The organism is Nocardia sp. NPDC049220, assembly GCF_040647855.1.
In the GTDB taxonomy this organism is placed as follows: Bacteria; Actinomycetota; Actinomycetes; order Mycobacteriales; family Mycobacteriaceae; genus Nocardia.
The window spans coordinates 1,576,636-1,657,882 of sequence record NZ_JBEZDA010000001.1; the positions used below are offsets into that span (position 1 = coordinate 1,576,636).

Annotated in this window: 64 protein-coding genes and 1 riboswitch (1 of these 65 cut by a window edge); of the genes, 36 read left to right on the forward strand and 28 right to left on the reverse strand. The window is 67.0% G+C overall.

The annotated features are described in order from the left end of the window. Nucleotides 1-1,438 carry the 3' portion of a pyruvate, phosphate dikinase gene (locus tag AB0C34_RS07060; RefSeq protein WP_357068244.1) on the forward strand. The gene continues 65 nt to the left of window position 1, outside the view, so only the last 1,438 of its 1,503 coding nucleotides appear in the window; the start codon falls outside the window, past its left edge; the stop codon is at nt 1,436-1,438. Continuing rightward, complete coding sequence (locus tag AB0C34_RS07065; RefSeq protein ID WP_357068246.1) at nt 1,435-3,045, forward strand: PEP-utilizing enzyme; 1,611 nt, start codon at nt 1,435-1,437, stop codon at nt 3,043-3,045. Before AB0C34_RS07060 ends, AB0C34_RS07065 begins: the two co-directional genes overlap by 4 nt. A 170-nt stretch (nt 3,046-3,215) precedes the next feature. Here AB0C34_RS07065 and AB0C34_RS07070 read toward each other — a convergent pair whose 3' ends face one another. From AB0C34_RS07070 to AB0C34_RS07110, 9 genes are read right to left on the reverse strand one after another with little or no spacing between them, the layout of a single operon-like run. Continuing rightward, nucleotides 3,216-4,442 (reverse strand): VWA domain-containing protein, encoded by a 1,227-nt coding sequence (locus AB0C34_RS07070; RefSeq protein WP_357068248.1) that lies wholly within the window; start codon nt 4,440-4,442, stop codon nt 3,216-3,218. Beyond that, nucleotides 4,439-5,089: an SRPBCC family protein gene (locus tag AB0C34_RS07075; protein WP_357068250.1), complete on the reverse strand. Its 651-nt coding sequence runs from the start codon at nt 5,087-5,089 to the stop codon at nt 4,439-4,441. Before AB0C34_RS07075 ends, AB0C34_RS07070 begins: the two co-directional genes overlap by 4 nt. A 13-nt stretch (nt 5,090-5,102) precedes the next feature. Then, nucleotides 5,103-5,990 carry a MoxR family ATPase gene (locus tag AB0C34_RS07080; protein ID WP_357068252.1) on the reverse strand — a complete coding sequence of 296 codons (888 nt, stop codon included), beginning with the start codon at nt 5,988-5,990 and terminating at the stop codon, nt 5,103-5,105. After that, on the reverse strand, nt 5,987-6,580 hold the full coding sequence (locus AB0C34_RS07085) for a nucleotidyltransferase family protein (protein ID WP_357068254.1): 594 nt from the start codon (nt 6,578-6,580) through the stop codon (nt 5,987-5,989). The genes AB0C34_RS07080 and AB0C34_RS07085 overlap by 4 nt, the downstream gene beginning before the upstream one ends. Then, a complete protein-coding gene (locus AB0C34_RS07090; RefSeq protein ID WP_357068554.1) occupies nt 6,577-7,473 on the reverse strand; it encodes an XdhC family protein in 897 nt (298 codons plus the stop codon). Before AB0C34_RS07090 ends, AB0C34_RS07085 begins: the two co-directional genes overlap by 4 nt. A gap of 26 nt (nt 7,474-7,499) precedes the next feature. Continuing rightward, nucleotides 7,500-9,890: an aerobic carbon-monoxide dehydrogenase large subunit gene (locus AB0C34_RS07095; RefSeq protein ID WP_357068256.1), complete on the reverse strand. Its 2,391-nt coding sequence runs from the start codon at nt 9,888-9,890 to the stop codon at nt 7,500-7,502. Beyond that, complete coding sequence (locus AB0C34_RS07100; protein WP_357068258.1) at nt 9,887-10,405, reverse strand: (2Fe-2S)-binding protein; 519 nt, start codon at nt 10,403-10,405, stop codon at nt 9,887-9,889. The genes AB0C34_RS07095 and AB0C34_RS07100 overlap by 4 nt, the downstream gene beginning before the upstream one ends. Before the next feature lie 2 nt (nt 10,406-10,407). Then, nucleotides 10,408-11,298, reverse strand: a complete 891-nt coding sequence (locus AB0C34_RS07105; RefSeq protein ID WP_357068260.1) for a xanthine dehydrogenase family protein subunit M — start codon at nt 11,296-11,298, stop codon at nt 10,408-10,410. Nucleotides 11,299-11,353: 55 nt separating this feature from the next. Then, on the reverse strand, nt 11,354-12,514 hold the full coding sequence (locus AB0C34_RS07110; protein ID WP_357068556.1) for an XdhC/CoxI family protein: 1,161 nt from the start codon (nt 12,512-12,514) through the stop codon (nt 11,354-11,356). 64 nt (nt 12,515-12,578) lie between these two features. Here AB0C34_RS07110 and AB0C34_RS07115 point away from each other — a divergent pair, with 64 nt between their 5' ends. The 3 genes from AB0C34_RS07115 (at nt 12,579) to map (ending at nt 15,492) form a co-directional block, all read left to right on the forward strand. Beyond that, nucleotides 12,579-13,535 carry a LysR family transcriptional regulator gene (locus AB0C34_RS07115; protein ID WP_357068262.1) on the forward strand — a complete coding sequence of 319 codons (957 nt, stop codon included), beginning with the start codon at nt 12,579-12,581 and terminating at the stop codon, nt 13,533-13,535. 443 nt (nt 13,536-13,978) lie between these two features. After that, entirely contained in the window at nt 13,979-14,341 is a 363-nt protein-coding gene (locus AB0C34_RS07120) for a hypothetical protein (protein ID WP_357068264.1), read from the forward strand. 383 nt (nt 14,342-14,724) lie between these two features. Next, the gene (map, locus tag AB0C34_RS07125; RefSeq protein ID WP_357068266.1) at nt 14,725-15,492 is read left to right on the forward strand and encodes a type I methionyl aminopeptidase; all 768 of its coding nucleotides are present in this window, start codon (nt 14,725-14,727) and stop codon (nt 15,490-15,492) included. A gap of 30 nt (nt 15,493-15,522) precedes the next feature. Here the strand turns inward: map and AB0C34_RS07130 are convergent, their stop codons facing one another. Next, nucleotides 15,523-16,242, reverse strand: coding sequence for a glyoxalase (locus tag AB0C34_RS07130; RefSeq protein WP_357068268.1), 720 nt, complete (start codon nt 16,240-16,242; stop codon nt 15,523-15,525). 118 nt (nt 16,243-16,360) lie between these two features. On the opposite strand from AB0C34_RS07130, the gene AB0C34_RS07135 reads away from it, so the two are divergent. Then, on the forward strand, nt 16,361-16,909 hold the full coding sequence (locus AB0C34_RS07135) for a helix-turn-helix transcriptional regulator (RefSeq protein ID WP_357068270.1): 549 nt from the start codon (nt 16,361-16,363) through the stop codon (nt 16,907-16,909). A 25-nt stretch (nt 16,910-16,934) separates the two neighbouring features. Then, nucleotides 16,935-17,318, forward strand: coding sequence for a PPOX class F420-dependent oxidoreductase (locus AB0C34_RS07140; protein ID WP_357068272.1), 384 nt, complete (start codon nt 16,935-16,937; stop codon nt 17,316-17,318). A 33-nt stretch (nt 17,319-17,351) separates the two neighbouring features. Here the strand turns inward: AB0C34_RS07140 and AB0C34_RS07145 are convergent, their stop codons facing one another. Beyond that, nucleotides 17,352-18,671, reverse strand: coding sequence for a metallopeptidase TldD-related protein (locus tag AB0C34_RS07145; protein WP_357068558.1), 1,320 nt, complete (start codon nt 18,669-18,671; stop codon nt 17,352-17,354). Nucleotides 18,672-18,739: 68 nt separating this feature from the next. Then, the gene (locus tag AB0C34_RS07150; protein WP_357068274.1) at nt 18,740-20,269 is read right to left on the reverse strand and encodes a TldD/PmbA family protein; all 1,530 of its coding nucleotides are present in this window, start codon (nt 20,267-20,269) and stop codon (nt 18,740-18,742) included. A gap of 173 nt (nt 20,270-20,442) precedes the next feature. Here AB0C34_RS07150 and AB0C34_RS07155 point away from each other — a divergent pair, with 173 nt between their 5' ends. Continuing rightward, the gene (locus tag AB0C34_RS07155; RefSeq protein WP_357068276.1) at nt 20,443-21,090 is read left to right on the forward strand and encodes a TetR family transcriptional regulator; all 648 of its coding nucleotides are present in this window, start codon (nt 20,443-20,445) and stop codon (nt 21,088-21,090) included. On the opposite strand, the gene AB0C34_RS07160 is transcribed toward AB0C34_RS07155, so the two are convergent. Next, the gene (locus AB0C34_RS07160; protein WP_357068277.1) at nt 21,091-21,858 is read right to left on the reverse strand and encodes a TSUP family transporter; all 768 of its coding nucleotides are present in this window, start codon (nt 21,856-21,858) and stop codon (nt 21,091-21,093) included. Nucleotides 21,859-22,024: 166 nt separating this feature from the next. On the opposite strand from AB0C34_RS07160, the gene AB0C34_RS07165 reads away from it, so the two are divergent. The 9 genes from AB0C34_RS07165 to AB0C34_RS07205 all read left to right on the forward strand — a co-directional run bounded on the left by AB0C34_RS07165 (nt 22,025) and on the right by AB0C34_RS07205 (nt 44,145). Further along, nucleotides 22,025-23,197 carry a histidine kinase gene (locus AB0C34_RS07165; RefSeq protein WP_357068279.1) on the forward strand — a complete coding sequence of 391 codons (1,173 nt, stop codon included), beginning with the start codon at nt 22,025-22,027 and terminating at the stop codon, nt 23,195-23,197. 161 nt (nt 23,198-23,358) lie between these two features. Further along, on the forward strand, nt 23,359-24,018 hold the full coding sequence (locus AB0C34_RS07170) for a response regulator transcription factor (RefSeq protein ID WP_357068281.1): 660 nt from the start codon (nt 23,359-23,361) through the stop codon (nt 24,016-24,018). 95 nt (nt 24,019-24,113) lie between these two features. Then, a complete protein-coding gene (locus AB0C34_RS07175) occupies nt 24,114-24,596 on the forward strand; it encodes an FxsA family protein (RefSeq protein ID WP_357068283.1) in 483 nt (160 codons plus the stop codon). A gap of 58 nt (nt 24,597-24,654) precedes the next feature. Continuing rightward, nucleotides 24,655-24,900, forward strand: a complete 246-nt coding sequence (locus AB0C34_RS07180; protein WP_357068285.1) for a hypothetical protein — start codon at nt 24,655-24,657, stop codon at nt 24,898-24,900. Nucleotides 24,901-24,948: 48 nt separating this feature from the next. Further along, a complete protein-coding gene (locus AB0C34_RS07185) occupies nt 24,949-26,547 on the forward strand; it encodes an amidohydrolase family protein (RefSeq protein WP_357068287.1) in 1,599 nt (532 codons plus the stop codon). 34 nt (nt 26,548-26,581) lie between these two features. Then, entirely contained in the window at nt 26,582-28,255 is a 1,674-nt protein-coding gene (gene lnt, locus AB0C34_RS07190) for an apolipoprotein N-acyltransferase (RefSeq protein ID WP_357068560.1), read from the forward strand. Nucleotides 28,256-28,607: 352 nt separating this feature from the next. Then, the gene (locus AB0C34_RS07195; protein WP_357068289.1) at nt 28,608-42,284 is read left to right on the forward strand and encodes an amino acid adenylation domain-containing protein; all 13,677 of its coding nucleotides are present in this window, start codon (nt 28,608-28,610) and stop codon (nt 42,282-42,284) included. Next, the gene (locus AB0C34_RS07200; protein ID WP_357068291.1) at nt 42,281-43,273 is read left to right on the forward strand and encodes an ATP-binding cassette domain-containing protein; all 993 of its coding nucleotides are present in this window, start codon (nt 42,281-42,283) and stop codon (nt 43,271-43,273) included. The genes AB0C34_RS07195 and AB0C34_RS07200 overlap by 4 nt, the downstream gene beginning before the upstream one ends. 89 nt (nt 43,274-43,362) lie before the next feature. Continuing rightward, nucleotides 43,363-44,145, forward strand: coding sequence for an ABC transporter permease (locus AB0C34_RS07205; RefSeq protein WP_357068562.1), 783 nt, complete (start codon nt 43,363-43,365; stop codon nt 44,143-44,145). A gap of 75 nt (nt 44,146-44,220) precedes the next feature. Here the strand turns inward: AB0C34_RS07205 and AB0C34_RS07210 are convergent, their stop codons facing one another. Continuing rightward, entirely contained in the window at nt 44,221-44,556 is a 336-nt protein-coding gene (locus AB0C34_RS07210) for an RNA polymerase-binding protein RbpA (RefSeq protein ID WP_357068293.1), read from the reverse strand. A 240-nt stretch (nt 44,557-44,796) separates the two neighbouring features. Here AB0C34_RS07210 and AB0C34_RS07215 point away from each other — a divergent pair, with 240 nt between their 5' ends. After that, nucleotides 44,797-45,123: a hypothetical protein gene (locus AB0C34_RS07215; protein WP_357068295.1), complete on the forward strand. Its 327-nt coding sequence runs from the start codon at nt 44,797-44,799 to the stop codon at nt 45,121-45,123. A gap of 130 nt (nt 45,124-45,253) precedes the next feature. Here the strand turns inward: AB0C34_RS07215 and AB0C34_RS07220 are convergent, their stop codons facing one another. Continuing rightward, entirely contained in the window at nt 45,254-45,991 is a 738-nt protein-coding gene (locus AB0C34_RS07220) for a M23 family metallopeptidase (protein ID WP_357068297.1), read from the reverse strand. A 183-nt stretch (nt 45,992-46,174) separates the two neighbouring features. Here AB0C34_RS07220 and AB0C34_RS07225 point away from each other — a divergent pair, with 183 nt between their 5' ends. Beyond that, nucleotides 46,175-46,495, forward strand: coding sequence for a metalloregulator ArsR/SmtB family transcription factor (locus tag AB0C34_RS07225; RefSeq protein ID WP_357068298.1), 321 nt, complete (start codon nt 46,175-46,177; stop codon nt 46,493-46,495). 114 nt (nt 46,496-46,609) lie between these two features. Here the strand turns inward: AB0C34_RS07225 and AB0C34_RS07230 are convergent, their stop codons facing one another. Continuing rightward, nucleotides 46,610-47,590: a glycosyltransferase family 9 protein gene (locus AB0C34_RS07230; RefSeq protein ID WP_357068300.1), complete on the reverse strand. Its 981-nt coding sequence runs from the start codon at nt 47,588-47,590 to the stop codon at nt 46,610-46,612. 234 nt (nt 47,591-47,824) lie between these two features. Between AB0C34_RS07230 and AB0C34_RS07235 the strand changes: the two genes are divergently transcribed. Further along, nucleotides 47,825-48,406: an HdeD family acid-resistance protein gene (locus AB0C34_RS07235; RefSeq protein ID WP_357068302.1), complete on the forward strand. Its 582-nt coding sequence runs from the start codon at nt 47,825-47,827 to the stop codon at nt 48,404-48,406. A 183-nt stretch (nt 48,407-48,589) separates the two neighbouring features. Then, a complete protein-coding gene (locus AB0C34_RS07240; RefSeq protein ID WP_357068304.1) occupies nt 48,590-48,895 on the forward strand; it encodes a hypothetical protein in 306 nt (101 codons plus the stop codon). A gap of 117 nt (nt 48,896-49,012) precedes the next feature. Here AB0C34_RS07240 and AB0C34_RS07245 read toward each other — a convergent pair whose 3' ends face one another. The 3 genes from AB0C34_RS07245 to AB0C34_RS07255 form a co-directional block, all read right to left on the reverse strand. Beyond that, nucleotides 49,013-50,224, reverse strand: a complete 1,212-nt coding sequence (locus AB0C34_RS07245) for a Dyp-type peroxidase (protein WP_357068306.1) — start codon at nt 50,222-50,224, stop codon at nt 49,013-49,015. Next, nucleotides 50,217-50,792: a copper chaperone PCu(A)C gene (locus tag AB0C34_RS07250; RefSeq protein ID WP_357068308.1), complete on the reverse strand. Its 576-nt coding sequence runs from the start codon at nt 50,790-50,792 to the stop codon at nt 50,217-50,219. Before AB0C34_RS07250 ends, AB0C34_RS07245 begins: the two co-directional genes overlap by 8 nt. A gap of 339 nt (nt 50,793-51,131) precedes the next feature. After that, nucleotides 51,132-51,776, reverse strand: a complete 645-nt coding sequence (locus tag AB0C34_RS07255) for a hypothetical protein (protein WP_357068310.1) — start codon at nt 51,774-51,776, stop codon at nt 51,132-51,134. A gap of 410 nt (nt 51,777-52,186) precedes the next feature. Here AB0C34_RS07255 and AB0C34_RS07260 point away from each other — a divergent pair, with 410 nt between their 5' ends. Together AB0C34_RS07260 and AB0C34_RS07265 are read left to right on the forward strand one after the other, a co-directional pair. Continuing rightward, a complete protein-coding gene (locus AB0C34_RS07260) occupies nt 52,187-53,119 on the forward strand; it encodes an AraC family transcriptional regulator ligand-binding domain-containing protein (RefSeq protein ID WP_357068312.1) in 933 nt (310 codons plus the stop codon). Between the two features lie 252 nt (nt 53,120-53,371). After that, nucleotides 53,372-54,571, forward strand: coding sequence for a phosphotransferase (locus AB0C34_RS07265; RefSeq protein WP_357068314.1), 1,200 nt, complete (start codon nt 53,372-53,374; stop codon nt 54,569-54,571). Between the two features lie 13 nt (nt 54,572-54,584). Here AB0C34_RS07265 and AB0C34_RS07270 read toward each other — a convergent pair whose 3' ends face one another. Then, on the reverse strand, nt 54,585-57,482 hold the full coding sequence (locus AB0C34_RS07270; RefSeq protein ID WP_357068316.1) for an AAA family ATPase: 2,898 nt from the start codon (nt 57,480-57,482) through the stop codon (nt 54,585-54,587). Between the two features lie 1,083 nt (nt 57,483-58,565). Here AB0C34_RS07270 and AB0C34_RS07275 point away from each other — a divergent pair. Beyond that, nucleotides 58,566-58,898, forward strand: a complete 333-nt coding sequence (locus AB0C34_RS07275) for a DUF2568 domain-containing protein (protein WP_357068318.1) — start codon at nt 58,566-58,568, stop codon at nt 58,896-58,898. A gap of 209 nt (nt 58,899-59,107) precedes the next feature. On the opposite strand, the gene AB0C34_RS07280 is transcribed toward AB0C34_RS07275, so the two are convergent. Further along, nucleotides 59,108-59,446 carry a cupin domain-containing protein gene (locus AB0C34_RS07280; protein ID WP_357068320.1) on the reverse strand — a complete coding sequence of 113 codons (339 nt, stop codon included), beginning with the start codon at nt 59,444-59,446 and terminating at the stop codon, nt 59,108-59,110. A gap of 90 nt (nt 59,447-59,536) precedes the next feature. Further along, nucleotides 59,537-60,331 (reverse strand): carbon-nitrogen hydrolase family protein, encoded by a 795-nt coding sequence (locus tag AB0C34_RS07285; protein WP_357068322.1) that lies wholly within the window; start codon nt 60,329-60,331, stop codon nt 59,537-59,539. 33 nt (nt 60,332-60,364) lie between these two features. Here AB0C34_RS07285 and AB0C34_RS07290 point away from each other — a divergent pair, with 33 nt between their 5' ends. After that, entirely contained in the window at nt 60,365-61,003 is a 639-nt protein-coding gene (locus tag AB0C34_RS07290; RefSeq protein ID WP_357068324.1) for a GntR family transcriptional regulator, read from the forward strand. Here the strand turns inward: AB0C34_RS07290 and AB0C34_RS07295 are convergent. Next, complete coding sequence (locus tag AB0C34_RS07295) at nt 60,975-62,333, reverse strand: MFS transporter (RefSeq protein ID WP_357068326.1); 1,359 nt, start codon at nt 62,331-62,333, stop codon at nt 60,975-60,977. The genes AB0C34_RS07290 and AB0C34_RS07295 overlap by 29 nt on opposite strands. A gap of 175 nt (nt 62,334-62,508) precedes the next feature. Between AB0C34_RS07295 and AB0C34_RS07300 the strand changes: the two genes are divergently transcribed. After that, nucleotides 62,509-63,192, forward strand: a complete 684-nt coding sequence (locus AB0C34_RS07300) for a DUF2848 domain-containing protein (RefSeq protein ID WP_357068328.1) — start codon at nt 62,509-62,511, stop codon at nt 63,190-63,192. 277 nt (nt 63,193-63,469) lie between these two features. On the opposite strand, the gene AB0C34_RS07305 is transcribed toward AB0C34_RS07300, so the two are convergent. Beyond that, entirely contained in the window at nt 63,470-63,988 is a 519-nt protein-coding gene (locus AB0C34_RS07305; RefSeq protein ID WP_357068330.1) for a hypothetical protein, read from the reverse strand. Nucleotides 63,989-64,399: 411 nt separating this feature from the next. On the opposite strand from AB0C34_RS07305, the gene AB0C34_RS07310 reads away from it, so the two are divergent. The 8 genes from AB0C34_RS07310 (at nt 64,400) to AB0C34_RS07345 (ending at nt 71,483) form a co-directional block, all read left to right on the forward strand. After that, complete coding sequence (locus AB0C34_RS07310; RefSeq protein WP_357068332.1) at nt 64,400-65,152, forward strand: GntR family transcriptional regulator; 753 nt, start codon at nt 64,400-64,402, stop codon at nt 65,150-65,152. Beyond that, a complete protein-coding gene (locus tag AB0C34_RS07315) occupies nt 65,149-65,892 on the forward strand; it encodes a cache domain-containing protein (protein WP_357068334.1) in 744 nt (247 codons plus the stop codon). Before AB0C34_RS07310 ends, AB0C34_RS07315 begins: the two co-directional genes overlap by 4 nt. A gap of 158 nt (nt 65,893-66,050) precedes the next feature. After that, on the forward strand, nt 66,051-67,175 hold the full coding sequence (locus tag AB0C34_RS07320) for a lipase family protein (protein ID WP_357068336.1): 1,125 nt from the start codon (nt 66,051-66,053) through the stop codon (nt 67,173-67,175). Between the two features lie 171 nt (nt 67,176-67,346). Next, a complete protein-coding gene (locus AB0C34_RS07325) occupies nt 67,347-68,039 on the forward strand; it encodes a response regulator transcription factor (RefSeq protein WP_357068338.1) in 693 nt (230 codons plus the stop codon). 170 nt (nt 68,040-68,209) lie between these two features. After that, nucleotides 68,210-69,223: an ATP-binding protein gene (locus AB0C34_RS07330; RefSeq protein ID WP_357068564.1), complete on the forward strand. Its 1,014-nt coding sequence runs from the start codon at nt 68,210-68,212 to the stop codon at nt 69,221-69,223. A gap of 71 nt (nt 69,224-69,294) precedes the next feature. Next, nucleotides 69,295-70,848: a DUF4173 domain-containing protein gene (locus AB0C34_RS07335; protein ID WP_357068340.1), complete on the forward strand. Its 1,554-nt coding sequence runs from the start codon at nt 69,295-69,297 to the stop codon at nt 70,846-70,848. A 40-nt stretch (nt 70,849-70,888) separates the two neighbouring features. Continuing rightward, the gene (locus tag AB0C34_RS07340) at nt 70,889-71,167 is read left to right on the forward strand and encodes a hypothetical protein (protein WP_357068342.1); all 279 of its coding nucleotides are present in this window, start codon (nt 70,889-70,891) and stop codon (nt 71,165-71,167) included. Further along, complete coding sequence (locus tag AB0C34_RS07345) at nt 71,160-71,483, forward strand: CopG family transcriptional regulator (RefSeq protein ID WP_357068344.1); 324 nt, start codon at nt 71,160-71,162, stop codon at nt 71,481-71,483. The genes AB0C34_RS07340 and AB0C34_RS07345 overlap by 8 nt, the downstream gene beginning before the upstream one ends. 81 nt (nt 71,484-71,564) lie before the next feature. On the opposite strand, the gene AB0C34_RS07350 is transcribed toward AB0C34_RS07345, so the two are convergent. From AB0C34_RS07350 to AB0C34_RS07360, 3 genes are all read right to left on the reverse strand, one after another. Then, on the reverse strand, nt 71,565-72,377 hold the full coding sequence (locus AB0C34_RS07350) for a DUF72 domain-containing protein (RefSeq protein ID WP_357068346.1): 813 nt from the start codon (nt 72,375-72,377) through the stop codon (nt 71,565-71,567). Nucleotides 72,378-72,397: 20 nt separating this feature from the next. Further along, nucleotides 72,398-73,765, reverse strand: coding sequence for a cytosine permease (locus AB0C34_RS07355; protein WP_357068348.1), 1,368 nt, complete (start codon nt 73,763-73,765; stop codon nt 72,398-72,400). Further along, nucleotides 73,759-73,874: riboswitch (TPP riboswitch) on the reverse strand. (Overlaps the previous gene by 7 nt.) A 608-nt stretch (nt 73,875-74,482) precedes the next feature. Continuing rightward, on the reverse strand, nt 74,483-74,881 hold the full coding sequence (locus AB0C34_RS07360) for a hypothetical protein (protein ID WP_357068350.1): 399 nt from the start codon (nt 74,879-74,881) through the stop codon (nt 74,483-74,485). 617 nt (nt 74,882-75,498) lie between these two features. Here AB0C34_RS07360 and AB0C34_RS07365 point away from each other — a divergent pair. Then, the gene (locus tag AB0C34_RS07365) at nt 75,499-76,665 is read left to right on the forward strand and encodes a cytochrome P450 (RefSeq protein ID WP_357068566.1); all 1,167 of its coding nucleotides are present in this window, start codon (nt 75,499-75,501) and stop codon (nt 76,663-76,665) included. A gap of 19 nt (nt 76,666-76,684) precedes the next feature. Here AB0C34_RS07365 and AB0C34_RS07370 read toward each other — a convergent pair whose 3' ends face one another. After that, nucleotides 76,685-77,884, reverse strand: a complete 1,200-nt coding sequence (locus AB0C34_RS07370; RefSeq protein WP_357068352.1) for a styrene monooxygenase/indole monooxygenase family protein — start codon at nt 77,882-77,884, stop codon at nt 76,685-76,687. A 166-nt stretch (nt 77,885-78,050) separates the two neighbouring features. On the opposite strand from AB0C34_RS07370, the gene AB0C34_RS07375 reads away from it, so the two are divergent. Beyond that, on the forward strand, nt 78,051-80,597 hold the full coding sequence (locus AB0C34_RS07375) for an AAA family ATPase (RefSeq protein WP_357068354.1): 2,547 nt from the start codon (nt 78,051-78,053) through the stop codon (nt 80,595-80,597). Nucleotides 80,598-81,247: the final 650 nt, after the last annotated feature.

The following is an 81,247-nucleotide window of genomic DNA, read 5'->3' on the forward strand; positions in this document are numbered from 1 at the left end:
GGATCTGCTCGGCGGCAAGGCTTGGGGCATCCAGCGGATGATGGCGCTCGGAATCCCCGTCCCCCCTGCCTTCGTCATCACCACCGACGTCAGCCGACGTGTGCACAGCACGGTCGCGACACTGCCTGGCGACGTCTGGCGTGATGTGCCCGCAGCGGTAGCGGAACTGGAATCGGTCACCGCACGTCGGTTCGGAGCCGGCCCGCGTCCGCTGCTCGTCTCGGTGCGCTCGGGTGCTGCGACCAGCATGCCGGGGATGATGGACACCGTCCTCAATCTGGGCATGACCGACGAGGTCGAGCGGGCACTAGCCGAAGACGGCGTCGACCCCGCATTCGCCGCCGACACTCGCCAGCGCTTTCACAAACAGTTCGAGAAGGTCGTCGGCTGCCGGCCGCCCGCGGACCCGTGGGAGCAGCTGCACCGCGCGATGATCGCGGTGCTCGATTCGTGGAACTCGCCGCGCGCGATCAGCTATCGCGAGAGCCGCGGGTTGTCGCATGACGGCGGCACCGCGGTCACCGTGCAAGCCATGGTGTTCGGTAATCTCGACGATCGCTCGGGCACTGGTGTGCTGTTCACTCGTAACCCACTCACCGGCGGCGCCGAAGCGTACGGTGAGTGGTTGCCGCTCGGGCAGGGCGAAGACGTGGTATCCGGGCGTGCCGACGCCCTTAGCGTCGCCGACCTGGCGTCCACGATGCCACGGGTCCATGCCGATCTGCTGGCCGCCGCCGCGCAGCTGGAGGCCGACAGCCGCGACGTGCAGGATATCGAGTTCACCGTGGAGAGCGGCACCCTGTGGCTATTGCAGGCACGAGTCGCCGAACGGTCCCCCGAAGCCGCGATCCGACATGCGGTGCTGCTGCAGCGGGAAGGTCTGATCACCATCGCCGAGGCACTCCAGCGGGTGCGGCCCGACCATGTTCAGACCTTGCTCGCCCCACATCTGGACCGGACCGAGCTGGCCGCGACCGCGCCGGTGGCGACCGGAAAGCCAGCCTGTCCAGGCATTGCCACCGGCGTCGTCGTCATCGATGCCGACGACGCCGTGGAACGGGCGGACCGAGGCGAACGGGTGATTCTCGCCAGGCCGACCACCGATCCCGACGATGTGCCTGCGATGGCAGTCGCCGCCGCGGTGCTCACCGAACTCGGCGGATCGACCTCGCACGCGGCCGTGGTCTGTCGGGAAATGGCCGTGCCGTGCGTGGTCGGGTGCGGCACGGGGGCACTCATGGCGCTGGCAGGACAGACCGTCACCGTCGACGCGGCGGCCGGCACGGTATATCCCGGCGAGATCACCGCAGTTCCGGCCACCACGCTCGACGATCCCGATCTCGCGCTGCTCACCCAGTGGGCACGCGCGGAGGCCACCCATGGTGCACAGGGCTCGCTGCCTGAGCTGCTCCAACAACGCAAGAGGGAGAAGATATGAGCAGTCGCGAAACCGTCGAGGAAACGCTGGACAACACCTCGATCGACCCGTCGGTCACCTGGACGACCGGTAACGTCGCCGAGGCATTCCCCGGCGTATTCACCACGCTAGGCTTTACTTTCATCAACGCCTCGGTGGAGCTGGCAACGCGCACGACGTTCATGCAGTTGGGGGTCCTCAAACGGAAGCAGGTCCATGTCCCGGACCGAACGGAGGACATGTTCTGGACGCTGTTCGCCGGACGGGCCGCCGCCAATATCGACAAGTTCCGCGAGATCGCGAACATCACCCCCGGCACATCGGCAACCGCGGTCGAGCAGCAGCTGTTCGGTTACGTCCGGCCGGAGACCGTCGACGCGAACAGTGCACGCCGCTATCCGTTTATCCTCGCCAAGGCGCCGCGAGCGGTCCTACGGCTGCCCAAGCGGCACGACGCCGAATTCGCCGCACTGCGCCGATGGCGGCTGGAGCGGCTCGACGGCGTCGACGCACTCGACTATGCGGGATGCGTCGAACTGTTGGCCGACGCACGGCAGCGCTTCCAGAACATCCTGACCATGCATATGCTCGTCGCGTTCGTCAGCTCCGGGTTGGCGGACCGGGTGACCGCCACTTTGGCCGGGCTCGAGCTCTCCGAACTCGGGCCCGGCCTACTGTCCGGGATCGGAACGGATGAAACCGAGGTCGCTCATGACCTATGGGCACTGGCCCATGACCACATCACTTTGCGCGAGTTCACCGATCGGCACGGCTACCACGGCAACAACGAGGGGCAGTTGTCCGGCGTGTCCTGGCGGGAGGACCCGACGGCGGTACTCAATCGGCTCGCCGACTACCGCGGCATCGCCGCCGACAGCCCGCGGGCGCCGAGAAATCGAAGCCTGGAGCAGATCGAGACGCGGCAACGCGCCATGGCCGAGCTCCAGTCAGCGCTGCCCCGCCGCAAACGCCGTGCCGCTGCCCGGAATGTGCGCATGGCCAGTCGGTGGATTGCCCTGCGCGAGCAGGGCAAGGCCGGCTATCTCCTCATCTTCGATGTCGCCCGCGCCGCTATGCGCAGGCAGGGAGTTCTGCTGGTCGATAATGGCGTGATCGACCGTGTCGACGACGTCTTCCACCTCTCTTACGACGAAGTGCGCGGCGGCGTCACGGATGATCGGCGCGCCCTGGTCACCGAACGCCAGGCACAGTATGACGAGCGGTGCGCCTACCGGTTGCCGAAATCGTGGACGGGAGTGCCGCCACTCACCAAGGCGGGTGAGTCCGGTGTGCCCGCACTGGAGGTCGCCGATGTCATCACCGGCGTTGCCGCCAGCGGCGGGGTGGTGGAGGGTCGTGCCCGGGTGGTGCGTGATCCATCGACCACCGAGCTCGACGACGGCGACATCCTCGTGTGCGAGACGACCGATCCGAGTTGGGTGTCGTTGTTCCTCGTCGCGGCCGGGGTTGTCACCGATTTCGGCGGCCTGCTCAGCCATGGTCCGATTGTGGCGCGTGAACTCGGCATCCCCTGTGTCTGCGGCACCGAGAACGGCAGCTACCGGATCAGCGACGGCCAGTACATCCGCGTGGATGGCGATAAGGGCACTGTCACGGTGCTCGGGTGACTGATCGGTGCGGAGCCGACAGGCGAGTCCGGCCGGCGGCGCCGTGCCCTACCCCGCTGCGATTAGGCATCGTGCCTGTAGGAACGATGCCTAAGCCGCGACGCTCGAAGGCCCGATCGATCACCCTGGCGCGGCCGACTTGATCGTCTGGCTCCCCAGGACGTCGCTTACTAGGCGGATCGGCGCGGCCCGCATGATGGACGCACATTCGCCGATGTCAGGGCTTGCATGAACAGGTGCACGCTCGCCAAGGTGTGTGCGGGCAGCATGAGGTCGCAGAAGGGTAGGGCGGCCACCATCGCACCGGTGGTCGGCTGGAATCGAGGGTCACCCGCACGGGGATTGAGCCAGATGACGCGCCAAGCCCGACGTCGGATCCGAGCCATCGCACGGGCCAGGACATCGGGGGTGTCGCTGTCCCAGCCGTCCGACGCGATCACGACGACGGCGCCGCGCACCGCGTTCCCGGACGCCGAAGCCAGCAGCGCACCCAGGCATCGGCCGATGTGCGTGCCGCCGAAGCGGTCGACCACCTTGTCGTTGGCCCGAGCCAGCGCGACATCCGGGGAACGGTGCGCCAGCACCGAGGTCAGCCTGGTCAACGAAGTGGAGAAAGCGAACACCTCGGGGCGATCAGATGAACGGCGCTGCAACGCTGCGCGCATCAGGTGGAGGTAGATCGTCGAATACGGCTGCATCGAGCGGCTGACGTCGCAGACCATGACGATCCGGCGCGGGCGGCGCCGGGCACGAGTGCGGGCCAGCAGCGCAGACTCCCAGCCGGTGCGCCGGGAGTCGTTCATCGTTGCCCGGAAGTCGATCCGCTTGCCGTGCGGATGGGATTCCTGGCGCCTGCTCGTACGCTGCGGCCACAGCGCCGATGTCTGTTCCAGCCAGATGCCGACCGTCCGCAAATCGTCCGGATCGAAGCGGGCGAAGGGCTCCTGTGCTCGTGCCGCGATCCGGCTCGGCAGCACGTCCGGCAGCACTGCCTCGCTCGCGATCGCTCGGTCGACGGTGGTGGCCGATCGCCATGTCGCCCAGGGAACTTCGTTGCTTCGTCCAGAGTGCTCCCGAGCGCCCATGGTCGTGGCCCGCGCGGGTTCGGTCGGCAGCGCGTTCGTTCTACTGGGCGGGTCCACGCCCAGTACCACGTCGGCGAACACTGTCCGGAATGCCGCGTCGAATGCGGCGAGATCCTCCATGCGATCGACGAGGGTCAGCCGCGCAGCCCAGTAGAGCTCGGTGCCCGACCACGGCGCCATGCGGCGTAAGGCCTGTACGAACAGCGCTGGTCCGCTCGGCGCCACCGCGACGCCACCGCGGCGCAGCCGAGCGACCACCGCGACGGCGAAGGCGGCCAGGTCGACGCCGCGCAGCAGCACCGCTCGCGTCATCGCTTCCCGCGCATCCGCCTGCGCACCAGAATAAACGCGAGTACGGCCGCCACCCCGAGCGCGATCGCAGGCGCGTACTTCTTGATCATCGCGGGCCCGGCGAGGCTGACGAGGTCGAGTGGTGCCGGCTCGGGCTGTCCGACCGGCTGCGCAAGCCCCGCTCGACTGTCTGAATCGACCACTGGCGCGGCGGTGGCCGAGTCGCTTTCCGCGAGTTTCGCTTCCAGGGATGCGACGAATTGCCCGACTAGCTTCTCGGACACCTGCTGCAGCATCGTGCTGCCGAACTGGGCCAGTTTGCCGACAATCTTGAGGTCGGTATCCACGGTCACATGGGTCTGGTCGCCGTCTTCGCGTAGTTGCGTGGTGATGGTCGCCGCGGCGTTTCCGGATCCGCGTGCATCCCGGCCGCTGCCGTTGATGACCGCGCGATGGACGCGGTCGTCGCGCTCGACGAAATTCGCCTTCCCGGCGAATTCGCTGGTCACCGGCCCGACTTTGACCTTGATTGTGCCGAGGAAGTCCTCTCCCTCCCAGCCGACCATCTGGGCGCCCGGCATCAGGGGGACCACCTGCTCGAGGTCGGTCAGCACCTCCCATGCCTGCTCGACGGGTGCGTTGACAGTGAATTCGTTGGCGATCTTCATCGGAGTTTCCCTCTCATCCGGTAGCCAAGCCTTGGGTATATTCGACAAATGCCGTGCGCACGCTGGAACGGTCGTCAGGTGTCTTCGCCAGGGCGCTGAGTGCGGCGACCGCCGCCGGCGCGGCGAGATCAGCGACATCGAGTGTCGCCAGCGCGGCGATCCAGTCGATGGTCTCGGCGATGCCCGGCGGCTTGTCGAGATCGAGGTCGCGTGCCCGGCCGACGAATCGAGTGGCGTGCTCTATCAGCGCGTCGGTCGCCCCCGGCACAGTGCGCCGCACGATCGCCACTGCCCGGGCCGGCTCCGGGTAGTCGATCCAGTGGTACAGGCAGCGCCGCCGCAGCGCGTCGTGTAGATCGCGGCTGCGATTGGAGGTCAGCACCGCGATCGGCGGGTCCGCGGCGACAAAGGTCCCGAGTTCGGGAACGGTTACCGCGGCCTCACCGAGGAACTCGAGCAGTAGCGCTTCGAATTCATCATCGGCGCGGTCGATTTCGTCGATCAGCAGTACCGGGGGCGTCGGGCCGCGATATCGCACACAGCGCAGGATCGGACGGTCCACCAGGAACGCCTCGGTGAACAGGTCGGCTTCGGTGAGATCGGTACCGCGCGCCTCGGCGAGCCGGATGCTGAGCAGTTGACGCTGGTAATTCCAGTCATACAATGCTTCACTCACAGTGAGTCCCTCGTAGCATTGCAGGCGGATCAACGGTGCACCGAGCACGGTGGCCAGGGTCTTTGCCGCCGTTGTCTTTCCCACTCCCGGTTCGCCTTCCAGGAGCAGTGGCCGACCCAGTGTGGTGGCCAGGTAGACAGCGGCGGCGGCGCCGGTATCGAGTAGGTAGTCGTCGGCATCGAATCGTCGGACCACGTCGTCGATATCGTCGAACGGCGACATCATGGCGACGTGGCGGCGCGCAGGCGCTCGTAGTCGTCCCAGGTGTCCACATCCAGGGGCACCGGTGCGTCGACGTCGAGTCGGGATACCGTCACGCGGCCCGAGTCGATGATCTTCCACACGGCCTTGTCGCCGTGCATCCTGGTCAACTCGCCGAATACGCTGCGGCTCAGCCAGAACGGGTGGCCGACACCGTCGTGGTAGCGGCAGACCGTGATCGCGGCAGTCGTCCCCTCGCGGATCAGTCGACCGATGGTCGCGGCCGACTGGCCCGGTTGATCACCGAGCATCAACACGATTCCGGCGGACCGCGGATCCACCAGGCGCAGGGCCGAACGCAACGACGACGAACAGCCGGCACCGAAGTCGTCGGCCATGGCCACCTCCAGTCCGGCGAGATCGACCTGCTGCCGAATCGCCGCTGCCGCGCCGCCGAGCGTGACGACGACCTGATCGAAGGCACAGGCCCGGACCACGTCGAGCGTGGCGCCGAGAACTGTCGTATTCCGGTACGGCAGTAGTTGTTTCGCAGTTCCGAGGCGCCGTGAGCTTCCCGCCGCGAGCACGACTCCGGTGACGAACCTGGCTGTCATGACTGTGTCCCCGCCGTGGCAAAGGAGGTGCGGCACCCCGCGCTGCAAAACCAGTGGTCGACATCGTCGATGGTGAGATGCGGCGTGTCCGGCCCGACCGTCACGGTCATGCCACACACCGGATCGAGTGCCTCCACCACGCCTCGCACAGGGTGAGCTGTGACGGCCAAGCCGCCTTTTCGAATCGCCTGGATCACTTGCGCGACGATCGAGACGGCGATCTCCGCGGACGTCTTGGCGCCGATCGGCAAACCCACCGGGGTGTGAACGCGCGCCCGCTCGGCATCGGTCAGCCCGAGTTCGTCGAGAATAGAGGCACCGCGAACTCTGCTGGCCACCATCCCGATATATCCCACACCGGCGTCGAGCGCGGCGCGGATCGACTCAGCTTCCGCGCCGCCGTGGCTGGCGATCACCATCGCCGTCGTGTCGGCCAGCGACTTCAGCGAGTCGGCTTCGGCGCCGCCGGTGCGCTGCACCCCGAATCCCACCCGTTCGCACAGGTCGGCCACGGCCTCCGCGATGGGTGTCGCGCCGCAGACGCGCACCAGTGGCGCCGGGATCTGCGGCTCGAGGAAGATCTCCAGCGCGCCGCCGGACAGACAGGGATTCACCACTACCGCCGCGCCGGGCGCCTCCGGAAATTGCAGATCGCCGTCGGGAAGCACGCGCAGCAGCACACTTTCGTTGGACTGCAGGGCGCCGAGCGCGGCCTTGCGGACCGAGTTCTGCGCGCACTGGCCACCGACGAATCCTTCGATCGTCCCGTCCTGCAGCAGGATCGCCTCGTCCCCGGCGTGCGCTGACGTCGGCTGCTGCGCGCGCACGACGGTCGCGTGCACGAACGGAGTCCGGGTGCCGACCAGTTGCTGTGCCCGCTCGGCCATCTTCATCGGTGATCCCATGTGCCGGCGCCCTCTCAGATCGGCGGAGTTGCCCGCCCCTGCATCGCTTCCCACACCCGCGACGGCGTCAGCGGCATGTCGGCGTGCCGAACGCCGAACGGTGCCAACGCGTCGACCACCGCATTGACCACTGCTGGCGGCGATCCGACGGTGGCGGATTCGCCGATTCCTTTCGCACCGATCGGATGCTGAGGTGAGGGGGTGACGGTGAATCCGGTCTCGAGATGCGGAACCTCGACCGCCGTGGGGATGAGATAATCCATCAGGGATCCGCCGAGGCAGTTGCCGTCGTCGTCGAAGGCGATGATCTCCATCAGCGCCATACCGATGCCGTCGGTGATGCCCCCATGCACTTGGCCCTCGATGATCATCGGATTGATCCGAGTTCCGCAGTCGTCGACGGCGAGGAAGCGCCGGATCTTCACCACAGCCGTCCCCGGGTCGATGTCGACGACGCAGAAGTACGCACCGTAGGGGTAGGTGAGGTTCTCCGGGTTGTAACAGATCTGCGCGTCGAGCCCGCCCTCGATCCCTTCGGGTAGATCGCCGGCACCATGGGCGCGCATCGCGATCTGCTGGATCGTCACGGCGGCGGACGGATCGCCCTTGACCTGGAACGAGCCTTTCTCCCACTCGAGGTCGGCGACGGAGACCTCCAGCATGCCGGAGGCGATGATGCGCGCCTTGTCGCGTACCTTCCGCGCCACCAGTGCGGCAGCGGCGCCGGAGACCGGCGTCGACCGGCTGCCGTAGGTACCCAGCCCGAACGGCGTTTGATCGGTGTCGCCGTGCACTACGTCGATGTCGTCCGGCGGTATGCCCAACTCCTCGGCGACGATCTGCGCGAATGTCGTCTCGTGCCCCTGTCCCTGGGTCTGAACCGACAGGCGCACGACGGCTTTGCCGGTCGGATGGACGCGCAACTCGCAGCCGTCGGCCATGCCGAGGCCGAGGATGTCCATATCCTTGCGCGGACCCGCCCCGACAGCCTCGGTGAAGAAAGACATCCCGATGCCCATCAACTCACCGCGGGCGCGTTTGTCCTGCTGCTCCTTGCGCAAGGCGTCGTAGCCGATCATGTCCATCGCCAGGCGCATGGTCTTCTCGTAGTCGCCGGAGTCGTACACCCAGCCGGTCTTGCTGGTGTACGGGAACTGTTCGGGGCGAAGAAGATTTCGCAGCCGCAACTCGGCGGGATCCTTCTTCAGTTCGTAGGCCAGGCAGTCCACCAACCGCTCGACGAAGTAGACGGCTTCGGTGATCCGGAATGAGCACGCGTAGGCGACGCCGCCGGGAGCTTTGTTCGTATAGACCGCCGTCATCTTGCAGTAGGCGGCTTCGATGTCATAGCTGCCGGTGAAGACGCCGAAGAAGCCGGCCGGATACTTGATCGGTGCGGCCGTGCCGTTGAAGGCGCCGTGATCGGCGAGCACGGTCGACCGAATGGCGAGGATCTTGCCGTCGGCGGTGGCGGCGATCTCGCCGAGCATGATGTAGTCCCGGGCGAAACCGGTGCTGGTGAGGTTTTCGCTCCGATCTTCCATCCACTTCACCGGCTTGCCGAGCAACAACGACCCGACAATGGCGCAGACGTAGCCCGGGTAGATGGGAACCTTGTTGCCGAACCCACCGCCGATATCGGGTGAGATCACCCGGATCTTGTGCTCGGGCAGGCCGGCCACCAATGCGTACAGCGTCCGGTGGGCGTGCGGCGCCTGGCTCGTCGACCACAGCGTGAGCTTTCCTGTCACGGGATCGAGATCCGCCACGGCCCCACAGGTCTCCATCGGAGCGGGATGCACGCGCGGGTACACCATCTCCTGTTCGACGACGACGTCGGCGCGCGCGAATACCGACTCGGTCGCGGCGGCGTCGCCGGTCTCCCAGTCGAAACAATGGTTGTCCTGCTTGCCTTCCAGATCATCGCGAATCACGGGCGCCTCCGGCGCCAGTGCGGTCCGGACGTCGATCACTGGATCGAGCATCTCGTATTCGACGTCGATGAGTTCCAACGCGTCGCGCGCGGAGTAGTGATCCTCGGCGACGACGAACGCCACCTCCTGACCTTGGAATCGAACCTTGTCGGTCGCCAACACCGCCTGCACGTCGTTGGACAGTGTCGGCATCCAGGCCAGACCCTTCGCTGCCAGATCCGCACCGGTGACCACCGCCTTGACCTTCGGATGCGCCTGTGCCGCGGAGGTATCGACGCTCACGATCCGGGCGTGGGCGAACGGAGAACGCAGGATGGCCAGATGGAGCATGCCGGGCAGCGCTACGTCGTCGACATAGTTGCCGTGTCCGCGAATGAACCGGGGGTCCTCCTTGCGGAGCATTCGGCCGTGACCACACGGCTTGTGATCGTTGTCGACCTGGTCTTCGGGCCGGGACTCGACGGCGGTCATGACGCGCTCGCTATCGGTGCGGCCGGGGCGACGGGTTCGGGTTCTGCGGCTTCGCCCCGTTGTTTCGCCGCCGCCCATTGGATCGACCGCACGATAGTGGTGTAGCCGGTACAGCGGCAGATCTGGCCCGAGATCGCCTCCCGGATGGTCTGCTCGTCGGGATTCGGGTCGCGGTCGAGTAGGGCCCGGGCGGTGATCATCATGCCCGGTGTGCAGAATCCGCACTGCAGTCCGTGACACTGCATGAAGCCTTCCTGTACGGGATCCAGGCGGCCGTCCACCTCGAGCCCCTCCACGGTGCGCACCGAGCGACCGCCAGCCATGACGGCCAGCATCGTGCACGATTTCACCGGCGAGCCGTCGACCTCCACCACGCAGGTGCCGCAGTTGCTGGTGTCGCAGCCCCAGTGGGTGCCGGTGAGTCGCAACTGATCTCGCAGGAAATGGACGAGCAGGGTGCGCGCCTCGACCTCCGCGGTCACTGGACTGCCGTTGACGGACATGGTTACCTGCATGGCTAATTCCCTTCCAGCGCAGGATCGTTCACTACTCGATCGACCGAGGTGCGCAGCGCGCGAATCGTCAGTTCGGACGCGAGGTGGCGCTTGTAGGCCGCGCTGCCGCGCATATCGGAGCCAGGTGAGCACGCTGCGCTCGCCAGACGGCCCACCGCCGCGAAAGCCTCCTCGGTGGGGGGCTGACCGATCAGCTCCTCCACCGCGGACGCGAGCGCCGCGGGATCGGGGTCGACGGCCGTCAGCCCGATCCGAGCGGCGGCGATGGTCCCGTCGTGCAGTGTCACCGTGGCGCCGGCCGCCGCGATCGCCCAGTCGCCGACCCGGCGCTCTACCTTCGCGTACGCACTCGAGGTGCGATGCCGCAGCGGAATCCGGATCTCGATCAGAAGTTCGTTGTGCGACATGGCAGTTTCATACGGGCCGACCAGGAAGTCGTCCATCGTGATCTCCCGGTCGCCGGACGGTCCGCGAACCAAGCAAGTCGCGCCGAGGACCGTGCAGACCGTGGTGAGATCCTCGGCGGGATCGGCCTGGCACAGCGAGCCGCCGATCGTGCCGCGGTTGCGCACCACCGGATCGGCGATCACGCGCTCGGCGTCACGGAAGATCGGGCACACCGCGGCGAGATCGTCGGACTCGAGCGCATGCCGATGCCGGACCATCGCGCCGATTCTTACCAGTGTCGGGTCGGTGACTATGTATCCCAGTTCGGCAGCCAGGTCGTTGATATCGATAAGGTATTCCGGATTGGCCAGACGCAGTTTCATCATCGGCAACAGGCTGTGCCCGCCCGCGACGATCCGCGCCTCCTCACCCAGTCGGTCCAGAAGTCCGATGGCGTGATCCACGCCCGTTGCGCGCTCGTATTCGAATGGCCCTGGAACTTGCATGTGATCGCCTCGCATCAGCGGAAGAAGGCCAGCGTCTGCCCCTGTCGAGCCGTCGTCAATACCGAGTTAAGGAATCACTTAATTCACTGTTCATGCCCTGTGCGTGGTGAATACGACCACCGGTTTGGGCTAGTGAGCGGCCGTGTCCGCCCCAGCGCCGCGCGATGATCTCGGCCGCGATCGACACCGCCGTCTCCTCTGGTGTTCGGCCACCCAGATCCAGTCCGATCGGGCTGGCGAGACGGGCGAGTTGTTCCTCGGTGAGGCCGGCCTGTCGAAGCTGGGACAGCCTCTCGTCGTGCGTGCGGCGCGAGCCCATAGCCCCGACATAGCCGATGTCGGTTGCCCGCAGTGCGACCTCGAGCAGGGGAACGTCGAACTTGGGATCGTGGGTCAGCACACACACGACGGTCCGCGAATCAACCGCGCCGGCCGCGATCTGCGCAGTCAGGTAGCGGTGCGGCCAGTCGACGACTACCTCGTCGGCGGTCGGGAACCGCGCGGAGGTGGCGAAGACCGGCCGCGCATCGCACACCGTCACCCGATATCCCAGGAACGATCCCTGCTGGGCGACGGCGGCGGCGAAATCGATCGCCCCGAACACCAACATTCGCGGCTGCCGGGCATGGCTGGCGACGAAAACCGTCATGCCCTCGCCGCGCCGCTGCCCGTCCGGACCGTAGGAGAGCACATCGCTGCGCGCCGCCGCGAGCAGCCCGCGGGCGTCGTCGATGACGGCGTCGTCGGCGCGCATCGACCCCAGCGTGCCGTGCGCCTCGCTCGGCCGAATAATCAACCGGCGCCCCACCCGAGTGGTATCGGGGTGCTCGATCACGGTCGCGACCGCGACCGGCTGGCGAGCGGCGATATCGGCGGCGACCTCGCCCAGTTCCGGGAAGGTCTCCCGCGAGATCGCTTCGACGAAGATATCGATGATCCCGCCGCAGGTGAGACCGACGGCGAAGGCGTCATCGTCGGAAAGGCCGTACCGCTGCAGCACCGGACGTCCGATCCGCACGACATCGGTCGCTAGTTCGTAGACCGCGCCCTCGACACAGCCACCCGAGACCGATCCGCCGACCGTCCCGTCCGGGGCGACGACCATGGCCGCCCCAGGCGGTCGCGGCGACGAACGGAAAGTACGGACGACCGTCGCGACGCCGGCCGTGCCTCCGGCGTTCCAGGTTGTCATCAGATCCGTGAGCACGTCCTGCATACTGCGCCCTCCAGGCATGATGCGACGGTAGGCACCGCATCCACCTCCAACGTAGACTCCCATTGTGACGCCCGCCCAGCTTCGGGCCTACTCGACCGTGGTGCGGCTCGGCTCCGTTCATGCGGCGGCCAGAGAGCTGCGGATGTCGGATGCCGGTGTCTCGACGCACATCGCCCAGCTGCGCAAGGAACTCGACGATCCGCTGTTCACCCGCGCAGCGGCGGGGCTGGCCTTCACCCCCGGCGGCCTGCGCCTGGCCAGCCGAGCGATCGAGATCCTCGGTCTACAGCGCCAGACCGCCATCGAGGTCAGTGAGGCGGCGCACGGCCGGCGCCTGCTCCGGATCGCGGCATCGAGCGCGTTCGCCGAACATGCCGCGCCTGGCCTGATCGATCTGTTCGCGGCGCGGGCGAAGGATCTGTCGGTCGAGTTGAGTGTGCATCCCACCAGCCGGTTCCGTAGCCTGATCGAGACCCGTGCGGTGGACATCGCGCTGGGGCCCGGGCCGGAGGTCACCGACACCGCCGTCACCGCCCGGCCGTTCCTGAAATATCAGATCGTCGCGGTCGCGCGCCCCGACAGCCCCCTGGTGGACGCTGTACCGCATCCGGCGCTGCTTCGAGAACAGCAATGGATGCTCGGCCCCGGCGCGGGCAGTGTCGGTGGGCACATCGCGACTATGCTGCGCGAACTGGCCATTCCCGAATCCCATCAGCGGATCTTCCAAAGCGACGCTGCCGCCCTCGAAGAGATTCGCCGGGTCGGTGGTATCACCCTGACGATCGGCTTCGCCGTTTCCTCCGACCTCGCGGCCGGTCGGCTGGCCCACCTCAAAGGACCTGGCCTCCAGGTGTCCGACGAATGGTGTGCGACCACGCTGCCACCCGAAACCCGTCAGCCCGCGGTGTCGGAACTGCTGCGGTTCATCACCACCCCGCGGTGCATCCAGGCGATGATCCACGGGTCCGGCGTGGGCGTCACGCGGTTCCGCCCGAAAGTGCATGTGACGTTGTGGAGCTGATCGGCGCACAGCACGTCGACAGGTTTGCCAGATGCGAAAAGATTTAGTTCTAATTCAATTCGGGCCCGGGTCGAGTCTGTTTTTGTATCATTTTGATAAACCTCAACTGTGAAATTCGCGCGGTTTCGCAGCCTCAATCGCGCTGCCGCTGTGATGGGTTTTCCCAGGTTGCGTCCGTTTAAGCTCATTTGGTCACGAATTGGTAACGGATGATCGGTGGATTTGCAGTGCCGAAGTCGAGGTTCCCTCATCGTGAAACACCCACCACACTATTGAGAGCTGATAGTTAACTGATCGAGGCATTTGGATCGGATGTACAGCCCGTGCACGGCGATCCGAGGCGCTGCGATACGAGTTGCTCGCCAACGGCGGCGATGCTCGAGCGATGATCCCGATCCGGGATCCAACCCAGGTCGATCGGGATCGACCATCCGGAGGACGCCATGGTCACCAGAGTTTCCGTCAATCCACTCGACATCCCCTTCCTTGCCGGCACTCGCCGAGGCCGACGCGACAGCAAATGTTCCGGTTCGTCGTATCTTGCTGGCGTCGATGAAGATCTTGCGCCGTTGGGGGTGCCGGCTGTGGTGCTCGGCGCCATGTTGATCGGCGGGGGGTTGGCCGCGCTTTTGCTGATGACGGGCTGGTCGCGCGACTATGGTTCGCTCCTGGTGATTGTCGCCTTCGTTCTGTATATGAGTCTCGCGGCAGCGCTGGAGGTGTGGGGCTGGCGTTTGATCCGTCGGCTGCACAAGTCGGCGCGACGCTCTTCCGGTGGCGCGGCCCACCCGGATATCCATCGGTGATGGGTTTGTTCCACCGGAACTGCCGGGAGCGCTTGGCTGACATACCGCGTTCGCCGAGTCCTGGGCCGGCCTGAAGCGGGTGGAAAGGGGGCAACCGCACTCGGGTCCGATCAATTCGGGCGGGTTGCGCTGCCTTGGCGGCGCGGCGTGTGCGGACTCTCGCTATTCCCGATGTGACCGGCGCTCCGGATGTGGTGGTTCAGCTCCCGCGGCGGGCCGCCTTTCGGTGACCAATGCTGCTCGCTCGGTAGATGTCCGCGGTTGTGATCGGTAATGACCTGGCTGGATGGCGATCTCGAGGTATGCACCGCGAACTCCATGATTGGTATTTTTATACCGCAGCCGTTAGGGTGGTATTAAAATACCGGCGATGGAGGACCCTGATGGTCGAGTTGAAAACCCCCGCGGAAATCGCGCGGATGCGAGTGGCGGGGCGCTTTGTCGCGGACGTACTCACCGACTTGCGTGATCTGGCGCAGGTCGGGGTCAACCTGCTCGAGCTGGAGGCCCATGTGCGGGACCGGATTCGCGTGCGGGGCGCGCAGTCCTGCTACTGGGACTACACGCCTTCGTTCGGTCGAGGCCCGTTCCGCAACACCGTCTGCCTGTCGGTGAACGATGCTGTGCTGCACGGGCTTCCGTTCGACTACGCGCTGCGGGACGGTGATGTGCTGAGCATGGACCTCGCCATCGGGATTGATGGCTGGGTTGCGGATTCGGCAACGACGGTCGTTGTCGGGTCCGCGGACGTCGAGGACTTGCGGCTGGTCCGCGCGACCGAGCAAGCCCTCGCCGCCGCGATCGCGGTCGCGGTGCCGGGTAACCGAATCGGCGACATCTCCGCCGCGATCGCGGCCGTCGCGCGCGAGCACGGATATCCGATCAATACCGAATTCGGCGGGCACGGTATCGGTCGCACCATGCACGAGGACCCGCACGTGTCGAACTATGGCCGCCCCGGGCGCGGCTATCGGCTGCGGTCGGGGCTCGTCATCGCGATCGAGCCCTGGTTCGCGCGTTCGACCGACCGTATAGTCACCGATCCCGATGGCTGGACCATTCGGTCAGCGGACGGCTCGCGGACTGCGCATTCCGAGCACACCGTCGCCGTCACCCCGGACGGGCCGCGAGTACTGACTCGCGCGGGGTGACGGCGGTGCGGGCGTCGAACCGGTATGCGTTCATGATGTCTCGGATAGCCAGTGCGCGAGGTGGTCGGCCGCGCGGAGGTCATCGGCGACGACGATTCGTTCCTCGTCGGACAGCTTCATCGCGCGCAGCTGGGCACGGAACTGTGCTGCGCGGTCGTGCTTCTCGGTGGCGACGGCCAGCTCGATGAGCGCCGCCAATGCCCTGGCCACGTCCAGGCGGGGCGCCTCGACACGGAAGCGGCCGAGGCCGACCTCCAGGACGCGGAACGCAGCCTTGTCGTCGGTCTTGAAATCGCGCAGGATGCGGGCGTTGTCCAGTACTCGGGCCAGCCCTTGCCATTTCGTGGAACCGCCGTACTCCACGTTTCCCGGCTCGTCGCGCTGGATGTAGATCACCGCGTTGCCTGCCGGATCGACCACGGTGAACCGGCTTTGACCAGGTCGGAACCGAGTGATCCGTGGCTGGTCCTTGGTGGGCACTGTGCCGAACCGGATGCGCAGTGCGGTGGTGAACGCTTGGTGCCTGCTGGCCACGTCGTCGACCACTACCAGGCAGCCGACTCGTTCGGCAGGCATGACGGCGTTCTCCGGCGCCGAGACGAAATGCAAGGCGCATCCGTGGTCTTCGACCGCGCCGTAGATATAGGGGCGGGTCTGCTCGTGGGTGACCGTGTAGCCGAGCGTCTTGTAGAAGTCGAGCGTGCCGGCCAGGTGGTTGGTCCAGAGTTGCGGGACCGCCGTATCGGTCATGAAGCCCTCCCATTTACCTGCGGTAATCAATTTTGACTACTAAGAATCTAGGTCGCGCACCATTGGGAAGTCAAACTTGACTACTATGACGATTCCGGAACGGAAAGGAAGGTCTGCCATGTCAGCGGTGCGCCTGTTGGTGCTGGGGGTGATGCGCTTGCGTCAGCCCACCTACGGCTATGCCGTGCGCAGGGAACTACTGTCCTGGCGCGCCGAGACCTGGACGAACGTCAAGCCGGGATCGATCTACCACGCGCTCAAACAGCTGACTCAGGAAGGGAAGCTGAGCGCGTTCGGCACTCAGGACAGCAAGCAGGGTCCTGGGCGCACGCTCTTCGAGGTGACCGAGGCGGGCGAAGCCGAGTTCCACAAGCTTATGGATGAGGCGCTGGTGAGTATCGACATGGAGGAACTGGGTGCGGGCATCGCTTTCATGGATGCGTTACCGCGCGCGGACGTCATCGAGAAGTTGCGCGAGCAGCGTCGTCGTAGCGAAGAGATCCGCACCGGGCTGCTCGACATGATCCCAACCTTCTCAGGGCGCTACGAAGCGCCGCACGCGACCGATTTGCTGGAGCTGTGGAGTGGCGTGTTCGGGAACCTGTCGGGATGGACCGAAGGGGTACTCGCCCGGTTGGAGGCGGGGGAGTATCGAATGTCGGAGTAGGGCAGTCGGTGGATACGCTGACCACATGACGAATTCGCTGGGGGCCATCGCCGAGGCCGACTATGTTCTGCTGACCACGTTCCGCAAAGACGGCACTCCGGTCGGTACCGCGGTGTGGGCGGTCGCCGAGAACGACAAACTGTACGCCTGGACCGTGACCGACAGCTGGAAGGTCAAGCGGCTACGCCGCAATTCGGCGGTCACTCTGCAACCGTGCACTGCGGCCGGCAAGCCGCACGGCGAGGTCGTCGAGGGCACCGGACGTATCCTCGACGCCGACGGCACCGAACGAGTTCGAAAACTGTTGCGGCGCAAGTACTGGCTCACCGCCCCGCTGGTCATCCTCGGCAGCAACCTGCGTCGGGGGAAATCCGGCACCATCGGCATCGAGATCACCCCGATCGGCTGACCGGCCCACTGCCGCTCGCGGTCCCGGCATGCCTCAGGTCGCCTGGCTGACCGAGGACATGTGGAAGTCGGGAATCCGCAAGGGCGGCATGGCGGTTCGGGTGAACCAGTCCTTCCACTCGCGCGCCAGCGTGATCTCGGTGGCACCCACTTCGGTGGCCCTGCGAAGTAGGTCGAGCGGGCTCTCGTTGAACCGGAAGTTGTTCACCGCGGCCGTGACCTCGCCGTTTTCTACGAGGTAGACCCCATCTCTGGTGAGGCCGGTGAGCAGCAGCGTTGCCGGGTCGACCTCCCGGATATACCACAGGGTGGTCAGCAGTAGGCCGCGCTCGGTGCGGGCGATCATGTCATCGAGGTTCGCGTCGGACCCGCCGGTCAACACGAGGTTCTCGCCGGGAACCGTGGGGGGAGTGTCGTATTCGGCGGCGATCGCGCGGGGGTATATCAGCGACTCGATCACCCCGTCACGAAGCCAGTCGACCCGTGCGGCAGGCAGCCCGTTGTCGAACACCGACATCGACTCCGATGAAGCGGACGTCGCGACGAACGGTCGGTACTCGAGTCCGACCGCGTACGGGTCGGAGTAGAGCGTGAGCGGAATGTTGCTGAGGCGCTCGCCGATGCGGGTACCGCCCGCGCGCGCGAAGGCCGTATGGCCCTCCTGCGCGCCGCGGCCCGCCATCTCCCAGGCCATGCTGATCATGAGGTCGGCGACGGTGGACGGCGGCATCAGGGTTTCGTAGCGTCCCGCGGGCAGTTCGACCTTGCGCTCGGCCCAGTCCAGGCGTCGCGACAACTCCGCGAGCAGACCGGACACATCGACATCGGTGAAGTCGGCGGTCCCGACGCCGACCCAGCCACTGGCCAACTCGGCACCCGCTGCGCGCTTGCCGTTGATTTCCACCGAACCGGTCGGCTGCACGAAGCGTCGGCGGATGCCGGTCGAAGTCCCCAGCCAGGTGGTCTGCACCTGGTGGTGGGCGAAACCGTAGAGCCGGTCGGCGCCGTCGAAGCCGGTGGCCAGATCCTTGGCGAGGTCGGTGAACACCTCGATACCGGTTGTCCCCGCCGCCGCGGTCCAGTCGTGATCCGCGTCCGCGTCCGGCTCCAGCAGCGGCATGGCGTCTCTGGCGGGCTCCGCGGTGCGTGCGGCGGCTTCGCTGGCGCGCACCACAGCCTCGATATCGTCAGGGTCCACGCTGGAGGAACCGATCGCGCCGACCCGCGCGTGCGTGGGTCCATCGCGGAGCACCGAGATCACCGTCCACCTCCGGGACACCGAGGCCCCGTTGGTCGTCATCGAGTTCCCGGCCCAGCGCAGCGAGGCCTCGTGCTCGTCGTGGACGATCACCATCGTCTCATCGGCGCGTGCCAGCGCGAGTGCCCGCTCGACGACCGCACCCGCGGGAATCGGTTCGCTGGTCACTGGCCCGCCTCCGTCCGGGTATTCAAGATGGTGATGCCGCGCGCCAGGATCGACGGGCAGCCGTGACTGACCGACGCGGTCTGGCCGGGTTGCGCCTTTCCGCAGTTGAAGGCGCCGCCCAGCTGCCAGGTCGACGGTCCGCCGACCGCCTCCATCGCACCCCAGAAGTCGGTGGTGGTCGCCTGATAGGCGACGTCGCGCAGTTGGCCGTCCAGTTTGCCGCCGCGGATACGGAAGAACCGCTGGCCGGTGAACTGAAAGTTGTAGCGCTGCATGTCGATCGACCAACTTTTGTCGCCGACGATATAGATCCCGTCGTCGACCCGGGAGATCAGTTCTCCGGTGCTGACGTCGTGGTCCGGATCGGGCTGCAACGAAACGTTCGCCATCCGCTGGATCGGCACATGATGTGCCGAGTCCGCATAGGAGCAGCCATTCGATCGATCCAGGCCCAAGCGCGGCGCGAATACCCGGTCCAGCTGATAGCCGACCAGGATGCCGTCGCGTATAAGATCCCAGCGCTGCCCGGCGACTCCCTCGTCGTCGTAGCCGACGCTGGCCAGGCCGTGCACTTCGGTGCGGTCGCCGGTGACCTGCATAATCGGGGTGCCGTAGCGCAGCGTGCCCAGTTGGTCGGGGGTCGCGAACGAGGTACCCGCGTAGGCGGATTCGTAGCCGATGGCCCGGTCGTACTCGGTGGCGTGGCCGATGGATTCGTGAATGGTCAGCCACAGGTTGGTGGGATCGATGACCAGGTCGGTCGGCCCGGGCCGCACGCTGGGCGCCCGCACCTTCTCGGCGAGCCACTCCGGGATGCGCGCGAGTTCGTTGTCCCAGTCCCAGGTTCCGTCCGCACCGGTGACGTACTCCCAGCCGCGGCCCACCGGTGCGGCCAGCGTGCGCATCGTCTCGAAAGCCCCGGCGGCGGTGTCCACCGTGATCGCTTCGAGACTCGGATGCAGCCGGACTCGTTGCTGGATGATCGAGGATCCCGCGGTGTCGGCGTAGAACGTCTGCTCCTTGACCTGCAACACACTCGCGGTGACGTGGTCGACACCGTCGGCGTGCGATAGACGCTCCGAATAGTCCTGCAACAGGGCGACTTTCTCGCCGGTCGGCACCGTGAACGGGTCGAGATCGTAGGCCGACACCCAGCGCACGTCGTCGTAGCGCGGCTCGGCGGCGAGTTCGACGCGCTCCCGATTGAGCGCGCGCAGTGTGGTGGCGACGGTGACCGCGGTGCGGGCCACCTCGGCGGCGGTGTCCGAGGTGAGGGCGGCGTGCGAGGCGAACCCCCAGGTGCCGTCGACGATCACCCGTACGGCGAAGCCGAGCTCGGTGCGGTCGTTGACCGCCTCGACTCGGCCGTCGCGCAACCGGATGGACTGCGTGACCAATCGGTGCACCCGCAGGTCGGCGTGCTCCGCGCCAGCCGCGATCGCCGCGGCGAACGCGGCGTCGGCCAATGCGGCCAACGGTAGGCCGAGGAACTCGGCGTCCACATCCTTGGAGGTCGCGGTGTTCACCCGCATCAACCTAGCCGGTGCCGCTCTGGGCACCGTGGTACACCTCCAGTACACGCCGTGCGAACGTGCATCGGATGCGATAGCGCGTGAATTGCCGGGTGGTGCTCGGGTGCACGGCGCGCGCGAAACCGAGCTTACGGCGTGTCACTCGCCGGATGCCGTACTGTGCCCGCGTGCCGCCATCCGCCCTCCGTGACCGCAAACGCGAACGTACCCGCCGAGCTCTGCTCGAGGCTGCTGCCGAGCTGTTCGAAACCCAAGGCTATGACGAGACGACGGTGGCCGATATCGCCGCCGCGGCGGACGTCGGCACCCGCACGTTCTTCAACTATTTCGGCAGCAAGGAAGAGCTACTGTTCCCGGAGTCCGACGACCGGGTGCGGGCCGCGGTCGCGGCGATCGCGAGCAGGCGCCCCGGGGAACGCCCGGTGGAGGTATTGCTACGCGCATTGCGCGCCGCGGGCGACAACCCCGCCGAGCATTTGATGGACGACCTCAGCCCTCGGATCGCGGCGCTGCGCGCCGAGGTGTCGCGCACGGTGCCGTCGGTGAGTGGCCGGGCGGCGCACGCCCAGCTGGTCACGCAGCGCGAGATCGCGAGGCAGTTGCACGTGGCGTTCCCTGCCGAATTCGACGAGGTCGGCGCCGCAGCGCTGGTCGGTGCGGTAGTCGGTGCGGTCTCGGGTGCGCTCACGGTGTTGTTCCAGCAGCCGCTGGGCGGGGCGGAGGACGGCGAACACCTGAACCGCCTCATGCACAAGGCGACCTCGCAGGTACTACAACCTTGGCTCAGCCCACACCGCGTCGATTCGGTGGGCTGATCAGCCGAGTTGCTGCCAACCCAACCGGATCACCATCCCGATCACGACCACCAGCAAGACGATCCGCACGAACTCGGCGCCGTTGCGCAGTGCCATGCGCGCGCCGACGATCGCGCCGAGCACATTGCCCACCGCCATCGTCATGCCGAGCGCCCACAGAATGTGGCCGGTCGCGGCGAGGAAGACCAGCGCGCCGACGTTCGAGCCGCAGTTGATCACCTTCGCCATGGCCGCGGCTCGCACGAACTCGGTGCCGAGCACTGTGGCAAAGGTGATGATCAGGAAGGTGCCGGTGCCGGGACCGAGCAGGCCGTCGTAGAACCCGATCAGTCCGGCCGCGAGCGCCACCGTGAGGACGAGCTTGCGGCGCGTCGGTGGGTGGGTGGCGAGCGTGACGCCGATCGACGGTCGAAGGGTGACGAAGACGGCGACCCCGACGAGCACTACCAGCACGATCGGGATGAACAGGTCGCGGTCGATCAGCGAGATCGCGGCCGCGCCGGTCCCGGCGGTGGCCGCGGCGATCACCGCGGCGGGAATTAGCACCCGCCACCGGATCGGTACCTTGCGCGCGAAGGTCACCACCGAAGCGCTCGTTCCCGCGACCGCCGCGAGTTTGTTCGTGCCGAGCGCCGTTTGCGGAGCGATGCCCGGCGACACCAGCAACAGCGTCGGCAGGATGATCAATCCGCCGCCGCCCACCACCGCGTCCACCCACCCCGCGGCCGTCGCCGCCGTCAACAGCACCGCCCAATCACCTATCTGCACCGGGCCAGAGAACCAGATTGCGTGGTCGTGTGCGCGTCAGGGACGGCGGCGGCGCGACAGGGTGCCCCGCCGCCCAGGCGTCCGGATGTGCGTCATTCACCGCGCGGATCAGCAGCCGTGCGACGCGTCCGGCGGACGAGGCTTGTTCGGCACCTACCCTGAACTGGTGCGCCGGTTCAGTTTGTGGCTTCGTGGCAAGCCCATCGTTGCCGATTCGGTGCTCGCGATGCTGCTGCTGCTGTTCGAGATCCTCGGTGTTGGCAACGCCCACAACAAGTTCGCCTATCTGGCGATCGGCGCTCTGCTTCCGTTGCCGGTGGTATTGCGTCGCGTGTACCCGCGGGCGATGGCGGCCTGCACCCTCGGGTTGTCTCTGATCGCGTCGCTGATCGGTTTCCTCACCGACGACCACGCCGACCACATCGCGCTGCTCTCGCAGGGCATCCTGCTGTACACGCTGGTCGCCTACGTGGGCCGGCGCGAGGGCCTGTGGTACGGGCTGGGACTTGTGATCGATCTCATGCTGTCGATCGCGGCGATGCACAAACCCGCCGGGTCCGACATCATCTTCACGGTCATGTTCTTCGCGCTGTGCTGGACGCTCGCGGAGTTCATCGGCGCACGGCACGCCTACGACACCGAGGTCGCGGCTCGGCTGGCCGTCGCCGACTATGACAAAGAGCGCCGCGCGCACGACGCCGTCTCGGCCGAACGCACGCGCATCGCTCGGGAACTGCACGACGTCGTGGCGCATGCGGTGAGCGTGATCATCGTGCAGGCCGACGGTGCGAAGTACGCGCTGCGCCGTGACCCGAACGCTGCGGAACAGGCGCTGACCATCATCGCAAGCACCGGCCGCGAGGCGCTGCGCGAGCTGCGCAGGACGGTGGCGCTGCTGCGCACCGAGCACGCGCCCGATCAACTGCCCCAGCACGGCACTACGGGCATCGCCAAGGTCGTGGAGGTGATGCGTGGCACCGGCCTTGCCGTCGAGTTGGAGCTGACCGGGGCGCTCGACGACATAGCGCCGGAGGTGAGCCTCGGCGTACACCGAATCGTGCAGGAATCGCTGACCAACACGCTGCGGCACGCGGGTCCGCATCCGAAGGCGTGGGTCCGCGTCCGACGCACCGACTCCGACGTTCTGATCGACATCACCGACTCCGGCGGCGTGCCGCTGCACGAGCCGGGCACTCGGATCGAGGGAAGTGGTCTTGGGTTGGTCGGGATGCGCGAGCGCGTCGCGGTGCTCGGCGGCAGCCTCGAGGCGGGCCGCAATCCGGACGGCGCTTGGCAGGTGTACGCGAGTATCCCGCTTCAGCCCGGCTTGTGGGAGTGAGCCGCGCCGAGACAGTGTGCCTCGGAGGCCGGAATGACGCGAATCCCGGTGCATGTCAAGAAGATTCGGCCTTCGACCACGCCGTGTGTCAGCGTGAGTGGACCGGATCGTCGCGCGACCGGTGAACCAGCGTGTCGCAACGGTCACGTTAGATTGGGGAGGTGCCGATCACCGTTCTCGTTGTCGATGACCAGGAACTCATGCGGATGGGGCTGAAGATGGTGCTCGGCGCACACCCCGACATCGAGGTGATCGGCGAGGCCGCCAACGGCGCCGCCGCCGTCGCCAGAGCGGCAGAACTGCGGCCCGATGTCGTGCTGATGGATGTGCGGATGCCCGTCGTCGATGGCGTCGCCGCCACCTCGCGCATCGTGGGGGCGGGGCACGGGAGCCGGGTGCTGGTGATGACGACCTTCGACCTGGACGAGCACGCGCTCGGGGCGTTGCGCGCCGGGGCGAGCGGATTCCTGCTGAAGGACACGCCGCCGGAGGACCTGATCTCGGCCATCCGAAGCGTCGCCGCCGGTGACGCTGTGGTGTCGCCGAAGGTCACCAAACGCCTGCTCGGCCGGCTCATCGCCGAGGATCCTGCGCGGATGCGCGACCCCGGGGTCCTTGCGGTACTCACTGTCCGCGAGCGCGAGGTGCTGGAACAGATCGCGGCGGGGCGCTCCAACGCCGAGATCGCCGCGCAGCTGTACCTGTCGGAAGCCACGGTCAAGACGCATGTCGGCCGGGTGCTCACCAAACTTGGTCTGCGCGACCGGGTACAAGCGGTCGTGCTGGCCTATGAGACGGGGTTGGTTCGCCCTGGCGGCTGACCCGCGGGCGGATCTCAGAGTTCTCTCAGGCCGACCGGGGAGAAAAACGCGGGCGCTGAGCGTTGACAGCAATAGATCATCCGAAAGGATCGCCCATGCCCGCCCTGCTGTTCGTGCTGTATGCCGTTGTCGAGATCGCCGCCCTGGTCGCTGTCGGTCACCTGGTCGGTGTGGTGCCGACCATTCTGCTGCTGATCGCCGGCTCCGCCGCGGGCATGCTGCTGGTGGGCTCGCAGGGGCGGCGGGTGTTCGAGCAGTTCCGGCGGGCCGGGCGCGGTGAGATCGCGCCCGGCACCGCGGTCGCCGACGGTGCGCTGGTCGCCGCGGGCGGGTTGCTGATGTTCGTGCCCGGCTTGGTCACCTCGCTGTTCGGCCTGCTTCTGCTGCTGCCTGTGACCCGTTTCCTGATGCGCCCGCTGGTCACGGCGTTCGCGGCACGGCGTTTGGGCCGGTTAGCGGCGCCGGCGCCCTACCGCGGCGTGGTGATCGACGGTGACGAGGTGATCGACGGTGACGTGGTCCGGCAGTGGTACGACGACGGGCAGGGCGATGCCCACCGCGCGCTGACCAAACGCTGATCGGCTGAAGTCGACATGCCCGGTTCCGCGCACCGCCTCGAGGGTCTATCGTGACGCGATGGCCATCGAGCAACTCACCGTCACGGTGAGCGAGGAGTTGGCCGCTGCGGTGCGACGAGCGGCGGCCAATGCGGGACAGTCGATTTCCGGGTTCACGGCCGCGGCGCTGCGGCTGGAACTGATCGCCATGGAAGCGGGCTGCGCAGGCACGGCGTCGAACGGGACGGGGATCGCCCCGCCGGGGTACGCGGAGGTGATGGCCGTGCTGGCTCACCCCGAGGATCTGTCCCGCCCGCGGCACTGAACGGCTGACCTGAACCTCCCGATCGGGCATACGGCAGACTGGTGCCTCGTGAGTACCCAGTTGCTGATCGGCGGTCGTTTCTACAGTGCGAGTTCACCCGACGCCACAGCGATGGCGGTGACCGACGGAACCGTGGTCTGGCTGGGCGCGGAACAACCGGGACGGGCGCTGCACCCGGACGCGGAGATCATCGATGTCGGCGGCGCCTTCGTGGCGCCTGCGTTCGTCGACCCGCATGTGCATGTCACGGCGCTGGGCTTGAAACTGATCGGCCTGGACTTGTCCACAGCCAGGTCGCTCGAGCAGTGCCTGTCCCTGCTGGGGGAGTTCGCCGCTGCGCACCGCGAAGGCGTCATCCTGGGCGACGGCTGGGACGAGACCACCTGGCCGGAGGGACGGCCGCCGACGGTCGAGGAGATCGACCGAGCGGCAGGTGCCGGTCGGCACGTCTACCTCGCGCGGGTGGACGCGCACTCCGCCGTCGCGTCCTCAGCGTTGCTGGACACGCTGCCCGCGGTGGCCTCGGCGGACGGGTTCACCCGCGGTGAGCCGGTCCGCGCCACCGCGCACCATGTGGTGCGTTCCGCCGTGCTCGCACGGCTGTCGCGAGCGCAGCGAGATCAGGCGCGCCGTGCGGCGCTGGACCACGCGGCCGCGTGCGGTGTCGTCGCGGTGCACGAGTGCGCGGGCCCGGAGATCGCGGGGTCCGCCGATGTTCGCGAGCTGCTCGAATTCACCCATGGTGTCCAGGTCCGGGCGTACTGGGGTGAGGCGGTGCGCAGCGCCGAGCAAGCGCGCGCTCTGGTCGCGGAACTCGGCGTGCACGCACTGGGCGGCGATCTGTTCGTCGACGGCTCATTCGGTTCGCACACCGCGTGGCTTCGTGCGCCATACACCGACGGGCCCGGTTCCGGCCGAAGCTATCTCGATGTCGACGCCATCGCCGATCATGTCCGTGCCTGCACCGCAGCGGGCATCCAGGCCGGCTTCCATGTGATCGGCGACGCGGCGATGGATGCGATCGTGACCGGTTTCGGGCGGGTGGCCGCCGAACTCGGCGGCCCCGCTGTCGCCGCCCTGGGGCACCGGGTCGAACACGCCGAGTCGATCGATGCCGAGCACATCGCGAAGCTCGCGGCGTGGGGCGTGATCGCCAGTGTGCAACCGGGATTCGACGCGGCCTGGGGCGGCCGCGACGGCATGTATGCCGCGCGGTTAGGCGCTGATCGCGCGGCGGCGTTGAACCCGTTCGCGGCCATGGCCTCCGCCGGTGTCGCTCTGGCGATCGGCTCCGATGCGCCGGTCACGGCACTTGACCCGTGGGCGGCGGTGCGCGCCGCGGCCAACCACCGCACGCCGGGTCATGGCCTGTCCCCGCGCGCCGCCTTCGCCGCGGCTACGCGCGGCGCGTGGCGTGCGGGCGGAGTCCGCGACGGCCTGGCGGGAACCCTTGTTCCTGGAGCTCCCGCCTCGTATGCGGTCTGGGATGTCGACGAGTTGGTGGTCGCCGCTGCCGCCGACTCGGTGCAGCGCTGGTCGACCGACCCCAGGTCGCGTGTTCCGGGACTGCCTCCGATGCAATCGGATTCACCACTGCCGACCTGCTTGCGCACCGTACACCGTGGAGCGACGATCTATGCGGCGTGAGCGGTGGGATGTGGTGGCGAGGGCGACGGTCTCGATGCGCCGGTATCCGACAGTGCCGCGGTCGGTGGCGGCAATCTCGGCCGGGCTGTTGCTGTTCGGTAGCTTCCCGCCACGGCCGTGGTGGTTTCTCGCGCCACTGGGGATCGCGGTGCTCACACTCGTTGTGCGCGGCAGCGGACGTTTGCGTGCGGGTTTCGGGTACGGATTCCTCGCCGGCGCGGGTTTTTTCCTTCCACTGCTGCCATGGACCGGTATCTACGTCGGACCGGTGCCATGGCTGGCGCTGTCCACCGCCTGCGCCGGGTATATCGGCTTGTTCGGCCTGGTCGCCCGGCTCGTCGGCGTGCTGCCCGGCTGGCCGCTGTGGGTGGCACTGGCCTGGACGACGGCGGAGTGGGGCAGGTCCAGCTTCCCGTTCGGCGGATTTCCCTGGGGCCGTGTCGCGTTCGGCCAGGCCGACGGCTGGTTCCTGCCGCTGGCGGCGATCGGCGGCGCACCGCTGGTCGGATTCGCGGTGGCGCTCACCGGAACCAGCGCGGCCGCCTTGGCGCGCTTGCTCTGGTCGAGTCGGACGTCTCGCGCCGGACACCGTACCGTGGCTGACGCGCCATCCGTTGATGTCGAGAAGAGTGCGCCCGGCGCGGTCGAGGGTCGCGGTCCGGTGCCATGGGGCAGATGTGCCCTCGCGGCTGTCGCTCTGACCGTCATGCCGGTCGCGGGGCTGCTGCTGCGGGCTACCCTGCCGGCACCGGACGCTGGGGACCGCACGATCACGGTGGCTGCGATCCAGGGCAGTGTGCCGCGGTTGGGACTGGACTTCAACGAACAGCGGCGTGCCGTGCTGGACAATCATGTCCGGCGTACCGAAGAGCTGGCCAGGGACGTTGCGGCAGGCCGGTTGCCGCAGCCCGACGTGGTCATCTGGCCGGAGAATTCCTCCGACATCGATCCGCTCCGCAACGCCGATGCGTTCGCCTTGATCACCGCGGCCTCCGAACAGATCCACGCACCAATCCTGGTCGGCGCGGTGCTGGTGAACTCCGACCGGACCACCACCAATTCGGTGATCGTGTGGAATGGTCGGGCCGGGCCCGGGGAGCGGCACGACAAGAAGATCATCCAGCCGTTCGGCGAATACCTGCCGATGCGCGCTTTCTTCCGTCTGTTCTCGGAATACGCCGACCGAGCCGGATACTTCGTGCCGGGTGACGGGGACGGTGTCGTGCATGCGGCAGGCATCGACATCGGCGTGGCTACCTGCTACGAAGTGGCCTTCGACCGGTCGTTCGAAGACGCGATGCGCGCGGGCGCCCAACTGCTCACCGTACCCACGAACAACGCGACGTTCGGCGACAGTGAGATGACCTACCAGCAGCTGGCCATGTCGCGCATCCGTGCCGTCGAGCACGGCAGAGCGTTGGTCGTGGCGGCCACCTCAGGGGTCAGTGCGATTATCGCGGCCGACGGCAGCGTTCGGCAGGAAACGCCGATGTTCGTGCCCGCCGCTCTGGTCGCGAAACTCCCGCTGCGCGAGGGCAACACTCCGGCAACACGGATTGGACCCATTCCGGAGCGAGTATTCGCTATTCTGACCGCTGCCGCTGTGCTAGCCGCGGTCGTCCGACGGAGATCTGTGCGCGGCGTTCCTCCGGCCGACCCGAATGTCACGATTTGTCGTCGATCGACCGTCGAGCGGCGCGAGCGCTAACCGAACATTCGGTATGTTTCAGCCCCTGTCCGCCCGAAAATTGGGTGCGGCAGAGTAATGCGCATCGTTTGCTATGTGACCAGACCTGGCCGTGAAATCGTGCCGCAAAATACGGTCAGCCCAGGTTTTTCTTCCGGTCTATCCGCTGTAGTCCCGCGATTAGCGGAGATGTAGCTACCCAAAGTGGCCTTCCGCCAAGGTCGTTGGATGTGAAACAAATCCAACACGCTGGCAATCCGGCCGATGTGAGGCTCCGAATCATAGGGCGTGGATCACGTCCTACGGCTGGCGCGTGCGCTTGCTGTGGCGGTGCTCGGGGAGTTGCGTCAACAGCGGCAGAACGGAGTGATTGATGAGCTCATTGGCCACGGATCGCGTAGACCAATGTTCATCCGGCGAATCTTCGGCACAACCGTTTGCTCTGTCACCCGCACAGACGGCCCTGTGGTACGCCCAGCGCATCCGTCCTGACGTGCCGCTGACCATCGCCCAGTACGTCGAGATCCACGGTGACCTCGACGCCGGACGTCTGCTGTACGCCATCGAGCGGTTCGGCGCCGAGACCCAGGTGGGTCACGTCCGGTTGGTGGAGATCGACGGCAATCCGTATCAGCTGGTCGACCCGGCCCATCGGCCCGGGTGGGGCCGCATCGACCTGCGCTCGGAGGTCGATCCGCACGCGGCGGCGCTGAGCTGGATGAACGAGCACGCGAACTCGCCGATCGATGTGGAGCGTGACCCGCTCACTACCAACGTGGTGCTGCGGACCGGCGATCTCGACTACATCTGGTACGCCCGCGGCCACCACATCGTCATCGACGGCTACGGCGCGATGAACGCGCTGACCCGGACCGCGGAGATCTACACCGCGCTGGAGAACCGGGCCGAACCGGTCGTCTCCCGTGCGACACCGCTGGCGGAGATCTACGCCGACGAGGCGCGCTACCGCGAATCCAGCCGGTTCAACAGCGACCGCGAGTATTGGCTCGAGCAGTTGGACGGCGTCGGCGAGCCGATGAGTCTGGGCGGCATCACGGTCACCACAGCCACCCACGCGGCGGGCCGCCGGCTGGCACCTGCCGTACTGGACGACGCATGCCGGGCCGCGATGGATGGCGCGACCAGGACGTACGGTACAGCCGACTCCGCTCTGTTCGTTGCGGCACTCGGCGCCTACGTCCGGTCGGTGACCGGGAACCCCGATGTGGTCCTGAGCCTGCCGGTCTCGGCGCGCACCACGGTATCGCTGCGGCGCTCGGCGGGTGTGGTGTCCAATGTCGTGCCGATCCGGTTGAAGTTCGGCAGCGAGACCACGCTCGCCGAACTGGTGAAAGCGGTCGAGCTGCAGATCACCGGTGCCCTGCGGCATCAGCGTTACCGCCACGACGACATCCGGCGCGACTGCGGTTACTCCCGTGACGCGCGCGGATTCTTCGGGCCGATGGTCAATGTCATGCTGTTCCACGACGAGTTGCGGTTCGGCAGTCTGGTCGGCTCGCTCAATGTGCTGGCCACCGGCCCGGTCGAAGATCTGTCGATCAACCTCTACAACGGTGCGGGCAATCGCATCCACGTCGACTTCGAGGCCAATCCCGAGCTGTACAGCGAGAGCGAGGTCGCCGGCCACCACGCGCGGTACCTCGACTTCTTGACCCGGTTCCTGGACGCGGATCCGGATACCCGCGCGGAATCGCTCGTCGCGATCACCGATGCCGAGCGAGACCAAGTGGTGCACGAATGGAACGCCACCGCGGCGCCGAAGCAGGAAGGCACGCTGGCGAGCCTGTTTGCCGAGCGCGTCGCCACCGACCCGGACGCGATCGCGCTCGAATTCGATGACGAGACGCTCACCTATGCCGAGTTCGACGAGCGCTCCAACCGCCTGGCCCGGCTGCTGATCGCGCGCGGCGCCGGCCCGGACACGACAGTCGGTCTGTGCCTTCGCCGCGGCATCGATCTCGTCGTCGGCATGTACGCGATCGTCAAGGCAGGCGCAGCCTACCTGCCGCTGGACCCCGAGCACCCCGCTGAGCGGATCGGCCAGATCGTGCACCAGGCCGAGCCCCTGTGCGTACTCATCGCGGCCAGAGACAACCTCGATCTGCCGGACGACATCAGCCAGTTGGCCATCGACATGGCGGACCTGTCGCGCTTCGGAGGCGCGGCGATCACCGACGCCGATCGTCACGGCGAACTGCGCCCCGACCACCTCGCGTACATCATCTTCACCTCCGGATCGACCGGAAAACCCAAGGGCGTGAGTGTGACCCACGCCGCGATCGTCAACCGCCTGCGCTGGATGCAGCACGAGTACCCGTTGGACAACTTCGACGCGGTGCTACAGAAGACGCCCGCCACCTTCGATGTGTCGGTGTGGGAGTTCTTCTGGCCGTTGCAGATCGGGGCTCGCTTGGTCGTCGCCGCGCCCGACGGGCACCGGGATCCGGCGTATCTGGCCCAGGTGATCGCTGAAAAGAACATCACTACAGCCCATTTCGTGCCGTCCATGCTCTCGGTGTTCGTCACCGACACCGATGTGCGTGAGTGCACCGGTCTGCGCAGGGTGTTCTGCAGTGGTGAGGCGCTGCCCGCCGCCACCATCCGCGACTTCCACGTGGCGCTGCGCGGATCCGAGCTGCACAACCTGTACGGCCCGACCGAGGCGGCCGTCGACGTCACCTACTGGCCGTGTCCTCCCGATCCGAGCGGTGTACCGATCGGCTCTCCGGTATGGAACACCCAGACCTACGTGTTGGATTCGCGGCTGCGGCCGGTCCCGCCGGGCGCAGCCGGTGAGCTGTATCTCGCGGGCGTCCAGCTGGCCCGCGGCTACGTCGGCCAGCCAAGGCTGACCGCGGATCGGTTCGTAGCCAACCCGTTCACGCCGGGCGCACGGATGTACCGCACCGGCGATCTGGCGCGCTGGCAGGTCGGCCATTCCGGGGCCGAGCCCGGTGTGCTGGAGTACCTGGGACGCAGCGACTTCCAAGTCAAGATCCGTGGCCTGCGTATCGAACTCGGCGAGATCGAGGCGGCGCTGCTCGACGACGAGCGGGTAGCGCGAGCGGTCTGCGTCGCGCACGCCGGGCGCACCGGCGACGAACTGGTCGCCTACGTGGTCGCGGCGAAGGACGGCGCGGGCGAGACACGACTGGACACGGCCGTGCTGCTCACCGCCTTGCGCCGCACGCTGCCCGGCTACATGGTTCCGACGGCGTTGATGGAACTCGACGAGCTACCGCTGAGCGCGAACGGCAAGATCGACCGCAAGGCGCTGCCCGCGCCGGCCGTCGGCTCGCGGCCGAACCGGCCGATCGCCGAGGCGCGTACCGAGGTGGAGCGGGTCCTCGCCGGAATCTTCGCGGAGGTCCTCGACACCGCCGAGGTCGGTGTCGAAGACAATTTCTTCGACCTCGGCGGCAACTCGCTGGTCGCCGCGCGTGCCGTGGCAAGGATCAACGCCGCGCTCGGAACCGGGCTGACCATCCGTGACCTGTTCGAGGCCGCGACTATCGCGGCCCTCACCCAGCGCTTCGCCATGCAGACCTCGGACACTTCCTCGCCGCGGTTGCTGCCGGGTGAGCGGCCGGACCGGATCCCGCTGTCCCAGGCGCAGCAGCGGCTATGGATCCTGAACCGGTTTGCCGAGCACGCCGCCGCGTACAACATGCCGCTGGCCGTCCAGATCGACGGCCCGCTGGATATAGCGGCGCTGCGCGCGGGCCTGGTCGATGTGATCGAACGACACGAGAGCCTGCGCACCACGTTTCCGGACTCACCACAGGGGCCGTTCCAGCGGATTCACCCGGCTGACGAGATTCCGCTGCCCCTCGATCCGATCGATGCCACCGCTGTGGACGTGGTGGAACTGGCCACCGAGTATGTCGGATACGGATTCGACCTGCGCAGCCAACCTCCGATCCGGGTCGCGCTGTATCGCACCGGGCCGGGGCAGCACGTGTTCCTCATCGTGCTGCACCATGTCTGCGCCGACGGCTGGTCGATCGCGCCGTTGGCCAGGGACCTGATGACGGCGGTGTCGGCTCGTGCCAAGGGTGCGCCGCCGCGGTGGACGCAGCTGCCGGTGCAGTATGCCGACTTCGCGCTCTGGCAGCGCGAACTACTCGGTGCGGAATCCGATCCGGCGAGCGCGCTCAGCCGCCAGCTGACGCACTGGCGTTCGGCACTGGCCGGGCTGCCCGAACAGCTCGACCTTCCGTTGGACCGCCCTCGCCCACTACACCGGGCCACCGTCGGCGGTCGGGTCGAGTTCACCATCGCTCCCGAGATTCGCCGCGCCGCAAGCGTACTCGCGGCCACCCGAGGTGTGAGCATGTTCATGGTGCTGCACGCGGCGCTGGCCACGGTGCTGTCGCGGTTGTGCGCGGCCACCGACATCGCCATCGGCACCCCGATCGCCGGCCGGTCCGACCCGGCACTGGACGATCTGGTCGGCATGTTCGTCAACACGCTCGTGCTGCGCACCGAGGTCGATCCGGCCGTGGGTTTCGATCGCATGCTCGATGTTGTGCGCGAGACCGATCTGAACGCGTTCGCCAACGCCGACGTGCCGTTCGAGCGCTTGGTCGAGGTGGTCAATCCGGAGCGTTCCGCGGCTCGGCACCCGTTGTTCCAGGTAATGCTGTCCTACGACCGCACGCCGGATCTCCGGATCGACCTGCCCGACGTGTGCGCCACGGTGCTGCCGATCGCCTCGGACATCGCGAAATTCGACTTGCAACTGGCCGTCCACGATGACGCGACGGATGGCCCCTTGGCGGCTGAATTCGGTTATGCCACAGATATTTTCGATGAGACGACGGTGGAGTCGTTCGCCCGTAGATTCGTCGCGGTGCTGAGCGGGGGAGTGGCCGCACCGAGTAGGCCGGTCGGTGATTTGCCCCTTCTGGACCGCAGGGAAGCCGCGAACCTGGTTCCGCTGGCCGGCGCGCCCGGCGAGCCGCCGATCACCTTGGCCAAGCTGCTCACCGACACCGCGGTCCGGCTGCCCGACGCTGTCGCGGTGCGCTACCTCGGCACCGACACCACATACCGTGAACTCGACGAGCGGTCGAATCGGCTGGCCCGTGTTCTGATCGAGCACGGCGCGGGTCCCGAGATGGTTGTCGCGATCGCGCTGCCGCGTGGCCTGGACTCCATCAGCGCGGTATGGGCGGTCGCGAAAACGGGTGCGGCCTATGTGCCGATCGACCCGAGCTACCCCGGTGAGCGGATCGCGCACATGCTCGGCGATTCCGGCGCCATGCTGGGTCTGACCGACGCCGACAGCTTGGCCGCCATGCCCGCCTGGCCCGCACCACGCGGCAAGCACCGGAAGACCTCCGTCGACTGGTTGGTGCTCGGTTCCGACGAGCTTGCCGGCGAACTCGCGAGTTCCGCGACGGACCCGATCACCGACGCCGACCGACACCACCCTATGCGGGTGAGCCACCCCGCCTACTTCATCTACACCTCGGGCTCGACCGGTACGCCCAAGGCGGTCGTGGTCACACATGCGGGCATCGCGTCGCTGGCCGGCGAGCAGAACCACCTGTTCGGCCTCTCGGATTCAGCGCGGACACTTCATTTCTCCTCGCCCAGCTTCGACGCGTCGGTGCTGGAGCTGCTGCTCGGCTTCGCCGCGGGCGCCACGATGGTGATCGCGCCCTCAGGCATGTACGGCGGTACCGAGCTGGCGACGTTGCTGCGCGACGAGCGGGTGACACATGCCTTCGTCACCCCCGCCGCACTGGCCACCGTGCCGAACGAAGGGCTCCCCGAACTCGGGACGGTCATCGTCGGTGGCGACGCCTGCTCCGAGGAACTGGTCGAAACCTGGACCGCGGGGCACCGCATGCACAACATGTACGGACCATCCGAGGCTACCGTCGCAGCCACGGCGACCGGTCCGATGGAACCGGGACGACCGGTGCCGGTCGGGCGCCCGGTGCGCGGCATGCGGCTGTTCGTGCTGGACAACCGGCTGCAACCGGTGCCGCCGGGCACGCAGGGTGAGCTGTACCTGTCAGGCCCCGGCCTGGCCCGTGGTTACCACAGCCGCTGCGGACTGACCGCGCAGCGGTTCCCGGCCAATCCGCACGGCAGGCGCGGCGAGCGGATGTACCGCACCGGCGACCTGGTGGTGCTGGAGCGGTCGGGACAGTTGCGCTTCCTCGGCCGCGCCGACGATCAGATCAAGATTCGCGGGTTCCGCGTCGAATTGCGCGAGATCGACCATGTCCTGCGCGGGCACCCCGGTGTCACGTTCGCGTTGACCGTGGCGCACACCGACGAACACGGTCAGTTGCGGCTCGCCGCGTACATCGCGGCCGACCCGGCGGTCGATTCGACCGAGATCGTGGAGACCGCGCGCCAGCGGTTGCCCGGCTATATGGTGCCTGCCTCGGTCACCGTGCTGGACCGGGTTCCGGTCACCCCGGCAGGCAAACTCGACCGAAAAGCATTGCCGGAGCCGGTGTTCACCGCGGTCAGTACCTCCCGTGCGCCGAGTAGCGAGGTCGAGCTGCGCGTCGCGGGCGTGTTCGGCGCTGTCCTCGGCCGTCCGGTCACCGGCGCCGAAGACAGCTTCTTCGACCTCGGAGGCAACTCGCTACTCGCCACCCGGCTGGCGGCCGCGCTGGACACGGAATTCGGCGTGCAGCTGCCGGTGCGCTCGATCTTCGATACGCCGACGATCGCCGGGGTCGCCGAGCAGCTGACGCTGGCGCCCCGGACGCAGCGGCAGACGCTGGCTGTGCAGACGCCACGTCCGGGACGTATACCATTGTCGCTCCCGCAGCAACGCCTGTGGTTCCTCAATCGATATGCTCCCGAATCGAGTGCTTACAACATCGCTTTCGTGATCCGGATCGCGGGCGAGGTGGACGTGCCCGCGCTGCGAGCCGCGCTGACCGACCTGGTCGAACGGCACGAGGTGCTGCGTACCGTGTTCCCGGAGGATGGCGACGGCGCACAGCAGGTGGTGCTACCGATCGAGAGCGCGATACCGAACCTGGCGCCGGCGGACATCGATGACTCCGGCGCCAAAGCCGCGCTGGAGGATCTCGCGCGCACCGGTTTCGACCTGACCACGCGGACGCCGCTGCGTCTGTCGCTGCTGCGCACCTCGCCCGAGCGCTACCTGCTCGGCATCGTGCTCCACCATATCGCCGCGGACGGCTGGTCGCTCGGGCCGCTGACCAGGGACTTGGCCGCCGCCTATGCGGCGCGCCAGGCCGGCGAAGCGCCGTCGTGGACGCCGCTTCCGGTGCAGTACATCGACTTCGGGCTCTGGCAGCGCGCCTGCCTGGGTGAGGAGAGCGATCCGGACAGTGTCGCAGGGACCCAACTGGAATACTGGCGGACCGCGCTGGCTGATCTGCCCCAGGAGCTGCCGCTGCCCTACGACCGGCCGCGTCCCGCAGAGCCGACGCATCAAGCCGCGACGGTGCGCTTCACGGTGCCCGATCCAGTGCAGCGCGCTCTCGCCGAGTTGGCCCGTGAACAAGGTGTCAGCATGTTCATGGTGCTGCGTTCGGCGCTCGCGGTGCTGCTGCGGGGCGTCACCGGTGGTCGTGACATCGCGATCGGCACGCCGATCGCGGGCCGTACCGACACCAAGCTCTACGAGCTGGTCGGCATGTTCGTGAACACCGTGGTGCTGCGCTCCGACGTGGACCCGGACCGTACGTTCGCCGCGCTGCTGCGGGCCGACCGGGACACCGAACTGTCCGCGATGGCACACGCCGACATCCCGTTCGACCGAGTCGTCGAGGAACTCGGCCGCGGCGTCCGCTCGGCCAGTCATCACCCGCTGTTCCAGGTCGCGTTGAGCGTGCAGGACGTCCCGGTGCCGAAGTTGGAGCTGCCTGGTCTCGCGCTGCGTGCCGAGGCATTGGACATCGCGCTGGCGAAATTCGACCTCGAACTGCGGGTCGCGAACCTCGGTTACGACGTAGGTGCGGGAGATACCGGCACTGCCTTCGAATTCGTCTACGCCACAGAGCTTTTCAACGCGATGACGATCGATACGCTGGCCGACCGGTTCCTGCGCGTGCTCGCCACCATAGCTGCCGAACCACGTATCCTGGTGCGCGACATCGATGTCCGTACCGATCGCGAGCGACGCACGCTTGCCCCGTCGCGCGGCGCGCAGGCGGCCCCACCGTGCACGCTGGCCACGTATTTCACCACTACCGCGCAGCGCTATCCGCACCACGCCGCGCTGCGCGCCGGCGCGATATCGATGACCTATGCCGAGGTCGACCACAGCTCGAATCGGTTGGCCCGGGCGCTGATCGCGCGCGGACTGGGGCCGGGATGCCGAGTGGCACTAGGGCTGATCCGTTCCATCGACTCCGTCGTGGCGATGCTGGCCGCGGCCAAGGCCGGAGCCGCGTTCGTGCCGGTCGATCCGCAGTACCCACCGGACCGTATCCAGCACATGCTCACCGATTCGGGGTGCGAGATCGGCATCACGGTCTCGAAGTTCGCCGAGCAGCTGCGCGCCGGAGCCCCCGAAGACCGCGACACCGTGTGGTTACTGCTGGACAGCCCCGAAGTCGCCGCCGAACTGGACGCCTACGCCGACGGTCCGATCGACGACCGGGAGCGGTCGCGCCGCATCCGGGTGGCCGACCTGGCCTACGTGATCTACACCTCGGGATCCACTGGCCAACCGAAGGGTGTCGCGGCGACCCATGCCGGCCTGTCCAACCTCGCCGACGAGATCCGCGACCGGACCGGGGTCGACGAGAACTCCCGGACGTTGCACTTCGCCACACCGAGCTTCGACGCGGCGATTCTGGATCTGTTGATCGCGGTGGGGGCGGGTGCGGCGATGGTGATCTGCCCGACGAACATCTACGGTGGCGACGAGCTGGCCGCATTGATGGAACGCGAACGGATCAGTCACGGCTTCATGACCACGGCCGCGCTGGCCACCATCGATCACGAACGCTGGCCGCTGCCGCACCTGCGTGCGCTGATGGTGGGTGGAGAGGCGTGCGGTCCGGATCTGGTGGCGCGCTGGGCGCCGGAGCGGTTGCTGTTCAACGTCTATGGGCCGACCGAGACCACGGTCGTCATCACCGCCTCCACTCCGATGCGGGTCGGCGAGATGATCACCATCGGTGGCCCGGTGCGTGGTGCCAGGGCGTTGGTCCTCGACGAGCGACTGCGTCCGGTGCCGGTCGGCGTGCCCGGCGAACTGTACCTCGGCGGGTACGGGGTGACGCGCGGCTACTTCGGCAGATTCGGTCTCACCGCGACGCGGTTCGTGGCCGACCCGTACGGCCCGGCAGGCGCCAGGATCTACCGGACCGGTGACGTCGTGCGCTGGAGCGCGGCGGGCGAGATCGTCTACCTCGGCCGCAGCGACCATCAGGTGAAGGTGCGCGGTTTCCGCATCGAGCTCGGCGAGATCAGCGTCGCGCTCGGTGGCCACCCCACGGTGCGGTTCGCGCACACCGAGGTGCGCCACATTGCGGGTGCGGACCGAATCGTGTCCTACGTCCAGCCTGCCGACCGATCCGCCGGGGTGGATGTCGAGGCCCTCCGTGCCGCCCTAGCACGGCGCCTGCCTGCTTATATGGTGCCCGCGAGCATCACTGTGCTGGAAACCCTCCCGCTGAACCCGGTCGGGAAGCTCGATACGAAAGCGCTGCCGCAACCGCGGATCATCGCGAACGCCGAAGGCCGCCCGCCGCGGACCCGTTCCGAGCGCCTGGTCGCCGACGTGATGGGTGAACTGCTCGGCGTGGACAGCCTGAACGCCGAGGATAGTTTCTTCGACAGCGGTGGAAACTCGCTGTTGGCCACGCAACTCGTCGCCCGGCTGGCCGCGGCGACGAACGTCCGGCTCGAGGTGCGCACCGTGTTTGCCTCGCCGACGGTCGCCGAACTCGCCGAGTTGCTGGCCGCCGGCGCCTCGGGTGCCGACCAGCACCCCGCGTTGGTCCGCCGCCCTCGTCCGGATCGGGTTCCGTTGTCGGCGGCACAGCAGCGGCTGTGGTTCCTGAATAGATTCAACGGTGGCGGCGCGACGGACCAGTCGGCGGGCGTGTACAACGTTCCGGTCGTGCTGCGGATGAAGGGCAGTCTCGACACCGACGCGCTGGTCCGCGCGCTACACAGCGTGCAGGCCAGGCACGAAACGCTGCGGACGGTGTTCCCGGAGACCGACGGTTCGCCCGCTCAGGTCGTCCTCGACCCGGTCGACGCCGCGATCACGCTGTTCGTCGCGACGATGCCGTCCGACCAGATCGACGGCGCCGTACGGCGTTTCGCCGCACCGGGATTCGACCTGGCCACCACCGTTCCGATCCGCGCCGGGCTGATCGCGGTGTCACCGTCGGGCGACACCACGGCGACCATCCCGGGCCGGGAGTGCGATGAGCACGTTCTCGTCGTGGTCGTGCACCACATCGCGATGGACGGCTGGTCACTCGAGCCGATGGCCGCAGACCTGGCCACGGCGTACCGCGCGGCGTGCGCGGGCACGACGCCGGGCTGGGGTGAGCTCGAAATCCAGTACGCCGACTACACCCTGTGGCAGCAGGATTTGCTCGGGATGGAAGACGACGCGGATTCGGCGGTGAGTCGTCAGCTCGACTACTGGCGGCGCACTCTGGACGGCATTCCCGAGCTGCTTCCGGTGCCCGCCGACCGGCCGCGTCCGCCGATGCCGTCCTACCGGGGTGGCACCGTGGAATGCGCGGTCGACGCAGCCACCCATCGTGAGCTGGTGGCGGTTGCCGGCAGCAACAACGTCAGCATGTTCATGGTGCTGCACGCGGCGCTGGCGGTGCTGCTGCATCGGGTGACCGCGATCGATGACATCGCGGTCGGCACCCCGATTGCAGGCCGCGGCCATCCCGCGCTGGACCGGATGGTCGGTATGTTCGTCAACACGCTGGTGTTGCGCACCGGGATCGATCCCGGCGCCCGCTTCACCGATTTGCTGCACACCGTGCGCGATGCCGATCTGGATGCCTTCGCCCACGCCGACGTTCCGTTCGAACGCCTCGTCGAGGTGCTCAACCCGGCCAGGTCCCAGGCGCATCACCCGATGTTCCAGGTGATGCTCTCGGTGCGTAACGAACCGGTAGGCGAGTTGTCGCTACCCGGGCTCCGGATAGCGGCGGCCGACGTGGAGACCGACATCGCGAAGTTCGACCTCCAGTTCACGCTGACCGAATCGCGAACGCCGCAACGAGATCCGGCGGGCATCAACCTTGCGGTGAACTACACGGCGGATCTGTTCGACGAGTCGACCGCCGAGCGCCTCGGCAAGCGACTGTGCCGGCTGCTCGCCGCGGTCGCCGCGAACCCGACCACGGCCGTGGGCGACCTCGAACTGCTCGATCCCGCCGAGTGGTTCGGACTGGCCCCGGTGCGCGGCGCGGAGCCAGATCGTCCGCTCACCTTCCCCCAGATGTTCGAGCAGGCCGCGAACGTCGACCGCGCCGCGGTCGCGCTGGTATCCGATGGCACCGACATCACCTATCACGCGCTGGACCGCTGGACGAACCGGCTGGCTCGGGTACTCATCAGGCGTGGCGTCGGTCCGGAGACCCTGGTGGCGCTGGGCATTCCGCGATCGGTCGAATCGGTGGCCACGGTGCTCGCGGTGGCCAAGACGGGTGCCGCGTTCGTGCCGGTCGACCCGCTGTACCCGGAGCATCGCATCGCGCATATGTTGTCGGATTCCGGTGCGGCGCTGGGCATCACGCTCTCGGAATACCGAGACGAGCTGCCCGAGCGCGTGGAGTGGATCACCCTGGATGATTCGAGATTCCGCACCCTCGTGCTCGACGCCTCCGATGCGCCGATCACCGACTCGGAGCGGATCGCGCCACTACGCATCTACAACCCGGCCTATGTGGTCTACACCTCCGGCTCGACCGGAACGCCGAAGGGCGTTGTGGTCACCCATGGCGGGCTGTCCAATTTCGCGGCCGAGACCGCGCACCGATTCGATGTTCGGCCCGGATGCCGCGTGCTGCACTTCGCGACGCCGAGTTTCGATGCGGCGATGCTCGATCTGCTGCTCGCGCTCGGTGGGGCGGCCACGTTGGTGATCACGCCCGCTGGCGTGATCGGTGGTGACGAACTCGGTCGGGTGTTCATCGAGGAGCGGATCACACACGCGTTCATCACCACCTCGGCGTTGGGCACGGTCGACCCTAGTGGGGTCACCGAGCTGCGGCACGTGCTGGTCGGAGGCGAGGCGCTGCCGCCGGATCTGGTGACCAGGTGGGCGCCGAACCGCAACCTGTACAACGTCTATGGGCCCACCGAGACCACGATCGTCACGGTGATCTCGCAGCCGATGACGCCGGGAGAGCCGATCACCATCGGCGGACCGATCCGCGGCGTCAATGCCACCGTCCTCGACCGGCGCCTGCATCCCGCCCCGGTCGGTGTCACCGGCGAGCTACACCTGGCGGGCGAAGCGCTGGCCCGCGGTTACCTGAATCAGCCGGGGCTCACCGCACAGCGGTTCGTCGCGAATCCATACGGGAAACCAGGCGAGCGAATGTACCGGACCGGTGACTTGGTGCGGTGGTGGTCCGGAGCGCGGAATACCGGGCCGTCCGTGGGCCGGTGGGCGGGTTCGGCGCAGGAGATCGAGTATGTCGGCCGCACCGACCACCAGATCAAGATTCGCGGCTTCCGTGTCGAACTCGGCGAGATCGACACCGCGCTCGCGCGTCATGGCGCAGTGGCGTTCTCCACCACCATCGGACATCGCACGCCGTCCGGCGCGACGGCCCTGGTCTCGTACGTGCGGGCGCGCGCCGGCGTCACGCTCACCGCAGCCGAACTGACCGCTCATCTCAGCGGACTGGTGCCGAACTACATGGTTCCGCAGTCGATCATGCTGCTCGAGGAAGTGCCGCTGAGCCCGGTGGGCAAGTTGGATCGCACGGCGCTTCCGGAGCCGGTGTTCACCGCTTCCGAAGGTTTTCGCGCGCCATCCACCACGACCGAGGCGGTGTTGTGCGCGGCGTTCGCCGCGGTGCTCGGCGTGGAGTCGGTAGGTGCGGACGATGGGTTCTTCGAACTTGGCGGCAACTCGCTACTGGCCACCAAAGTCGTTGCGCACCTGCGCGACAGCGGGATCGACCTCCCGGTGCAACTGATGTTCGGCGACGCGACCCCGGCGGCCATCGCGGCGCGGCTGGACAGCGCAGACGCCACTCCGGGCGCGGCGATGGCCGCGGCACTGGCGCCGCTGCTGCCCATCCGGCCGAGCACGGTCGCGAGCCAGGCGCCGTTGTTCTGTATTCATCCGGCTATCGGGCTGGCCTGGTGCTATTCAGGGTTGCTCGCGCACCTCGCACCGGACCGCCCGGTGTACGGATTGCAAGCCCCGCACGTCGCGGGCGAAGGCGGCTACGATTCGATCGTCGAGGCCGCGAGCCACTACGTGGCCACCATCAGGTCGGTCCAGCCGCAGGGGCCCTATCACCTGCTCGGCTGGTCGCTGGGCGGATTGATCGCGCACGAGATGGCGGTGCAGTTGCAAGAAGCGGGTCATGAGGTCGCGCTGCTGTCGATGATGGACAGCTACCGGCTCTCCGACGAATGGCTCGAGCATGCGATCCCGAGCGTGGCCGAGATCATCGGCGAGTTCGGCAGCGACGAGGTCGGTGCGGAGATCGATCCGGCGATGAACCTGCGCGACGCGGCCGAACTGCTGCGCTCGCGGTCCGGACCGTTCCAGGCGCTGACCGTCGAGCATCTGGAGCGGCTCTATGTCGGCTACGCCAATGGCACCGTTCTCGCGCACGGCTTCCGTCCGCGCGTCTTCGAGGGCGATCTGCTGTTCTTCACCGCCGGAGATGACCCGATCAACCGAGCCGACCCGGACCGACGCGCCGGCTCCTGGCAGCCGTTTGTCACCGGTGACATCCACGATCACGAGCTGCGCTGTCAGCACTCCGCGATGACCACGCCGGATTCGCTGGCGGTCATCGGACCGGTACTGCGCGCGTGGCTGGAAACGAAGGAGATACACAGGTGAGCTTGGCGGTGGAGGTAACCGGGCTGGTCAAGAATTACGGCCGGGTCCGCGTGCTGGACGAGATCGACCTGGAGATCCCCACCGGCACGGTGATGGGTCTACTCGGACCGAACGGCGCGGGCAAGACCACGACCGTCCGGGTCGTCACGACGCTGCTGAAACCGTGCGCCGGATCGGTGCGGGTTGCGGGCATCGACGTCCTGCACGACCCCGCTGCGGCGCGTCGGCGGATCGGCCTGTCCGGTCAGTACGCCGCGGTCGACGCCAATCTGTCCGGATTCGAGAACCTGCGCATGGTGGCGCGCCTGTACGGGATGTCGACCAAACAAGCGACCGTCAGGGCGGCGGAACTGCTCAGCGTGCTGGGGCTCGAGCACGCCGCCAACCGCAGGGCGGGCACCTATTCCGGCGGTATGGCTCGGCGGCTCGATCTAGCGGGCGCGCTGGTCGCCCGGCCCGCGGTGGTGGTCCTCGACGAACCGACCACCGGGCTGGACCCGCGTGGCAGGCTCGACATGTGGGGTGTCATCGGCGATCTCGTCGACGACGGCACCACGGTGCTGCTCACTACGCAGTACTTGGAAGAGGCCGACCTGCTCGCGGACCGGATCACGGTGATAGACCACGGCCGGGTCATAGCCCGGGGCTCGGCCGACGAGCTGAAGACCTCGATCGGCGGTGACCGGCTCACAGTGACATTGGCCGCAGGCCAGGACGCCGGGCCCGCGCTCGCGGTACTCGCGCAAGCCGGGATCGGCGAGCCGATTCACGAAACGGGCACCGATGAGGCGTCGGTGATGGTCGGTGACGGCTCGCGCACGATGGTCGAGGCGCTGCGCAGACTCGATGACGCGGGCGTCTGCGTGGTCGACGCGACCGTGCACCGACCCAGTCTCGACGATGTATTCCTCTCGCTCACCGGGAAGGTGAGCAATCAGCCGGTCACTGAGCCGGAAATCGACGACGTACAAGAGGAGATCATGTCGTGAGCACCGCGGTAGTGGGGGAGGAGTCCGCGCAGGGAGAAGCGGACCCGAAAATGGCTGCGGTGCCGGCGGACTCCGGTCCCCGGCTGCGAATGTTTCGTGACAGCGCCATCGTCGCCTACCGCAACCTGCTGACCATTCTGCGCGTTCCCACCCTGCTGGTGACGGCGACGATCCAGCCATTGATGTTCGTGTTCCTCTTCGCCTACATCTTCGGCGCCTCACTGGGCGGCGGCCAATACCGCGAATTCCTGCTCGCGGGAATCTTCACACAGACGGTGGCGTTCAACGCGGCGTTCACCACGGTCGGACTCGCAGGAGACCTGCAGAAGGGCATCATCGACCGCATGCGTGCCCTGCCGATGTCGCGCTTGGCCGTGCTGATGGGCCGCACCCTGTCGGACCTGGTGGTGAATATCCTCAGCCTGGCCGTCATGGTCGGGTGCGGATACGTTGTCGGCTGGCGGATCAACGGTGGTGTCGCGGATGCCGTGTTGGCTTTCGCGGTGATTCTGCTGTTCGCGTTCGCGATGTCGTGGGTCGGTGCGTTCACCGGCCTGCTGTCGCCGAACGTCGAGGTGGCGCAGAGTGCCGGACTCATCTGGCTGTTTCCCCTGACGTTCATCTCGTCGGCTTTCATTTCGGCCGAGACGCTGCCTGGTCCGCTGCGCACCGTCGCCGAATGGAATCCGATCACCGCGGTGTCGGCTGCGGGCCGCAAGTTGTTCGACAATGGGTCGCCGCCTACTTTCGTCCCGCCGTCCGGCTGGGCGGCCGAGCACTGCATCGAATACTCGGTGGCCTGTTCGGTGGCAATTCTCGCGGTGGCGATGCCGCTGGCGCTGCTGCGCTACCGCAAGGTAGCCAGTCACTGATCTCGGGGCGATAGCACGGAAAACGAATGGCCGTCGCATCTTTCGATGCGACGGCCATTCGATGTCGGCGGGCGGTCAGGCGCGGCGGCGGGTCTTCAGCAGATCGAGACGCTCCTTGAGCAGCTCCTCGAGCTCGTCTTTGCTGCGGCGCTCCAACAACATGTCCCAATGGGTGCGGGGCGGTTTGACCTTCTTGGCTTCCTGGGTGGTGCCTTCGATCAGGATTCCTTCCTGGCCGTTACGGCACAGCCAGGTCGGGGGGATCTCGGCATCGTCGGCGAAGGGAACGTCGAATTCTTCACCGTTGTCGGTCCGGTAGCGGGCAATCCGACGCGGGGCCAGGTCGTGGTCGCGATCGGTCTCGTAGCTCACCGCTCCGAGTCGACTGCCCCGGAGTACGCGATCTGCCATGGTGTGCCTCTCCCTGTGTGCTCGGGTCTTTGTGCGCTGCGACCGTGTCCAGACGAGTGCAGCGCGCTCGTTCGACTATGTGTGCAACGATCGGGCCGATGTCGATAGTTCCCGACACGGCCGCGATGAACCGTTCCATTGTAGTGCTACCGCGATGCCCGGCTCGCCAACCCCGGTGCGCGGCGGGTTCCGGGGGTCGCCGCGCCGATCGCGGGCGGTGCCCTACTAGTGTTCTGCGTCATGTCGCGCCGCTTGCTGTCCTGCTGCCTGTGGTGTGGGCGGGAGATCGTGGAGTCAGAGGCCGGCCGCCGTCGGCGGTACTGTCGCCAATCCTGTCGCCAACGCGCCTACGAACACCGCAACAGCTTGAAGGGAACCGGGATTCCCGGCGATTCAGTGGTGCTCAGCGCCCAGGAGGCCGCAGATCTGGCCGATCGCTGGTTCGCCGCCCGGTGCGCCGCCGAGGACGTCGCTACCGCCATCGATGAAGGCGCCACAGCCGAGGAGTTGGCGATGCTCGGCAAGGCCCTGCTCGAACTCACTCGCGACGCGGAGCGCTTACGCTGAGCCTGCCCGGCGGCCGGCCGTGGTGGTGCGTCGAGGACGTGGTGTCGCGTGCCCGGGAGTCGGTCGCGGGCATCTTCCGGCCGGGCCGGTCCGTCGAGCCGCGTTCGCGAACCCCTCGAGCGCGGTCGGATCAGGTCGGGTTACGCAGTACATCGATGCCGCGGACGGCCAGCCAGGGCATCGGATCGATCGGTTCGCCGTCGGGCAGATGGACCTCGTAATGCAGGTGCGGGCCGGTCGAATATCCGCGGTTGCCGACGGTCGCGATGGTGTCGCCCGCGTGGACCGGTTGTCCGACGGTGGCAAGAATGTCGTTGACATGTCCGTAGACGCCCACGGTGCCGTCGTCCTGCTGGACGCGCACCCATAGGCCGAAGCCGGAGGCGGGACCGGCTTCGATGACGACACCATCGGTGACCGAGGCGATCGGCGCGCCGAGCGGATCACCGAAGTCCAAGCCCGCGTGCAGTGTGCCCCAACGCGTGCCGAACTCGGAGGTGAGGACGCCCGCGGCGGGTCGGACTGTTTTCGGGCGGGCGGCTTCCTGGGCGATCCGGGCGCCTTCCTGCGCGATGCGGTGCGGTTCCCACGGCGCGGGGTGGTCCGGTACGGTCCGAGACCGCTGTGCTGTGGGCGGTGTGAAGGCGGTGAGTCTCGCCTGTCCTGCGGCGGCGTCGATCTCGCCTGCGGCGATCCTGCCTGCGACAAGGCGGACGGAGGAGTCTGCGTCGTCGCCATGTCGGGTCGTGGCGAGGATGCCGGTCGATGTGGTCACGATGGCGGCGAGGGCCACCGCTCGGACTGCGGCGTGGTGACGGCGGGACCGGGTCGCGCCGCGCCGAAAAAGTAACGGAAAGGTCACGGGCATGTCAAAAAACGTACGGGAGGCGCTCGCGGGTTTCGCAGGTCTGTGGCAACCGTCACGAGGGGGAAAATCCGTTCAGCATGTCCCGAGTGGGTAACGATCCGGTGCGACTTCCTGTGTTGACCGGGAATAACGGTGTGCGAACGGTGTTTGACCGATCCGACGACAGCTGCGCACACTGGATGAGTGGCGACTAATGGAGTTCGCGCCCTTTCCGCGTTGGCGGACCCGACCCGCCGCACGATTTTCGAGGCGTTGACACAGGCTCCGCGCTCGGTCGGTGAACTCGCAGATGCGGTCGGGACGAGCAGCTCGGCGGTCTCCCAGCATCTGCGTGTGTTGCGTACGGCGCGGATGGTCATGGTGCGGCCGGAGGGCAACCGTAGGCTGTACTCACTCGATCCGCGCGGCCTCGCCGACGCGCGCGACTACCTCGAACAGTTCTGGCCGAGCGCGATCGCCGCCTACTCCGCGGCGGTACGCATCGCGGCGGACCGGACCGGCTGATTCCCCGGCCCTAACACAGGAAAACACAGCACTGCGCATCTGCGCGTTCTCGATCAGGCCGCGTACAGCGCCCGTTGCTTCCTCGCGCGGTGGTGTCGGGAGGCCGCGAGCCGGTCAACCTACACGGCGATAGGCCGCCCTGCGGCTCTCGGTGCCCGACACGTGCTGATTAGTCAGCTGTTTGTCGACCGCCTCGACCACCTCGGTGACGTCGATCCGCAACAGGCCCGGGTCTGGGGTGTCGGCATCGGGATCGCCGACCTGGCCGGCCCACAGCACGACGTGCCTGGCCAGCAAGTGCGGGGGTGGTCCACCCCAGCGCGGCGGGGTCGGGCCGAACAACTGGACCGTCCGGGTGCCGAATGCCGTGGCCAGGTGTGCGACGCCGGTGTCGCCACAGACCACCAGCGCGGCCTCGGCGATGGTGGCCGCCAGCTCGATGAGGTTCTGCTCGCCGGCCAGCACCCGGCCGACGGGGAGTCCGGCCCGCGCGGCGATGTTCAGCGCAAGGTCGCGTTCGTACGCGTCCCCGGTGAGCACGACCTCGCGCCCGAGCACCAGTAGGTGCCGAACGACGGCGGCGAACCGGTCCGGTGGCCACCGGCGGGCTGGGGCGCCCGCGCCGACGTGCACGACGACGCAATCCCGGCGGATAGTCGTCGAGACCGGCGGGACCAGTCCGAGGTTGCGGCGATCGGCGACGATCCCATCGGATTCGAGCAGATGACACCAGCGGTCCACTTGGTGCATGTCCGTCTGCCATTCGGGGCCGTCCACTTCGGGGAAGGCGGCATTGCGATATGTGAGGATGCGGCCCGGCTGAGTCTTGCCCAGCGCGACGATGCTTTCGGCGCTCGGGCCGTGCAGGTTGACCGCGACCTGTGGTCCGGGCGCGTCCCATCGGAAGCTGCCGAGTTCGCCGGTCGGTACCAAGACGTCCACCGGTGCGATCAAGTCGACGATCGGTTTGAGCCGTTGCGGCGCGGCCAAGACGATCCGGTCGTGCGGTTTGGCTCGGCGCAGGGCACGTAAAGCCGGGACCGCGGTGAGTAGATCACCGAGCCCACGTGCCTGCAGCACGAGCAGAACCGCCACCCTCTTCTCCTAGCCACCTGAGCCGCACCAACCCGCCCCACCCGCTCACCCAGGGGGTGGGCACGACGAGAGCCATTGACGGATGACTACCCGAGCCGTCGAGCGATAAACGTAGCGAGGGAGCGGCCGTCGACAACCCGTCTGCCGCGTCGCGGAACTGGTCGCGACGTGGTACCTCAAGTCTCTACAGGCAAATCTCCAGGAAACTAAACTTGCGCGGAATAACATCAGGGAATGACGACAAAAAGCGTGCTAGGGAGTCCTCTTCAGTCGCTGGGTCGCACTGCGTGGCAATCGGTTCTGCTCACCGGCATCCTTGCAGTGATCCTCGGAATCCTGATCCTGGTATGGCCGGGGCTGACGCTGGCGGCCGCGGGCATCATCTTTGGTGTCTATCTGGTTGTTTTCGGCTTTCTGCAACTGATCGCGGCTTTCGGCGCGCCGGCGGCCATCGGGTTCAGGGTGCTCGCCTTCATCAGTGGTGTCCTGTCGATCGTGATCGGTGTCTTCTGCTTCCGTGACGAGCTGGCCTCGATTCTGCTGCTCGGGCTGTGGATCGGCATCGGTTGGCTGTTCCGCGGCGTGGCGCTGTTGATGGCCGCGCTCTCCGAGTCGGGTCTGCCCGGACGCTGGTGGCAGGCGTTCCTCGGCGTCTTGACCGCCATCGCCGGTGTCGTGCTGATCGTCTGGCCGGTCCGATCCGTGGCAACGTTGGCTGTGGTGGCGGGCGTGTGGCTGATCGTGCTCGGCGTCATCGAGATCATCGTCGCCATCGGAGTTCGCAAGGACGTCACAACGACTCGCGCCGCCGCCTGACGGGGGGTGTCGCACTCGGCTGCCGCGTCGATCGACGCGGCAGCCGTCGTGCTCGCCCGGGCGGGGTGTCGGCTGGGCCGGGGCCGTATCCGGCCCGCGGCCGCTCGTGACAGAATCTCAGGCGCAATGTCACGAGGCGTCGGCATCGGGGTTGGTCGACAGCGAAAACGACTGGAGGCATGAATGATTCGCAGTGCTGGGTTCGTCGGTGTGCTCGCGCTGGCCGGGGCCGCGGCCCTGTTGTCAGCGGGTACCGCCCAGGCCGCGGTCGGTACGGTGACGATCAACGGTGAGCCACACACGGACCCGGTGGGCTGCCTGAATACCGATGGCACCTTCCACTCGACATTCCAGGTCACCATCGGCAATGGCACCGATCGGCCCATCACGCTGTACTCGGGCCCCGATTGCACCGGTCAGGTGCTCGGTGAGTTGCCCGTGGAGAAGCTGGGCTATGTGCCCAAGGGTGGCAGTTTCGCCGTCGAATAGGCGGCATGGACGGGGATGTCGCCGGGCAGCCCCGGGCCCCATTGAACCCACCGCGTCGCGTTCTGGAATCGACCGGTTCGGTGCCGGCACCTTGCACGTGTCGGCACCGAGTGCGCGTCAAGAGTCGAACAAATCCGCTCCGAAATATCCGCCCGGCGAGGAAACCCCCGGCGGGATGACGAATACCGCGGAACCAGTAGGTGTCGTCCACACGTTCAGTGCGTCGAATTCCGCGAGGCGGCGCTGGACCGGGAGAAACTGGGCGTCCACGTCGCGTTGATACGCTGCGAAGATCAGACCCGAATTGGAGGTCTGGCCGGGCATCGGCGCGTCGTCGTAGTTGTAGCCACGCCGCAGGAATCGTTCGCCGTCGTGCGTGTGGTGGGCGCGCGCGATATGTGAGGACGACGGGATGACCGAAATCCCCGTCGCATCGACGGCCGCGAAGTTCGGCTCGTCGAATTCCGCCGTGCCGGTGAGTGGGGCGCCGTTGCCGAGCGAGCGGCCGATGGTGAGTTCCCTTCCTTCCCGGTCGATCTCGTCCCAGGTGTCCAGTGCCATCGCGATCCGCCGCAGTACGCACGACGTGCCGCCGGCCAGCCACGGCTGAACACTGCCGTCGTCCCACACCAGGTGGGCGAAGTCGGCGGTATCCGCGGCGAGATTCACGGTGCCGTCGACCTGTCCCATCAGATTGCGCGGTGTCGTCCCCGGTGTCGCGTCCCGGAACCCCCGCTGCACCCACCGGACGGTGACCAGCGAGGTCACGCTCCGGCACAGCACCCGGACCGCGTGCGCCACCGTGGTCGCCTCGTCCGCGCAGATCTGCAGCAACACATCGCCGCCGGTCCAGGTCGGTTCGAGTCGGTCGATGTCGAACGGTGGCAGTGCCCGCAGCCAGGACGGCCTGCGGTGCTCGAGACCGGCGACGGTGAATACCGCGGGGCCGAGACCCAGGGTGATCGTGAGCCGAGCGGGCCGTCGGGCCAGTTCAGGCTCGGTGTCCGCGAGGGCGGGGCGCCCCTGGGTGAGTCGGCTGGCGTCGTCGGTCCAGATCTCGAGCAGGCCGACGAGGTCGTCGCGTTGCGTGCCCGGTCGGAGATCGAACGCGACGAATGCCGCCCACGACTGTGGGGCGGTGGCGATGCCCGCCTGGTGCGGTCCGTAGAACGGAACCGTCGTGGCGTGCTCGGCCGCAGGAGATTCGCGTTGTCCGGTCAGTGCGACCGCGCCGAGCCCGGCGCCGGCGGCGCCCGCCGCGGCGGCACCCCCGCCGAGCAAGCGCCTCCGGTTGATCCGCGCGGGTTGCGGTCCGGCCTGCTCAGCCATCGTGTGCGGGGGTCTGCGCGCCGGTGCTCGAATCGCCGTTCGCGTGGTCGGGTGCGTAATTCTCTTGGTTGCCGGCGAAGTCCCGTACCTGTGCGGTGAACGTCGCGGTCGATCCGTCGTCGAAGGTGAGCGTGACCGACGTTTCCGATCCGGTGCGTAACGGTCCGTTCAGGCCCATGAACATGATGTGGTCGCCGCCCGGCCGTAACCGCGTCGTACCGTGCGCCGGGATCTCGAACCCACCCGGCTTGGGACGCATGGTCTTCGTTCCATTCGACTCGGCGACTACTTCGTGCAACTCGATCCGGCCGGCCGCGGGGCTGGTGGCCGACACCACGGTGCGCGGCCGGTCGTCGGCATTGCTCAGGTCACCGAACGCGGCGGACATCCCGCCGTCGGCCGCCTTGACCCACTGATCAGTGATGGTGACCGCGGCTGCGGACGAGGGTTCATCGGTCGATGAGCAGGCGACCAGCAGGAGTGGCGCCGCCACGGCGGCGGCTGCGCCGCGCACGATGCGAGCGGTGCGCAAACCTGTGCGGGGCGCGGGAGAAGTGTTGATACGCATGAAAGCTCCGGTGAGGTGAGGTTTGCTGATCTTCGGTTGTTCGGCCACAGTCGATTGGCGAGTTTCCGGCGTCGGGGTTCGTGCGGACTTTGTGTCCCGGATACTTGTCATGGACCGGCCGTATCACAGGGGGACCCGTGCCAACTGCTCGGCGATGTGATCTGCCCGTGGTGCTGAGTGCCGATTGTCACGTTGCCCGCGCGACACCGACCAAGCGCTTGCGGCACCAGGGGTACGCCGCCTCGCGGGGCGAGGCTAGAGGATCCTGATGGCAAAACGAGTGGTGGCGACTGGGGGCAGTGCACGGTGGCCGGTCGTCCTCTCGGCGCGATGGATTCGTCAGTAGCCCGAGCGAGGCGTATTGATCTGCGCGTCCAGGATGCGCTCGACCCGGATGAGCAAGAAAGGGGCCATGCGGGAACGGGCGAACAGGGTTCGTGGGCGGTAGGACGACGGACAGCGACTGGTCGGCGGGCCACGTAAGCCGGAGCCCGAACCGAACAGTCGACGCCAGGGACCGGGGAGGGATTCGACGGCCGACGTGGCGAAGATTCGGCGGGGTGCGGCAGGACCGTGGACGAGGATGTTTGCCGTGTATCGCGTTTCGGATGCCGCCCAGAGCAGCGCATGCTCGGCGGCGCGGATGAGCAGTGCGCCGACCGGGATTGCGGCGAGGTGGGCGCTGAGTGTGAGTGCCGGTGCTTCGCGACCGTGCTGATGTCCCGCCGACAACGTCAGCGCGACGTGCGTGAGGGTCTGCCCGACAGCGAGCATCGCCATGACTTCACCCAGTCCGGCCCGGGTCCGTCGCACGGCGACCAGCACGCCCGCCGCGGTGCACACGACGATCAGCAACGCGGCCGATGATGTACTCGGGGAGACCGCGCCGCCGCCGAGGGCGTGCGCCGCGACGCTCACCGCTCCGGACATCGAACCGACGAAAGCGCCGCGCCGCCGCGCCGCCATGTCCGCCGGATGTCGCACCAGCCCATACTACCGCGTGTCGTAGAAACTGAGCGCGCCGGATCGTTCGCATGACTTCGTGCCCAGTTTCCCGCCCCCGCCGCATGGCGCCGTAGCCGTGCCTCCGTGCACAATTTTGCGGAAAAGACCCGGTTACCAATCGATCTCGGCGAGTTCGCCTACCGCACACCAGGCAGTTCGATCGTGGCAGCACGCAATCGAACCGCGCCGATGTTTCTACCGATGTGCCTGGTGGCGTCGCTCCATCGCTGCACCGGCCAGCGCTCGACGTCTCGCTGCGGTATTGGACTATCGTCGAGAAGCTCCGGCTTCCGGGGTCGTCGGCAACGCCCGTCCTTTCTGATTAGGTGTTCGCATTGAATACGGTGGACAACGTCTCTTTTCTGAATTTCACACTGGACAATGCTGGTTTGACTGGGTCGTCGCGGCGGCGACTGGCCCGTACGGTGGGTCTGCCGGACTGGGTATTGCGCAGCGGTGACGCTATGGTGCCCAGCAATAGCCTATTGCGACTTTGGGAATTGGTTGAGCACACACTGGACGATTCGCATGTAGCGTTGCGCGTCGGTCAGATGAACACGTTGGGGCACTTCGGTTTGCACGACTATCTGTTCAGTACGGCGTCGACCCTCGGCGAAGGTCTGGCGCTGTCGGAACAGCACGCAAGTCTCGTCACCACCAACGTCGGATTCGCAGTGTCGGACGAGTCCGAGGGCGAGGCCATCGCGGATGTGCAGTTGCGCAACGGCCAGGGACGTGGACGCCAACTGGCCACCCAGTTCGCCCTCGCGGCTGTGGTCGCCCGAGCCCGATACGCCACGGGGCGGGATGTGCATCCGGTCCGGATCCGCTTGCGACAGCGTGCACCACGGCACCGCGATCGCTTCGTCGAGGTGTTCGGCACGCGTCGGGTCGATTTCGATGCACCGACTGACCAGATCACCTTCCGTACAGCCGATTTGGCGTTGCCGCTGCGAACAGCCGACCCCGCACTCGCCGAGATCCTGCGCCGGTGTGCGGAAAGTCTGCCGCCCCCGCGCCGCTTGGATTTCACTTGGTCCAGTCAGGTGCACTACGCGCTGATCGAACTGCTGGGCGACGGTCGAGTGACCATCGACCGCGCCGCGCGGTATTTGGCGACAAGTAGACGCAGTCTGCAGCGACGGCTCGCCGACGAGGGAACCACCTGGACTCGCGAACTCGACCGCGCACGGAGCGCTGTGGTGGAACACCGCTTCGACACCAGCCCGAGCGACACCCTGACATCGTTGGCCCGGCGCATCGGTTACGCCGACACCGGGGCGCTCCGTCGAGCCCGGCAAAGGTGGACTACTCGGACATGACGCCGGCCGAGTGTCGTTGTGCAGCAAGCGAGTCTAGCGCGCCAATCACAGGGCAAACCGCGCCATGTTGCGCACCCACCGCGCGATCGGCAGCAAGGCGTTTCGGCACGTGAAAGCGCTGATTCGCGGTGTCATCCGCACTCGGGAACACTTGTGACCCCTGACGCGCGGGAACTCTGGGGCCCGACCGCTGCCGGATACTTGCCATCCACTGGTCGCCGTGAGACGCGGCGAACTGAGAAAGGTGAGGGCATGGGCGAGACATCAATGGGCAGTCCGACGAACGGAGTGCTGCCCGGAATGGTGCGAATCGGCGGCCACGTGCTGTCGGAGAAGCTGCGTCGGCGCACGGTTGTCGACATTCCGATGAAGAAGAGCGAGGTCGACGCGCGGTGGCTGACCGCGGTGCTGGCCGCCGGGCATCCGGGGGCGGAGGTGGAGTCCTTCGAGATCGACGACGCCAGTGCCGGTACGACAAGCCGATGGCGGGCCACGGTCAGCTACAACGAGACCGGACGGCAGGCGAAACTACCCGAGCATCTGTTCGCCAAGACGACCTTGACCTTCACTCAGCGTTTGACGCAGTACTTGGCACACGCGCTGCCTGGGGAGCCCGGTTTCTTCCAGCACCTGCGTCCAGAACTGGATATCGAAGCTCCGCACGGCTATTTCGGGGCGGCCGACACGCGTAGCGGTCGTTCCGTGACGCTGCTCGAGGACATCAGCGTGACCAAACAGGCGCGGTTCTGCACTCCGATGGAGCCGATCACGCGGCAGCAGATGGAAAGCCTCTTGGCGAATATGGCTGTCTGGCACGGCCACTACTGGGAATCTCCCGTGCTGAAAAAGTACGACTGGTTGAAGACTCCGAGCGCACACTTTCGTAACTTCGACCGACTCCTCGGAATGAAGAAACGGGCGAGGGTCGGGCTCGAGCGCGCTCCGGAGATCGTGCCCGACACCCTGCCGCCCGTGCAGGACAAGCTTTACGCGGCCTGCGAACAGTCGCTGTTGCTCGCCGAACGAGAACCGCAGACATTGCTGCACGGGGACCCGCACATCGGTAACGCCTATGTCGGCGACGGCGGCACGATGGGTTTCACCGACTGGCAGTTGGTTATGCGTGGCGGCTGGGCATTCGACGTGGCCTACACGATGACCTCCGGGCTCGAAGTAGCGGACCGGCGGGCGTGGGAACGCGAACTCATCGGATTCTATCTGGACCGGCTGCACGCGGCAGGCGGGCCAGTCGTCCCGTTCGACGCCGCGTGGCTCGCCTACCGGCAGCAGTGTCTCTATCCCTATTTCGCGTGGATGATCACCATCGGGCGCAGCACCATCATGCCCGAATTCCAACCCGCCGATGTGTGCCGCGCGATCGTGCATCGAACGTCCACCGCGATCATGGATCTCGACGCGCTGCAGGCGATCGAGAGTCGGCGCGAGTTCTGAGGTGTGCGTTCGGTCACCGAGGGGCGGTATTGCGTCGGGACAGCGCAGCTCCCACTCCGGCACGGGAGGAAACACCCAGCTTGACGAATATCCGCGCGAGGTGCTTCTCGACGGTCTTCGGACTGACGAACAGCTGTGCTGCGATCTCGCGATTGGTGTACCCGTGGACGACCCGGTCGGCGATGTCGCGCTCTCGTTCGGTCAAGATCGGTTGGTGCGTAGGCTCTTCGGTGGTGGGTTGGCGACGTACGCGTCGTCCCAGGGTCCGGAGTTCCTTGGCAGCCTCCAGCCGTAGTCGTTCGGCGCCGGCGTCATGCAGAATGCCGTGGGCCAGTTCGAGCTCGCGTACCGCAGTCTCGGGCTGGCCGACCAGCCCGAGACTGCGGCCGACAACCAGGCGGGAGCGCGCGGCCCACACGCGCATCTCCACTGCCTCGAAGCACTGAACGGCCTTGTGGGCAGACGCTGCGGCCGCCCCGAAATCGCCCACTGCGAGATGAATGCGAGCCCGCGCGTAGTGCGCATTCCCCTCCCGGGAAGGTCCCATGGGGACTTCCTCGATGTGCCGAGCGATCGCCTCGGCCGCGTCGATTCGGCCTGCGGACAGTTCTGCGGTGACCAGTGCCTGGTGCCAGAACGGACGCGTGGTCGGAGGCAAATCGGCCAGCTCGGGCCCGCCGAGGGAGAGGATTTCCTGGCGACCGTGCTCGAATTCGCCCGCTTCGATGAGCGCCTCGCCGTACGACGCGCGGGCGATCCACGCGAAGAGCGCGTCCGGTTGGCGCTCGGCCGCGCGTAGCGCTGCACGGCCCGCGGCCAGCGCTGTCGGCAGGTCGCCCCGCAAGGACTCGATCCAGCACCGCGCGCTCTCCGCTGCCGAGAGCAGCTGATCATTGTCCAGCAGCAGCGCCAGCTCGACGCCGGACTCCGCGGCAGATCGGGCGTCGTTCAACTGTCCAAGGTGCAGTTTCGACGCGGCGGCCCCGAGCGTGAAGCGACCGAAGGCGTAGCCGTGGCCGGTGGTACGGCTGACGTGCAGTCCACGCTCGGCATGACGATCGGCGGCGCGGATGCGGTCGATGGAGATCTCCGCGTAGACCAGGTCCGCCAGTGCCTCGAGCAACGCAGGAGTGAGGTCGACATCTCGTGTGTCCATGCCGTCGGCGGCCAGGTCGATCAGTTCCTGTCCGGCGGCGATGGTGCCTTGGTAGCTGGCGAACCAGGCAAGGGTCGAGGTCGCGGCCAGCAGCAGCGTCGGATCACCAAGGGCCTGCGCCTGCGCGCGGGCGTGTGTGGTGGTGTCGACCGCTTGCTCCCACCGGCCTCTCATGAGCTGGTTCTGGGCGAGTTCCAGACGTAGTGCGACAGCGTCGGCGCTGCCAGGAGTCGCCTGCTCGAGCGCGGTGGTGATGAGGTGGCGGGCCTCCTCGGCTCGTCCGAGTCGGTGGTCGGCGCGAACGATCATTCCGATGATCCGCAGCCGATCGCCGAGCGAATCGGCTGGGATGAGCTCGAGTGCCTGCTCCAATGTCGTGCGGCTCTCCCGCAGATTGCCGGAGGAGGCGAGGGCGCCAGCGAGCGAAATGCTCAGTGACAGTCGCCGTTCCACCTTGCCGGTCTCCGGCAGCAGCCGCAGGGCGGCCTCGAACCAGACGGCAGCCGCCGCCGGTGCGCGGCGGGCCACTCCATGCCCGGCCTCGGTCAGGATCGCCACGGCGTCCTCGTCGCCGACGGTGGCCGAGCGCTCGACGTGGTGCGCCCGTGCGCCGAGCGAGGCCCCACGGCGGGCGAGCGCGTGTGCGGCCCGGGTGTGGGCGCCGATCCGCCAGCCCGGCATCGCGCCGTCGTACACCACGCGCCGCACGATCGGATGTCGGAACCGGAACCACCCTGCCTCGTCGGCCTCCCGGATGAGGTCGGCCGTGGCCAGCGTGTCGAGGCATTCCAACACCGAATTCGTGTCGGTACCCGCGATCTCGGTCACCAGATCGAGATCGAATGGATCGCCCGCTACCGCGGCGGCCTGCAGCACCTCGAGCGTAGGTCGAGGCAGTACCGTCAGCTCCTGGGCCACCGTCGTGCGTACCGCGGCAGGGATACCGGTCCCATGCTTCCGGCCGGCCCACGCTGTGTGCCGTGGAGCCGCCGGATCGTTGCGGACCGTTCGTGCCAGTTGCTCGAGGTAGAACGGGTTTCCGCCGCTCTCGGCGTGCAATTCTCGGACGAGTGGTGAGCCTGGTCGTTGCCCCAGCAGATCAGCCGCCTCGCCGATCGTCAGCGGCGCCAACTCGATTCGACGCAGGAGATGGTCGCGCATCGCTTGCTCGACCGCGCTGAGCAGCGGGCGCGGCGCCTGCCGTGGGCGGTAGCCCAGAGCCAACACCATGCCGGGCACCGGACGCCGCAGGAGGTGACCGATCAGCTCCACGGATGCGGGGTCGGCCCAGTGCACGTCATCGAGAGCCACCAACAGTGGGCGGTCGCGGACGAGTAGCTCGAAGGTGGCTCGTACGGCGCGGTGGAACTCGAATCGCTCCACCTCCAATCGACTCGTGAGCCCGCCACCGAGTCTCGCCAGCGACGGCAGTACGGCCGCGAGTTCGGCGACCCTGGTGCGCCCCAAATCCTCGATGATCTCGGCCTCGAGCGCCCGGACTCGCGCATCGAGGGCGTCGACCACCAAACCGTAGGGAATATCGCGCTCGAACTCGGATCCACGGCCGGCCAAGACATCGAAACCTGTAGCAACGCTACGCTCACACAGCTCACCGAGCATGCGTGTCTTGCCGATCCCCGGTTCGCCCACTAGGGCCGCAACGCCCACCGAACCCACCAGACCATCTGCCAGCACCTGTTGCAAGGTCAGCAGTTCCGGAATTCTGCCTACCAGTTTCGCGCCCGGGAAACTCATCGCCATCGAGGATTTCGAGCGATATCGTGATGCAATGGAATGGCCGCGACCGACCCTTTCAGTGTTTTTTGACACACCGACACCGGTCCGAAATCCCGTGGCCCGAACTGTGGTACGTCGACATTCCTCATTCTTTGTTGCACCTTACGCTGCGCCGCGCCGGTAGCGCGCACATGGGTGGCGACAATGCGGCGCCGAACGGTACCTCGGCCTGAACCGGTGGTGCTCGGGTAGTCGAATCGGCCCGACTGGTGATCGATCGACGAACGTCGAGCGACAACCGTCGCTGGGACCGGGTGAACGCCTGCGTATCGGATTCGGCTCAGCAGATCAGCCGCGCAGGTAGTAGGCATTTCCCAACCGAGGTCGTCGAAGCCGTGAAAGTCTCGCTCTGTGACCAATACAGAGCCATTCTCGAAAGGACACTGTGGGTAGCAGTCATTGAAGGATAGGACTGGGCCCACCGTGTCGGAGTGGACGCTACGGCACGCACCTGGCTTGGTCGGTTGGCACCGTCGGTGTCGGAGCCGGGATATTCGTCCCGCTTCGCGGTGATCCACGGTAGCCACCGCACCCATTTCCAGTGAAAGGTCCGCCCGGTCCACGAGGGGCTGATTATCTACGAACAACCTTCTGTCCCTGCCTGTTTACGGACTGTCCTTGCGCAGTCCTGTCCATGAACCTATGCGTCTGATTGCTCCGCGACGATCCTTCGGAGGCGGTCGTGACTCATCACCCATGTCGACGCGTGCTCTGCCATCGGTCTTGCGTCGATTTCGCGGTGTCGGCTGGGCATCGGTTCGCTGGGGTGAGGAGCGCGAGTGATACAAGTCGAGTCCGGTCTCGGGCGAACGCGAATGGTCCGCTGCGCGATGACCTCGACTGGACCGCCGCGCAGATCGTTCGTGTACGGGCCACCACGAGCAGACGCGCGTAGAAACTTCGGTGTCAACCGAGCGTCGCCGTGCGGTGATCGATCTACCGGACGCCGGTTCTGTCAACGGCTCGACGAAGTCGAACCCGACCTGCACACTGCTCTCATTCGAGAGCGTTGCTCTCGAAAGTAAGTAAGAGAGGGCGGGCATGTCAGAAGTCTGGAAATGGGCCAACCTGATGTTGGCGTTCGTGATGGAGTTGGTCGCACTCGCGGCGTTGGCGCTGTGGGGCTGGAAGGCTGCCAACGAAACTCCGGTGAAGCTTGTGCTGGCCGTCGGCATCCCTCTCCTCGCGGCGGTGGCCTGGGCGCTCGTCGCGGCACCGAATGCGACATTCGACCACCCCCTGCTCGCGGTGGTCACCAAGCTCGTGGTGTTCGGCTGCGCTGCGGTCGGATTGTGCGCCGTGCATTATCGAGTGGCTGTGGTCGTCTTCGTCGCTAACCTACTGGTGATCAAGCTTGGGCACCTGACTCCGTGAGCCGCCGTGTGGTGTCGGTCACGCCATCGACGAATGCGCCGACCCGGGCGATTGTGCCGCCGCGGGCCGGCTTCGTGCGAGGGGTGGATGCCTTCGGGTGAGCCGCGCAGGACAGTGTGGCTTGTTGCGGCCTCGCCTCCCCGGTGGTGATCCGACGCGATTTTCAGTGGTAGGTGGCAGCCGAGGTGGATCCGGTCGGTGCCGGCGATTCAGCTCAGCGTGTCCGAAGGCGGAGCCTTGAATTCCAGCCATCGGCTATCGCTGACAGCGGTCACGCTGTGCGGGACGCCGGCCGGATGTAGCAATGTCTCGCCCGCGGCCAACTCAACCGGTCGCCCGTCGACCGTGCCGCGGAGGTGGCCGCTGAGCAGGTAGATGAAACTGTCGTGATCGTGCGTATGCTCCGGTGAACTGACGCCGGCTGGGTATTCGATCTCGAACAGCAGCCCCTGCCGAGAGCGGAGTGGCTGCCGGAATCGTCCGGTGCCGCCCAGGAGGGGCAGTCCCTCCACAGCGGTCAGGGGGCGCCAGTCGGCTTGTTCGACCATGTGTGTGAATCCTCGCTGTAGGTGGTGGGGACAGCCTGCGAACAACGTACTGTCCCCGGGGATCGGCGCAACCGTGAGAAGCGCTGCGGCTCAGTACCTCCGGTTCGCCAGTACTGGCAGGACTTTCCGTAATTCCGCGACCCGCGCCGGGTCGATGTCGACGGTCAACAGTCCCGAATCCGACCCCAGCGCGCCGAGCGACGTCCCATCAGGAGCGACCACACAGCTATGTCCGACGCCGAGGGGGGCGGTCGCGTACGCATCGGGAACGGCGGCCGGGAGGGCTTGATCGCAGGCGGCGATATAGGCGGTGGAGTCCAAGGCTCGTGCTCGGGTGAGCAACTGCCACTGTTCGACCTTGCCGGGGCCGTCGCCCCAGGATGCGGGCAGGACGATGAGGTCTGCGCCGTCGGCGGCCATGGTCTGGAACAACCCCGGGAAGCGCAGGTCGTAGCAGGTCGCGAAGCCGACCGGGGTGCCGGCGATCTCGACGCGCAGCGGCTTGTCGCCAGGGGCGACGGTGTCGGATTCGGCGAAGCCGAACGCGTCGTAGCGATGAATCTTGTCGTAGTGAGCGTCGACGCCGCCCCCCGTGACGAGCAGTGTGTTGTACACCCGACCTGCATCGGCGGGAGTGAACATGCCGGCGACCACGGTGAGTCCGGCGCGCTCGGCGATGCCCCGGACCGAATCCGCCCACGGGCCGTCGATGGGCTGTGCGATCTCGCCCAGCGGTTCGCCGAAGCAACGCATCATCGCCTCGGGAAACACGACGAGTTGTGCGCCGGCGTCGGCCGCGCGGGACGCTGAGGTATCAATGACGGTGAGATTCTCGGCGGGGTCCGGGGTGCTGTTCACCTGAGCGAGTGTGATTCGGGTGAGCATCGGTGGAGCCTTCCTGTGGTGTATACATTTTGTATGCGTAACGCGGCTCTATCGGGGCGAGAACGGGCCTACAACTACGTCAAGGACCAGGTGCTGATCTCGTTACCGGCGACCGGCGCATTCCTCAATGAGCAGGAGTTGGCCGACCGCATCGGGGTGTCGCGCACGCCGGTCCGCGAAGCCTTGCTGATGTTGCAGGCCGAGGGCCTGGTGGAGATGGTGCCCAAGCGTGGCGCGCACGTTCCCGCGATGAGTGGCCGGCAGATCGCGGAACTGATGGACCTGCGGGGAGTACTCGAAAGACACGCGGCCAGTAGGACTTTGGTGGCCGGCAGCGCTCCGATCGCCGCGATGCGAGACGCGCTGGCGCAGCAGGAAATGCTCGCCGAATCCGCGCAGGCGCGGGAATTCATCGTCTGGGACAGTCGATTTCACCAGATCCTCATCGACGCCGCCGGTAGCGAACTGCTGTCGGGCACGTATGCCGGACTGCAAGCGCGGCAACTGAGGGTCGGGCTCGCCGCACTGTTCGCCACCGCCAACCGGCAGCGTCACGTGTGCGGCGAGCACCAGGCCATCATCGACGCTCTGGACGGCGGCGACGAGGTTCTGGCGCATGCGAAGATCGACGAGCATCTCGAGATCACACTGCAGATACTGTTGCGGGCGTAAGCTTTTCGGTCAGCTCCGCGTACTGTTCGTCCTCGTTCGGATCGGGGTCGCGACCGAGCACGATGCCGAGCAGCGTCGCGGCGGTGACGACGAGGAGGTAGACGGCCAGCGGTACCCAGCTGTCGAACCGGCTGAGCAGCGTGGTGAAGATCAGCGGTGCCAGGGCGCCGCCGAATACGCCGGCGATGGTGTAGGCCAGTGAGGATCCGGTTGAGCGTAGGTGGATGGTGAACTGCTCGGTGATGAACGCCGCCTGCGGTCCGTACATGAACGAATGGAACGTCAGGCCGACGACGATCCCAACGATCAGCAGCAGGCGTGAGCCGCCGTCGATCAGCGGGAAGAACACGACCGTCCACACCAATCCGCCGACTGCCGCAATCGCATAGAGCAGGCGTCGGTTGATGTGGTCGGACACCGCACCGGCGAGCGGGATCGTCAGCAGCTGGCAGCCCGAGCCGATAAGGATGGCGATCAGGACGGTGCTGCGCTCGAAATGCAGAATCTTGGTGCCATAGGTGATCGTGAAGACGGTGAACAGTGAGTAGATCACGTCCGGGGCCAGTCGGGACAGGATCGCGGCGAGCAACCTGCGTGGGTGGGTGCGCACGACCTCCCGGATCGGCGCGTCGGGACGATCACCGGATTCCTGCATGGCCTTGAAGATGGGGGTGTCCTCGAGGCGTAGCCGGATCCAGAGTCCGAACCCCACGAGGAGTGCGGAGGCGAGGAATGCCAACCGCCATCCCCAGCTTTCGAACTGGGACTTGCTCAGGGTTGCGGTGAGCAACGCGAGGGCGCCGTTGGCGAGCAGGTTGCCCGCCGGGGGCCCGATCTGCGCAGCGGAGGCCCAGAATCCGCGGCGGCGGGGATCGCCGTATTCGCTGGACAGGAGGACTGCGCCGCCCCACTCGCCGCCAACCGCGACGCCCTGGGCGAACCGCAGCACGACCAGCGCGATCGGTGCGGCGATGCCGATGGTCGAGTAACCGGGGACGAGGCCGATCGCGAATGTCGTGACGCCGATGAGCAGCAGAGTGATCACGAGAAGCTGTTTACGGCCGAGGATGTCGCCCAGGCGGCCGAAGACGAAACCGCCGACCGGGCGTGCCAGGTAGCCGACCGCGTAGGTGGAGAACGCGAGGATTGTCCCGGTGAGTGGATCTTCGCTCGGGAAGAAGACCTGCGGGAACACCAATGCCGAGGCGGCCGAGTAGACCGCGAAGTCGTACCACTCGAGCGCGGTACCGGTCAGGCTTGCGGTGAACGCCTTGGCCAGGCCGCTGCGGTGGGCGGGCGACGCGGTGAGCGCCGGGGGATCGGCTGACATAACACTCCTCTTTGTAGCGCCGATCGTGACAGGTGAGAGTGTGTTTCTGACCACGTCGACTGTCGTACATCTCATATACTTGCTGTATACAAGACGAATGCGCAAGCCTTTCGGCGTAAACAGCTGATTACCCGCGAAGGCAGTTCCGCCGCCGACAGCTACAGGAGAATCCCGCATGCCACAGCTCACCTTCGCCCTGCCTGACGGCAGTACCGAGCACGTCGAGGTCACGGCGCTCTACAACGCCGGTTACGCCGGCCGCCAACAGGACGAAGTAGCTGCGCACATCGCGGAGTTGGCCGAACTCGGGGTGCCCGCACCGCAGACCACGCCGACGCTGTACCCGATCGCGCACTACCTCGCGCAGCAGACCGATGAGGTGTTCGTGCAACATCAGCGAACTTCGGGCGAAGCCGAGTGGGCCTTGGTCATCACCGAGCATGAGGTCCTGCTGACCGTGGCTTGTGATCACACCGATCGGGCGCTCGAGACGCACGGCGTGGCGTGGAGCAAGAACGCGGCGCCCGACGTGCTCGGCACCCGGGCGTGGCGGCTGTCGGACGTAGCCGACCATCTCGACGACATCACCCTGCGGGCCTGGGTCGGGCACGGGGAGTCTTCGCAACTCATTCAGCAGGGCACCCTCGGCGATCTGCTCACGCCCGCGTATTGGCTCGGGGTGCTGGCCGACCGCGGCGCGGACAAGCCCGGTACCGTGCTGATCTCGGGCACCATCTCGATGCTGCCCGGTGTCGACCAGTTCGCTGACGCATGGCGCGTCGAAATGACAGATCCAGCCACCGCGGACACCATTTCCTGCTCGTACCGCACTGTGTCGATGCCGGAACCGATCGGCTGATCGCGAGGGCTCCTGGGCGGCGGTGGCGATGGTGGCAGTTCGGATTCCCGGTACGAGAATCGATTTGGACACCGCGCCTGTTCTGTGGTGGCTCCGCCACCATAGCTGTGCCCAACAGTTCGCCGACGCCGGCGGGTCATGCGGCGTCAGGCTGCGCGGCGGCAATCCGACTTGGATGGGCTGCGACCGGCGATGTTGGTCGCCCTGGACGTCGGTCGCACGATCGAGGCCTGTGGTATGCCGGAATGGAAACCTGAGGAATCGATCGGCGTCGAGGTCATGCCAACGCCTGCCGGCGGGCCATCAAGGGCTGCGGCGGGATGAGTCTGGTCCAGAATTCATGGCGAACCGCATCCCACAGCCTCGTCAGTTCCGGAAGGAGTTCTCGCGCCTGCGCGAGATCCGGGTAATTGCCGGGGGTGAAGGACACCACCGGTGATGCGTCGGACGTGTTGTGCACGGCGACAATCGCGATCAGGTGATGCTCGACCACGTGCCACGTCACACGTATTCCGTTGACTTCCGTTCGGCGCATTTCATCCATCCTCGATACTTCGTCTCCGCGCACCCGCCGCGTGCATTCGGCGACCACTACCCTTCGGCCATACGCGACTCGCCACCATCCCGGCTGGAGCCTTGTCGCCATCCCGGCTGGAGTCTCGCCGCCGTCACGCAGGCGCCGCAGCTGCTTGCTCGGACTGGTCGGGTTCTCGGCCATGTGGATACCTGCTTCGATGGTGACGCCGATGTCGGAATGTCGGGTGAGGTGGTTCACATTGCCTATAACATAAGACATTAGAGTTCATAGTTCAAGGGTTCTCTGATTGTGATCTCGCTACCGATGGGGCGCTAGCTCCTACTCGCGGCAGTTCGGTGATTCGAGGCTGGTAGACCGCGGAATCGCGGTAGGTCTCCAGGTGGGTGTGGAGTAAGCCTCTGGGGTCAGTGGGTGGTTGCGAGATGGCCTGCGCTCGGGCGCGCACTCGGTTCGGGTGGTGATGCGATTCGGGCGGGTCGGCGCCATCGGAATCTCTTTGTGTCGCCATCCCCGGGCGGGATATTCCATACCTGCGGGTTGGTGCATCTTCTCTGTGGCGGTAACGCCCATCGGTGGTCTCCGAGCGCTGATACCTATAATTTTAGACTTCATAGTTCAAGTGTTCATGGCTAGAATTTCTGTTACGTCCCCCGTCATCGAGGAGTCGCGTTGTCCCACCAGGAGAGCGCCGGACTGACCGCGCTCGGCGCCGTGTTGTCACCGCTCGAGGGTGGCGGTCCGAAGACCGAGGCCGTGGTACAGCGGCTTTCTGCAGCCATCAGTCTGGGTTTGATGGTCGACGGACAACAGTTGCCGAGTGAGACCGATCTCGCCTACCAGTTGGGTGTGTCGACCATGACCCTGCGGGAGGCGCTGGCCGTTCTCCGGCAGCTGGGAATCGTGCACACCAGGCGCGGACGTGGGGGTGGCAGCTTCATCTGTGGTTCGACGAAGGTGCTCGAGACCACGTCGCTAGCGCGTTTGCAGCAGATGAGCATCCAGGAGTTGCGCGATCTGGGGGACGAACAGTTCGCTGTCACCGGGGCGGCTGCCGTGTTCGCCGCGCGTCGCGGGTTGCAGGCCGATATTGCTCGTCTCCGTACCCTCGCCGACCGACTGAAGGATAGCGCCGACAATGTCGCGGCGCGCCGGGTCGACAGCCGCTTTCATATCGAGATGGCGGTGTGTGCGCAGTCCACCCGGCTGACCCGCGCCGAGGTCGGTCTGCAGGCCGAGCTCTCCGCCTTGCTTTGGCTGCCGCGGTTGAAACTGGATCCGGCGACCGAGGCGATCGCCCACCGTGACCTGGTGGACGCGATCGAACGGGAGGACGACGCCCGGGCGCGAGAACTGGCAGAATTGCATACTGAATCACGTATTCGCCGCCTCGTTGCACTACGTTTGGAGCTTCGTGATCGATGAGGGATACCAATAATTTCTCAGACCAGGTGACTGTGGAGTCGCTCGTTCGTGGCGTCACCGAACTGGCCGATGAGGTATATCTGTCGCTGGCATCCATCGGGACCGCACTGATGACCTTGTGGGATGGTTTTTCGAAGAAGGTGCGGTCGGCGCCACGGGCGACCGACTTGGCCCCGCTGCGCGGGACCATTTTCGGCGAACTCGAGCAGAACGGAAAGCTGCTCAATGGCGCAGGTGTTGTGATGGCAGACGGCGTTCTCGCGGATTGTCCCCGGTACCTCGAGTGGTGGCTTCCAAACGCGCAACGCGGACCGCGACGCCTCACATTGGAATTGAATCCGAACAGTGAATACTTCTACGACTACACCGGTATGGACTGGTTTGCGATCCCGCGCGACCAAGGTCGGCGATGGGTACAGGGGCCGCTTCTCGATTACGCATGCACCGATCAGTACGTGTGCACATTCGCGATACCGGTGACAACCACGTCGGGAAGTTTTATCGGAATCGCCGGGGCCGATGTGCCGGTTGCCGCGATCGAGGAGATATTGCTTCCCCGATTCCAGGCATTCGGTCAGCGGGTCGTGCTGGTCAACAGCGAGGGTCGAGTCATCATGGGCACCGATCCCGAATTCACAACCGGATCGAAGACGAGCCGGATGGACCGGTCTGTTCCGGCGGTGCCTATCGACGCGCTGCCGTGGTCGTTGCATCCGCTGGGATCCATCGCATACCACTGATGCCCGACGATGTCCGCCGCCGCGTGCCGCTGCCGAAACGGGACACTTGTGGCGTTGCTACCGCGCGGTCGAGAATGCAGGGCGGTGCGGCGATCGAATGGTCGAGCATCCTTCTCGATCCGACATCGAGTCGACGCGACAACGAGAGGCGGGCCCCTGTGCTGATCCGACGGGTAGGAATCATCGTCGTCGCGGCGACGATGTCGGTGCTGCCGGTAGGTGCCGTGCAGGCCGAGCCGGAGGCACACGTGCCTGGCACGGTCGTGCGCGACGAGGCACTGCCCGAACAGTTATGGGTCGCGGGCACCGCCACGGCGCGTCGCGTGACGTACTGGACCCGTACCTCCGACCACCGGTCCGCGCTGTCCACCGGGGTGGTTTTCATCCCCGCGGGCATCCCGCCGAGTGGCGGCTGGCCGGTGTTGTCCTGGGAACACGGCACGGTCGGTCTCGGCGACGAGTGTGCACCTTCGACCGCGGGACGCAGCGAACGCGACTTGGACTACTTGGCCACCTGGATGAAGCAGGGGTATGCCGTCGTCGCCACCGACTACATCGGCCTGGGCACCCCGGAACCGCACGCCTACCTGGACGGCCGCGCCGAGGCGCACGCGGCGATCGACATGGTGCGCGCCGCGCGCGCCGTAGACGATTCGCTGGCCTCGAAGTGGATGGCTATCGGCCAGTCGCAGGGCGGCGGCGGGACGGTCTTCACCGCATCGCTGGCTACGGCGTACGCACCGGAACTCGACTATCGCGGCGCGGTCGCGACCGGCCCAGCATCCAATGTCGTCGAGGCGGTTTCGCTCATCGGGCCCGGTATGCCCGCGATCGAGTCCGCGCACCTCACCGCCTACATCACCTATGTAATGGTCGGCCTGAAAGCTGCCCGTCCCGACTTCGATATCGACAGCTACCTCACCTCGCTCGGCAGGCAACTGACCACTGCGGCGGCGACGCTGTGCTTCCCACAGTTGGCCGACCGTGCGAAGGGAGTCTCGGTGGCCCAGCTGTTCTCCCGTCCGCTGGCCGACGGTGACTTCGTCGCCACCGCGCGCCCGGTGCTGGACGTCCCGCTCACCGGGTACGACCGTCCGCTGTTCATCGGCCAGGGCACCAACGACACCGATGTCCCTGCCCCGCTGACCGCGAAGCTGGTCATCGACCTGGAATTGCACGGCGTCCGGCCCGAGGTCCACGTCTACCCGGGCAAAGACCACAGCGGCACGATGCCCGCGTCCGTGCCCGACAGTATCCCGTTCGTGGCGCGCCGTTTCACCTGAGTGCCGTCGTCTCCAGAGCAGGCGCTCCCGCCGGGTGTCCAAGCGAGATGGGCCGGCCGGCGTCGCCGCGGGGTAGGTCGACGGTCAGATGGTCCTCGCTGAGCCGAGTGCACACCGGATCTCCACAATTGACGACGGTTCTCTCCACAGCCGGTGGCTAGGGTTCCGGTCATGGAACAGAGCGCATCGGCCGCATCACGTCGGATCCTCGTGGTCGATGACGAAGTGACCATCGCCGAATCCGTGGCGGCGAGACTGCGGGCGGAAGGGTTCACCGTGGACCTGGCGCACGACGGCCCCTCGGCGGTCGCCGCTGTCGCGGCCAGGAAACCGGACCTGGTGGTTCTCGATATCATGCTGCCGGGCTTCGACGGGCTCGAAGTCTGCCGCCGCGTTCAGGCCGTCCGTCCGATTCCCGTGCTCATGCTCACCGCGCGCACCGACGAAACCGACCAGCTCATCGGTCTCGGGGTTGGTGCGGACGACTATCTGACGAAGCCGTTCTCGCTGCGTGTGCTCGCGGCCCGGGTGCATGCGCTGCTGCGCCGGGTGGAGCGCGCCGCCGACCGGGACGGCGCAAGCATCCTGGTCGGTGATCTACGCATCGATGTCGACCAGCGTCGGGTGTGGCGCGCCGAGGTCGAGGCGCAGCTCACGCCACTCGAATTCGACCTGTTGGCCCGCTTGGCGCGTCGGCCACGGGTGGTTCTCGCCCGCGAACAGCTGCTCGAAGAAGTCTGGGACTGGGCCGACGCCGCTGGCACGCGCGCGGTCGACAGTCACGTCAAGGCGTTGCGCCGCAAGCTCGGTGCCGACCTGATCCGTACTGTGCACGGTGTCGGCTACGCACTGGAGGCTCGATGAGCACCGAGCACGGGCGGGCTCGGTCCGGAACCGCCCGTGGTGCGCAGTCCCCGCGGTTCGTCGGAGCGGATCATCAGGCCGGCGAACGGGGCTCTACACCAGGTATCGATCAGGCGACGTCAGGTGCACGCCCCGGCATCGCCTCCGCCACCTGGAGTTGGGTCCGCCAGATGGGGGACCGGGTAGCAACTGAGACGTTGCCGCGGCCGCTCGATCGGGTGCGGTCGATCAAGCTGAAACTGGCGATTCTCATGCTGTGTTCCGGCGGCGTCGCGTTCGGGTTCTTCCGGTTCCAGATCGGGTGGTTGCCACCGCGGACAACGATCACCGCGACGGTGATAGCGCTGGTGACCTCGCAGTTTCTCGCCCATGGCATCACGCGGCCGCTGCGTGAGATGACGGCGGCCGCTCAGCGGATGGCACACGGCGACTACACCCGCCGGGTACGGGCGACCTCCCGCGACGAGGTCGGACAATTGGCCGAGGCGTTCAACCAGATGGCCGCCGACTTGGCCGCGGCCGACCAACAACGCCGCGATCTCATCGCGAACGTGTCGCACGAACTGCGCACACCCATCACCGCCTTGAACGCGGTACTGGAGAACTTGGTCGACGGCGTCTGGGTGCCCGACGCGGCGACGCTGCGCACGGCGTTGGCGCAAACCGAGCGGCTGAGCTTGCTCGTCTCCGAACTGCTCGACCTGTCCAGCATCGAAGCGGGCGCATTTCCGCTCGACCGGGAAGAGTTCCCGGTCGCGCCGCTGCTGGCCGAGGTCGTTGCCGAGGCCGAAGTCATGACCGCCGCCTTCGGGCGCGGCGTGCGTTTCCATACCGAGGTAGAGCCGAGCACCGTGAGCGTGTTCGCGGACCGCGCGCGTGTGCATCAGGTGTTACTCAATCTGCTCGACAATGCCGCACGGCACGGCCCGGCTGGCGGGGAAGTCCGCATCACCGCGTCGAAGCGCCAGCACGACATCGTCATCGACGTGCAGGACGAAGGCCCCGGTATCCCGCTCGCCGAGCGAGCGACCGTCTTCGACCGTTTCACCAGAGGCGGTCGAACGGTAGGCGGCGGCACCGGACTCGGTCTCGCCATCTCCCGCTGGGTGGTCGACCTGCACGGCGGGACCATCGCCGTCGCCGACCCCGGCTCCCGCATTCGCGTGGTCCTGCCGAACCGCTGACTTTCCAGATCAGACAACCCGGTCCTCCGTACGGAGGACCCGGGTAATCCCGCATGCCGACAGGAGAAACTATGCCCGAAAGATCCGAGCCCGCAGTCGAGACCGAGCGGGTACACCTCCCGGCCCCAATGGTCCACACGCGGCCGCCACGATGGCGGCAGGTCGCCTGTCCGCCCGGTGTGGTGCCGGCAGCCCTGATTTCTGGGGTGGCCGCCGCGATCCTGATCCCGGCCGACCGGCCCGGAATCGGCTGGGTCCTCGCGGGTTCAGTACTCGTGACGGCAGTCTTCTCGATCGACCGCAATGCTCGCCGCGCCGCTGTGATCGTGCCCGGTGCGCCCGACACCATCGACGGCTCTGCACCAGAGCTTGGGACCGAACGACCCATCCGACCGCGGGCATTTGCACGTCGCAGGGAAAATGCGGGACGGCTCTGGTGGGCATTGCTCGCGCTGGCCCTGCTGGCGGTCGGCGCGTTCCGCGCCGCGGGGTGGCTGTTCGCGCTGTGTGTCGTAGCCGCCTCCGTCAGCGGGTCACTGGCTGTCGTCGGGCGTCGGTCGGCGCGCGGCGTCCTCTACGACATGGTGGCCGTTCCGCTCGCGGCGTCTGCCGCCGTGCGGTGGGTGTACGCGGGCATGAGTCGGGTGCGCGCGAGTGAAGCGAAGCGGGCGTGGCGGCTCGGGTTGTCGGTAGTGGTGACCGTAGCGTTGTTCGCGGTATTCGTCCCGCTGCTCGGCAGCGCCGACGCGACATTTGCTGCCCTACTCGAGGTCGTGACGCCGGATCTCGACCCACCTTCGGTGTTGCGGTGGATCGTGCTGTTCGGGATGTTCGCGTTCGGTGCCCTCGGCGCGTCGTTTCTACTCGCCGGTCCGCCGGCATCCGCGGCCGTCCACGACGGCGGCGGCCGGGGTCTGCGGCGTATGGAGTGGGCGCTGCCGGTTGGGGCACTCGCGATTCTGTTCGCGGCGTTCGTAGCTGCCCAGTTCGTCGCTCTCTTCGGTGGCGACGGATATGTTCGCCGCACCGCGGGGCTGACCTATGCCGAATATGCGCGCAGTGGGTTTTGGCAATTGTCGGCGGTCACCATCCTGACACTGGTGGTGATCGTGATCGTGCTGCGCTGGGCCACGCAAGACACAGCGGCGGATCGGTGGTGGCTTCGCGGACTGCTCACGGCGGTAAGCATGCTCGCATTGATCATCGTCGCCTCGGCCCTCGGTCGAATGTGGACATACCAGCAGGCGTACGGCTTCACCGTCCTTCGTCTCCTGGTCGAGGTCTGCGAATTGTGGCTGGGTCTGGTCTACCTGCTGGTCACGGCCGCGGTCGCGCGACTAGAACACATGTGGCTGCCGCGCGCTGTACTCGCAACCGCCGCGGCCACCGTCCTCGCCCTCGCCGTCCTGGACCCGGAACAGTTGATCGCGGACAAGAACATCGACCGATGGCTACATGGCAAGCCGTTGGATGTCGACTACCTGGGAGCACTCTCACCGGATATCTTGCCCGCGACCGATCGGCTTCCCGAACCGTTGCGCACGACTGTGCGCAACCGGCTTCGCGCGGACCTCGACGATGACACCTGGCAGAGCTGGAACCTCTCCCGCGCGACAGCACGCTGAGCGTGCGATTCGGTGCAATACACTTGTATTATCGCTGATCGTGGGTTATAACTGGCCTGAGTGGGCACTGTTGTCGCTCGTGGGGATCGATCCGCACGAGGTACTGCAGGTGCTCATGGGTGTCCGCCGCTGGCCTCGGCAGGCGCGTGGGCGGAATGCGCTGCCGGTCCTGACGGTGTGGGGCCGTACCAGCACCGGCCGGCCACTGGTGGTCGCTGTCCGCCGCACCGAAGGCTGGCAGTGGGACATCCTGGGTGCGGTCGAGATGTCCGACGCCCAGGTGGCTGAACTCGAGCGTTGGGAGCACGCCGATGACTGATTACCCGACAAACCCGACCGACGTCCCGGACTTCCTGTCCGGCCTCGAATACAGCGACGTGCCGGTGGATCCGGCCGAGGTGCCGCCACCGCTGTGCCCGGACGACACGGTCACCGTCACCACCTCACTGCGCATCCCGCTCGATCTGCACCAGCGGGTCAAGAAGGCCGCTGAACAGCGCAACGTGACCATGTCCGCGCTCATCCGCGACTGGATCGAACTAGAACTGGCAACCCTGGAGAACGACCAACCGATTTCCCGCGCCGACGCGCTGCGCGCACTGGCCGCACTACACCCGCTGCGCCGGTCGGCGTAACGAACCCGCCGCGTCACCGTTGTCGCGGCACAGCGTCCGATCGAACTGTGTGACCAACCGTCGGTGGCGAGGCCGAATACTTCACGGGCGTGCCAGCCGTGTCCGCAGAGCAAGGGCGTCGCGTGGCGCCATGACCTTCGCGTCGTTGTCGAAATAGGCGAACACGTCGCCGGTCTCGGCCCACGCGCGGATCTTCACCGCCCACTCGTCCAGGGCATGGTCGGTGTACCCGCTGACGTAGAGTTCGTCGTGTCCATGTAGCCGGATGTACACGAAATCCGCGGTGACCTCCTCGAGCAGCGGATACTTGCCCGCCGCATCGGCGACCACCAGTGCGACGCCGTGCCGCCTGAGCAAGTCGGTGCACTTCGGCGTCACGAAGCTGTCGTGCCTGACTTCCAGCGCGTGCCGCAGCGGACGGTCGGCGTCTGTCGCCGCGTAGGCGGGGTCGACCCGCTGGTCGTGTCGTCGAGCGACCTCGACGCCCTGCACGGTGGTGCGGGGGAGGTGGCTGAGGAACGTGTCGATCAGCTGCACGTCGAACGGCAACGTCGGTGGCAGCTGCCACAGGATCGGTCCCAGCTTCGGTCCGAGCGCGAGCGGTCCGGACGCGAGGAAGTTGGCCAGCGGGGCGTCGTCGTCGCGCAGGCGCTTCATATGGGTGATGTACCTACTGCCCTTCACCGCGAACACGAAATCGTCCGGGGTCTGCTCGGCCCAGGTTCGGTAGCTGGACGGACGTTGCAGCGCGTAGAACGACCCATTGATCTCGACCGAATCGAGGCGTTCGGACAGATAGGCCAGTTCCCGCTTCTGCGTCAGGCCCGCTGGATACAACGTCCCTCGCCACGGCGGATACACCCACCCCGACGTGCCGACTCGGATCTGCCCCATCTCTCCATCGTGGCAAACCGCTACGCCGGTTTGCGCGGCGCTGTGATTCGCCCGACCAGCCACGCCACCAGGACCGCCGCTCCGAACGACAGCAGCGAGGCGCTCATCCATGCCTGCTTGGTGAAATGTACGATCCCCTGAATCCATATCCAGAAGTCGGTCCACCGCCCCGCGTCACCGGGGTTGACCAGCTGATACACCGTGAGTCCCACCAGCCAGGCGACGATCATTCCCCAACGGGAGGGGGCATCATGCGCGGTGTTCCACACACCGTTCGCGCGCAGGAAGAAATCGGCCACCAGCACACCGAGCAGTGGTACGAAGACCGATCCGATCAGCCCGAGGAAGCCGAAGTAGTCGGCCATGTCCAACCGCAGCGCGAACAGTGTGATCAGGGTGCCCAGGCCGATCGACAGGATGCGGCGGTCGACTCGCGGCGTCAGATTCTGGATCGAGACCGCGGTGGAATAGACGTTGGCGAACGACTGGTCGGCCTCGCGCAGCACGAAGACGAAGAAGAACAGTGCGCCTAGGCTCACCTGCAGGAATGGTGTATACGGGCTGTCGTCCGCGGTCGTGAGCGCCAGCGCGAACAGTCCCAGGACATAGGCGATGATCTGGGTGAGGGCGTATGCCCCGCTGGCCGCCCCGAACGCCGAGCGGCTGCTGCGGGAGTGGCGGGTGTAGTCGGCGGCGACCGGCACCCAGGAGATGGAGACAGCGAGGGCGGCATCGGTGGCAATCCAGAAGAGGTTCCAGTCGACCCCGAACGGGCCGTCGCCCCGCGGTCCGGGATCGGCCAGCAGGTCGGGGAGCCCGCTGCGGATGAACTGGACATAGAACCAGATCAACGCGATGACCACGCCGACCGTCACGAACCGGCGCAGTACTCGGACCGACCCGAGGGGCCAGATCGTCAGGACGGTGGTGAGCAGTCCCGCGGCCACCACGTAGAGCCAGTGCGGCCCGCCGTGGAACAGTTCGGCGGCCGCATCGCCGATCACGATCAGCTCGAATGTCCCCCAGCCGATCAGCTGCGCAACGTTCAGAACTGTCGGCAGGTAGCTCAGCTTCGCGCCGAACAGACCACGAAGCAGCACCATCGCGGGCTTGCCGGTCCGCGCGCCGGGGACAGCCGCCGCACCGAGCATCAGCCCGCCCAGCACGGTCCCGATGATCGTCGCGAGGATGCCCGCCGCGATCGAGATCTGCGCTGCGCCCTGTGCGTTCGGCGCCAGCACTGTGTAGGCGCCGGAGAACGCGAAGAGGCTGACGCCGAGGTTGGCCCAGAATGCGCTCTGATCCCAGAACGACAGCACTTTCGGTGCGGGCTGGTCGAGCGTGAGCGGGGCTTCGTGGCCGGCATTGTCCAGGGTCGATGACGCCATGACGGTAATGCTCCCTACGCCGGCATTACCCGGACAGGTTCATGCGGTCGGCGACGCGTAGGGTACGCCCTCTCAGCCCGGCCGAGCCCGAGCTCCCGCGATGGGTGATTCCGGCGAATAGTACACCCGCACCAGAGTCGGGCATGATGGAATACGAGGTCGACCTGACTCCGCCGCCGCAGAGGCCCGATGGCCCGGGTGGTGTAACGAATCAGCGCTGCCGGGAGCAGGGCGCCTCGCATCGAGAATGAATTGCTCCGTACGAACATGTTCGCTCTGGCGGCCGTAGCCGGAAACCGGCGCTCGTGCGGTGAGCCTTCCTATGGTTACCGGGTAGCACCCTTACGACTTCACCCCGGAGTTGCCGATCTGGAAGAACCCGGACGGACATGCTGATCCCGCGCTGCTCGCCCGCGTCGTCTACACCCCTGGACACTGACGTAGCAGCGGTGTCAGTGCCCGTTACACCGGCAGATCCTGCGGGTAGCGGTCGGCGACTCGACCGAAAGCCTGGTACCTGAAAGCCGATTCGGGTGCGGCGTCCGCAGCCCCGACAGCCGGCGGCGCGCCACCGGCTCGGGCCCACTACCAGGACAGCGACGACGCATGCTGACCTCTCGGCGGTCGCTCCGATCGGCACGCACTACGTCGGGCGCAATCGCCCGTGCTACTGGGAAGTCGGGTGGGCCGCGCCGTTCGATCCGCCGCGATGGCGAACTATCCCATGAGGAACGAGCCCGCGAACCACGCCAGCACCACGAGGACGGCTCCGACCAGCGCGCCGGGAAACAGTGCCCGGCCCTGCTTGGCTGCCCTCCCGGACATCACCGCGCCGACAACGAATCCCGTGATTCCGCCGCCGACCATCACCCAGACACCCGCGCTGATGTCGACCCGACAGCCGGGTTTGGACTCGCACACACCACCCGCCATCAGGAACCAGGGCGCGAGCACCACGGACATCATGGCCAGCGTCGCGGGCAGGAACCACAGCAACGCACTCACGATCAGATCAGCGCTGCCCGGTGGCTCGACCGCGCGGGGTTCGATGCTTTCGCGTGTGGGATAGCCGGAGGGGCTGGCGCCTTGGGACACCTGGTTCAGATAACCGTGCATCGTGTCTCGCTATCGCTCGTCATGGAGTCGGCCGGGCCGATGGATGTTATACACCAGCCGCGTGACCGCCGAACTTGTTGTGTCCCCGTCGATGCGGGGCCGCGGCGCCCGTGACCACTCCACCACCATGCCATCCGGTCCACCCATCGCCGGCATCCCCCGCGTGCGGCGTCTCCGGTGCATTGACAGCGAATCCTCGGCATCGCCGCCGCTACCGATCGTTGCTGCGGATCGAGTGGACGGCTTCAGCGCAGTGCCCGCGCATCCGGTGGATCGACGACCGAAAACTGGAGTGACAGTGCCCTGAACGGCGCTGCCGCGACGGAATCGTCCCATGTCACCGGTGACTACCGATGCCCGCGATCTACCTACTGGGCCATTGTGTTTGTCGATCCGCCCGGCGGTCGGGGGTGACGAGTCGAGTCGTCGCGCCGAACATGTTGGACGACAAGCGAGTTGGGACGGCGCGGTGTCGCTCGCCGGATCGCAATCGTCGAATTCACCTCTGATGGGGGAGCAGCACCGTGACCCACGACCACACCTCTCCTGCGAATGAGAGTGGCGCGCAATATAGTGCGCATCCCGCATTCAGCGACGCCGACGCCGAGCGTGTAGCGCTGTACACCGAGAAGTTCGCCGCCGACCCGCATCGCGCCTACCGGGAGATGCGGACCCGGCACGGATCGCTGGTGCCGGTCGAACTGGCGCCCGGAGTGCCCGCGACATTGGTGATCGGGTACCACGCCGCGGTGCAGATTCTGCACGATCCGGCGCACTTCCCGGCCGACCCCCGGACCTGGCAGGCGAACGTCCCCGCGGACTGCCCGGTGCTGCCGGTCATGGAGTGGCGCCCGAACGCGTTGCGGAGCGCGGGCGCCGACCACGCCCGCTACCGGCAGGCCAACACCGCGAGCATCAATGCCGTCGACCTGCACGCGCTTCATGCGACGGTAGAACGGATCGCCGTCCCCCTGATCAACGACTTCTGCGCGTCGGGCAAATCCGATCTGGTGTCCCAGTACGCGTTTCCGCTCGCCTTCGAGACGATCAACGCGATGCTCGGCTGCCCGCAGGAGATCGGGCAGCAGGTCGCCGCCGCGACCGCCGCGGTGTTCGACGGCGTCGATGCCGAACGGGGCAATCAGATGCTCAGTGCGGCGCTGTTGCGGCTGGTCGAGCTCAAACGCGCCGAGCCGGGCGACGATATCGCGACCCGCCTGATCCAGCATCCGGCGAACCTCGACGACGCGGAACTGATCCACCAGCTGGTGGTCCTCTACGGCGCGGGCATCGAACCGCTACAGAACCTGATCATCAACAGCCTGGTGCTGATCCTGACCGACGACCGATTCGGCGGCGATGTCCTCGGCGGCAGCCTGTCCACCCGGGACGCCCTCGACGAGGTGCTGTTCACCGATCCGCCGATGGCGAACTTCTGCGTCACCTACCCGCGTCAGCCGATCCTGATCGGCGACGTCTGGCTGCCCGCGCACCAGCCGGTCGTAATCAGCATGGCGGGGTGCAACAACGACCCGGCGATCGGCTCCGCCGACCATACCGGCAACCGATCGCACCTGGCCTGGGGCGCCGGCCCGCACGCATGCCCAGCGCGGAGTCCGGCCTATCTGATCGTCCAGGATGCGATCGACCAGCTGCTCGACGCGCTTCCCGAACTTCGGCCCGCGGTGGACGCGCACAAGTTGACCTGGCGGCAAGGGCCTTTCCATCGAGCCCTTGCCGCGCTGCCGGTCGTTTTCCCCGCGCTGCCCACCTGGCAGCCCTGACAGCTGAGTCGGTCACCGCTCAGGCAGGGGCGTCCGCGAACCGGGCCATGTTCGCCGGGCGTGCGAAGGTATCCGCGAACGCGTCGGCCAGCATCGGGTCGTGCTGCGCGGCGAGCATCAGCTCCTGCATCGCTGGGGGCGGGTCGAGCACCGTCATGGTCCACAGCGCCGCAGGGTGCGCGATGCCGGTGAGCCACGGCGTCGCTGCCCACTCCATCCAGGCCCGGTCGTAGGGGCCCGCGGGGTCGTGCAGGATCGCCTCGCCATAGCGGATAGCGCAGTGGATGGCGTTATTGGCGCCCTGCGCGCCCCCCGGGTCCATCCGGCAGACTACGTCGCCGCCACCGAGCACCGGCGTGCCGGACGGAAGAGTGCCCACCGCCTTGCGCATGGCCGGTGCCACGGCGCCGACCAGAGTCGCTCCGGCGTCGGTCAATTCGGCGTCGCGATATCGATCGGCCAACTCGGCGGGCAAGTAACGGTCAAGCAGCTGTTTGGCCTGTCGGAGGCGTTCGGCAGGCGTGCTGTGCCGATCGAACACATCCAGCGAACTGCCCGGCCGCGCCTCGAAAAGTACCATCTCACAGCGGCGTTCCTGCCCGGGTGGCCCGGTCAGACCGGGATACGAGATCACTTCTCCATGCTCGGGCAGTGAAATATAGCTACCGAGGTGGTCCGGGTCCGACTCGACGCCGTCGAGATACAGCACCGCGAGGCGGCGTAGCGGTTCGGCCGGAAGAGTCCACGCCGGGTCGGCCTCGAAACAGGCGGCGAGCTCACCCGAGGCGCGGGTCACAACGGTCAGATCGTAGTCGGCCGCCGTGCGGTCGAGTTCCGCCACCGACGGCTCGGCGATACGCAGGTCTCCACCCGCGGCCACGAAATCGGTGAGCCAGTGCGCGAACACCGTCCGTTGGTCCACGCTCTGTGCCGGTCGGGTGAAGCGCCCTGCCCACCCTGCCGTCACCGTGCGGTCGACGACCATAGCGAGGCGGATACCCTCGATGTTCGGCGCGGCCGAGCGCCAGACGCCCAACCCTGCATGTGATTCGAGGTCCAGGGTCGCCGGAAACTTGACCTGTGTGCTGGTCACGGTGCCCGCGAGCACGGCAGCGGCATCGCGGTGGGTCACCAGAGTGACCGACTTGCCGCCACGCAGGAGCTGGTGGGCGAGGGGTAACCCACATTCCCCCGCCCCGAGGATTTGTATCTGTGCCACTGCAGGTCCTTTCGGTCGGAGATCGACTGCGGTACAGCGAAATCGTCGGCGAATAGGTGGGTGTGGCACATCGGTAGAGGCCGTCCGCCTCGCGTGCGTACCGGATCTTTGCCGAACCCCCATTCTCCTGCATTCCGTCGCCGTTGCCCGACTACGCTGCATTGGTGTGTCGGTAGAACGTACGTCGGGTCCAGGTCCTCCACCGGCGGCCACCAGCGATTTCGTCGGCCGCGATCGCGAGCTGGAGAAGATCGGGATGTTGCTGCTCGGCTCCACCCGGCTGGTCACCCTGATCGGCGTGGGCGGGATCGGCAAGACTCGGTTGGCGACGGAGGTCGCGCATCGCCTGCACAAGGCGCGGCGAGTGCCGGTGCACTGGGTGCGCCTGGCCCGGTTGTCCAGGGATGCCGATGCGTCGGCGATCGAAGAGGAACTCGCACAGTCGTTGGTGGCCGCGGACTTCTCCGGAAGGTCGGCGTGGGATGCGGTGATCGCCACACTCGCCCGAACCGATGCCGTCGGCCGCGCCGTGCGGACGATCCTCGTGATGGACAATTGCGAGCACGTCCTGGACGGGGCGGGTCGGGTGATTGCCGACCTGCTCGACGCGGTACCCGGACTCACCGTGCTCGCCACCAGCCGCGAGGCGATCGGCTGGATCGACGAGCAACTCGTGCCGGTGCCGGCGTTGTCCCAAGAGCAGGCACTGACCTTGTTCCGGCAACGTGCGGGCCTGATCGGACACACCATCGCCGACCGCGACATCGAGCAGGCCATCGCAATCTGCAGGCATGTGCACAACCACCCGCTCTACATTCGGTTGGCTGCCGCCCGGCTGCGCCGGCAGCCGCTGACGACGATGTTGCGCGACCTCAGCGGAGAGGCAGGCGACCGGCGGCTGCACTGGGCGCATGGGCCCCGGGTAGGCGCCGACGATCGACACCAGGGCATCCGCGACGTCATCGCCTGGTCCTACGACTTGTGCGCGGACAAGGAGCGTCTCCTGTTCGATCGGCTGTCGGTGTTCGCGGCCGGCTACGACGTCGACCACGAGGACCAGGGCGCGTCCGATCTCGACGTGGGCGCCGAGCTGGAGGCGATCGAGGCGGTGTGCGCGGACGACGACCGAAATGGTCTCGCGCGCGCTGATGTCGAGGACCTGCTCGAGCGGCTCGCTGATCAATCGCTGGTTTCGGTCCACCTGACGGCGACCACGGTGCGCTACTCGCTGCTGGAGAGTTTTCGCGTGTTCGCCCAACAGCGACTGCGCGAACGCGGCGATGACGAAGTCCGGGTGGCGGCCAGGCACCGCCGCTACTACCGGGACAAGGTCGCCGAGGCACAGGCCGAATGGTTCGGCCCGGCCGAACAGGAACTGCTGGACTGGGCCCGCGCGGCATGGGACAACCTGGCGTGCGCCATTGATGGCAGCCTCGGCACGCCCGGGGAGGCCGCGGTCGGTTTGGAGATCGTGGTCGGGCTCATCGCCTTGCGTATCCCGTTCTTCACAGGGTCGCTCCGCGAGCCACGCCGCTGGGCCGAGCGTACCCTCGCCGCCACCCGCGGCCTCGACCCACAGCCGGTCGAGTTGCAGATCGCCGCGATGTCGCTGATCGGGTGGATCAGTATGTGTCAGGGCGTGCACGATGACGCCGCGCGCATGCTCGACGAGTGCGTCGCCGTGTGTGTGCCGGATCCGGCGACTCGCGAGGGCTGGCGCGAGCACCCCGAGCGGGATCTCGGGCTGCCCGCCGTGGTGGAATTCACCAGGGGCAGCGAGCTGATGCTCGCCCGGTGCGACTTCCGCGCGATCTCGGTATTCGCCCGTGCACGGGCGAAATTCGCCGCGCGCGGCGACCGCGGCGGCGCGGCGATGAGTGAACTGTTCGAGGCACTGGCCGCCGCGTTTCTCGGCACGGCGGTGCAGGCGCTCGACATCGCCCGGCGGCACCGCGACAACGCGGAACACTCCGGAGCGCGATGGGCCGAATCATGGGCCGAATTGGCCTGGGCGATTGCGTTGACCAAGCACGGCGATCCGCAACAAGCTCTGGCCGTGGGACGGACGACGTTGGCGAGCCAACTCGCGATGCGTGATCAGTGGGGCGCGGTGTGGGCGATCCACGTCCGGGCGTGGTCGCTGGCGCGCCTGATCGCCGACGGGGGCGCCGAGCGGTCCGACGTCGTGCGGGAGTGGGCCCGCGACATCGCGCGGCTCATCGGTGGTGTTGCCGCACTGCGGCAGCGACTGGGCGTGGATATCGCGAATCTGGGCCCGTTCGCCACGGAGACCGCCGCCGCCATCGCGGTCGCCCGCGAGGTACTCGGTGCGGAGGCGTTCGCGGTGGGTGAGCGCGAAGGGGCTCTGCTGCGGCCCGAGCTCGATGAGGTGGCCCAATTGGCATTGGGCACACTGTCATTGGACCGGTTGCCGGTCGATCATCCGGTGCGGCGGCAGCGCCCGTCGCCGTGGCAGGAGTTGTCGACGGCTGAGCAGGAGGTCGCGGTCTTGGCGGCAGCCGGGTGGACCAACACCGCGATCGCCGCGCGGCGTGGCAGTTCGTTCAAGACCGTCGACGCTCAGATGGCCGCGATCCTGCAGAAACTCATGATCGGCTCGCGCGAGGACATCCTCGTTCTTGTTCCGGCCGCCCAGCGAGCCCGGGTAGCCGAGGAAGCCGCGCGGCGCCCGCGGCGTCCGCGCCGGTCGTGAGGCGGTCGAGAAGTATAGGGCTGCACGACTTCGCGGCCGGGCGGATTCGAGACGACACGGGCGGTCCGTAGCCGGGCCCGACGGCATCCCGGATCGTTCGGTACCGGCGGGATCCCGTCGAATGGGCGCGTCTCCTCCGCCGCCCAGGCCAGCTACTCGAAAGCATCGAGCCGACAACGGAACTGGCGCGGTTCGGGGAGCAGGTCGATTCCCGCCGGTAGTGCTCGGGTGGTGGAGGCCGACCTGTACTGCGTGGGGTAAGGCCCCATGGAGTCATCGTGACCTGTTGTGGGCCTTGCCTGTTCGGCACCGCCGCCGCATGAATTCGCTCGATGTCGCGCTACCGCGCTGACCGGTACTCTGGACGACAAGGCCGCCGCGCCGCGCAAGTTATCCCGAATTTTCGGATCCATACTCGATGTACACGGTATTTGTGTACCGTATGTTATCGAGTGTTCGCTCCCCCGTATGGGATCGGGTGGGTTGACGGCCGCGGCTTCGCCGGCGAGGTGACGCTGTCTCCCACACGGACTCACCCGTTCCAGACGCGCGGAGGACGTCGAGGATGGGTGTGGTCGAATGCGTGTTTCTGCTCCGATGACCGTCTCGGTTTTGGTGGTTGCTGGTGTGGTGATGAGTGGTTCGGCGGT

Coding starts and splice junctions, on each gene's coding strand:
- AB0C34_RS07065 (WP_357068246.1), top strand. CDS start 1,435: ATGAGCAGTCGCGAAACCGTCGAGGAAACGCTGGACAACACCTCGATC.
- AB0C34_RS07070 (WP_357068248.1), bottom strand. CDS start 4,442: ATGACGCGAGCGGTGCTGCTGCGCGGCGTCGACCTGGCCGCCTTCGCC.
- AB0C34_RS07075 (WP_357068250.1), bottom strand. CDS start 5,089: ATGAAGATCGCCAACGAATTCACTGTCAACGCACCCGTCGAGCAGGCA.
- AB0C34_RS07080 (WP_357068252.1), bottom strand. CDS start 5,990: ATGATGTCGCCGTTCGACGATATCGACGACGTGGTCCGACGATTCGAT.
- AB0C34_RS07085 (WP_357068254.1), bottom strand. CDS start 6,580: ATGACAGCCAGGTTCGTCACCGGAGTCGTGCTCGCGGCGGGAAGCTCA.
- AB0C34_RS07090 (WP_357068554.1), bottom strand. CDS start 7,473: ATGAAGATGGCCGAGCGGGCACAGCAACTGGTCGGCACCCGGACTCCG.
- AB0C34_RS07095 (WP_357068256.1), bottom strand. CDS start 9,890: ATGACCGCCGTCGAGTCCCGGCCCGAAGACCAGGTCGACAACGATCAC.
- AB0C34_RS07100 (WP_357068258.1), bottom strand. CDS start 10,405: ATGCAGGTAACCATGTCCGTCAACGGCAGTCCAGTGACCGCGGAGGTC.
- AB0C34_RS07105 (WP_357068260.1), bottom strand. CDS start 11,298: ATGCAAGTTCCAGGGCCATTCGAATACGAGCGCGCAACGGGCGTGGAT.
- AB0C34_RS07110 (WP_357068556.1), bottom strand. CDS start 12,514: ATGCAGGACGTGCTCACGGATCTGATGACAACCTGGAACGCCGGAGGC.
- AB0C34_RS07120 (WP_357068264.1), top strand. CDS start 13,979: ATGGTCACCAGAGTTTCCGTCAATCCACTCGACATCCCCTTCCTTGCC.
- map (WP_357068266.1), top strand. CDS start 14,725: ATGGTCGAGTTGAAAACCCCCGCGGAAATCGCGCGGATGCGAGTGGCG.
- AB0C34_RS07130 (WP_357068268.1), bottom strand. CDS start 16,242: ATGACCGATACGGCGGTCCCGCAACTCTGGACCAACCACCTGGCCGGC.
- AB0C34_RS07135 (WP_357068270.1), top strand. CDS start 16,361: ATGTCAGCGGTGCGCCTGTTGGTGCTGGGGGTGATGCGCTTGCGTCAG.
- AB0C34_RS07140 (WP_357068272.1), top strand. CDS start 16,935: ATGACGAATTCGCTGGGGGCCATCGCCGAGGCCGACTATGTTCTGCTG.
- AB0C34_RS07145 (WP_357068558.1), bottom strand. CDS start 18,671: ATGGTGATCGTCCACGACGAGCACGAGGCCTCGCTGCGCTGGGCCGGG.
- AB0C34_RS07175 (WP_357068283.1), top strand. CDS start 24,114: ATGCCCGCCCTGCTGTTCGTGCTGTATGCCGTTGTCGAGATCGCCGCC.
- AB0C34_RS07180 (WP_357068285.1), top strand. CDS start 24,655: ATGGCCATCGAGCAACTCACCGTCACGGTGAGCGAGGAGTTGGCCGCT.
- lnt (WP_357068560.1), top strand. CDS start 26,582: ATGCGCCGGTATCCGACAGTGCCGCGGTCGGTGGCGGCAATCTCGGCC.
- AB0C34_RS07195 (WP_357068289.1), top strand. CDS start 28,608: ATGAGCTCATTGGCCACGGATCGCGTAGACCAATGTTCATCCGGCGAA.
- AB0C34_RS07205 (WP_357068562.1), top strand. CDS start 43,363: ATGTTTCGTGACAGCGCCATCGTCGCCTACCGCAACCTGCTGACCATT.
- AB0C34_RS07210 (WP_357068293.1), bottom strand. CDS start 44,556: ATGGCAGATCGCGTACTCCGGGGCAGTCGACTCGGAGCGGTGAGCTAC.
- AB0C34_RS07215 (WP_357068295.1), top strand. CDS start 44,797: ATGTCGCGCCGCTTGCTGTCCTGCTGCCTGTGGTGTGGGCGGGAGATC.
- AB0C34_RS07220 (WP_357068297.1), bottom strand. CDS start 45,991: ATGCCCGTGACCTTTCCGTTACTTTTTCGGCGCGGCGCGACCCGGTCC.
- AB0C34_RS07235 (WP_357068302.1), top strand. CDS start 47,825: ATGACGACAAAAAGCGTGCTAGGGAGTCCTCTTCAGTCGCTGGGTCGC.
- AB0C34_RS07240 (WP_357068304.1), top strand. CDS start 48,590: ATGATTCGCAGTGCTGGGTTCGTCGGTGTGCTCGCGCTGGCCGGGGCC.
- AB0C34_RS07245 (WP_357068306.1), bottom strand. CDS start 50,224: ATGGCTGAGCAGGCCGGACCGCAACCCGCGCGGATCAACCGGAGGCGC.
- AB0C34_RS07250 (WP_357068308.1), bottom strand. CDS start 50,792: ATGCGTATCAACACTTCTCCCGCGCCCCGCACAGGTTTGCGCACCGCT.
- AB0C34_RS07265 (WP_357068314.1), top strand. CDS start 53,372: ATGGGCGAGACATCAATGGGCAGTCCGACGAACGGAGTGCTGCCCGGA.
- AB0C34_RS07270 (WP_357068316.1), bottom strand. CDS start 57,482: ATGAGTTTCCCGGGCGCGAAACTGGTAGGCAGAATTCCGGAACTGCTG.
- AB0C34_RS07275 (WP_357068318.1), top strand. CDS start 58,566: ATGTCAGAAGTCTGGAAATGGGCCAACCTGATGTTGGCGTTCGTGATG.
- AB0C34_RS07280 (WP_357068320.1), bottom strand. CDS start 59,446: ATGGTCGAACAAGCCGACTGGCGCCCCCTGACCGCTGTGGAGGGACTG.
- AB0C34_RS07285 (WP_357068322.1), bottom strand. CDS start 60,331: ATGCTCACCCGAATCACACTCGCTCAGGTGAACAGCACCCCGGACCCC.
- AB0C34_RS07290 (WP_357068324.1), top strand. CDS start 60,365: ATGCGTAACGCGGCTCTATCGGGGCGAGAACGGGCCTACAACTACGTC.
- AB0C34_RS07295 (WP_357068326.1), bottom strand. CDS start 62,333: ATGTCAGCCGATCCCCCGGCGCTCACCGCGTCGCCCGCCCACCGCAGC.
- AB0C34_RS07300 (WP_357068328.1), top strand. CDS start 62,509: ATGCCACAGCTCACCTTCGCCCTGCCTGACGGCAGTACCGAGCACGTC.
- AB0C34_RS07305 (WP_357068330.1), bottom strand. CDS start 63,988: ATGTCTTATGTTATAGGCAATGTGAACCACCTCACCCGACATTCCGAC.
- AB0C34_RS07315 (WP_357068334.1), top strand. CDS start 65,149: ATGAGGGATACCAATAATTTCTCAGACCAGGTGACTGTGGAGTCGCTC.
- AB0C34_RS07325 (WP_357068338.1), top strand. CDS start 67,347: ATGGAACAGAGCGCATCGGCCGCATCACGTCGGATCCTCGTGGTCGAT.
- AB0C34_RS07330 (WP_357068564.1), top strand. CDS start 68,210: ATGGGGGACCGGGTAGCAACTGAGACGTTGCCGCGGCCGCTCGATCGG.
- AB0C34_RS07335 (WP_357068340.1), top strand. CDS start 69,295: ATGCCCGAAAGATCCGAGCCCGCAGTCGAGACCGAGCGGGTACACCTC.
- AB0C34_RS07345 (WP_357068344.1), top strand. CDS start 71,160: ATGACTGATTACCCGACAAACCCGACCGACGTCCCGGACTTCCTGTCC.
- AB0C34_RS07350 (WP_357068346.1), bottom strand. CDS start 72,377: ATGGGGCAGATCCGAGTCGGCACGTCGGGGTGGGTGTATCCGCCGTGG.
- AB0C34_RS07355 (WP_357068348.1), bottom strand. CDS start 73,765: ATGGCGTCATCGACCCTGGACAATGCCGGCCACGAAGCCCCGCTCACG.
- AB0C34_RS07360 (WP_357068350.1), bottom strand. CDS start 74,881: ATGCACGGTTATCTGAACCAGGTGTCCCAAGGCGCCAGCCCCTCCGGC.